Consider the following 111,158-nt stretch of genomic DNA (forward strand, 5'->3'; position numbering starts at 1 on the left):
TCACCAGCGCGCTCATGGGCGACATCGACCGCGGCACCGCCCTTCAGCTCGTGGTCGACCGGGCGCGCGAGATCGCGGGCGCCGACGTCGCCTGGATCGTGACGGGGCCGGCCGCCGACCGTCTCCGGGTGGAGGTGGTCTCCGGCACCGATGTCGACGTCGACGAGCTGAAGCGTGCCCCTCTGCGAGAGTCGGTCGCGGGACGGGCGATCAGCGACGGCGTGCCGATGGTCGTGGAGGACATCGCGAGCGCCGCCTCGGGTGGAAGCGCCGCGGCGGTCATCGACATGAGCGACCTGGGCCCTGGTGTGCTCGTGCCGCTGGGACGTACCGACCCGTCGGACGAGATGAACGCGGTGGGCGTGCTCGCCCTCGCCTGGCGCCGGGCGAACGCCGAGCAGGCCCAGAACATCGACCTGGCCGTCGCCGACGCGTTCGCGGCCCAGGTGGCGCTGGCCATCCGGCTGTCTCAGAACCGTGAGGAGCGGCAGCGGCTGGCCGTCTACGACGACCGCGACCGGATCGGTCGCGACCTGCACGACATCGTGATCCAGCGGCTCTTCGTCATCGGCCTGCGACTCCAGGGCGGCCGCAACCTGGCCGACAACCCGAAGCTGCGCGACCGCCTGGACCAGGCGGTCGATGACATCGACGACACCATCCGCGATCTCCGGCGCGCGGTCTTCGAGCTCGGCACCCCCCATCACCACGGCGACATCCAGTCCCAGGTCACCGACCTGGTGAACCGAGCGGCGGCGTCTCTCAAGTTCCGCCCGAAGCTCGCCTTCGACGGCCCGATCCGGCTGAGGACCTCTCCGGAGCTGGCCAAGGACGTCGTCGCCGTCCTCGGCGAGGCGCTGTCGAACACGGTCCGTCACGCGCACGCGAGCACGGTGGACGTGTCGCTCTCCGCCGCCGAAGACATCGTGCTTCGCGTGCGCGACGACGGAGACGGGATTCCGGAGGGCGTGGTGGAAGGCGGTCTCGCGAACATGCGCCACCGCGCCGAGGTTCACGGCGGGCGGTGCACCGTGGAGCCGGCGCCCCCGAAGGGGACCTTGGTGGAGTGGTCGGTTCCTCTGGGCTGACCGGGCCGACGAATGACGGTGTCGGGGCCTTGGTCCCGGACTGGGAGGAATCGTGGCCCATCCGCCCGGCCCCGGCCTGCCGGGAAAGTGAGCTCATGAGACGTTGGGTGGGGGCCGCTGTGCTGGGCATGGTGGTCGGTTGCGGTGTGGCCGCGCTCATGGCGTGGTCGGTGCCCATGACCCTCGGGTGGTGGGCGGGCGGGAGCTTCATCACCTTCACGATGCTGATGTGCCTCGGGCCCGAGGAGAGGTCGATCCCGTGGCCTGTGCTGCTCACCAGGAGCCTGCTGTGGCCGAGCGCGGCGCTGGCCGCCGCAGGGCTCGTCCTCGCGCTCGGTCTGGTCAGCGCACTGCTGGTGATGGCGGCGGGGCTGGCCTCTGCCTGGGAACTGGGGTGGCTCGGCTGGCCGCCGCGCGCCGAACGACCGCTGAAGAGCCGAGACCGGCTCGGCAGGTGGAGGTCGGACGCAGGAACGGCGGCAGAAGCCATCGGACCCCAGGCGGTCGACCCGGTCGAGGCCGTCTTGGCGGTCACCGACGGACTGACCGACACCGACCTGTGCAGGGCCTGGCGCTCCAGCTACGTCGCCCTCGACCGGGTCACGGACCTGAGCGCGAAGCTGCGCGCGGTCGAGATCCGCGTCGTGCTTCTCGATGAGCTCGAGCGGCGCGACGCGCCGGGACTGGAGGCGTGGTTCCGCTCCGGTGCCCGGGCGGCAGGTGGGCCCGAGCGCTTCCTCCGGGGCGCAACGCCGGACAGTGACGAAATGCGCACCGATCCTCAATCCTGAGGACCTTCGACCTGACCTGCCCGACCTACGTCCCTGGTCCTGCACGCACGGGCGGGATTCGCTGTAGCCACTGGAGCGATCTCGCGATGGAGGGACACATATATGACCGCGACGTCGAGTCCGGGCTGGCCGACCGCTGTGGATGGGGAGCCCGCGGGTCGACCGGCCCATCCGCCACTGCCGCTGGAACCGAGGGTCGTGGTCGGCGTGGACGGCTCCGAGTCCAACCGGGCCGCGGTGGCCTACGCGATCGCGGAGGTGGCTGCCTCTGGCAGACCGCTCGTGCCGATCGGCGCCGTTCGGCATCCGGTGCGGCATCAGGACGGCGCCGTCGACGGGCGTCTCTGGCCTGTGCTGGGCAGGATCGAGCGCCAGGTCGCAGCTGCACATGCCGACGTCCGGACGGTGTCGCTGATCGAGTTCGACCACCCGGTGCCGGCCCTGCTCGGATACGCGGACGTGGAGGATCTGCTGGTCGTCGGCAAACGTGGCCTCGGGGGTTCGCGTCGGTTCCGGGTGGGATCGACGGCGATGAGAGTCGCCGGACGGGCCCTCGGGACGGTGGTGGTCGTGCCAACCGGGTGGAGTCCTGAGGACCACGTGGGGGAATCGGTCGTCGTCGGCGTCGACCCGGACGGTCTCCATGAGCCGGTGCTGCGCGCCGCGTTCGAGCGCGCCTGCCGCGACCGGGTCGAGCTGGTGGTGATGCACTCGGTCAACCTGCATCCCGTGCTCGTGTGGGACCCGACCGTCAACGCGCCGCTCGTACGAGACGGACAGGAACGCAGCAGCATGGACCTCGAGGCGGCGATCAAGCCGTTGCATGAGGAGTACCCACAGGTCCAGGTCACGATCGAGCGCGACCGCGGCCACGCCGCCGGCATCATCTCGGCCCGGTCGGTCGGCGCTCAGCTGATCGTGCTCGGACGACGCCATGACGCACGTGGCACCTGGGGCCTCGGTCCGATCGCGCGCGAGGTGATCCACAACGCCGAGGTGCCTGTCGCAGTGGTGCCCTGTCACTCCGACCCAGCCGACCGAGATGGCTGAACCGGCGCCTGGAGTGTTGCGATGACGAGCACGTGAGAGCGGGCGAAGAGCCTCCGGGGAGCCGGCCACAGGGGGTGGGCCGGACCCGGGGAAGACGCTCGGTAGGGACTGGTTACGCATCGGTCCCTACCGAGCGGTTGGCGGAACCGACCAAAGGCCTTCGGTTCGGGCCGACGGTCCCTGTCCGCAGATCACCTCGCTCCCCAAGTCTTGGAGTCATGAGCGCGAGCAGGGATCTGATCCTGGCAGCGGTCGACGGAGACCCGTCGACCGCCCGGGTGGATGTCCGGGTCGAGGTCGTGCACGCCCAGGCGGCGTACGCCCTGGCGGAGGCGTCCCGGCACGCCGGGCTGCTGATGCTGGGCCGGGGCCGGCACCTCCTCGGCCTTGGGCAGCTGGGCGGCACCTCCCGGGCGGTGCTTCGGGAGAGCAGCTGCCCGGTCGAGATCAACACACACGTGGCCCCGGCGTTCGAGGGGGGCGCCGGGGCTGCCGAGGCCACCGAGGACCTCGGCACGAGAGCCGACGAGCCGGCCAGTTCCGGACGACCGTGACGAAGGAGCAGAGGATGTACCTGACAGCACGATGGTTTCCCGGACACCTGACCACGATCGACCGGGACGAATGCCTGCAGCTGCTGCAGCGCAGCGAGGTCGGACGGGTCGCCTTCAGTGACTCGGAGGGACCGATCGTCCTACCGGTCAACCACGTCATGGTCGGCGAGCGGATCGTGTTCCGCACCGCCCCGCGCACGGCCCTCGCGGACCACGTCGGCGCCGGACCGGTCTCGTACCAGATCGACGAGTTCGACTCCTACACCTCCTCGGGCTGGAGCGTCCTGGCGCGGGGGACCGCGGAGTTCGTCGACGGCGTCTGGCTGGCCGCGCACGACCTCGAGCCGGAGCCGTGGGCCGACGGCCGGCGGACGCTGTTCGTCTGCATCACCCCCAGCCAGATCACCGGCCGGCGCGTCGTGCCGGTCTGAGGTGTCGAGGAGTCGAGATGACGTACGAAGCCATCATCCCCGTGGGCGCCGTCCTGGTCGGCGTCGAGAGCTGGCCGGAGGCGGCCGAGAGCGTGTCCTGGGCGGCCGAGCAGGCGTTCCGGGACGGACGCGACGTGTGTCTGCTCCATGTGGTGTCCGCGACGACGCTGGACACCCCGCCCGGGTTCCGGGCGGGCGGGCCCTCGGAGCCCGAGCAGGATTACGCGGCGAGCGTGCTGGAGAGAGTGAGGAACTACGCCGAGCTTCGCCTCGACGAGCTCTCCAGAGCCACGACCTTCGTCGGCCACCGGCGTCCTGCGGTGAGCGTCGTGCTGGAGGTCGGATCGGCGGCCCGTGGGCTGGACGAAGCCTCGAGGCACGCGTCGATGCTCGTGCTCGGGTCGCGGGGGAGAGGGACGATCCGCAGCCGCATCCTCGGCTCGGTCAGCAGGTCCACCGTCAAGGACGCACGGTGTCCGGTGGTCGTGCTGCGTCCGGGTGGGGGAGCCGTGGGCCGGGGTGTGCTCGTCGGTATCGACGGGACCGTCGACTCGGCTCCCGCCCTGGAGTTCGGCTTCGCCCAGGCAGCGCTGCGGAACCTGCCGATCACCGTGCTGTACTGCTACCGCCTCCACGGCGCCGACCGTCGCGACGAGTACCGGCTGCTGGCCGCGGAGAGCGTGGCAGGACTTCGAGAGCGCTATCCGGACCTGCACCCACGCCTGCGGGTCGAGTCCGGAAGCCTGGCGCACGCGCTCGCGGAGCAGTCCCAGACCATGCACATGGTCGTGGTCGGCGGGAACGGTGGCGTGGCCAGCCACCTCCTGGACCATGCGCACAGCGTCGTCGCCGTGGTCCCCTCGGCCCTCTCCCACGCCGATGCGTCGCCTCCGGCGACCGCGGTGTGACTCAGCGCCGGCCGGCCAGGGCGCGGCGGAGCCTGGCGATCGGGCCTGGGCTGTCGATGCCGACCGCGCCCACCTCGCTGCCGTCCCGCCGGTAGAGGATGAACCCGTCCTCGCGCTCCTCCTCCTCGGCCGCCGTGGTCTCGCCGACGACCTGGATCCGGCGACCGTGCCAGGTCGACCAGGCGAACGGGACCGAGGCGAAGACTTCGTCTGCTCCGGCGGCGTTCGCCCCGGCGACCCGACCCTGCTCTCCGGCGGCGGTCCAGTGCTCGCTGCGCTCGCCGTCGACGCACGCCACATCGCCCGCGGCCCAGACCCCGGGCGCGCCGGTGGCGAGCCGACGGTCGCAGAGGACTCCGCCGGTGCGGTCGTCCAGGGCGACTCCGCTCCCGGCGAGCCACGCCGTCGCCGGACGGGCGCCGATGCCCAGGACCACGGCATCGGCGGCCAGGGTCTCACCGGTGCTCAGCTCGACCTTCTCGACGCCGCGGTCCGAGGTGCGTACGCCGGAGACGGTGGTCCTGGTGAGCAGCCTGACGCCGGCGTCGGCGTGCAGCTGCATCAGCCGCGCGGCCGCCAGCGGGCCGACCGCGCGCTCCAGGGGGCGGCTGCTCGCCTCGACGACGGTGACCTCGACGTCTCGGGCGCGGGCGGCCGAGGCGATCTCGGAGCCGATGAACCCGGCCCCGACGATCACCACGTGGCGCGCGCGGGCCAGCGAGTCCCTCAGAGCCAGTGCGTCGTCGTAGCGACGCAGCACGTGCATGTTGGGCAGCGCGGTCAGCCCCGGCAGGGTCGTCGCGGTGCTGCCGGTGGCGATCACGAGCGCGTCGTAGCCGAGGTCTCCGGCGCTGGTGGCGACCGTGCGGCGCTCGGTGTCGAGGCCGTGGGCCTTCACCCCGGAGAGGTGCTGCACCCGCAGCTCCTCGAGCACCTCGCTCGAGCGCAGCACCGGCACGCCGGGCTCCTCCTCGCTGGAGAGGGCCGCCTTCGACAGCGGTGGTCTGTCGTACGGCGGGTGGGGTTCGTCGCCGACCATCGTGATCGGCCCCGACCAGCCGGCTTGACGCGCGCCCTCGACCGCGCGGAGCCCGGCCAGGCCGGCGCCGACGACCAGAAGTGTTGGCATCTCGTCCGCCTCCTACTCGATGGGCCGTGCTCAGCCGAGGAGGCGGAGCGCGGAGACGGGGCAGGAGTCGACGGCTGCCTTGACGTACCCGCGGTCCGGGTCGGGCACCTCGTCGACGAGTACCTCGACGAGACCGTCGTCGCCGATCTGGAAGTAGGTGTCGGCCTGGGTCTCGCACATGCCGATGCCCTCGCACACCGTCTTGTCCGCTTCGATGGCGCTCATCGGACCGCCTCCTTCAGGTCGCGGTCCTTCAGCGGGACGAAGTCGACCTTCTCGCGTACGCCACAGTCCGGGCAGCACCAGTCGTCGGGGATGTCTCGCCAGGCGGTGCCGGCCGCGAAGCCCTCGAGCTCGTTGCCGACGGCGACCTCGTAGACGTAGCCGCAGCCCGGGCACCGCCCCGCGGCGACCTCGTCGTCGAAGGTCTGCCGGGTCACGTCGGTCTTCACGGTCTCCTCGTCCGCCGGCTCGGCGGGCGACGGGAACGTGGCGAGCAGCTTCTCGAGCCGCCCGGGACGTACGTTGGCCAGCCGTACGTCGCCGTCGAAGTGCGCGACCACGCGCTTGTCCATCACCCGGCGCCACAGCGGCGGGACCAGGGCCAGCACGATCATCCCGGCGTAGCCGGTCGGCAGTGCCGGGGACTCCCGGTAGTCGCGCAGGGTCTGGTAGCGCCGGGTCGGGTTGGCATGGTGGTCGCTGTGCCGCTGGAGGTGGTAGAGGAGCACGTTGGTGGCGATGTTGTTCGAGTTCCACGAGTGCATCGGCAGCACCCGCTCGTAGCGTCCCGAGGTGGTCTTCTGCCGCAGCATCCCGTAGTGCTCCAGGTAGTTGACGACCTCCAGCAGGGAGAACCCGATGACGGCCTGGAGGACGAGGTAGGGCAGGATCCCGACACCCAGCCAGAGCGTCATGGCGGTCCACAGGGCCACGCTCATCAGCCAGGCGTTGAGGACGTCGTTGCCGAGTTGGAACGGGTGCGTGCCCTTGCGCCGGTAGCGCTTGGCCTCCAGGCCCCAGGCGCTCTTCAGCGACCCGAACACCGTGCGGAACCAGAAGCCGTAGAGGTTCTCGCCCATCCGGGAGGAAGCCGGGTCCTCCGGCGTCGCGACGCGTACGTGGTGGCCGCGGTTGTGCTCGATGTAGAAGTGGCCGTAGAAGCTCTGCGCGAGCGCGATCTTGGACAGCCAGCGCTCGTGGCTCTCCTTCTTGTGGCCGAGCTCGTGGGCGGTGTTGATGCCGATGCCGCCGATGAACCCGATGGTGAGGGCCAGGCCGATCTTGTTCACCAGCGGCCAGTCCTGGGTCGCGATCAGGTACATCGCGAAGGCGAAGCCGGCGTACTGGATCGGGAGGAACGCGAAGGTGATGTAGCGGTAGTACCTGTCCGCCTCGAGCTCCTCGATGACGTCGTCGGGCGGGTTGGAGCGGTCCAGGCCCGCCATGAAGTCGATGGCCGGGACGAGGCCCAGGACCACGATCGGACCCGTCCACAGGAACACACCCCACCCGGTCAGGGCGTAGCCACCGACCGCGATGAAGGCGAAGGAGGGGACCACGAGCCCGAGGAGCCACAGATAGCGCTTCCTGTCCCGCCACCTCTCGGTCGAGCCCCTGTCGACGGTGCCGCTGGCGTCGAGTGTCATCTGCTGCCTCCTGTGAGGTCGGTTACGTCTCTCCTGTCAGAATGGACGTACGCAGCAGGGAAGTCTCTGGGCGATCAGGCCGAATCGGTCACGGATAACTGTGCATATTCACAGTCACCGTTACGGTCACGGCCGGAGGAAGGCCTCGTGGTAGTCGAGCGCCAGCAGCAGGTCACCGGCCCGCTCGCGCAGCGGGTGTCCCAGGAGCCCCTCGGCCTGGGTGATGCGGTAGCGGATGGTGTTCTTGTGGATGCCGAGCCGCTCGGCGAGCCGGTCCGCGGTCTCGGCGGAGGTGAGCACCTCCCGCACGGTCTCGCGCAGCCGGTCGTGGTGGGCCTCGGCCAGGCCGCGCAGCGTCGTCCGGGTGAACCGCTCGGCGGCAGCGGGATCGTGCGCGATGAGCACCAGCGCGGCGACATCGCCGTAGGCGGTCACCGGCTCCTGGCGCCCGGGAGCCAGCGCGACCCGTTGGGCCGCCCGGGCGTCGCGGTGCGCGGCGACGAAGCCGTCGAGGCCGCCTCCACCGACACCGACCGTGACACGGACGGCGGTGGGATCGATGCCGGTCTCGTCGATGGTGTCCGGCAGCTCACCCAGGGCGAGCCAGGCCCACACCTCCCGGCCGCCGGGGCGCACCAGGACCGCCCGGGGGTGGCCAGCGCGGCGGGCGACGGCGCTGACCGCGGGCTCGAGCTGCTCGATGGCGTCGGCGGTGAGCGCGTGCGCGACCAGCGCGACATGACCGGGGATGCCGACCGGGTGGCCGTCGAGGGCGGCGGACAGCTCGGCGGGTGAGACGCTGCGGTCGCCCAGCGCCTGCGAGACCACCTCGAAGCGGCGGGCGTCGCCACGCTGCCGGATCCGGTCCGTCTCGGTCTGGTGCAGCAGCACCGACTGCTCGACCGAGGAGCCGAACCACGCGGTCGCCTTCGTCCAGAACCAGACCAGCAGGCCCGCGCGGTCGAGGTCGCTCGGCGCCTCCTCGACGACCTGCACGGCGAAGTCCCAGCTCGCCTCCTGCGCCCGCTGGTAGATCTTGAGCAGCAGCGGGAGACCGAGATGGCGCCGCGCGATCTCGAGCGCCACGGTGCGGGCGGCCGGCACCAGTTCGAACGGGCTCTCCGACCGGGCCAGGCCGTCCAGGAAGGCGTACCAGTGCTCTTCGACGGCCGCCAGCAGCAGCGGCCGGAGATCGGCCAGGTCGACCTCGCCGTCCGCCAGGATCGCGTCGGCCGTCGAGGCCGCCCAGCGGGCCACCTCCTCGGGCCGGCGCTGCTCGGCGGCGAACGCCGTCACCCAGGCATCGAGCTCGGTCATCGCGTCCCCTCTCTCGACGTGGCGACCGGGGCAGTTTACAAAGCCGCGGGGCTCAGATCTCCATCCGGAGAAGGGCGCCGGGCCAGGGCTCGGGCTGCCCGGTGTCGACCGTGAAATGCTTCTCGAGGACGAACCCGAATCCTTCGTACGTCCGGATGAGCGCCTGGTCGTCGCCGGCGTAGCAGTCGAGCCTCATCTGCGTCGCACCCCGCTGCCGTGCGATCTCGACGGCGTCGTCGACCAGCGTCCGGCCGACGCCGGAACCGCTTCGGGCTCGGTCGGTGACGAGCAGCTGCAGGTAGAGCTCGGGGACCGGTGCGGGCTCGACGTACGGGAGTGGTTCCTCGGCCAGGACGCAGACCCCGACGACCTGGCCGTCGTCCTCGGCGATGCGGGCGATGCGCTCGGAGAGCATCGTCCGGATCTGCTCGACCCGGGCCTCGATCGTGGAGAATGGAACCTCGCCCCACTGCCCGGTGCGGCCCTGCGAGGCGAGCCAGGCGACGGCGGCGTCGAGAAGGTCCAGTGCGTCTGGGAGGTCGCTGACCGACCCGGTTCTGACATGCATGGATGGAACGTTGGCAGGGCCGCGTACGCCTGTCGAACGGTTTCGGGCCTACCGGAACGCACCGGCCCGCACCGAAGCGTCAGGCCCCTGCCCGGACCCTTCCGCCGATGGCGTGGTCGATGCTGGCCCGGCCCGGGCCGGCCACGGCCAGGGCGATCGCGATGGCGGAGATGACCGCGACCAGCTCCCAGCCGCCCTGGTCGACGAAGACACCGAACCCGCGGTGGGCGAACCAGAACGCGCCGATCATGTCGAGGACGACGAGGGCGGCGGCCACCGGTGTGAACAGACCGAACAGGAGCAGTACGCCACCGGCGAGCTCCACGAGGGCGGCGAAGGTCGCGGCCGCCTGGGCCGCTGGGACACCCATCGCCTCGAAGGACTGCGCGGTCCCGTCGAGCGTGTAGGTGGCGAACTTCTGCCAGCCGTGGGCGATCAGGACGGTTCCGACGAGGAGCCGGGCGGCGAGCAGGCCCAGGTCGGTGGCGGGAGCAGGGAGCGACTGTCCGAGTCTCATGTTGTTCCTTCTCTCGTGTGCAGGGGATGTTCAGACGTGATGTACGCGGGCGGTGACCCACGAGGCGAGCTCGTCGAGCGCGGCCGGTGTGATGCCATGGCCGCCGGGGTCACGGTGCGCCACCGTCGGGGCGCCGGACTCCTCGAGCAGGTAGTGCCAGGTTCGCTCCAGCAGCTCGCGCGGGATGACCTGGTCGGCCTCGCCGTGGGCGACCATGACCGGCAGGTTCGCCAGGCGATCGGCCTCGACCGGGACGCCGGCGTCGAAGGGAAGCGTGCCGTACAGGATGGCGGCGCCGGCGAACCGTCCAGGCTCCTGAAGGGCGAGCCCGCCGGCGAACGCGGCGCCGCCGCTGAACCCGACGAGGACGACCGGACGACCCTGTGGCGCGACACTGTCGAGCCACTCCCGGAACCAGCTCATGGTCTCCGTCAGCGAGGCGGCGACGGGGCGGCCGATCCCGCGGTTGGCGAACCAGGCGTACCCACCGCCTTCGGCGATCGGGGCCCGTACGGCCACGTAGGCCGGACCGGCGGGAAGGTGCTTGGCGAGCTCGATGATCTCGTGCTCGTGCGACCCGCGGCCGTGGAGCAGGACCACCAGGGGAGCGTCGGGGTCGGTGCTGCCGTGGCTGGCAGTGTGCACCGGGGTGTGCACCGGGGTGCTCATCGCTCCTCCGGCCGGTTCGGCTCGGCGGCCGTACGTACCCCGCTCCAGCGGGCGACGTCCTTGGCCAGGTCGAGCCGGTCGACGGGAGCGGCGTTCTCGAAGTCGCCCCAGTCGGCTCGCGGCAGCATCCACATCACCTCGAACTCGTTGCCGTCGGGGTCGGCGCCGTAGACGCTCTTGGTGGCGCCGTGGCTGGACTCGCCGGTGAAGGCATCGAGCTCGGCCAGCGTCATCCGGGCCTGCTCGAGCTCGTCGATCGTGTCGACCTGCCAGGCGAGGTGGTAGAGGCCGAGGGACCCGCGCGGCCGCGGCGGCTGCGGCCCGACCCCGAACAGGCCGAGGTCGTGGTGGTTGCCGGACAGGGGCAGCCGTAGGAAGGCGGCGTTGGCACGCGGCTCGCGCGCCATGACCGTCATGCCGAAGGCCGCCTCGTAGAACGCGATGCTGCGTTCGAGGTCGGAGACGAACAGGACGGCGTGGTTGAGACGTACCGGGCTGACGGTCATCGTGGGACTCCTCGGGTGACGCGCGGTCAGGCGACGACGCCGAAGCCGCCGGTCCAGGAGACCTGCTCGGCCGCGGCCAGGGAGATCTGCAGGAAGCCGAGCGACTCGAGCTCGCGAGCCCGCTTGAGCGCGCCGGCGTCGATGGGTCGCAGGCCGGCGGAGGTGACGATCTCGGCCAGGGTCGCCTTGGCGTCGGCGTCGTCGCCGGCGATCTGGACGGCGGTCGTCAGGTCACCGACCGTGCCGCTGGCCAGGGTCGCGGCGAAGGTGGTGTTGAAGGCCTTCAGGACGCGTGAGTCCGGCAGCGCCGCGGCGATCTCCGCGGTGGCAGAGCTGTCGGCGGGGACGGTGAGGGAGTCGAAGGTCTCGAAGTTCACCGGGTTGGTGATGTCGACGACGATCTTGCCGGCGAGCTCGGCGCCGCGCTGCGAGACGATCTCGCTCAGCGCGGGGTAGGGGACGGCGAGCACGACGACGTCGCCGGTCGCGGAGGTGGCGGCGTCTGCCTTGCCGAGCAGCTGGACCGAGTGCCCGCCGCGGCCGGCGAGTGCCGCGATGGCCTGGCCCATGTTGCCGGTGCCGATGATCGAGATGTCTGTCATGTCGGATTCTCCTCGATTGAAAGGTTGTTGCTACAACAAAACTCTCACGAAAAGGTTGTAGCGTCAAGTTTTTGGTTGTAGTGACAAGCAGCCGAGCTAGAATGGGCATGTGGACGATGTCTGGCTGGATGAGGACGAGATGGCGGCCTGGCTGCGCCTGATCGCCATCGTGGAGCTGCTGCCGGGGGTGCTCGACTCCCAGCTGCGCCGTGATGCCGGCCTGAGCCACTTCGAGTACTTCGTCCTGGCCATGCTGTCCGAGGCGGAGGACCGCACGCTGCGGATGACCGCACTGGCCCACCGCACCAACTCGACCCTGGCGCGGCTGTCCCATGTGGTGCGGCGCCTCGAGGAGCGGGGGCTGGTGGAGCGGTTCCCGTGCCCGGAGGACGCGCGGGCGACGAACGCGCGGCTCACCGGCGCCGGCTGGGACGCGGTCGTCGCGGCCGCGCCCGGCCACGTCGCGAACGTACGCGGCAACGTGATCGACGGGCTGACCGCGGAGCAGGTCCGACAGCTGGCGCAGGTCGGGGACGCTCTGCTCGCCCGTCTCGACCCGAAGGGGAAGATGACCGCGCTGTACCGCCCGGAGGATTCCTAGGGCGTCTGGCCCAGGTAGCCGGCGGTGAGCGCCACCATCTCCTCCAGCACGGCCTCGCGCGGGTAGGGCGGTCGGTCGAGCACCCACCGCAGTGCGATGTTCTCCATCGCCACCACCAGCACCCATGCGGTGAGCTGCGGGTCGGGGCGGGTCCTCGCGACCGCTCCGGCGTGCAGATAGGCGGCCGTGAGATCGCGTACGCGGGTAACCAGGGCCGCATGGCGGTCCCGGTTGCGGGAGGCGGGGAGCTCTTCGATCAGGACGCGCAGGAGGGTCGGATCCTGCTCCAGCCCCGCGAGAAGGGCGTCGGCGACCGACCGGATCGCCGGTATGCCGGTGCTGGTCGCCTGCAGTGCCAGTGCCGAGGCGGTGCGCTCGGAGACGTCGTCCCAGTAGCGGCTGATCACGATGTCGAGGATCGAGGCCTTGTCGGAGAAGTACTGGTAGAGCGAACCGGGGCTGATGCCGGCGGCGGCCGCGACGCGGTTGGTCGAGAACGTCTCGTAGCCGTCCTCGACCAGCACCTGGCGTCCGGCCTCCAAGATGCGCTCGACAGTCGCCTTCGAACGGGCCTGGGTGGGTGTCTTGCGCATGCCTCTACGTTAGGCAGAACGCGAATTGAAAGCGAGCTCCCGCTCGCATCACGCTGGAGGTATGACCACACTCGCGCAGCAGGGCACCCAACCCACCGGATTCCCGACACGTTTTCGCGAAGGCGAGGCGCGTGGGCGCCGTCTCGGCCGGCCGTTGCGCCTCCTGGGCCGGATCGACGAGGTCGACGAGGACCTGATGGAGCGGATCGGGCGGGCGTTCGGCGAGCGGGACGAGGCCGGAGCGCGGCTGGCGGAGGCGATCCGGATGCGAGCCGGGACTCCGGGCAAGGTCACGATGACCCAGCTGCGTACGGCCCTGGAGCATGGCGTCGCGGCGGTGGATTCCCCGCCTCCGGCGCTCGCCGAGTTCTTCGCGGAGGTCGAGGCCACACCGGACTGGGTCGACTGGGACCTCGTCGACGAGGGCGGCCGTGTGTTCGCGCGGCTCGGCCAGAACGCGGCCGACGTCCTCCTGCAGCTCTCGCTCATCAGCGGCTACCGGTTCGGCGGCCCGCCGGACCTGCTCGTGGCCACCGGCGGCCTGACCGGCAGCACGACCCGGCGGCGCCTGGGGGAGACCCAGCACTGGGCGGTGAGCCTGCGTACGCCCGGTGGGCTGCGGCCGCCGGAGCCGGGATCGGGTACGAGCTCGGGTGAGGCGTGGCGTCTCACCGTCCACGTACGAGCCATGCATGCGCTGGTCAACGCCGGGTTCGAGCAGAGGTGGGACACCGACAGGTGGGGCCTGCCGATCAACCAGGCCGACCAGGCGGCCACGCTGGGCCTGTTCGACGGCGTGCTCATCATCGGGTGCCGGGCACTCGGAGTGCCGATCTCCAGGCGGGACGCCCGGGCGCTGATGCATCTGTGGAAGTACGTCGGCTGGCTGATGGGTGTCGACGAGGACTTCCTCGTCGACGACGAGTGGGAGCGGCACCGGATCAACTATCACGTGCTGCTCTCTCAGGCTGAGATCTCCGAGGCCGGTCCGCAGCTGGCGCAGGCGGCGGTCGAGGTCCAGCGCGATCGCAGCTATCCGGGCTGGCCGGGTCCCTTGCAGCGGGTGCGTGGCTGGTACGAGACGGAGCGGCTCCTCTCGATGCTGACCGTCTTCCTCGGGGTCACCTCGATGCGCGAGCTCGGTCTTCCGACGAGGCCCCCGTGGGCGCACGCTTACCTGCTGCCGCTGAACGTGGTCAGGTATCGGTTCCTCGGCCGGACCGAGAAGGGCCGGGACCGCCTGGAGGGACGAGGTGCCCGCAATGCCGACTCGCTGCTGGCCAGCTACTTCGGCCGCGAGCGCGCGGCGGTCGGCAACCTCCCGGAGTGAGCCTCAGTGGCGGGTGGCGCCGGGAGGGGTGAGGGCGGCCTGGAGGGTGCCGTCGATGAGGCTCGCTGCGTCGGCCGCCTTGATCTCGCCCCGGTAGACGGCGCCGGAGGCTGCGTGGAGGACGCTCTGGAGCAGGGTCAGCTGCCAACCGAGCGGCTGGTCGTCGCGGAAGCTGCCGTCGCCGCGACCGCGCTCCATGAGCGGCTTCCAGCGGTCGATCAGCCCGAGGTGGACCGCCTGGAACTGCTCGTGGGGCATGCTCTGCTCGGCCGCCACGATCAGCGCGCCGTACTGCTGGGTCAGTCGCCACGACGCCTCGAGCAGCCGGCTGAGGGCCGCGCGGGGATCGCCGTCGAGATCGACCGCTCCGAGCGCCTCGTCCGACTGCTGGATCGCACGCTCGACGACCTGGGTCACGAGGATGGCCCGGGACTCGAAGTGGCCGTAGAGCGTGACCCGGCCGACGCCGGCCGCCTTGGCGATGTCGGCGACGCTGACGTCGGGATCACGGGCGAGGCAGGCGGTGGCCGCGTCCATGATCGACTCGATGTTCTTACGTGCGTCGGCGCGCTTGAGGGTCGTCACGGCCTGAACCTCCCACGAGATGTCGAACATCAGTGTATAGGTTGGACGGCTCTGCTCCACGCACACATCACCTTCGCGCGGACGGCGGCGCCGAGGCGTCGGTAGAACCGGATCGCGGCGTCGTTGTCGGGTTGTACGCCCCAGGTGATCGTCAGGCCGCCGGAGCGTCTGGCCAGCTCGGTCATGAGCAGCCGGCCGACGCCGGCGTCGCGATGGCCGGGGCGGACGTAGAGGTCGTCGAGGGCGACGATGTCGCTGCCCGACCACAGGTGCAGGCGGCGTACGGAGGAGACGTAGCCGACCGGCTGCCGGTCGATCTCGGCGAGCAGGACGGAGATGTCCGCGCGCGCGAGGTAGTCGGCCCACTGCTCGGCGGTCACGGTAACCGAGTCGGACTGGGCCTGGTGGGCCGCGATCTCCTTGACGAGCCTCAGCACGGTCTCGGCGTCGTCGGGGGTGGCCTCGCGTACGACGAGGTCGGGGCGGGTGGGTGTCATGCCGGCTCCTGGTCGGTGGCGGTGCGGGCGTGGGCGTGGTGGGCGTGGCTGCCGGAGTACTCGCCGGGGCGCGTGAGCATCGCGGCGAGCATGAGCAGCAGCATGAGTACGTGGCCGAGCAGCATCAGGCCGTCGGTGTCGATGGCCCCGAGCCAGAGGAACGGGAAGAGAACCACGAAGCCTGCGTACATCGCGGCCGACATCTCCACGACGGGCCTCCAAGTGTGACCACGGAAGCGCATCCAGGCGGCCATCGGGATCACCATCGTGGTGGCCATGACCAGCGACTCGACGTCGGTGCGATGCACCCAGGCGTCCGCCGGCCGGCTGCCGGTGGCGAGCATCCAGAGCGGGTAGAGCACCATCATCCCGACGACCATCGCGACGATCATCTGCAGGTAGTGGAGCGTGAAGGTGAGCCTGGGCGATCTCGGGGTCTTCGTCATGACGCGGTCTCCTGGTGGGTCGTGGCGGGGGTGGGTCCGGGGATCAGTGCCCCGGCGAGGACGGCGGCGAGCGCGGCGATGACGGCCGCGACCAGGTAGGCCCTCTCGAAGCCGTCGGTGGTGCCTTCGACGAGGCTGGCCGCGGCGACGCCGGACATCACCGCGGCGCCGAGCGAGGCGCCGAGCTCGTGGAAGGTGCTCAGGATCCCGGAGGCCACACCCGCGAGCTGCGGCTCGACCTGGCTCAGCGCCGTCGCGGCCGCGACCACGAAGAGGACGCCGAGGCCGGCGGAGCCGATGCTGACCGCGACCACGGTGGACGCCGTGGTCATGCTGATCGCGGGTACGACCAGCCCGGCGGCGGCGATGAGCAGGCCGGCGATCCCAAGGGTGCGAGCGCCGAGGCGGCCGATGAGGCGGCCGGCCAGCTGCGCGCCCACCATGGTCGCGGCGGCGACGGGCAGGAACAGCAGCCCGGTCGCGAGCGGCCCGTGCCCGGCGGCGCCCTGCAGGTAGAACGTGCCGAGGAAGAAGACCGCCACCATCAGCGCGGTCGCGACGAACAGCACGAACGTGCCGGACAGGACCGGTCGCCGCGTGACCAGCGCCGGGTCGATGAGGGGGTGTCGCGTACGTCGCAACCAGCCGGCCAGGAGGGCGTATCCGAGGAGCCCGGCGAGGACGAGCACGACGGTGCGGCTCGAGGCCCAGCCCTCGTCGCCGGCCTCGATGAAGCCGAGGATCAGCAGCCCGGTGGAGGCGGTGACGATCAGAGCGCCGACGAGGTCGAGACGTACGCCGCCTCCCCAGGCGGGCAGCGGCGGGAGCAGCCGGGCCAGGAGGACCGCCACGGCGACGCCGACGGGCACGTTGATCAGGAACACCCACTCCCAACCCGGCCCGGCGGTCAGGGCACCGCCGAGAAGCACGCCGATCGCCGCCCCTCCGGCTCCGAGCGCCGACCAGATCCCGAGCGCGCGGTTGCGCTCCTCGCCGTCGAAGAGCCGGACCACGATCGAGAGGGCAGCGGGGGAGAGCATCGCCGCCCCGACCCCCTGTGCGACGCGTCCGCCGATCGCCAGCTCCGCGCTGGTGGCGAGGCCGGTGGCCAGCGAGGCCACGGTGAACGTCGCGAGCCCCGTGAGCACCACGGGCTTCGGGCCGAACAGGTCGGCAGCCCGGCCGCCGAGCAGCATCAACCCGCCGAACGCGAGCGTGTACGCGCTCACCACCCAGGTCAGCGCATCGCGCCCCAGCCCGAGGTCGGCGCCCATGTGCGGCAGCGCGATCGCCACCACGGTGACGTCGAGGATCAGCATGAACTGCGCCAGTCCCAGCAACCCGAGCAGCCGCCATCGGCGTGGATCGGCGGACTGGTCGACGGTTGCATCGGCGTCGGGGTCTGAGGTCATGGCGCTCCTCCTCGAGGGCACAAATCGAACACTGATGTACGAGATGTTAACTCGAACATCAGTGTTCGACAACGGCATTTCCTGGGAGGTCACCTCTTGCACGGTCTCGACGTCGCGCCCATGGTGGGTAGAGCGAGCATCGAGAGAAGGGGCAGGAGCATGTCTTCACACACCTACCGCGTCACCGAGATCGTCGGGACCTCCGACGAAGGACTCGAGCAGGCGATCCGCAACGGCGTCGGCCGAGCCAGCAAGACGCTTCGTCACCTGGACTGGTTCGAGGTCACCCAGATCCGCGGACACGTCGACGACAACGACATCCAGCACTTCCAGGTCGGGCTGAAGGTCGGCTTCCGGATGGAGGAGGAGTGACCGCGCTGCGGTGTTGAACCCGGCCTACGCGGGGTCGCGCGGGAGCACGCCCGGCCCCTCGCGCAGCTCGAAGACGAGCTGGGTCTCGGTCTGCCGTACGACCCGATGGACGGTGACGTGCCGCAGCACGAAGTCGCGCAGGGCCTCGGCGTCCTCGACGGCCACGTGGAGGTGGAAGTCGTCCGCGCCGGCGACGTGGAAGGCCTGGATCACGCCGTGGGTCGAGGCCAGCTCGTCGTACAGCTTCTCGACGTGCTCCTGGCTGTGGCTGCCGAGCCGCACCTTGATCACGGCCTGCAACGGGTAGCCCAGGGCGCGGACGTCGACGTCGAGGCGGCGGCCGGTGATGACGCCGTTGTCGCGCAGGGCGCGCAGCCGGTAGGCGCAGGTCGACTCGGCGAGGCCGAGGCGCGAGGCGAGGGCCTTGTTGGTGAGCTCGGGGTTGGCGCCGAGCTCGCTCAGGATGCGGCGGTCGACGGAGTCGAGAGTGGTTGCGGAGGGTTGTTCTTTCGCCAACGGTTCCTGCCTGGGTCTGGGGTCGAGTTGCTCGAAGATGTCAGTATCAGGGGTTCCATGGGATCTTCGGCAATCAATCTGGCCTGATCTTGTGGTTCCCGCCAGCATCGCCTCATGCCGATCGCGAACCCTCACCTCGACTCACTCGCCGTCCACGCCGGACGGGACGACCTGGCGATGCTCGGCGTCCACGCCCTGCCGCTGGACCTGTCCTCGACCAACCCGCTGCCCGACATCGAGCGCGGGGGAGCGTCCTACGAGGCGATGGCGACCGGCGGTGAGCCGCTCCCGGACGGCGGGTACGTCTACCAGCGGCTGTGGAACCCCACCGTCGCGCGGTTCGAGTCTGCGCTGGCCCAGCTCGAGCAGGCCCAGACGTCGGTCGCCTACGCCTCGGGCATGGCGGCGATGACCGCGGCGATCATCGCGAGCACGTCCTTCAGCGGCAAGCGGCACGTCGTCGCCGTCCGGCCTCTCTACGGCGGTACGGACCACCTGCTCGCTTCCGGTCTGCTCGGCGTGGAGGTGACGTTCTGCGCCGAGCACGAGGTCGCCGCCTCCGTGCGCGCCGATACGGCGCTGGTGGTGCTGGAGACCCCGGCCAACCCGACCCTCGACCTCGTCGACATCGCCTCTGTCGTGGCGGCTGCTGGTGACGTACCTGTGCTCGTGGACAACACCTTCGCCACCCCGGTCCTGCAGAACCCGATCGAGCTGGGCGCGGCGATGTCGCTGCACAGCGCTACCAAGTACATCGGCGGCCACGGCGACGTCGTCGGTGGCGTGATCGCCTGCGACGAGGAGACCGCGGCGCTTCTTCGCCAGGTCCGTGCCGTCACGGGAGGCCTCCTGCATCCCCTCGGCGCCTACCTCCTGCACCGCGGCCTCGCCACCCTGCCGACCCGCATCCGCGCCCAGCAGGCCGCCGCCGTCCAGATCGCGGAGTGGCTGCGGTCGCACCGTGCCGTCGACCGGGTCCACTTCCCCGGGGCGGACGACGACCGCGGCCTGGTCGGCAAGCAGATGCACGGCCCGGGGGCCATGGTGACCATCGCCCTGCGTGGCGGCTACGAAGCCGCCTCCCGCCTCACGTCTTCGGTCCAGCTCTTCACCCACGCTGTCTCCCTCGGCGGCGTCGACTCCCTCATCCAGCACCCCGCCGGCCTCACCCACCGCCCCGTCGCCGCCCATGCCAAGCCGTCCGCCAACCTCGTACGCCTCTCGATCGGCCTCGAGGGTCCCGAGGACCTCATCGCCGACCTCGACCGTGCGCTCTCGGCCGCTTCCGTGCCCCCGGCCGAGCGGCCTCGACGCTCACCCGAGTTCACCTGAGCAACCTGGGGAGGGGTCGCGGCCGTGCCGAATACTCGGTACCTCGGCTCGCGGTTCCCTGCCATGCATTCACCAGAGAGGAGCGTCATCGTCACTTCTACGGCCCAGGGGAGACGCGATGACGCCGAACGCGAACGTGAATGCCGAGGCTCCGACCGAGCTCCAGAAGCCGGAACCAGTCGAGGAGAGCCCGGCCGTGCAGAGTCCTCCGGCCTTGGGCAAGTGGCCATGGCAGGTCTCCGCGGCGATCGCCGGGGTCGCTCTGATCGCCGTGCTGGCGGTGCTGGCGCTTGGCTGGAACTACATCGTCCAGCACGATGAGGCACAGGAGCAGGCGGACTGGGAGCAGCTGCTCGGCATCATCGACCGGGTGCAGAACATCGCGCTGTTCGTGCTCGGTGCGCTCCTCGGCGTCTCGGTGACCGGCGCCGCGGCGAAGGGTGCTGCAAACGCTGCCGACCAGAACAAGAAGGAAGCCGAGAAACAGCACGACGCGGCCATCCAGAACATGCAGGCGGCGGAGAACAACAGGAAGGTCGCCGAGCTCGCCGTAGGCGACACCCGCGCCGCCGCGTCGGAGCTTGCCTCGCAGATCGCCAGGGTGAAGGCCGCCTCGGGTCAGGACATCCTCGACAGGATCGGCGAGGACATCCAGGTTCTCGACCTGTCCCGGACCGACTCGATCGAGGCACTGAGCGACCTCGGTCTGAACGGCGCCGGTCGATACGTCGTGCTTCCGCAATCGAGCCTCGACGCCGTACGTGCCCCCGACACACGCGAAGCCGAGAAACTGGTCGCCGACCTTCAAGACCGGTGGACGTGAGCGGGATCTGCTGACTGCCGACCTGGTGGCTCGTTGTCCTGAGCCAGCCGCGCAGGGATCTGGTCGTAGGTCAGATAGCGCTCGGTGAAGGCCCGGCGCCAGCGCTCGTGGCCGGGGACGGCGTCGATCACGTCGTTGATCGATGAGAAGCGGAGAGAGCTCGGGTCGTCCAGTTCGGTACGGACCGCTTCGACGGCTCTGCGAGCGGGGTTGTCGTCGTGGCAGGCGACAACTACGCCGATCCCGCTGGTGAAGTCGCCGGCGGCGACTCGCTGGGTGAGAAGCTGGTTGTACCAGAACTGGCGAAGGCTGGGCCGGTCCAGGCGTGTCTCCGCTCCCTCGCGCCAGGGACCGTTGACCGTCTCGACCTTGAATTTCTCAGGTGCCGGTCTGGGCTGTGCCTTGGTGAGATTCTCGGCGTACTTGCACTCGATCCCGAGGAATCCCCGCGCGCCGCCGCTCCGTGTGTACGTGACGAAGGCGTCGAACGCGGAGCCCCCGGTGTTCCCGGTGAGCGGCGCCCATTCGAGCCGTACGCAATCGACGCTCTCAGCGTCGTGATGGAACGTGCGAACCCACTCCAGGAGCGTCGACGGTTCGGCGGAGAGATGCCCGAAGAGGTTGAAGCACAAGGGCTGGGAGGAGAGGAGGTTTCGGTGGAGGCGGTCGATCTGGATGATTCCCGGCCTTCGCTCGGTCTCGAGATCGAGCCTCGCCCGTCGTGCTGAGGCGACCGCCGCCGGCGTCATGAGATTGGGGCTCCACTCGGTGCCGACCGGAAGCATCGAGGAGACGAGTCTGGTGCCGCCGGTCGAGGGCCCGGCAGCCATTCCCGTTCGGGTCTGCCGCCACCACGACTGTTGTAGCCGCAGCGTCCGCTGCCAGACGGAGTCGTTGCGCTCTCTCCACTCCGAGCTGGTCCAAGGTAGGTTGGCGTCCGATACCGTCACGGGCTCGTTCTACCCGGGGGCAGGTGGGGCGTACGTGGCCGAAGCGAACGCACTCGCTGAAATCGGGTACGCAGGCCGGCCATCCAGCAGGAAACCCGACTTCGAGGTGGAAACCCGATTGTGCCGGCGGGGAGGAACGATCACGCATGGCAGCCATGACACGTCCAGCACCGCTCGACGCCGCCCGCCGGCTGGTGGGCGACCGGTTCCCGGCCGCGACCCAGGCGTGGCTCGGGGGTTCGGTGATCCTCGGCGGGGCCACGGCGACCTCGGATCTCGACATCACGGTGCTCGACAAGAGCGCCGTTGTGCACCGTGAGTCTCTGCGGTTCGAGGGCTGGCCGGTGGAGCTCTTCGTCCACTCCGAGGCGAGCATCTCGCACTTCGTCGCCGAGGACCTCGCGCAGCGCAAGCCGACGATGGCCCGCCTGGTCGCCGAAGGGGTCGAGCTGCTGCCGGGCGATGGTGGAGCCCGGATCCGTACGTTCTGTGAGGACGTCCTCGCCGCCGGTCCTGGTCCGTTGTCGAGCGATGCTCTCGGCGGCGCTCGGTACGCGTTGAGTGACCTCGTCGATGACCTCCGCGATGCCGAGCCCGGGCCCATCGGCACCGCGATCGCGGTCGAGACCTGGCGACGGACCGCCGACCTCGTCCTCGCTGCCAACGGCTGCTGGACCGGTGGCGGAAAGTGGCTGGCGCGTGAGCTTCTTTCGCTTGACGCGGCGGCTGGAACCCACTGGGCGACAGCGCTTCACGACTCGCTTCAGCTCGCGGTGGCGGGGGATACGGCACCCCTGGAGCAACTGGCCGACGACGCGTTGGCCGAAGTCGGCGGCAGGCTCTGGGTCGGCTATCGCCAAGCTGCCACGCTCGGCGAGAACGGTGAGATGCCAGGCGGGCCGTGACGGATCCACACCTTCAGCCGGTCTGGGGTGTGCCGGCCGAGGCAGAAGCACGGTCGATCCCGCCGTGCCCGATCGCTGGTGGGCTAGCCCCGAGGATCAGCCGATACCTTGCTCATCCGGGTGGCTCCGAATCAATTAGACAGAGCCAAGTCGGACGCTGATTCTGCTTCCTGTTTGCGCAGGTCAGATGTAGAATTAGGCATGGAATCAGACCTCGGGAACACTTCCACTCACGTCCTCCTCTCCAGCCTGGCTCAGGCCCGTGTCGATGAGGTCAGGGCAGCCAATGATCGGCTCGTTCTGGTCGCTGCGTATCTGTCTGAGAGGCCGCCGCGGGGTCCTGATGATGTGGCCTATGAGCACGATCCGTGTCTGCTTGGGGATCGGCTGCTCAGCTTGGCCGGTGAGGGTGCGGTCGCGGTCTCCGAGTTCGCGGTGATGGAGCTCGGTCCGGTGTTGGGGATGTCGTTGGGATCGGTACGGCGCCTGGCCGGTGACGTCGTCGAGCTCGCGCATCGGCTGCCGCGGACCTGGGCCCGAGTCCTGGACTACTCGGTCGAGGGATGGCGGGCGCGACAGGTTGCTGATCTGACCAAGAAGCTCTCCCCGGAGGCCGTTGACTGGGTTGACGCCCAGGTTGCGCCGGTCCTGCACCAGCGTGGCCGGGTCACGATCAGCCGGCTGGTCGAGAAAGCCTTCGCCTTGTTCGATCCCGAGGCAGCCGCGCTCGCAGCCGAGGAGAAGGCCGACCAGTTCGGTGTCGAGGTCGACCTCGATGCACCCATGCTCTTCACCGAAGACCCCGCGAATCTCGGTGACGGCGCGGCCACCGGTCACGCACATGTCGAAGCCACCATGGACCTCGCCGATGCCACCGACCTCGAGAACGCCGTCTCCGCAATCGCCCGCGACCTCGGCAACGACGACCGCTACACCGGGTGGTCCCTCGGCCGCCGCCGCGCCAAAGCTCTCGGCGAGCTGGCCCGTGGCTACACGGCCAGTGCTGAGACGAGCGGCACTGCTCGCGTACTCCACCTCTACTGCCATGTCGACCAAGGTGACCTTCGCGGCAGCGGTCTGGTCAGCGTCGACAACTATGGTGCGATCGTCCCCCTCGAGCGGGTCGATGAGTGGGCGATGGCGCCGGGCACGGTGGTGTGTCCGGTCAAGGTCATCGACCTCAACACCGAGATCTCCCACGAGGGCTACTCCCCGTCCTCGACCCAGCACGAACAGGCCGCGCTCATCGCCGGCGGGACCTGCGTGTACCCGGGCTGCACCCGGTCCGCTTGGCTGGCCGACACCGAGCACCTCGAGGCGTACGACGACGGTGGCTCGACCACCACGACCAACCTGGCCAAGACCTGCCGCAGCCACCATCGCCTCAAGACCTTCGGCGGCTGGACCTACACCCAACCCACCCCCGGCACCTTCATCTGGCGCTCACCACTCGGCATCGAATACGCCCGCTACCCCGACGGAACCTACGAACAACTGGGACTCTACGCTGCGTGAGACTGAGACAGCCGTGACCTGTCCGGCATCCGCGAAAACGGGTAACGGTTCCGCTCTGTGGGCCGATGGGCAGGGATTCCGGGCGAAGCCCGGACTCGTCCGAGTGGACGTCGCTGCGGTCGAAAGGCGCGGAACCACACTCTCGGGAGGCTGCCGCCATGGGAAAGAAGAAGTCTCGGTTCACACGCTATTTCGGCTACCTGCTGCTTGCTGGCGCGGTGCTCTTGCTGTTCGGGCTCGATGTTGGACCGCTCATGCTTTCGGGCCTGTTCGTGTTCTGCTTCGTATGGCTGCTTTTCGCTGCGCCGACGTCATGCGGCGCGGAGATCCGGACCGGCGAGAACTGCCGGAACAACTCCTACGGCCTCCTCGGCGGCTGCAGCATCCGGCAGCACAAGTGGCAGCGCGTCCGTGCCCTCACCCGCTTCGACACAGCGCGCAACGCATGTCGCGGCTGGTTCACCGGTCCGCAGCAGCAGGTCGCGACCTGCTCGATGTTCATCGCCGCGTTCGGTGCTTTTGCTGCCCTCTTCAAATAGGAGTCGGAAGTTCGCCCATCGCCATGACCGCGGCCGAACAGCCGGATGCGATCGAGCTGGCGAAGTCTCCTGCCGACCTACGAGCCCGTCGAGGCAGGATTCGTGCTCAGCACCCGCTGCGCGACCGCCGTGGTCGCCTCGACGCCGAGGAAGCCGACGACCCGGGTGACCCGGTCGATGTCGAGCGGGAGGAGGCCGGGGGTGCCGGGGATGTCCGGGGTGAGGCGGAGGTCGAGGTCCTCGTGGCACGACATCATTCGCAGGTTGAAGTCGTAGCGCTCCCGGGCGCCGGGCGCGGAGAGTGCGCGGACGATGCGCGGCGCGATGCGGCGTACGCCGGTGTCGGCCGCCCACGCGTCGAGGACCTCGGTCACCTTCCGACCGTCGTTGTCGGAGATGTCGGACCAGACTCCCTCCATCGGGCCCACCTGGTCGAGCAAGGCCGCCGCGGTCTTCTCCCCGATGCCGCTCACGCCCGGCAGGTTGTCGCTGGCGTCGCCACGCAGAGCCGCGAACTCCAGGTAGCGGGAGGCCGGGACGCCGTACATCGAATACAGCCGGGCGGGGGTGAGCAGCGGTGAGCCGTTGATGCCGCCGTTGATCAGCCGCAGCACCTTGGTGTGCGAGCTGATCAGCGCGAACGCGTCGCGGTCGGAGGTGATCACGACGCAGTCCCAGCCGTTGCGGCCGGCCCAGGCAGCGGCCGAGGCGTTGACGTCGTCGGCCTCGAGACCCGGGGGAGTGACGGTCGCGAGCCCGAGGGCGTCGAGCATCGCCCCGGCCCGGTCGAGCTGCTCGGCCAGCATCGGTTCCTTCTCGGGGCGGCCGGCCTTGTAGTCGGGATAGGCGTCCCGGCGCAGGGACGAGGTGCGGTCGTCGAGACCGAAGAGCACCGCGTCGGGAGCGAAGGCATCGATCGAGTCGAGGATCTGCCGCAGCATGCCGTGCAGCGCCCAGGCGGGCCGACCGGCACGGTCGATCATCCGGGTGTGCGCCCGCGCGTGATGGTTGCGGTGCAGCAGCGACGGGGCGTCGACGACGAGCAGGAGGCGGCGAGGCGAGTCGGTCACTGGTTCCTTCCCAGTCGCCAGCCGCCGATCGGCAGCTCGAGCGCCGACTCGGGGCCCCAGGATCCCTGCGGGTAGCTCTCCACCGCAGGTCGATGCTCGAGGACCGGCTGGCAGATCTCCCACAGCCGTTCCACCTCGCCCGCGCTGGTGAACAGGGTCCGGTCGCCGTTCATGACGTCGAGGATCAGCCGCTCGTACGCCTCCAGCGGCCCGGAGTCCGGGGCGTCACCTGCGAGATCGAGGCGGAAGACGGCATCCGTCAACGCCATGCCGGGACCGGGGCGCTTGGCCCGGACCTCGATCTCGATCCGGGGGTCGTCGCTGAGCTCGATCACCAGCTCGTTGGGCTCGGTCGAACCAGGATCCGCCGCCTGCAGCCACCGGTGCCGCGGGTCGATGAACCGGATCGTGATCGTCCGCCGCCCGGCGGCGAGCGCCTTGCCGGTGCGCAGGTAGAACGGCACCCCGCGCCAGCGGTCGTTGTCGATCCACGCCTCGATGGCGACGTACGTCTCCACGTCGGAGTCGGCGGCGACGTCGGGCTCCTCGCGATAGCCGTCGTACTGCCCGAAGACCACGCGCTCGGGATCCAGCGGCCGCACAGCCGCGAAGGCGGCGGCCTTCGCCGCGCGGATCGCGCCCTCCCGGAAGGCGTGCGGGTCCTCCATCGCCACGAACCCGAGCAGCTGGCACAGGTGGGTGGTGACCATGTCGCGCAGGCAGCCGGTGCCCTCGTAGAAGTTGCCGCGCCCCTTGACGGTGAGCTTCTCCGGTACGTCGATCTGCACCGACTCGATGCTGTGCCGGTTCCACGCGGGCTCGAAGAGGCCGTTGGCGAAGCGCAGCGCCAGCAGGTTCTGCACGGCCTCCTTCCCGATGAAGTGGTCGATCCGGAAGATCTGCTTCTCGTCGAACGCCTCGCTGAGCACCGCGTCGAGCTCGCGAGCCGAGGCCAGGTCGGTCCCGAACGGCTTCTCCGCGACCAGCCGGCTGCGGACGTTCAGCTGCTCGCGGTCGAGCATCGCGACCATCGGCTCCACCGCCTGCGGCGGCACGGAGAGATAGAGAAGCCGCTGTACGTCGCCCACGGTCTGCCCGCTCGCCAGCGCCAGCCGGTCCTCGGCCTCGTGCACCGCCTCGGCCAGCGCGGTCCCGTCCTCGGCGGACGAAGGCACGAACCGGATCCGCTCCAGCAGCGGCCGGGCCACCGTCTCGTCGACCTCCCCGACGAACTCCTTCAGCGCCTGGTGCACGTGGCTGCGGAAGTCCTCATCAGTCCCCGGCGAGCGCCGTCCGCTGCCGATGACCGCGAGCTGCTCCGGAAGCCGCTTCGCGAGCGCGAGCCGGTACAGCCCGGGGAACAGCTTTCGTGCGGCCAGGTCGCCTGTCGCGCCGAAGAGGACGAGTACGTGCGGGGCTGGTTTCGTGGACACATCCTTAGTCAACCACTCGGGGTGGTGCGTACCCATGACGTGGCACGCCACTGGCTAGGCTGACGCGATGTCGGTCTTTCTTCTCGATGCCCCGACCAACTTGGGCCTACGCCCACCAGAGCCGGATGCGGTGCCAGGATGCTACAAAGCGCCCGGCGCATTGCGGGACCATGGACTGCTTGAACGGTTGGGTGCCGTCGACGCGGGCGTAGTCGTCCCGCCGCGTTACCACGGCTCCTGGGACGGACGGACTACACGCAACCTGGGGGCGATCGCCGACTACAGCAGGCGGCTGGCCGGCAGGCTCTCCGCCCTGCTCGCCACCGAGGGCTTCCCACTCGTTCTGGGCGGGGACTGCAGTATCTTGATCGGCTCGCTCCTCGCGGTCGCGGAGAGGAGCGAGCCTCGCCCGGGGTTGGTCTTCGTCGACGGGCACAGCGACTTCCGTCACCCGGGCAACACGGATGTCCTCCAAGCTGCGGCTGGTGAGGACCTCGCGATGGCCTGCGGGCTCGCCGATCCAGGGTTGGGACTGGACCGTCCGCTCGTCGATCCCGCCGACGTCGTCGTTCTCGGCGTACGCGACGACGACGAGCACCTCGCCGAGATCACTGACCTGGGCATGCACGTCGAGACCTGCGGCAACATTCTTCGAGATGGCGTCGAGCGATGCACGGCGCGGGCACTGGAGCATCTGGAGACCAGAGGCGTACGTGACGCCTGGGTCCACATCGATGTCGACGTGCTCGATCCCGAGGTGTTGCCTGCGGTCGACTCTCCTGCTCCCGGCGGTCTCGATCAGCAGCACCTCGTCGACCTCCTGGCCACGCTCTGCTCGGTGCCGGTCGCGCGAGGCCTCGAGATCACGGTCTTCGACCCGGACCTCGATCCGACCGGGGAGCACGCCGCCGATCTTGTCGACATGCTCGTCGCTGGTCTCGCGGGCGCAGGACTCGGTCGAGGCGGGAAGGTCAGCGATGTCTCAGATCGCTTCGTCGCGGGTCGACCGCACTGACCAGGTCTTCATGACGTGGCGGAGGACACCGTCCTCGGTGTTCGCGCCGATGACTCCAGTGGCGGTGGCAAGGACTTCTGAGGCAGCGTTGGCGACCGCGTACGCCTGATCAGCTGCCGCGAACATGGGCAGGTCGTTGAGGTTGTCGCCGTAGGCGACGACCTGGTCGACGTCCAGGTAGTCGCGCAGCCAGGCAACGGCGTGGGCCTTCGTGGCGCGCGCGGCACTGAGCTCGAGGTAGGTGTCCTGCGGGTGGTGCGTGTCGATCTGCGCGATGAGCGAGAGCCGGCCGTCGGTAGCGGTCGCGATGTCGGCGGTCAGGGCCGCGATCGCCGCCGCCTCGCCGATGATCGTGGCGTAGAAGATGCCGTCGCGGGGGAGACGGGCCCAGTCCGTAGCCGGCCGGAACCGTCGGTCCCCGACCCTGTCCGCGAGAAAGCGCCGCATCCCCTCGGACTCCTCGCCCTCCACCCACGTCGCCCGCTCGGCCGTCGGGGTGCCGTTGTAGACGAACGGCGGAACCCGGTGCTTCTCGCAGAGCCGGATCACGGAGTCCAGGTCGTCGTCCGCGATACGTTCTTCGTTGAGGATCGCGCCGGTCTGCGGGTCGAGCTGGAACGCTCCACCGGAGACGGTGACCGGGACCCGCAGGTCGAGCCCGGTGGTGACACGGGCCGCGGAGACGTACGAACGGGCGGTTGCGTACGTGAACAGCAGGCCGTCGGCGACGAGGTCGTTGATGCCGTCTCGGGTAGACGCCGAGAGCACCGCGCCGGGGCCGAGGAGCGTGCCGTCGAGGTCGCTGAGGATCAGGGTGTTCATAGGTCCCGTTCTGTTGGTCCTCTGGGTCGTGCGATGTCAAAGGTAGGTGTCGACCAGCGCGAGCGCCCTGTCGGCTGCGGTCCGATCGAGATCCCCGCAGAGGCGTAGGCCGGAGATCGCGATGCTGCGGATGACGCCGTTGTCGACGGGTCGCCCGGCCTGACGCATGGCGATGACGACCTCGGCCAGCTGGAGGAGAAGGGCGCCGATCGGCGACGAGCCCCAAGCGTCGTCTGACGTCGAGCCGCCGCGCGGAGCTGCGTTTGCTGCGAAACGCTCGTACGCATCGCTGAGGTCGGTGCGAGCACTCGCGAACTCAGCGAATGCGCTCGTGGACATCACGTCGGGCAGGTGTTGCAACAGTCCGATGTTGTGCCGTGCATCGGCGAGAGTTCGTACGTCGATGAGGAGCAGAAGGCACAGTGCGACATCCCAGCCGAGGTCAGCGGCATCAGCCTCGAGCTGCTCGATCCGCGTCGTCGTTGGGCGGATCGTTCGCTTCAGCAACTCGCGGAGGACGGCTTCCTTCCCCGCGAAGTGATAGTAGAGAGATGCCTGCCGGATCCCGACGGCGTCGGCGATCTCCCGCGTCGACGTGGCGGCATATCCGCGTCTGACGAACAACCGGGCGGCGTGGTCGATGATCTCGTCGCGGGGCGAGAGTCCTCCAGCGGCCGCTCCGGTGTGTCTGGGACGGCCGGCTCGCAGCCCCCTGCGGATGACCGGGTCCGGGTACGCCGATTGTGCGCTCATAGTTCGATAGGTTGGGCGATGGTTGTTGATCTCGGGAGATGCCGCCTGCTGAACTGGTTTGGTTAACCCCGACTGACCAGGGAAAACGCTGAGTATCGAATCTTGGGGGCGGGCCATGACGAGCAGGTTGCGTGATGCGCGACTGCGTCGTGGTTGGTCACAGATGCGCTTGATCAGTGAGCTCCAGGCTGTCGCGGCTCGGCGGGGTGCAGCCCTGCCCGAGACGCCCGTGCTCAAGACCCAGATCTCTCGCTGGGAGAACGGTCGCCGCGCGCCCGACGAGTTCTATCGAGGTCTCCTGCAAGACGCCCTCGACCTCTCGGCACCTGAGCTTGGCTTCCCGCCGGCAGCAGAGCCGGATCACACCTTCTCCGGATCGGCACCTCTGAGCAACGCGGTGAGCTCGGACCTCCTGCAGACGCTGGAGGCTTCGCTCGCTCAGCTTGCGTCGCTGGACGCTGCCGCTGGACCCCGGACCGTTCTGGCACTTGCGAGAGAGCAGGCCAGATTCGTGACGGGGTTCGTACGTGGAGCGACCGGGCCCGAACGGACTGACGTCTTGCGCGTCGCCACACGGTTGAGCGAGTTCACCGGCTGGCTCCACCAAGACGCGGGCGAACTCGACGAGGCCGTGGCATGGACCGACCAGGCGATCCAGTTGGCGAATGATGCCGGAGCCCCTGAACTGGCGGCGTACGTCGCGATGCGTCGTAGCAACATCGATACCGACCGCCGCGACAATCGAGCGGCGCTCGACCACGCGGGCGCTGCCGTCGGCACTGCGTCGATCGATGATCCACAGTTGGCTGGTGTGCTTCTGCGACAGCGGGCGATGGCTCACGCTCTGGTCGGCGACGAGACGGCCTGTCGTCGGGATCTCGACGACGCACTCCAGGTTGTGCTCACCAACGGAACCGTCTTCGAGGCGACAAGCCTGGTCCCGTACGTCACGTCGTCCTACATCGAGATGGAGGCCGCGAACTGCTACCTCCGTCTCGGCAAACACGGTGACGCCCTCGCCATCCTCAACCGCAGCATCGACGCTTGGCCGGCCGGCACCCAGGAACGCGACCGTGGTCTCGCCCTCGCCCGCCTGGCCACTGCGTACGCTGGCGCGCATGAGATCGAGGAAGCCGTGAACACGGGCCATGCAGCTCTGAAGGTCTTGGAAGTGACCAGATCCGCACGGATCCTCACTCAGATGCACGACCTGCGCCGCGAGCTGGCGCCGGTCTGGGATACGCCCGCGGTCCGCAAGTTCAACCGCGCCTTCAAGGAAACGACGGCATGGAAGGCGTGAACATCCCTGTGACCAACCCTGACGTGATCTCGACTGAGACCAGCGCCGATGTCACCGCTCGCAGCAGCAAGATCGCCGTCCTCCCGATCGGTAGCTTCGAGCAGCACGGCGACATCCTCCCGCTGTCCACCGACACCATCGTCGCCACCCAGATCGCCTCGATGGTTGCCCGTGCCAACGACCTCTGGCTACTGCCCCCGATCACCGTCTCGTGCTCCCAAGAACACGCCGACTGGGCGGGAACCATCAGCATCCCCGCTGCCACGCTGATCCGACTGGTCGAGGACATTGTTGCCTCAGCCCGCGAGCAGGGCGCCGAGCACATCGTTCTCATCAACGGCCACGGCGGCAATTACGTCCTGCAGAACGTCGTCCAGGAAGCCAGCGACCTCTCCCTCTTTCCCGGTCGCAGCGATTGGACCGCGGCCCGTGAAGCCGCAGGCCTGGAGACGAACGCTCACGACGACATGCACGCCGGCGAGCTCGAAGTCAGCATCCTTCTCCACTGCGCCCCCGACCTGGTGGGCCCAGACTTCAAACACCGGGATCACATGGCCGACAGCCGTCCGCACCTGTTGACTCACGGCCTGCGCGCTTACACCGATACGGGCATCATCGGCAGCCCGTCGCTGGCAAGCGCCGAGAAGGGCGCGGCAGTCTTGGATGCACTGGCGACGCTCTTCGTTGATCATGTCAGTGGCGTTCGGGTGTCCGGGTAGCGCTCGAAGACGTATGCCGGGCCACGCGTCAATCCGCCTAAGACGCGACGTGTACCGAGCATCTACCCAACGCCTGCGGTGGGAGCATTGCTACGTCCGCCTGAATATCCTGCTGCGTCGGCGTGCGTAGGTTCACTCCAACACCAAGCTCGCTGTTTCTGGTGCTCCCGGACTCGTTTCTTCGTGCGTTACGGCGAGAGCATCGTCACCGGGGACCGTCGGGGCGACGTGGAGCACAAACCGATGAGCGGGGTTGACACCGGAGTGAGGGAGCGCAGTTAGATGCGTCCCGGAGAACTTGGCCTGCATGCTCAGGCCAATGACCGAGAGCAGCGTCCCGGCAACGCCAGCCATATCCGCGGCCGAGCCGTGGAATGTCGGCGCAGAGCAACCGCGAGTTGGAGTCAGCTCATCCCCCGAACCAGGGTCGGTCCAAAAAATTCGGTACGCCTCCAGATCCGCATCAACCCTGGTTTGAGCCCCTGCTGCGTTGTCGATAGCGTGGATCGATGTCGGATCGCCTGGTGCGGCAATGATTGCGAGGCCGAGAGTCCCGGTGCGCGCGTCGGTGGCGACCTGGGCGATCGTTGCTTTCCGGTCCTCGTCCGTCGCCAGTGTCTCGACGAACTGGGAGATCGCGTGGCTGATGGTCGCGTCGACAACGAGGTCTGCCGAGGCCGCATCGCGCCAGTCCTCGGGCAGCATGCTGGGCCTGACCTCGACCTCGACGTCGTCTGAGATAGCTCGGAGACGTTGGGCGAGGCCATCAGCCTTGGCGTCACCGACATCGACCTCGACGTAGTTCTGACGCACTAGGAGCCCGCCGGTCACGGTGGACGGGTCGCAGAGGATGACCTTCTTTGCTCCGGCCCGGACTGCAAACTCGGCGATCCACGAGCCAAGCCCGCCGCATCCCCAAACGTGGACGACCTTTCCTTCCATGGCGCTGACGGGCCGCGCGTCGTCTCTGCGAACGGTGACGTCGTCTCGTTCGTCTGACATGCGGTACCACTCCATCTCGATGTCGGGGAACACGTCGGTGCTTCGCAGGTTGAGGATCGGGTCACGCCGTGCGCGGACTACACGCCTAAGGGCGTCGCCCACACTGCTAGGCATCTTTAGCCCCAAGAGATGAGGAGATCCACCTGTCGGATGCGGTACACCCAGCAGTAGGTGCTGCTCGGCTCCGTCTGGCTGACGTGCAGCGCTGGCAGCCAGGACAGTCAGCAGCGCGGTCGCGGCTGCTGGCGGCGCCGGTTTGAGATCGACGAGGGGTGGAAAGAAGTCGGTCCACAGGCTCGGCCTTTTACAGCAGTCCGTCCGCTCCGCGACGGCGTTGAATGCCAGGCCCAAGGTGTTAAGGCGGACGCGGCGGCGCTGCGACACAAAGGCACGTGGGACCTCCTGAGTGTCGGCGTAATCGAGCCGCTGGAGCAGGTCAACGAGGCGATCCTGGCCAGCGCCGAAAGGGAGGTCGTGCGGAGCGACGAATAGGGGCATCGGGAGGTCGTCCTCGGCTATCGCCGCTCCTGGAGCGTGGTCGTACCTATGGTCGCTTCGTACGCGGAGGTGCCCCGCCATGCCGCGGCTGGAGTTGTCGATGCGATGTCGTACGACGATGAGAGGAGTTCCTTGGGTGGCGTGCTCAACTCCACCGACCGCATGGTAAAGCGCAGTAGACGGCTCGAACCTGGCGTTGACCGCGTCCTCGAGCCAGTTCCAGAGGCGGTCCATCAGTCCACGGATACCGAGCTTCGGCTGCCACTCGCGGCTGGGGTCGAGGTAGAGGCAGAGCGTCCTGCCTGCCAGGACGTGCGGGAAGCCCAGGAACCGGTTGTGCCGAACCTTTACCGAGGGCGGGAAGACGCCGCCCTCGGGGATCGCGACCACAAAGTCTTCTGCCTCGTTGAGCTGCAGGCCCGCCAGGTCGGCGTGCATTAGGGCGCTGGTGTTGAGTGTGATGTCGATGAGGAGCGTCTCGTCGACGACGTCGCCGGGGAGATGCACGGTGAGGTCATCTGGATGCTCGGCAGCGATCGCGCGCATCTCGCGCCGAGCCCACTTCTGCCAAGGGCTCAGGCGCACAATAGCCGGTCGCCTGCTCACCCTGCGCGTCCGCTCCGCCCAGTAGAGGTCGGGACGGCACCACCGGCGGCTGCAGCACTCGCACCGAACTTGCTTGACGAGGCTGACGTCGCCTCGGGCGGCTGGAACTTCTCGCCGAACAGGCCTTGCCACAACTCAACGCTCTCGTCCTGGTCTTCCTCGTCATAGGCAGCCTTGATCTGGCAGGCGATGCCGTGGATGCGCGTTCGGAAATTGCTGTAGGTCTCCTGGCTCCACCGACGGTCGAACGTGACGCCGGATCCCGACGGGTCTGCGACGGACGGCTTGACGTAGTTGGCCTGCAGGTAGGCGTCGAGGTCGCTGACGACGTGCAGCAGCGTGGTCGGGACGTCGGCGTAGTAGCCGACATCGAGGACCTTCTTGTACGCCTCAACCTGCTGCCCGAGGAGGGTGGTGAGCAGAATGGACTTCACGCCATTGAAAGACCCCTTGTGGTCGCGCAAGTACTTCATCAGCCGGATCACCTTGCGCAGGTTCCGGTTCGCGACCTGGTCCCGCTCCTTCATCCAAGCAGTAAAGCCCTCGGGGTCGGTGTTCTCGAACTGGTTGTCGTTGCGGTTGACGATGACCTTCCGTCCGTCAGACAGCACGATGTAGGGCACGACATCGACATGGGTGGCGTTGGCGTAGTTGACGTACACACACCGGCACTTGCGGCCATGCGGCATATCCCCGTAGACCGGGTGGTTGTGAAGCGCCCGGTAGACGGCGTTGTTGTACTGCTGGGGATCGAACTCCCAGTCGGGCTCCTCCTTGAGTTGGAGCAGGAAGTCTGCGTCGACCTCGCGGCCGTTGATCGGGTTGATGATCGTCTCGTGCGCCCACGAGCCCTGGGGAATCTTCTTGATGACGCGGGGCCCCAGGTCAGAATCCGCATTCAGTGCGCTGTAGACGGCGTTGGCCTGTCGTTCGAGGGTTTCCAGCCTGAACTTCGACAGGTCGACGGTGTTGGTCAGGAAATTATTGAAGTAGTTCTGGTGCTTCATCGGGTTGCCTCCAGGGCGGTGATGGCGGCCGGTGCTCCCGGTCCGGACATGGCTGTGTAAGGCGCTGCGATGTGCTGCGCGTAGACGCGGACCCCGAGGTCCTCCTCGAGACGAGCGAGCACGTGGGCTGAGAAGTGGGCCTTGGCCCCGTCTCCGTCTAGGGCGAGGATCTGAAAGCACTCTGGACCCGAGGAGGGCGCGCTCGGGTCCTCAGAATAATTGGCGTCTGCTGCCACGGTCGTCCTCAGGGTCGTTGTTCACGACGAGGGCGACGGACCGAGAGATGCGATCTCTACTCAGGAGGAGCCCACTGTTTCGCGCAGGCCACTCCCCGCCTATGCTATTAGCGACCAAGCATCACAACGTAGGCCCTGAGATCAGACTTCTGTCGGCTCAGGGCCTTCGTCTTGTCTGAAGCGCGAGGTCGCAATCGACCTCCCCTATAGAGTACCGGCGCCCACCGACAGTTCAGCGACACATGCGCGTGCCATCAAGATGTAGTAGCACGCCCTCGTCATTCGTCTAGATGTGGGACTTGGCATGCTGGCGCCGTGTCCTGCTGACGACCGCAGTGCGCAATTGTCGCCAAGCCCGTGCGGCCAGGCAATGACGCGCGTCATATCGCCACGTGTGACGACCTCTCCTCCCTCAAGGCGGTCAAGCCCGACGCTTCCTGGGCGCGCACCGAAAATGGCCCTACGGCGGGCCAGGCCGTGCAATTCTGGGTTCGAACTGGTCCGGGCAAACGCCTATCGGAGTCAGGAGCGGCGGTGCACATGGGCAAGGACCTGAAGGCATACCAGGCAGAAATGGACTGGATGGGCGAGCGGGTCCTCACGCTCCAGGACGTCTGGCCGGAAGAGCCCCGGGCAATGATCGTCGGCCTCAACCCCGCGCCAGCGAGTGTCGAGGCGGGGCACTACTACCAAGGACGATCCGGCCAGAGGCAGCTTCTGCGCTTGGCAGACGGTGGATTGTTCGAGCGACCGTCTGCCGACGAAGTTGGTTTCGAAGCTGCGGCGCTTCGAGCCCAGGTGGGATTCACCGACGTAATCAAGCGTCCCACGCGCGGTGAGCTTGGTATCCGTATTGGTGAGGTCGATTTCGGTCGCGAGGCCCTCATCCGGGCGCTGGAGTCCCGCCGCGTCCCGCTCGTTGTCTGCGTGTTCCGTCAACCGGTACAGGCGCTACTGGGCGTCAGCGGCAGCCCTGGCTTCCAGACCCTAACTACGTCATGGGGGGCGCGTGTGTTTCGCATGCCCGGACCATTTGCCGCCGCTGAAGAGGCCAAAGATGTCTTGGCGGAATTCTCGCGAGCGCTCGCCACGAACTGAGCCGATCCCCGGCTGCGTCCACCCGCAGATGCCGGCAATCGCTCGGAGAACTGACCTGCCTCACCGCCGCGAGCGTCCGGTCCGTACGGTTCGACCGTGGACAGTGCGACCTGGATCGGCCTCGGAACCCTTCTCACCGCCATCGTTGGCTTGGCCCTCGTCGTTTGGCAGCTCCGCCAACAGCGGCGGACGATGCGCGCGGAGTTCGGAAACCTCTACATCGAGCGGTACTGGCAGATCGATGACGATCTGCTCCTCGAGCGCAAGGGGTCTAAGCGGCACCGACAACACCGGCACCGCTATCTTCGCCTCTTCGAGGACGAGTTCGACGTCGCGAAGCTTGGATTCCTAGACCTCAAGCAGTGGCGAGCTTGGCACGGCGTGCTCAACGACACGGGCGCTCGTGAACTGGTCAGGAACGACCTTCAGGTGTGCGACCCGAAAGGCGACTCGTTTCGTCGTCTGCGGGCATGCATTGCCCAGCACGAGCGGGACGGTGTAGGCCACGATGTGCGCCGTTGCGAAGGTAGCGCTGTAACGTAGCGGCGGGATGAATCTCGCCCAGAGCGTGTGTTCGGACCCAAACGCCGCCGCGATCTCACGCCGTCGCGCCAAAACCACCGCGGGGTGTCACTCCGACCCGAGCGCAGCCACCATACGGCCTTCCGTCGTGAGATTCCGCGAGCTGATGCCGCTGTTCCAGGCGGACCCGGCAGCCTTGATTGGACGCGCGGCGCCCGGCAGTGAAGCCATCGAAAATCAACCGATCGCGATGCACCGCACGTGCCGCAACGAATTGCTGAAGATGAAGAGTCCAATCCCAGACATTGTCCGCGCGAACTGGGAGGCGGCCAGCCCGCCCAATTCGAGGGCGAGTTCTCCCGACGCTGGCGGACGCTTTCCGAACAGCCACTTACGCGCGCCACCGAGGCCTCCGCCAGCACGACCTGGGCCGTTTCAAGAGCCTCAGTTTGGCCTCCCTTCCGTGCCCCGATCCATTCACTGCAGTGGTGCGTCACACCGCCGCTCTGCAGGCGGCGTTGCTCACGCAAGCGTGATGAGGACGGCTGTTGCCAACTCGCGTACCTCACGCCAGGCCTGGTGCTGAGCAAGTGCCTGGCGGGTCCACAGGGAAGCGCTGCGCTCGCCACTCATCTCGTCGAGCCGCGTGTTCAGCGCAGCGATTGGCGCGAGGGACTTCTGGTCAGCCCAACCGGCCCGAACCCATTGATCCAGCAGCAAATAGCCATCGTCGAACTCCAGACCAAGTTCACCGACGTTCCAAGCGGCGGCGGGCCCCAGTGAGTCGAGCCAGGTCAATTGCTGATCCGCTGGCAAGGCGAGGACGCCTATTGCACGCACCCAGGCTGCGAGTCGGCTCGGGTGAGGCACGTCTTCCACTCGGTGATCGTAGACGCTGCTTCGGGTGCTCGGCTCATTCCGCAGACCGTGGGTCAATCCGCCGCGATTGGGCCGCCGTCCCGATCAGAACAGCGCAAGGTTCCGCCGCCGGGAGCGCGAGCTCCTACCCGCCTCAGCCTCGTTCGCGCACTTGCTTACGCAGCCACGGAAGCGCCAACTCCCGAACGTCGTGAAGGACCTCGGCTGTCACCTCCGCTTGGTCGACTCCGGCGTGAATTCGCCACCACTTGTCAGCGCCCTCTGGCGTGAGGGTTCCGATACGTGTCCAGGCGGTGGGCTTGCCGTAGACGACGCCGGCAGCGGGCAGCTGGGGCAGGTAGGGACGCTCGGCTCGTGCAGCATTCCACGCCTCCTTATTCGCTGCGAGCAGGTTCACCGTGAACTGAATCTCGGTCGCGTCGCTGTACACGGACTTCTGCAGGCTCATCAACGCCCAGAAGCCAGGTGCGGCCAGTGCGTAGCGGCCGCCAGATCCCTTTAACCCCAGGTCACGAAACCCCGGCGACAGCACATCCTTGACCAGCGCCGCGTACGTCGCCTGCGCCGTCACCTCATCGGCCGATCCGGCGCCTTGGGGCGCAGGCACCAATGTCGCCCCTTGTCATCCACGGTCGACATCTAACCCCACCCATCCGGGTACGCGCGGATTCCTGGATCTGTCACCCTGAATTCGCGGAGCCGCGCGCAACTGGCCAGGGCTGCCGCATCGCTGCGCCTGACACGGGTCCGGAACTTGATCTCGCCCCACGTTCCGCTGCAACCATCTACTCTGCCAACCTTGCTTGACAACGCGCGCCACACCGCCGCGAAAGTCTTATCGCCCGGTTGGAGTTCGACCGCCTCACCAACAAGCAGATCGTGATGGGGCGAAAGGCCGGTCGCAGTCGTAGCGCTCGATCCTGGCGCCGTGCCCATCCCGTAGGTCGAAGCGTCGTACCTCAAACCAAGTAGGGGTCGGACTGGACTGCTTCGGTGAACGAAGTCGGGGCGATCGTGGATGGATGGACGCATCGCAGCAGACGGCAGACGAAGTTGCTGAGCGACTCTTCGGGTCGATCCTCGGCACGGTGGAGACAGTGTCGATCTTCATCGGAGACCGGCTCGGTTGGTATCGGGCCCTGGTGGACGAGGGGCCGGCGAGTGCGGTCGAGCTGGCGGGGCGTACGGGGACGCAGGCTCGGTACGCACGGGAGTGGCTGGAGCAGCAGGCGGTGGTGGGGCTGTTGGTGGTCGAGAGCGACGGCGGGCCTGACGAGAGGCGTTTCGCCATCCCGGCGAGCACGGCGGAGGTGATGACCGATACGAGCAGCCTGGCCTACCTGGCGCCGATCGGCCGGATGTTCGCGGCGGTGGGGCCGGCGCTGCCTCGGCTGCTGGAGGCGTACCGGAACGGGGGTGGCGTCAGCTGGGACGAGCTCGGAGATGATGCGAGGCAGTCGCAGGCGGACGCCAACCGGCCGTGGTACGAGAAGCAGCTCGGGCCGGCGCTGGCCGGAGTGCCGGTAGTTCACGACGCTCTCTCCGTGAAAGGGTGCCGGATTCTCGACGTGGGCTGCGGTGGGGGATGGTCGAGCATCGCGCTGGCGCGCGCCTACCCAGAGGCCACGGTGCTCGGGATCGACATCGACCAGCCCTCGGTGGACATGGCGGTGGCGAACGCGCGCGAGGCAGGGGTCGAGGAGCGGGTGCGGTTCCTGTGCCAGGACGCGGCGACGCTGCCGGAGGGAGCGGTCGACATGGCCTTCGCCTTCGAGTGCGTGCACGACATGCCGCGGCCGGTCGACGTGCTCAGCGCGGTGCGGAAGACGCTCGCGCCGGGTGGGTCCATGGTGGTGATGGACGAGGCGGTGGCGGACAGCTTCGCGCCGGACGGCGACGAGCTGGAGCGGATGATGTACGGGTTCAGCCTCCTGGTGTGCCTGCCGGACGGGTTGTCCTCGCCCCCGAGCGTCGGGACCGGGACGGTGATGCGGCCGTCGACGCTGAAGGGTTACAGCGAAGCGGCGGGGTTCAGCGGGTTCGAGGTTCTCTCGATCGAGGAGTTCGGATTCTGGCGGTTCTACCGGCTCTTCTGATCTCATGGCGCTCGCCGTGTGCCAGCTCTTCGACGCCCGCTCCGACCGCCTGGTGCGGGAGCTCTGGGCGCGGTTGGAGGAGGCCGGAGTCGGCACGATGGCGAGCCACACCCACGGCCGACACCATCCGCACCTCTCGTTCGCCGTCCTGCGGACGTGGGAGCTCGGTCCGGTACGCGACACGCTGGACGGGCTTCCGGAGGGTGAGCCGTTCCGGTGCTCCAGTCATGGCTCCGTGATCTTTCCACGTGGTCGGGTGGCCCTGGCTCCTTCGTTCCCCGCCACGGTGGCGATGCGGCAGGACCGTGTCGCGAGAGCACTCCTCGAGGCCGGGGCAGACCTGCACAAGCACTACCGGCCCGGGCTGTGGCTGCCGCACGTGTCGGTGGCCACCCGTGCCTCGGCGGTCCAGCTTCCGGTGATCGTCAACGCCGTCGCGGATGTCCTCCCGCTCGAGCTGCATGCGGTTCGCACCGCCTTGGTGGACAGCAGCAGCGGCCGGATCTGGCGGCTGCCCCGGATGCTCTGACCGGCCCTCCTGACTGCCTCAGGGCCGAACGGGCTTTCGCCGCGGGCGTACCGTGGATCGGGACCCAGCAGCACGCCTGAGGCGGCGCCATGAAGATCACATCGTTCCGGGCCGTCGCCACGGTCCTTGGCGCACTTGCGCTCGGCGGGTGCGGCACGGAGACATCGTCGGTGACGAGCACGCCGCCGGCGCCGTCGAGCTCGACGCCGGCCACGACATCCCCGTCGACATCCCCGACGGCGTCACCGACCGCCACCGAGACGCCACCGCTGTCCTCCGAGGGCCGGCCGATGCGCGGAGAGCTGTCCATCCCCAGGATCGGAGTGACCGACCTGGAGGTCGTGCCCTACCGCGGCTGGACCGATGACGCTCCCGGGACCGAGATCCAGAACAACGGCGTCGCGGCCAGCCCGTACGGTCCGCGCGGCGGCACCGGGCCGGGAGGAATCGGCAACTATCAGGTGACCGCCCACCGGCTCTCCTCGACGCAGGCGTTCCTCAGGCTGCCCGAGCTCCGAGGAGGCGACCGGGTCTCCGTGCGCACCGAGGAGGCGACGTACGTCTATCGCATCACCGGCACCCGGGAGACCTCGTTCCGGTCGGAGGCGTCGCTGCGGGCACAACGGGCGGCGGTCCCAGGCAAGCCCGGCGAGGAGCCCACGCGCGCGATGATCACGCTGTCGACCTGCGCGACCCCCGAGGACCACGCCGCCGGCAACTACTGGTCCGACGAGTTCGACAACCCCGAGCACCGCATCGACAAGATCGGGGTCCTCGTCGCCGTACGATGATCTCAGGCGCGGTGCGGGTCGGCCCCCGCTTCCTTCGCGATGCGGTCTCCGACCTCGAGCTCCTTCCACAGAGCCCGGTCGACGCGGACCTTCTGGGTCTGCCCGGACTCGGTCCGGATCTTCACCCGGCGGTAGAGGCTCGAACCGTCCAGCATCGCTCGTGACTTCTTGACGACTGTTCCATCCCAAGACTCGTCGTTGCTCACGCCTGCACTCCTCGCTGCTCGTGGTTGCCGCTGGCAGTTCGAGTACATCAGCCGGAGCGGCGACGTGACGCGCGACACACCTGGAACCATTGATCTAGAGCACTTGCTCTATTTAGGTTGTTCGCATGTCCCGGCAGCGACGCCACACTCTCGACGACCTTCTCGACGTCGCCGAGCAGATCGTGACCAGCGGCGACCCGTCCGGGCTGACGCTACGGTCGCTGGCCACCGCGTCCGGGGCGTCGAACGGGACGATCTACCACGCGTTCGGGTCGAAGGACGTGCTGCTCGCACGGTTGTGGCTGCGGTCCTGGTGCCGGCTGGGCGACCTGATGGCGGAGGCGATGGGGGAGCGTGCCCAGGCCCGCGGGGAGGATGCCGTCGTCGCGGTCGCGCTGACCCCCGTCGAGTTCGTACGCCGCTTCCCGGCCAGCGCGCGGCTCTTCTTCGCTCAACGCCGCGATCAGCTCTTCTCCGGCGACCTTCCGCCCGAGATCGAGACCGAGCTGGCCTCGGTGCAGGAGAAGTTCGTCGAGGTGCTGATCGCGCTGGCGCGGGGCGTGTGGGACCGCGGCGACCGGATCGCTGTCGAGGCGATCGCGGTCTGCGTCGTCGACCTGCCCGGTGGGATCCTGCGCCGCTGTCTCCTCGAGGACCGCGAGGCCGACGAGGCGACCGCTGCCCGGCTCGAGGCCGCGGTCCGCGCCATCCTCACGGTCCCGCTCGAGCCGCGTCCGGCCAAGGCATCACCGAACCCAACGAGGAGCAACCCGTGACCCGAGACCAGTCGATCCTGGCCCAGCCGCTCGAGCTGCCGAACGGGTTCGTGATCCCGAACCGGCTCGCCAAGGCAGCCCTCAGCGAGGGCCTGGGGCGTCGCGACTTCACCCCGGGAAGCCGCATCAAGAACCTCTACCGGCGCTGGGCCGGGAGCGGGGTCGGCCTCTCGATCACCGGCAACGTGATGGTCGACCGCACCGCGATCGGCGAGCCCGGCAACGTCGTGGTCGAGGACGAGCGCCACCTCGACGATCTGGCCGAGTGGGCGCAGATCGCGAAGTCCGGCGGGTCGAAGGTGTGGGTCCAGATCAACCACCCGGGGCGGCAGACGCCGCGTACGCTCACCGCTCATCCGGTGGCACCCTCGGCGGTCGCCGTGCCCGGCACGGGCGGCCTCTTCGCAGAGCCCCGCGCGCTGACCACGCACGAGATCGAGGACCTGATCCGGCGCTTCGCCACCACCGCGAGGATCGTGACCGGGGCCGGCTTCGACGGCGTACAGATCCATGGCGCGCACGGCTACCTGATCAGCCAGTTCCTCTCGCCGCTGTCCAACCAGCGCACCGACGACTGGGGAGGCAACGCGGAGAAGCGGCGCCGCTTCGTGCTCGAGGTGCTCCGCGCCATCCGCTCCGAGGTCGGAGCCGGCACCCCCGTCGCGATCAAGCTCAACTCGGCCGACTTCCAGAAGGGCGGCTTCGGCGAGGAGGAGTCGCTCGAGGTCGTCCACGCGCTCGCCGAGGAGGGCCTGGACCTGCTGGAGATCTCCGGCGGCACCTACACCTCGGCGGCCATGCTCGGCGTGGACCCGTCGCTGAAGGCGAGCACCCGGCGGCGGGAGGCGTACTTCCTCTCCTACGCCGAACGGGTCCGCGCCGAGCTCCCGACGTTGCCGCTGATGCTCACCGGCGGGTTCCGCACCGCAGCCGGGATGGTCGACGCGGTCGAGTCCGGAGCGGTCGACCTCGTCGGCCTGGGAAGACCGTTGACCGTGCAGCCCGACTTCCCGGCACAGTTGCTGGACGGCCGCGCCGACGAGAGCGTCGTCAACCCGCGCCGCAGCGGCATCCGGATGCTCGACAGCCTCACCGAGCTGACCTACTACAGCGTCCAGATGTGGCGGATGGCCAAGGGCAAGGAGCCGGCGCCCGACCGGCACGCCGCGCTCAACGTGACCCAGTACCTCCTCAACAACGGCCTCGAGAGCCTGCGCTCCCCGCGCGGCTGACCCCCGGAAGGAACGACAATGACGACGACCCTGACCCAGACGGACGGTGTGTACGTCCTCGACATCGGCGACACCGAGAACCGGTTCAGCCCCGACTGGATGACGTCGGTGAACGGCGCCCTCGACCAGGTCGTGGCCGCGCCCGCGCCGCTGGTCCTGACCGCGACCGGCAAGTTCTACTCCAACGGCCTCGACCTCGACTGGCTCGGGAAGAACGCCGACCAGTTCGGGCCGTACGTCACCCAGGTGCAGGCGCTGCTCGCCCGCATCCTGGTCCTCCCGGTGCCGACGGTGACCGCCATCAACGGGCACGCTTTCGGCGCCGGCGCGATGCTGGCGATCGCCTTCGACTGGAGGATCATGCGCGAGGACCGCGGCTTCTTCTGCTTTCCCGAGGTCGACATCCAGATCCCGTTCACCCCCGGTATGGCCGCCCTGATCCAGGCCAAGCTCACCCCGCGCGCGGCGACCGACTCGATGACCACCGGCCGCCGCTTCCCGGGCCCCGACGCGCTCGCCGCCGGCATCGTGGACGGGACCGCGCCGGAGGCCGAGCTCGTCTCCCAGGCGATCGCGCTTGTCGCGCCGCTCGCGGGCAAGTCCGCCGAGACGCTCGGGAAGATCAAGTCGACGATGTACGCCACCGCGGTCGCCGCCCTCGGGTCATAGGCCCACCGGGTGCCGCACCCGGTAGCGCAGGTGGAGCACCCGGTCGCCACGTACGACCACGTCCGGGTCCTCGAGGAGGTGCTGGCCCTCGAGGGAGCCGAAGTAGCGCTTTCCCGACCCGAACACGACCGGGACGACGTCCATCGCGACCTCGTCGACGAGCCCGAGGGCGAGCGCCTGCCCGCCGACCTCGCCGGCCGCCACCGTGACGGTCCGGTCGCCGGCGAGCTCGCGCGCCCTCGCCACGGCATCGGCTACGTCGTCGACGAAGTGGTAGGAGGCCTCGGGGTGCCAGCCGTCGGGCTTGGGGCGGTGCGAGACGACCACCACGTGCTCGCCGGCGGGCGGCTTCCCGTCCCAGCCGTTCATCATGTCGAACAGGTGCCGGCCGATGACCATGCTGCCGATGCCGGCCCAGACAGGGCGTACGTAGTCGGCCGATGCCCGAGAGACACGGAACCCGCCCTCCTCGGTCAGGGGTGTGTCCCCGTTGAAGTACCAGTCGAACAGGGGTCCGATGTCGTCGTGGTCGTCGGCGATGAAGCCGTCGACCGAGACGACGTTGTGCATCACGACGGTGCTGCTCATGGTGTGCGTCCTTTCGATGGGGTTGTCCAGATCGGTCTACTCCGTCGGCTGCCGGTGCTGCGAAAGATTCCAATTATCCTGAATGAGTGACCCCGAGACGCTCGATCGACTTCGTCTTCGGTGAGGACGATCTGCTGCGTACGCGGTTCGCGGTCTCGCCGCTCACCGAGCTGGTCGCGGCCACTTATGTGCTGCGGCATCCGCAGCGCTTCCCGCCGCACCGCAGGTGGGTCGAGGCGGCAGCGCCGCGCGTCGCCGGGATGCGCCTGGACCTGCTGTCCGCGGTCAATCCGCTGGGCCGCACCACCTGGCCCAACTTCAACGCCCCACCGCCGATCAGTCCGAATCCCCGGATCGAGGACGAGCTGGCGCGGGTCGCGGCGACCGACCCGGGCGTCGTCCGCGCCGACCTGGAGAGGGCCTACCCCGAGGGTGTCCCGGCCGAGGCGATGCCCTTCCTGGTGGACACCGGTCCGGCTCTGGCCGAGCTGGTCGCGCAGATGGAGGCCTTCTGGGCGGCGGCCCTGCAACCATGGTGGGAGCGGATGTCGGCGTTCCTGGAGAGCGAGATCGCGGCACGGGCCCGTCGGCTGGTCACCACCGGAGGTGCAGCCGCGTTCGCCGACCTCGACCCGACCGCCGCCTGGGACGGCCGGACCCTCTCGGTGGCCCCCACCCGGATGACGCCGCGCACGGTCACCCTCGGCGGCCGCGGCCTCCTGCTGCTGCCGTCTGTGCTCGCCTTCGGCGCCTGGCCGCGGATCGAGACGCCGTGGGAGCCCGCCCTGACCTACCAGCCACCGGGCATCGGCGACGTCTGGGTTCGAGAGGCCGACGCCGAGACGGCGCTCGCCGACCTCATCGGCCGGCGCCGAGCACGACTGCTCGCAGCCCTGGACCGGCCGCGGTCGACCCTCGAGCTCGCGGCCGGCACCGGATGGAGCCCGGGTGGGGTGAGCACGCACCTCGGTGTGCTCCTGCGCGCGGGTCTGGTGGCCCGGCGCAGGAGCGGCCGCGAGGTCCACTACTCCAGAACGGCGACCGGAGACGCGCTGGTGGCCGGCGCCTAGTGAGGAACGGCTCCGTCCAGGTCCCGCCGCTGGTGCATCCGCCCGGCATCGTCGAGCTCGATCACGGTGTCGATGCCGATCCGCTCCAGGAACCCGAAGTCGTGGCTGACGACGAGCAGTGCGCCGCGGTAGGCGTCGAGAGCCTCGGCGAGCTGCTCGACGCTGGCGATGTCGAGGTTGTTGGTCGGCTCGTCGAGGATCAGCAGCTGGGCGGGCGGGTCGGCCAGGAGGAGGCGGGCGAGGGAGACGCGGAAGCGTTCGCCGCCCGAGAGCGTACGTACCGGGCGGTCGACGCTGTCGCCGCGAAGGAGAAGCCGGGCGAGCTGGTTGCGGATGGTGCCGGACGGCGTCTCGGGGGCGACGGCGCGTACGTTCTCCATCGCGCTGGCCTCCTCGTCGAGGCCGTCGAGGCGCTGGGGGAGGAGGCCCACCAGATCGGTGAGGAGCCGTCCGCGCGGCCGCCCCGGCACCGGGTCGTCGCCTCGCACGAGATGCGAGAGAAGGGTCGACTTGCCGGAGCCGTTCGCGCCGATCAGCGCCACCCGCTCCGGCCCCTGGATCATGACGGTCCGGCCCTCGTCCTCCAGCTCCGCGATCCGCCGGCCGCGCGGCACTCCGGGGTCGGGGAGGGTGAGGTGGATGTGCTCCTCGTTGCGTACCCGAGCCCCGGCCGCGTCGACCGCGGCCTGGGCGGCCTTCACCTTGTCGTCGAGCGTGGAGCGGAGCGAGCCGGCGGACGCTTGGGCCTTGCTGGCCCGGTTGCCGGCGAGGATCTTCGGGATCCCGCCGTCCTTCTGGGTCTTCTTGGCGGTCCGCTCGCGACGGGCGAGCTTCGTCTCGGCCTCGATGCGCTGCCGCTTCTCGACCTTGAGCGCCTGCTGAGCGGACCGAGCGGCCTGCTCGGCGGCCGACTGCTCCTGCTCCCGATGCTCCTTCCAGGCGCTGTAGGGGCCGCCGAACGTGGTCAGCGTCCCGGCGTACAGCTCGGTGGTGCTGTCCATGTGGTCGAGCAGCTCGAGGTCGTGGCTGACGACCACGAGGGTCCCGGGCCACTGGTCGACGAACTCGGCGAGCTTCGCGCGGGTGGCCCGGTCGAGGTTGTTCGTCGGCTCGTCGAGCAGCGTGATCGGAGTCCGGCGGATGCGCAGGCCGGTGATCGCGATCAGCATGCTCTCGCCGCCGGAGATCTCGGCGACGCGACGATCCAGGTCGGCGGCGGAGAAGCCGATCTGGTGCAGGGCCTCGTCGGCGCGGTACTCGATGTCCCAGTCGTCGCCGATCGCGTCGAAGTGACGCTGGTCGACCTCGCCGGCCTCGATCGCCCGGATCGCGGCGAGGATGCCGTCGATGCCGAGCAGCTCGGCGATCGTCGTCTCGTGCCGCAGGGTGAGCGTCTGTGGCAGGTAGCCGACCTCGCCGCCGGCGTCGATCTTCCCTGACGCCGGGGAGAGCTCGCCGGCGATGAGGCGGAGCAGGGTGGACTTGCCGGCGCCGTTGCGGCCGATCAGACCGGTGCGGTCGGTGCCGAAGGTGCCGTTGACGCGGTCGAGCGCGACGGTGCCGTCGGGCCACTCGAAGCTCAGGTCGCGCAGGGTGATGGCGGATGGGGCGGACATAGCTGTGTTCTCTCGTCTCTTCCGTCGAGCGCCGAGTGGCGCGACGGGATCAGGTACGTGTCGACAGGAACGCGAACGTGCCGGAGAGCTTCACGCGTCGACGCCCGGCAAGGGCGGACGCGCGCGTGCGTCGAGAAGTGATCGTTCACCGGTGCGGGATGCCCGCACGGGCGAAGCCACCGGCAAGTCCGGTGGCTAGATCTTGTCCACCTCGATCAGTCCCACCCCTTCACTTTATCAGTCGTTCGGGGCCGTTCACCCCACGAACCCGTCCTGCTCCGCCTCCACGAACCACGGTGCACGCCGGAGCGTGGGAAGCACGTCGTCGGGCACGTCGAGGAGCACCAGCTCGGTCCCGTCGGAGGCGAGGTCGTCGTGCAGCGAGCGGAGCGTGTTGAGCAGCGGGACGGTGACGTGGGCGAGCGCGGAGACGTCGAGGGTGACCGTCCGCGGCCCGGCGGCCTGGACCAGCTCGAGCGCCGCGTCGTAGGTGGCCTGGGCGTTGCCGGTGTAGAGGTCGCCGGTGAGCACGAGCGGGAGGACCTCCGCGGAGGCCGACGGGCGATCGAGCCGGCGCACCCGCGGCTGGTTCACCGCGCGGATGACCAGCAGCAGGGTCAGACCGACCCCGACCGCCACACCGAGGAGCATCCCGCCGGTCAGGCCGACGGCAGCGACGGCGAGGGCGACCCAGAGCTCTGCCCGGTCGACGGCGGCGTACGTCCTGAGCTCGCGTGGATCGAGCAGACCGGCCACCGCCACCAGCACCATGGCGGCCAGGATGGTCTGGGGCAGGTCGGCCAGCAGGGGCGCCAGCGCGAGCGCGACAAGCAGCGCCAGGCCCACCGTCACCAGCCCGGCTAGCTGTGTGCGGGCGCCCGATCGAAGGTTCACGGCCGACTGCGAGAACCCGCCTGCGGGCGGCAGCGCCTGGGTGAGTCCGCCGGCCAGGGCGCCGATGCCCGTGGCGACCAGCTCGCGGTCCACGTCGATGGCCGGCTCCTGGCGGCGCCGGTTGGTCCGCGCCACCAGCACCGTCTCCAGGAACGACATGAGCGCGATGGCGATCGCGCCGGGGAGCAGCCCGATCACGTCGTCGACGACCGGCAGGCTCAGCGACGGCAGCCCGGTCGGCACCGGGTCGATGAGGGCGAGGCCGCGGTCCTCCACACCGCTGGCGGCCACCAGCGCGATGCCCGCCGCGACGACGACGAGCGGCCCGGGCACGGCCGGCGCCAGCCGCCGGAGCACCAGGAGCACCAGGATCGCGGTGATCCCGACGACCGCTGTCACCGCCGAGAGCTCAGGGAGCTCGCGGGCGAGCGCGACCAGCTCCTCGACGAAGCCCTCCGCCTCCGGGTCCGCCGAGAGGCCGAGCAGAGCCGGCAGCTGGCTGGCGACGACGGTGAGGCCCACGCCGAGCCGGATGCCGGTCATGGTGGCCGGCGAGATGCTCTCCACCAGCGCGCCCAGCCGGGCCAGCCGCATCACCAGCAGACACACGCCTACCAGGAAGGTCAGCGTGAACGCGGCCCGCATGAGCTCGTCGGGATCATGCTCGGGCAGGGTGGCCAGCGAGCTCGCCACCAGGACGGAGATGGTCGACGTGGTCGAGACGCTCAGCGCGCGTGAGCCGCCGAGCAGGGCGTACGCCGCCATCGGCAGCAGGCACGTGTAGAGCCCGACGCTGGCAGGCATGCCCGCGATCGTGGCGTACGCCATGGCCTGGGGGATCACGACAGTCCCCGTCGCGAGCCCGGCGAGCACATCGCCGCGCAGCCACGAGCGATCGTAGCCACGCATCGTCGGGATCAGCCATGTCTTCACGGCCCCACTCCATCGCGACCGGGTGCTCCGAGAGGTCACCCGAGTCGGGGGAGGTCGCGCGCGTGAGGCCTTGCCTAGCCTCCGAAACATATCCACGAGGAGGCTCTTCATGTCCGACAAGCCCAACATCCTGGTCATCTGGGGCGACGACATCGGCATCAGCAACCTGAGCTGCTACAGCGACGGGCTGATGGGCTACCGCACACCCAACATCGACCGGATCGCCGCCGAGGGCATCCGGTTCACCGACTCCTACGGTGAGCAGAGCTGTACGGCGGGACGGGCGGCGTTCATCACCGGGCAGAACCCCTACCGCACGGGGCTGACCAAGGTCGGTATGCCCGGCGCGGACCTCGGTCTGCGCGCCGAGGACCCGACGATCGCGACGGCGCTGAAGTCGCTGGGATACGCGACCGGGCAGTTCGGCAAGAACCACTTCGGCGACCGCGACGAGTTCCTGCCGACCATGCACGGCTTCGACGAGTTCTTCGGCAACCTCTACCACCTCAACGCCGAGGAGGAGCCGGAGCAGTACGACTATCCGCGCGAGGACGAGTTCCCCAACTTCCGCAAGCGGTTCGGGCCGCGCGGGGTCATCCACTCCTGGGCCAACGGCGACGGCACGCAGCGCATCGAGGACACCGGCCCGCTCACCAAGGAGCGGATGAAGACGATCGACGACGAGATCGCCCCCGAGGCGCTGCGGTTCATGAGCGACGCCAGCTCGAACGACACCCCGTTCTTCGTGTGGCTCAACACCACCCACATGCACTTCCGGACCCACATCAAGGACGGCAGCCGCGGCAAGGCCGGACGGTGGCAGTCCGAATACCACGACACGATGGTCGACCATGACGAGCTGGTCGGGTCGGTCCTGGACTTCCTCGACGAGAACGGGCTGGCCGAGAACACCATCGTCATGTACTCCACCGACAACGGCCCGCACATGAACAGCTGGCCCGACGCCGGCATGACCCCGTTCCGCAACGAGAAGAACTCCAACTGGGAGGGCGCCTACCGGGTGCCGGCCATGGTCCGCTGGCCCGGCCGCATCCCCGCAGGCGAGGTACGCAACGGCATCGTCAGCCACAACGACTGGTTCGTCACGCTGCTCGCCGCCGCCGGCGACACCGACATCGCCGACCGGCTCAAGACCGGGACCGAGCTGGCGGGCACGACCTACAAGGTGCACCTGGACGGCCACAACCAGCTCGACTACTTCACCGGCGAGGCCGAGGAGAGCCCGCGCAAGCACTTCTTCTACGTCACCGACGACGGCGACCTCGCGGGCATGCGGTTCGACAACTGGAAGTTCATCTTCCTCGAGCAGCGCCGGACCGGGACGCTGGCGATCTGGCTGGACCCGCTGGTGGAGCTGCGAGCTCCCAAGATCTACAACCTGCGGCTCGACCCGTTCGAGAAGGCCGAGGGCACGTCGAACTCCTACTTCGACTGGATGCTCGACCACGTCTGGCTGCTCATCCCGGCGCAGACGTACGTCGCGGAGATGCTGTCCTCGCTGATCGAGTTCCCGCCCCGGCAGACGCCGGCGACGTTCAGCGTCGACCAGCTGATGGAGAAGCTCAAGGCCGGCATGCCGAGCAGCTGATGACGAGCCAGCTCATGTCCAGGCACCCGGTCGTGGACCTGCCCGGCGGCACCTTCACGATGGGTTCCGACGACCACTATCCGGAGGAGGCCCCGACCCACCGCGTGCGGGTCGGGGCGTTCTCCATCGACGCGCACCAGGTCACCAACGAGCAGTTCGCGAGATTCGTGCGCAAGACCCGCTACGTCACCGTCGCCGAGCGGCCGGTCGACCCGGCCGACTTCCCCGGCGCGCCGCCGGAGAACCTGCAGCCGGGCTCGCTCGTCTTCACGCCGACCCCCGGGCCGGTCGACCTCCGGCACGTCAGCCAGTGGTGGACCTGGACGCCGGGGGCGTGCTGGTCGGCGCCGGAGGGTCCGGGCAGCTCGGTCAAACGCCGGCCCGACCATCCGGTCGTCCACGTCGCGCTGGAAGATGCCTTCGCGTACGCCTCCTGGGCCGGCGCTGACCTGCCCACTGAGGCCGAGTGGGAGTACGCCGCCCGCGGCGGACTCGAAGGAGCCGCCTTCACCTGGGGCGACGAGCCGCGCCCGGAGGGCCGGATCATGGCCAACACCTGGGACGGACCGGACTTCCCGTGGCGGCACACCCGCGAGAGCGGCTTCTCCCGCACCTCCCCGGTCGGGAGCTTCCCGGCCAACGGCTTCGGGCTCTTCGACATGGCTGGCAACGTGTGGGAGTGGACCAGCGACTGGTGGACCGACCGACACCCCGACGAGGTCGCGAAGCCGTGCTGCGTACCCGTCGACCCGCGCGGCGGCGACGCCGAGCAGAGCTTCGATCCCGCGCAGCCGCAGTTCCGGATCGCCCGCAAGGTCGTCAAGGGCGGCTCGCACCTGTGCGCCGACACCTACTGCCTGCGCTACCGGCCGGCGGCCCGGCGCCCGCAGATGGTCGACACCGGCACCAGCCACATGGGTTTTCGATGCGTACGCCGCCCCGGGACCCAGCAACCGAAGGAGACACCGTGAGCGACCAACTGCTGCCGTCCTGGCGTCCGGGGGCCACCCGCGACGCCGTCCTGGCCTTCCTCGACGCCTCCGAGGACGTGCCTGTGATCGACCGGATGGCCTGCTTCGACAACGACGGCACCCTGTGGTGCGAGCGTCCGTCCTACGTCCAGCTCGACTTCTTCCTCGACGCGCTGCGCACCAGCGCGGCGGCCGACCCGTCGATCAAGGAGCAGGCGGAGTTCGCGGCGCTGCTCTCGGGTGACCAGCAGGCGATCGGCGACATCGGGCTGGAGCGGATCGCGATGGCGCTCACCGGCCTCTTCGACGGTCTCTCGCCCCAGGACTTCACCGCGCGGACCCGCGAGTTCATGGCTCGCGCCGACCACCCGACTCTCAAGCGGCCGCATCGGACCTGCACCTACGTACCGATGCTCGAGCTCATCGACGAGCTGCGGCGCCGCGACTTCTCGGTGACCGTCGTGACCGGGGGAGGGACCGAGTTCGTCCGCGCCGTCAGCCAGGAGCTCTACGGAGTGCCGCCCGAGGCGGTGGTGGGCACGCTCATCGAGTACGACTACGCCCCGGACCCGCCGCGCCTGAGCCGGTCGGGGCGCCTGGTCGGTGCCGCCAACGAGGGCACCGCCAAGGTGTCGAACATCCAGTCCCAGCTGGGGCGGCGCCCGATCCTCGCCGTCGGCAACTCCGGCGGCGACCGAGAGATGCTGGAGTGGGCGGCGACCGGCGATGGCCCGACGCTCGCACTGCTCGTCGACCACGACGACGCCGAGCGCGAGTTCTCCTACGTCAGCACCGCCCAGACCTTCACCGAGCCCGAGCCGATCACCGAGGTAGGCGCCCGCCTGGGCTGGACCGTGATCAGCATGGCCCGCGACTGGGAGACGATCTTCGACTGACTCGCCGAGTCGGCTCATCCTGACCGAATTCCCCGCCGAGTCGGCTCGTCAAGACGAGCCGACTCGGCGGGGAATCTTGTCAGTTCGCGCCGACTGGGCGGGTCACCGGACCGTCGGGCCGAGTCGGGTCAGTCGGGGATGGTGACGACCTCGATGACGTCGATGTCGTCGGCGCGCAGCGCGTGCAGGACGCCCTGCAGAGCCTCCTGGTCGGGAACATCGCCGGTGAGCGTCGACTGCTCGCGATGCGCCTGGACGGCCAGCTGGGGGAACGCCTTCTGAAGCTCCTGGGAGAGCTCTCCGTTCACCCTGATCAGGACCCTTGTCATGGTCTTCCTCGACTGCTCACGTACGGCACGCTACGAACCGCACCGGCACCGTGGTTCACCGAATTCGGGTGATGCTGGGCGTCGGCCGTGCCGGGATCGTCGAGGACGAACGCAGTCGACAACAGCAAGGATCGGACATGGCGACCCTGACGGTATGGAAGTACGACACGACCGAAGGCGCAGACCAGGCCGTGAAGAACCTCGAGGATCTCGTCAAGCAGGGGCTCATCGTCCTCGAGGACGCCGCGACCGTGCACTGGGAGGTCGGCAAGAAGAAGCCGAAGACCAAGCAGCTGACCAGCACCAGGGCCATGGGGGCGATGAGCGGCACCTTCTGGGGCATGCTCTTCGGACTCATCTTCTTCGTACCGCTGCTGGGAGCAGCGGTCGGCGCAGCGACAGGCGCCCTGACCGGCTCGCTGACCGACGTCGGCATCGACGACGCCTTCATCAACAAGGTCCGCGACCAGGTCACTCCCGGCACCTCGGCACTGTTCCTGATGACCTCCGACGCGGTGATCGACAAGGTGCACGAGGCGATGAAGGGCCACGAGGGCGAGCTGATCTTCACCAACCTCAGCAGTGAGCAGGAGACCGCGCTGCGCGAGGTCTTCGCCGAGTGACGTCATGGCCAGCCTGACCGCGTGGGTCTACGACCGGATCATGGGCGCCACCGACGCCGAGGTCTGGCTCAAGGACCTGCAGGAGCGTGGCGCGCTCACGGTTCACGACGCCATCACGCTCACCTGGTTCCCAGGAGCGGAGGAGCCGCAGATCGGCCACCTCCGCCACCGTACGACGGCGGCCGCAGCCAAGGGCTCGTTGGTCGGTGGTCTTCTCGGGATCCTCGTGTTCAACCCGGTCGCGGGCGCCGTTGTGGGGGCGGCGTCCGCGGCCGCGGTTCAACGTCTGAGGCAGGCCGGTATCGGTGACGAGCTGCTCACCGAGGTCGCCGGCCACCTCGGGCCCGGCAAGTCCGCGCTCGTCGTGCTGAGCAGCGGCGGGGACCCGGACGCGGTCGCCGCGGCCATGAAGCACGGAAACCCCACGCTCGTCTACGCCGAGCTGGACGACGAGGTCGCCGAGGAGCTCGAGAAGATCCTCCGCGCCGAGACCACAGAACCGACCGACGGAGACTGATCATGGCGATGAACCAACCTCCCACCCGACGACTGCAGCCGACGGTCAACGCCGGCCGGCTCTGGGCGGGCGGCGCCGCCGCCGCGGTCGTGGCCGCCCTGCTCGCGGTCGCCGGCATCGTGATCGCCCGGGGCATCTTCGACATCCCCATCCTCGCCCCCGAGGGCGACGGGGTCTGGGGAGACGCCTCGACCTGGTGGTACGCCCTCTGGGCAGCGATCGCCGGGTTGCTGGCCACAGCCGTCGCCCATGTCCTGCTCCTGACCACACCGCAGCCGCGGACCTTCTTCGGGTGGATCGTCGGCCTGGCCACCGTCATCGCGGCGCTGTGGCCGTTCACGTCCGATGCGGGCCTGGACACCAAGCTCGTCACGATGCTGATCAATCTGGTGATCGGTATCGCCATCGGCTCGCTGGTATCGGCAGTCTCCCGGAGCGCGACCGTCCCCGAGATCCGGTGACGCCTCGCAGGCGAGACGGACTCAGATCAGTCCGCGCTCGCGTGCCTCACGCACCGCCGCCGACCGCGTGTTGACCCCGAGCTTCTGGTAGATCGAGCGGATGTGGGTCTTCACGGTGTTCTCGCTGACCCCTTCGGCCCGCGCGATCTCGGGGATCGTCAGCCGCGAGGGGAGGTCGTGGAGCACGTCGAGCTCGCGTGCGCTCAGCAGCGTGCCGATCACCGCGATGCTGCCGTCCTCCGGCTCGGCGTGGTCGGTGAGCAGAGCCGTGACGAAGTCCTCGGCGGGCCCGAAGCGTGAGCGGTTCCTCGACAGCAGCGGCTCCAGATGCGGCCACAGGTCGATGAACGGCCGGCGGAAGTTGTTGGGGACCGCCCACTCGAGCGCCTTCCTGAGCGCGTCGAACGCGCGGACGTCGTTGTCCAGTGACGACTCCAGGGCCGCGGCCAGCACCTGCGCGTAGACGACGCTCGTCGGTGCATGTGCCGGGCGGGTTCCGTCGAGCACCGGCTCGAGCTCGGTCAGCGCGTCGCGGGTCCGTCCGGTCGCGGCGAGGATCTGGGCGTACGGGATCGTGCCCTCGGCGCTACCCGGCATCTGACCGCGGATGCGGGCCGCGGTCTCGGCCGCCCAGTCCTCGCTGCCGACGGCGAGTGCCACCCGGATCTCTTGGGGAGCGACGGCGCTGATCGCGGCAGGAGAGACATGGTCGGCGGTGTCGATCTGCCAGATCCGGCGGAACGTCTCGGCGGCCGCGGCACGCTCCGGTCCCGTGGTGGCCTCGAACGTCGCCAGCGCGTGCATGCCGCGTACGCCGAGCTCGACCTCTGCGTTGTTCACGCCGTCCAGAGCTCGCATGCCGAGCTCGGCGAACAGCAGCTGCCGTCGGCGGTCTCCCGTCTGGAAGGCGGTCCAGGCGGCCACGAGGTAGGAGTAGGCGAGCCGCGGTGAGTCCCGCCAGCCGTGCCGGGTGGCGAAGGCGATGGCCTGGTCGGACCAGTCGAGGGACGCGTTGAAGTCGCACATGGCGCCGGTCATCCCGGACAGCTGCGACATGGTCTCGAGCACGACCTGGTCGTAGCGACGGCTGCGGGCCAGCACCAGCGCCTGCTGGAGGTCGTCGATGGCTCCGAGATAGTCGCCGGCGCGCATCCGGGCGGGTCCGCGCTGGGCGAGGAGGACCAGGTTGACATCGCTGTCACCCGTCATGGCGACATCGAGGATCGCGCTGTCCTGCAGGGCCGCGACGACGTCGCCCGCAGCGAGGGCCCGCTGGACGACGGCTGCGGCGAGCATCGCTCGGTGCGTGGGTTCGGACGGTTTCTCGCCGGCCGATGCGGCGCTCAGGGCGTCGTCGGCCGCCGGGAGGTCGTTGACGTCGAGCGCTGCCAGGGCGGCGATGACGGCGACCCGATGGTCGGTGCCGAGCCCGTCGCGGGAAGCGATGGCCTGGCGAACGAGATCGGCGCGGCCGGAGAGGACCATCTGGAGCCCGTTCGCGCGGAGCAGGCGGTCGAGCAGCTCCCGGTCCCCGCCCCGGGCCGCATGCCGGAGCGCGGTCGCAGGTTCGCCGTGGGCGTCGAGCCAGACGGCGGTGTCCCGGTGCTGGTGTGCCGGGGCGGCGACGTCACGACGGGCCAGGGCGGCGAGCAGGCAGCTCCGCAGGAGTGCGTGGTAGCGGAACCACGTCGAGTCGCCCGACTGGCTGACGAGCGCGTTGGCCGCGCACAGCTGGTCGAGCAGGGCACCGGCGTCGGGTCTGCCGGAGAGGTGGGCAGCCAGGTCGATGGACAGGTGGTGGGGAGCGCAGGTCGCGTAGAGGAACTCGACCAGCTCCGGGTCGAGCCGGTGGACGACCTCGGTCAGGACGTACTCGATCACCGAGCGGACGTCGCCGTCGAAGGACGCGACCACCTCGGCGGGGTCACCGTCGCCGACCATGGCCGCGACCACGGCCATCCGCAGCGCGGCGGCCCAGCCCTCGGTCAGGCCGACGAGATCGGAGATCGCGTCCGCCGTCATCGACAGGTCGCTGGCCGCGAACAGCTCCAGCGCCTCGCCGTCGGTGAAGGCGAGGTCCTTGCCGCGTACGTCCGAGAGCGACCCGTCGAGGCGCAGCCGGTGGAGCCCCAGTGACGGTTCGGACCGGCACGCCATCACCAGCCCCACCTCGGGCGGCAGCTCGCCGAGAAGGATGTCGAGCCCGCGCAGCACCTCGTCGTCGTGGAGCAGATGTACGTCATCCAGCACGATCCAGCGCACGCCTGCGACCAGGAGCGACTCGACGACCTTGGTGACGAACCTCGGTTCCGTCCCTTGCCGGGGCGGGGTCAGCCCGTCGAGCTGCTCGGTCCTCCCAGGCAGCCCGGCCCGGACGAGGGCCTCGATCAGCGCCGACCAGAACTCGTAGGGCCTGTCGTCCTGCTGGTGAAGCGACAACCAGGCCACCGGCTCCCCGCGGGTAGCAGCGCGGGCGGCCCAGTCGGCCACGAGCAGGCTCTTCCCATAGCCGGCGGGAGCGCAGACCAGGGTGAACCGGCATCGGCCGACGGCATCCTCGACCAATCGGTCCCGGCTGACGAACGTGGGCAGTATCCGCGGAACTCGCAGCCTTGTCGGCGCCACGTAGGCGCGAGAACCGGTCTCTAACATCCGCAAACTTTCGCTTTTCCTATCTCCGAGATGACTTTACCGGCAACCATCCAATCAGTGGCTCATCGATCAAGTAAGGGGGCAAAGGGCCCGGATACCACGGCGAAGATGACCACAGCAGAGTCGTCGCGCTCACCCTTATCGGGCGATACAGCCGGGCCGGGCGGGCTGGACCATGGGTGCCGTGAGCCCCTGGACACAGAGCCCGGAAAACACGGCCACGAGCTGGCCACCGCAGTTCAGAGTCCTGGCGGTCCTGCTGGGAGCCGCGGCGGTGGTGATCCTTGTGGCCGGGCTGAAGGCAGCCAGCGGCATCATCGGACCGCTGTTCCTCGCGATGGTGCTGACCATCGTCGTCCACCCGGCCCGGAACTGGCTGGCGCGGCGTCTCCCGGCCGGCGTCGCCACCGCCCTGTCCATCGTCGCGGTCGTCGTCGGGATCGTCGGTCTCGGCGTGTGCGTGCTGCTCGCGGTGGCTCGCTTTGCCACCCTGCTCGGCACCTACGGCGATGTTGCTGCGGAGCGTGTCGACGATCTGACCGACTGGCTCTCCAAGGTCGGCATCGGCACGGACGAGGTGCTCAAGATCATCGAGTCGTTCGACCTCTCGAACCTGCTCTCCGTGGTCTCGGGTGCGCTCAACGGCATGTTCGGGCTGCTGTCCACGATGGTCTTCATCATCGCCCTGTGCCTGTTCATGGCCATCGACGCGACGGCGCTGCCACGCCAGCTGGACTCGATCAGCCGCCGGCGCCCGGGCATCGTCGGTGCGCTGTCATCGTTCTCGGTCGGCACACGTCGCTACCTGCTGGTCTCCACGGTGTTCGGGCTGATCGTCGCCGCCCTCGACACGCTGGCCCTCTACCTCTTGGGCGTTCCGGCACCGTTGGTGTGGGGCCTGCTCGCGTTCCTGACCAACTACATCCCGAACATCGGCTTCGTGATCGGGCTGATCCCACCGGCGATCCTCGCGCTGCTGGACGGCGACCTCTCGCTGATGCTCGCGGTCATCGCCGTCTACTGCCTCTTGAACGTGGTGATCCAGTCGGTGATCCAGCCGAAGGTCGTCGGTGAGGCGGTGGGCCTCTCGGTGACGCTGACGTTCGTGTCACTGATCTTCTGGTCGTGGATCATGGGCCCGATCGGCGCCGTGATGGCGGTCCCGTTCACCCTGTTCGTACGCGCGGTCTTCGTGGAGTCCGACCCGGCGAAGCGCTGGCTGATGCCGCTCATCGCGGGAAGCGCCCCGGTGGAGCTACTCGGGGATGGTGACGATCTCGATGACGTCGACCCCCAAAGAGCTGAGTAGGTCCAGCACACCCTGCAGCTCCTTGGCGTCGGCGAGGTCACCGACCAGCGTGGTCGTGGCCCGCTGCGTGGCCCGGGTCAGGTGGGGGAAGGTCTCGATGACGTCGTCCGACACCGATGAGCCCACCCGGATGAGGATCCGGGTCATGAGCGCATCACGTCGATCATGTGTTCGTTCATGGTTGGCTCCAGCGAGTGGCCTGGACGATGGTCTGACCAAGGTAAGCGGCCGGGTGCCCGGAGCGGTCACCGGAAACGGGCGAGGGTGAGTCGTCGTGCCCCGGGGAACACTGCTCACGTGAACGTGGCTGACCTGCGGGACCGGGTGGACGCCTTCATCGCCCACGTCCCCCTGCTGCGGAAGCTGGCCACAGAGACGATTCGGATCGAGTTCATCGACCGGTGCATGCTGATCGCCGCCCAGGCGCTCCTGGCCATGGTGCCGATGCTGGTCGTGCTGGCGGCCTTCTTGCCCCACCTCACCGGCAACGCCCTGGAACAGGTCTCGCAGGTCACCGGAGTCGGTGACGAGGCCGTACGCCAGATCTCGGGGGAGGTAGACCTGGACCAGGTGCGTTCCGAGACCGGTGCGGTGGGCCTGGCGATCACGATCGTGTCGGCGACGTCCTTCGGTCGTGCCGTGCAGCGGATGCTCGAGCGGGTCTGGGAGCAGGAGCACGTCGGAGGCTTGCGCGGAGCCCGTCGCTGTCTGCTCTGGGTCGTCGCCTGGCTGGCCTGCCTCGGCGTGGTCAACACGGTCGTCAACCTGCTCACCGACCCGGGGGACCTCTTCCGCCCGTTCCTCCAGATGCTGGGCGCGTGCGTCGTGTGGTGGGGGAGCAGCTGGGTGCTGCTGTTCGGCCGCACCCGGGGATGGTTGCTGCTCCCGGGCGCGGTGCTGACCGGCGTCGTGCAGGTCCTCTACAGCCGAGGCTCGGCGTGGCTGATGCCCGCCTATGTCGAGTCGAACGCCGAGCAGTTCGGCATGCTGGGGGTGATCCTGGCGCTCTCGACGTGGCTGATCGGCTTCGGCGGCATCGTCGTCGGCGGTGCGCTGCTCGGCCGGCTGCTCGTCGAGGACCCGGTCATCGCCTGGCTCGTGCGGCGGGTGCGAACCTTTCTCACCCGGAGCAGGTGAGGCCGGCGGCCGCCGGCCGCGCTGAAGTCTGGCCATGGGTGAAGCAATAGGCGAGTCTCTGCCGATCGCCGTGGGTGTGCTCATCAGCCCCATGCCGATCGTCGCACTGGTCCTCATGCTGGTCAGCCGCCGCGCCGGCTCCAACGGGGCGGCCTTCGTCGCCGGGTGGCTGTCGGGCATCTTCGTGCTCGGCACGCTCGTCGCGCTGCTGGTCGGGGCGGCCGGATCGGGAGACGCGGACACCCCGACCTGGGCGTCACTGCTGAAGATCGTCCTCGGAGCTCTGCTCCTCCTGCTCGCCGTACGCAGCTGGCGGGGCAGGCCGGCGGCGGGGGAGCCCGCACCGACGCCGTCGTGGATGTCGGCGCTGGACGAGTTCAACGCGTTCAAGGCGTTCGGCACGGGCGTACTCCTGGGATCGGTCAACCCCAAGAACCTGCTGCTCGTGGTCTCGGCGGCCAGCACGATCGCGACGGCGACAGCGGTGACCGGCGAGCGGATCGTGGCGATGGCGGTCTTCACCTTCGTCGCCAGCCTGGGCGTGCTGGTGCCGTTCGGGATCTACCTGATGGCAGGCGAGCGCGCGGCCCGGATGCTGGAGGGCATCAAGGCCTGGATGATCGCCCACAACGCCGCCATCATGACCGTCCTCCTCGTCGTGCTCGGGGTCAAGATGGTCGGCGATGGCGTCGGGTCGCTGTGATGGACGGGTCGACCTGGGTCGCGAGCCTCCTCAGCGCAGTTCTCGTCCTCGCCCACATCACCGTCTGTGTGGTGGCACTGGGCGTGATCCCCGGCGGCCGGAAGCCGTCCACGGGCCTGGCCTGGCTGTTCCTCATCCTGGCGCTGCCGGCGTTCGGTCTGCTCGCGTTCCTGCTCTTCGGGAGCACCAGCGTCGGCCGCAAGCGCCGGGCCTGGCAGCGGCAGGTCAACGAGCTGGTCAGCGCCGAGATCAGGTACGACCCGGCAGCACAGACGGCTCCGGCGGGCCCCACGGGCGGCGCCGTGCGGCTCAACGAGCGCCTGGGATCCCTGCCGTTGACCGGGGACAACCGGATCGAGGTCCATCCTGACTATGCGCGGACGTTCGCGGCCATGACCGAGGTCGTACGCGGTGCCCGGTGGTTCGTGCACGTGGAGTTCTACATCTCGGCCTGGGACGAGTCCACCAGCGACTTCTTCGACGCACTGGTCGACGCGGTCGCCCGCGGGGTGGAGGTGCGCTTCCTCTTCGACCACCTCGGCTCGCGCGGCATCCCCGGCCACCAGGACATGCTGGCGCGGCTCGAGGGTTCCGGGATCAAGTGGGCGCCGATGCTGCCGGTCCGGCCGATGCGCGGTGAGCTCCGCCGTCCGGACCTGCGCAACCACCGCAAGATCCTCGTCGTCGACGGCGTGGTGGCGTTCGCGGGCTCGCAGAACCTCATCGAGCCCGGCTACAACAAGCCGAAGAACCACAAGGCGGGGCGCGAGTGGGTCGATCTGATGATCCGGATCGAGGGGCCGGCGGTGCGGGACCTGGCAGTCGTCTTCGCGACCGACTGGTACGCCGAGACCGCCGAGAGCATCCGCGACATGCTCCTCCCGCGTGCGCCTGTGGAGCTGGAGCAGACGGCACGAGCCGCCGAGAAGGTGGCGTGCCAGGTCGTGCCGAGCGGTCCCGGTTTCGTGACCGAGAACAACCTGCGCCTGTTCAACACACTGATCTACGGCGCGCAGTCGCGGATCTGCCTGGTCAGCCCCTACTTCGTGCCGGACGAGTCGCTTCTCTACGCCGTCACGACCGCCGCCCAGCGGGGTGTCGAGGTCGAGCTGTTCGTGAACGAGGGCGCCGACCAGTTCATGGTCTTCCACGCTCAGCGCTCCTACTACGCCGACCTCCTCGACGCCGGTGTCCGGATCCGGCTCTACCCGGCGCCGTACGTCCTCCACACCAAGTTCTTCACGGTCGACGACACGATCGCCGTCGTCGGCTCCTCGAACATGGACTACCGCTCCTTCGCGCTCAACTACGAGGTCATCGTGCTGCTCGAGAGCGAGCAGGTGGTCGACGACCTGCAGCGCGTGCTCGACGACTACCGGGAGAGGTCGAGCGACCTCGGCGCCGCGGAATGGTCGCGACGCGGGCGCGGGGCCGCGTACGTCGACAACGTCATGCGCCTGACGGCGGCTCTTCAGTAGCAGCCTCTTCGGTCGCCGCCGCGAGGGCGGCCTCGACGGTCGGGTAGATCGGCGGCTCGCCCTCTTCGGCGGCCTTGGTCAGGACGTCGCGCACCTGGCCCACGTCGCCGGCGAGCGCCAGGTCGGCGCCGAGCCGCCGCAGGTCGGAGCGGAGCTGGGTCAGCATCGCGGTGGCGGTGACGTCGATCGACGGCGTGGCCCGTCCGTCGAGCACGACCAGCCGGAGGCCCGGCACGTCCGCGGCGAGCTCGCGGACCCGCTCGCGCACGTAGTCGGCGTTCGCGAACAGCAGGGACGCCTCGACCCTGACCACCAGGAAGCCCGGGACCCCCGCGTACGCCGGGTTGCGGATCTGGTCCACCCACAGGCCCCGGTGCCGCGAGGTGCTGCCGTTCTCGGGACCGTCGACGGGGGCCAGGGGCGCGATGTGCGGCCGCGAGGTCCGCGCGATGAGCAGGACCACGGAGGCGATGATGCCGATCACGAGACCGGGCAGGGTGTCGAAGACGAGCACGCCGACCAGCGCCGCGACGGCGCCCACGAAGTCGGCGCGGGCGGTGAGCTGGTAGACCTTGGTGAGCCGTCCGGTCCGGATCCGCCACAGTCGGCGCAACGCGGCGATGTCGACGAGCTCGATCACCGCGGCGATCACGATCGCCGCGAGCGTGGCCTCGGGAAGGTCGGAGAAGAGCCGGGTCATGAACAGCAGGGTGAGCAGCGTGAGCACGGCGGCGGTCACCGCCGAGATCTGCGACTTCGCGCCGGCCGATCCGTTGACGGCGGTCTTGGACAGCGAGCCGTTGACCACCATGCCGCTGGCCAGGCCGGCGCCCAGGTTGGAGACACCCAGACCGAGCAGCTCGCGGTTCGGGTCGATGTCGTAGCCGCTCTTGGCGGCGTACGTCTTGGCGGCGCCCAGGCCCTCCGCGAACCCGACGAGCATCACGCCGACCGCGGCCGCGAGGAGGTCGCGGAACTCGGGAGCCGACACGTCCGGGAACCCGACGGTGGGCAGGCCGGCGTCGATGTGGCCCACGATGGCGAGCCCGTGGTTGTCGAGGTCGAGCAGGGCGGTGAGCCCGATGCAGAACAGCGCCACGAACAGGGAGGCGGGAAGGAGCGGCACCAGCCGCCGCAGGACGAGCAGGACGGCGAGGCTGCCCACTCCGATGGCGATGGTCAGGGGGTCGACGTCACCCAGCTGGAGCAGCAGGTCCCAGGTCTTCTCGAAGAAGTTGCCCGAGCCCTTCTTCACGCCCACCAGCGACGGGAGCTGCCCGATGATGATCGTCAGCGCGAGCCCGATGATGAAGCCTCGCAGGACCGGCTCGCTGATGAAGGCGGCGAGGAAGCCCAGGCGGAGCAGGCCGGCGATGAGCGCGACGATGCCCGTCGCGATCGCCAGGCCGGCGGTGAGCGCGACGACGTCGGCCCCACCGGACGCGAAGTCCGCCACGATCCCGGCTGAGAGGGCCGCGGTCGCCGACATCGGCGCGACGATCACATGACGCGAGGAGCCGAGCAGGCAGTAGAGCACCAGGGAAGGAACGGCCGCGTAGAGGCCCACGACCGGCGGCACGCCGGCGATGGTGGCGTACGCCAACGACTCCGGTACGAGCACGGCCCAGACGGTGAGCCCGGCGAGGACGTCGGACCTGATCCAGGACGGCGAGTAGCCGCTGAACGACGGAGCGATGAGTCTGGCCACGATCGGTGAGGTTGCTACGCCGGGCCCGTTCCTGGATCGCCCGGAAGGGGTGAGCCTGGGTTCACCCCGCCGGTGGAGGATGCGTTGACGGCGTGGGCGCGACGTCCGTACGCCTTCCTCCTGCCTGGATTGGAGCGCCGGTGGCCAAGGGCGACATGGAACCCGACCCGGACGGTCGTACGTCGCTGCGGCGGCTCTACGCGGGGTCGCTGCGTCGCACCCAGGCACGTGCGCAACGAGTGCTGCGGAGAGAGGTCCGGGAGATCACCCCGCAGAAGCGTCACTGGCGTCGCGACCTCGTCGCCGGGCTGCCCGGGGCCATCGCCAGCGTGCCCGACGGGATGGCGTCGAGCGTGCTCGCCGGGGTCAACCCCACCCACGGGCTCTACGCCTCCTTCGCCGGTCCCATCGCGGGTGGTCTGACCTCCTCGACCCGGATGATGGTGGTCACGACCACCAGCGCCTCGGCGCTGGCCGCGGGCTCGGTCCTGGCCGGTCACGACGCCGACGACCGGTCGGCGGCGATGCTGCTGCTGACGATCGTCGCGGGCGGGGTGATGCTCCTGGCCGCACTGTTGAGGTTGAGCCGCTACATCAGGTTCGTGTCCTACTCGGTGATGCTCGGCTTCCTCACCGGCGTCTCGGTCAACATCGTGCTCGGTCAGCTCCCGGACATCGCCGGCGTCGACGCCGAGGGACCCTTCGCCGCGGCCAAGGCGTGGGACCTCCTCACCCGGCTCGACGAGAGCAGTCTGCCCACCGTCGCGACCGGGCTGGGTGCGCTGCTCCTGCTGCTGGTGCTGGCTCCGACCCGGCTGGCGGTGGCCTCGTCGCTGGTCGCGCTCGTCCTGCCGACCCTTTCCGTCCTGGTCACGGGGGCTGACGTCGTCAGGGTCAAGGACTCCGGCAAGATCCCGCAGGGCCTGCCCGTCCCGCAGCTGCCCGACCTGAGCCTGCTCGACATGGACATGGTGACCGGTGGGATCGCCATCGCTGCGCTCGTGCTCATCCAGGGCGCGGGAGTGGCCGAGGCCGTCCCGAACCTCGACGGCAGCAGGTCCTCGATGCGCCGCGACTTCACCGCACAGGGTCTCGCGAACGTCGCCTCGGGGTTCTTCGGCGGCCAGCCGGTCGGCGGGTCCGTGGGCCAGACGGCCCTCAACGCGACGGCCGGCGCCGTCTCCCGTTGGGGCGCGATCTGGGCGGGCATCTGGATGGTGGTGATCCTCGTGCTCCTCTCCGGTGTCGTCGGCGAGGTCGCGATGCCGACCCTCGCCGCCGTGCTCATCTACGCCGGCGCCGCGTCCATCCATCCCCGTGAGGTGGTGGCCGTCGCGCGGACCGGTGTCATCCCCGCCGTCGCGATGACGGCGACCTTCGTCGCCGTCCTCCTGCTGCCGGTCGCGCAGGCGGTCGGCATCGGCGTGATCGCCTCGCTCCTGCTGCAGCTGCGACAGGACTCCCTGGACCTCAGGCTCGTACGCATCGAGCGAGACGAGGAGGGGCGCTTCATCGAGAGCCCGGTGCCGAGGACGCTGAGGCGTGGCGAGCTCGTCGTGCTCGAGGCGTACGGCTCGCTGTTCTATGCCGGGGCGAGGACGCTGCAGCGTCGGCTGCCGCTCCCGCCCGAAGCTCCGGAGCCGGACCAGGGCGGGGAGGCGCCCACCGCGGTGGTGCTGCGGCTGCGAGGGCGTACGACGCTGGGCGCCACGTTCTTGAAGGTCGTGGGGGACTACGCCCGGGACCTGGACGGAGCGGGCGCGCGTCTGTATCTGTCAGGGGTCGACCCGGACCTGGTCGAGCGCTGGTCGGCGGACGGCACGCTCCAACGGCTCAGCGGAGTCCACATCGAGCCGGCCACCCAGATCCTGGGGGAGTCCACGCACGCCGCGGTGGTCGCGTCGCAGGAGCCACCCTCCGACCGGCCGCAGTGAACCGGCCCAAGTCACCCGATGCGGGTGATCAGCACGGGCGCGAGGCGTTCTAGCGTCGGAATCGTCCTGCCGTCCGGCAGGCGCGCGATACGTGGGAGGCACGATGGAACGCGGCCCGGTCGAGATCCTGTTTCTTTCGATGGCGGAGGATGTCGAGCTCGGCGACCTCGCGGCGGTGCTTCGGCAACCTGTCGAGAGCGGAGTGATCCGGATCATCGACTGCGTACTGATGGCCAAGGACACCGGCGGCAGCTTCCGGGCCCTCGACCTGGAAGAGGCGGAGGGTCTGCCTGCGGAGCTGTCGGGGCTTCAGATCGACGCCAACGACCTGCTGAGCGACGCCGACATCGAGACGTTCGCCACCGCCCTCGAGCCCGGACAGGCCGGCCTCGCGGTCGTCTACGAACAGGTCTGGGCGCGGGAGGCCGTCGGGCGCATCCGGAGCGTCGGCGCCGAGGTCGAGCTGTTCCTGCGGGTGCCACCCGAGGACGTCGACGCCGCCTTCGCCTCCGCCGCCCGCTAGAGAAGGAGTCACCTCATGTTGCGCAGACGCATCGGCCGGCCCGGTCTCATCGGTGCCGCCGCACGTACGGCAGTCATCGCCGGCACAGCCACCGCCACCTCGAACGCCGTCAACCGCCGGCAGGCGGCCAGAGCCCAGGAGCAGGCCGAGGCACAGGCGTACGAGCAGCAGCAGTACGCCGCGGCCCAGCCGCCTCCGCCGGCGCCCGCACCGGTGGCACCGGCGGCACCGGCGCAGAGCGACCTGATCGGGCAGCTGACCCAGCTGGGTCAGCTGCACGACCAAGGGGTGCTCAGCGACGAGGAGTTCGCAGCCGCAAAGCAGCAGCTGCTCGGCTGACGGACACCAGGAGCGGGGGAGGACATGCCGACAGGAACTCTGACCGTGTGGAGCTTCGACACGCCTGAGGGCGCCGAGGAGACCATGCATGCGCTCGAAGAGCTGGCTCGTGAGGGCCGCATCGACCTCCACGACGCCGCGGCGCTCTCCTGGCCGTCGAGCGGCACGAAGCTGAGGACGACCGAGCTGCATCCAGGTGCGGGTGCAGGCGGGGGAGCGTTGGGCGGGTCCTTCTGGGGTCTTCTGCTCGGCTTCATCTTCTTCGTGCCGCTGCTCGGCGCCGCCCTGGGCACCGCCACCGGGCTGGTCTCGGACGCGCTGAGCGCCGTCGGGATCGAGGACGGCTTCATCAACAGGGTCCGGGACCGGGTCACCCCGGGGACCTCGGCCCTGTTCGTGCTGACCACGGACAGCGTCGTCGACTCGGTCAGGGACGCGATCGGAGGGCGCTTGCCGTCCGACCCGATCTTCACCGACCTGACCGACGGCCAGGAAGCAGCGCTGCGCGATGTCTTCGGCGCCGGAGGATCGCCCGTTGCGGGTGAGCCCGCCGGGGCCGAAGCGGCCTAACTTCTGGTGCACTGAAGCGGGTCGACGAGAAAACCGCTCACGACTACAGGGAGTACCCCATCATGAGCACCACCACACCACAAGGCGGAGGCTACGACTCTCCGGTCAAGACCGCCTTCGCCTTCTCCGGCGCGATCTTCGCAGGCACCATCCTCACGACGGTAGGCATCTTCCAGATCCTCACCGGCATCGCTGCCGTGGCCGAGGACAAGGTCTACGTCAAAGGCATCGACTACGTCTACCAGTTCGACCTCACCGCCTGGGGCTGGATCCACATCGTCCTGGGCGCGATCGCGATCGCCGTCGGCGTCGGCTTGCTCCTCGGACAGACGTGGGCCCGTATCGCCGGCATCGTGATCGCGGTCATCGGCTCGATCTCCGCGTTCGCCTTCATGCCCTACTACCCGTTCTGGGCGCTCGCGATGCTGGCGCTCTACATCTTCGTCATCTGGTCGCTCGCGCAGCTGATGTCGAGTCGTGCCGAGCTCTGAGATGGCCAGCTCCGACATCCCGGGCCGCGACGTCTCCGGCTCGGAGCCTCCGGGCCCCGACGTACGTAGCTCGGGTGCCGGCCAGGATCCGTACGTGGCCACACCGACCCAGGACCGTCCGGTGGGCTCCGGCTCCGTGTTCGAGGGCCTCGGGGACTACTGGGGCCTGGTCCTGGCCTACGGTCTGGTCTCCACGGCACTCGGCATCATCCTGGCGGTCTGGCCGAAGCAGACGATCGTCGTCGTCGCGGTGATCGTGGCGATCCAGATCATCGTGTCGGGAGTGTTCCGGCTCATCGCAGCGGTGGCCGGCAGGTCCATGGACGGCGGTCTGCGAGCGGTCGTCGGCTTCTCGGGGGCGCTGGCGATCGTCGTCGGCCTGCTCTTCCTGCGGGACCCGGTCCAGACGCTGCTCATCGTCACCATCCTGCTCGGGGTCTGGTGGGTCATCGGAGGCGTCGTCGACATCATCGGCGCCATCCTCCGGCCGGCCCCCGGGCGACGGGCGTGGGACATCACTGCCGGTGTCATCACGGTCCTCGCCGGCGCAGTGCTCCTCATCAACCCGGAGCTGTCGCTGGGCGCACTGCTGCTGGTCTCCTGCATCTGGCTGATTGCCGTCGGCATCATCGCCGTCGTGATGGCGTTCCGCCTACGTTCCGAGGCCAAGAGCTGAGATTCACTACGAGCGAGGTCCGGGACCCCGCGAACACGGCAGTCCGGCCGAGAGCGAGATCGATCGCCTCGGCCGGCTCCGTGTCGAAGTTGCTGCGCAGGCCGGCGCGAGCCTCAGATGAGGTTCAGGCTCCGCGCCACGGCCAGCGCCTCGCTACGCCGTGAGGCCCCGAGCTTGGCGTACAGACTGCTGACGTGGGTCTTCACCGTGTTCTCGGAGACGAAGAGCGCGGCGCTGATGTCGGCGTACGTCGATCCGCGGGCGAGCTCACGAAGGACGTCCCGTTCCCGGGCGCTCAGCCCGGGAAGCGGCCCGGCCGACTCGTCGACCGCCTCGGTCGGTCGCGGCGTGCCTTGGTCGAAGTAGGTCGTCAGGCTGGGCATGTCAGTGATGCCGGCCGAGATCCGGCCGACCCAGCGATGCGGCCGGAGCGCCGGGAACCGTCCCAGCATGGTCTGCACCGGCGTCCCCTGCCGGGTCCAGCCGAGGAACGGGATCGCGTTCTGGCGCACCTCGGTCTCGATCGCCACCTGCTGGAGATGTTCGGCCGCCGCGTCCACGTCCCCCAGCTCGTGGAGCAGCTCCGCGCGCCCGACGAGCGCGATCCCCCGGGTCATCGGCTGGGACCAGGTCGCATGCTGCGCCGCGACGTCGAACTGGTCCGCGGCGAGGCGCCGGTTTCCGTCGAGGTCCGCGCGCAACGCCCTGGCCAGGGCCGCCTCGCCGTTCATCCCGCGCTCGGTGAGCTCGTCCTCCACGGACTTCAGCGAACGTCGGTCGGTCGCCAGCGCGGCCAGCTCGGCCAGGTTGATCAGCAGAGTGACCTGCAGGTGGTCCGGCAGTCGGAAGGCCCCGGGCAGGTCCAACGGCTCGCCGAGGATCTGACGGGCGCGCACGACGGAGTGGCCCGACAAGGTGATGTGTGCCTCCCGGAGCCTCATCCAGAACCGGGTGCACAGGTCTGCGGGATGAAGCCTGGCGTCCGCGAGAGGTGTCAGCTCGAGCCAGGGGAGCCGTGCGCTGCGCGCGAGGGCTGCGGCCAGCGCTGTCCGGGTGCGGGTGAAGTCGCTACGGGCGCCGTGCGGCCGACCGTGCTCGGCCTGCTCCAGCAGGGTGGCGGCCTCTTCGGCGATCTCCCCGCAGGCCGCCTCACGACCCAGCATGTATTCCGTCATCGCCAGATGGCTGGAGGCCTCGGCCCCGACCGTCGGCATGTCCCAGGTGCGGGCGAGCCCGACTGCCGAGGTCAGGCTCTGCTCCGCCTCCAGCAGCTGACCGAGCCAGCTCTGGGTGACGCCGAGCTCGATGAGCAGCTGCGGCAGGATGTCGGCCTCGCCGCCGGCGCCGTGCGTGCCTCGGACCACCTCCGCAGCCCGGTCGGCCGCGGCTCGCAGGGGCTCGAGGCCGAGTCGTGCCCGCATCAGCCCGATGCAGGCGAGCTCCTCCTCCGACATCGTCGCCGACTCCGCCAGGCACCTGTCGAGCCAGTGCTCGGCCTCGGGTACGTCGCCGTCGAGCCAGGCCTCGACCGCGAGCGCGAACCAGGCCCTCGGGGTCGTCTCGACGTGCTCGGCGAGGTTGCGTGCGAAGGTGCGGAGGCGGTCGCCGTCGCCCCGCATCGCCGTCCTGACTCCGTCGTCGGCGAGCACGAGCGCCATCTCCTCGTAGGCACCGACGGCCTCGAGCCGGCGCAGCGCACCCTTCGCCTCGCCGCGCGTGCGGTCGATCCGGACGGCACGCACGACCGTCGATCGCGCCCGGGCGACGTCGACCCCGCCGGCGACCAGCCGGCGGCGTACGACCTCGGCGAGCAGCGGATGGATCCGGTAGGCCTCCTCGCCCCCGGCATCGGGGACGAGCGGGACCGCGCGGGTCACCAGCAGCCCGGTGCTCTCCATCTCGGTCAGCGTCTCTCCGGCGCTCGGGTTCTGGGAGAGATGCGCGGCGGTCCTGGCGGTCACCAGCGTCTCGGCGGACGTGCACAGCAGCAGATGCCTCGCGCGTGCGGACAGCGAGGCGAAGACCTCGCTCGCCACCCGGTCACCGAGGCCGATGGTGCCGTCCTCGAAAGCGGACTCGCCCGCCCTGCCCGGAGGGCTCGCATGGGCCGACCTGGCCGCCAGGACGACCGCTGCACACCAACCGCGGGCCTGCTGGACGATGGCGTCGATGACGGGCCTGGACTGGGTGCGGGCGTGCTCGACGATGAGCGCCTCGGCCTCGGCGTCGCTCAGTTGGAGCACGTTGCCCCGCACGACCGAGAAGTTGCCGAGCAGCTCCGGTACGAGCCTGGTGAAGGGCAGGTCCCAACGGCTGATCATCACCAACCTCATCGAGTCGGGATCGTCGTTGAGCCGCTCGTTGAGCATCCGGTGCGTGGCGGCACGAAGCAGGTGTGCGTCGTCGATGACGATGCGAGGGGGCGTTCCCTCAGCTGCCTCGTCGAGCATCGCGGAGAGCTGGTCGGGGGTCATCGTGCCGTCGGCGTCCACCCAGCGTTGGGCGCGGGGAGCTCCGTCGTCGGTCTGTTGCCGCAGCCATCCGGCGACCCCCAGGGTCTTGCCGGCGCCGGCGGGTGCGATCAGCAGGGTGATCGCGGCATCGGCGGAGCGGTCGAGGTCGGCCCACAGCGAGCGGCGTGGCACGTAGACCTTCGGGAGGCGGGGCCAGGGTGCGCTGGTTGCGGCGTCCCCGTCCCTGGGCGCGGGTATCACCGCCGCCGCCTCACGGCGCGGCATCGGTGCGGGTCCTGCTGTCGTCGGGTCTGTAGCGGGCGCCGGCCTGCTGCGCTGCACAACCTCTCCCCTCGGTCAGAGCTCAGGTGCCACGTCGGCGTCGTGTGCTCGTTGGGGGGAGAGTGCTGATGAGCGTCACCGTGCCGTAGATGAACGGCATACCCGTCCGGTCATCCTGCGATGCTAATCAAAGTAAACGGCATAAATTTGAGAAGGATCACCTATTTCAGGTGACCGGGGTCAGATCATTTTCGGGAACGTCCTCGAGATGACGAGCGGATTCTTGCGAACAGCTCGGTCTAGAGGGCCATCTGGTCCGGCGGCCAGTCGCCCTCGTGCGGGTCGCGGTAGGTGCGCCCGGTCGACGGCCACCCCCGGTCGCCGGCCTCCTCGGTGTCCTGCGCCACCCAGGCGACGGCATCGTCGTAGGCTTCGCGGGTCGCCTCCCAGATCACCGCGGTGCCCTGGTAGAGGGAACCTGCCGAGCCGAGCGTGTCGTCGATCTGCAGCTGGCGCACCAGCCGCTCGTTGTCGGTGACGATCACCAGCCTGCTGCCGAGTTCGGTGAGCTCGGCGGCGTACGTCCCCAGCACCTCGAGCAGGGTGGCGCCGGCATCGTCGGCGCCACGCAGCCGCAGGATCACCACGGACCTGCGTGAGGCCGGTGTCAGGTCCGGCATCTGCGAGCGCAGCGAGTTGGCGGTGGCGAAGAAGATCGGCCCGTACGGCTGGAGCACCACGACCTCGCGCTCGCCGAGGCTCCCCGGCGGGTTGGTCTCGATGACCCGGTCGTCCGCGCCCATCACCAGCCGGCGCGTCACCAGCCGTGAGGACTGGCCGATCACGAAGAGGAGCACCGAGAGCCCGACACCGACCAGCACGGCGTACTGCAACGGCATCAGCAAGGTGAGCACCAGTGTCGTCAGCATCACCGTCAGCGGCACCGGCCCGGTCCTGCCGACCGCGATCAGCTTGGCCGGCTTGACGGTGCCGACGCCGACCACGATCAGCAGTCCGGCGAGGGCCGGCATGGCGACGAGCTCGACGACGCCGGCGAAGAGAACGATGACGGCGGCCATGACGGCTGCTGCGACGAGCAGCGCGAACCGGTTCCGGGCGCCCGCGCCGACGACCAGCGAGGTCGCCGACATCGACCCGCCGACAGGTACGCCGCGGAAGAGACCGGAGGCGATGTTGCCCGCTCCCTGGCCGATGAAGTCGCGCGAGGGGCTGGTGGTGCCGTCCGGGTTCGGGAAGCCCGCAGAGACCCCGGCGCCCTGGACCATCCCGACGAACGCGAGTGCTGCGGCGGGGAGGAGGAGGTCGAGCGTGGCCGACAGGTCGGGAAAGACCGGGAGCGGCAGGGAGTTGGGGACCTCGGCGACGTCGGCGACCAGCGCCACGGTGTCGCTTCCCTGCGCGTTGAGCACGGCAGCCAGCGCGGAGCCGGCGGCGACGGCCACGACCAGTCCGGTCGCGCCCAGGCGGGTGCGCTGCAGGACGAGGATGCCGGCGATCGTGGTCAGGCCGACGACCAGGGACGCGAGGTCGACCCCGCGAAGGTGCAGGAGCAGGTCGAGCGCCGCGGTGACCCGGTTGCTGCCTTGGGAGTCGTAGCCGGTGAGGTTGTCGAGCTGTCCGAGCACGATGCTGATCCCGACCGCGGAGATGAACCCCGTCATCACCGATTTGGACACGAACCGCAGCAGCCGGCCCAGGCGGAGGGCACCGGCGACGATCATGACGACGCCGGTGAGGATCGAGAGGGTGGCGAGCGCCCGCACCGGGTCGTCGTACGCGTCGAGGTCCACGTCGGCGACGATGATCGCCATCGCCCCCGTGCCCTGGATCGCCATCGCGGCGGTCCCGGTGAACAGCGCCCCGCCGGCGAGCCCGAACAGATAGCCGTAGAGCCCCGCGACCGGGTTCACCCCGGCGAGCAGCCCGCTGGCGAGCCCGTCCGGGACCGACTCGATGCCGAGCACGGCACCGGCAGCGGCATCTCGTCGAGCCGTACGCCGATCGAAGAGATGGCGAGGCAGAGTCACCCGCTCGCGCAGCCAGGTCAGCATCGGCCCTTGGGTCGGCCGTCGGTGGCGTACGCGGGGTTGCTCACCGCACCATCGCAACGCCGTCGGCGCGCGGCTGCCTCACCTGACTCGGGTGAGGCAGCCGCGCCGTCCCCGCGGCCTGGCGGAGTCGGCTATCACCCGTTGCGGGTGAAGGGAACTCGTGCGGGAGCGCCAACCATGGGTCCATGCTGCTGAGCCGACCTCGGGTGCTGGCCAGCATTCTCTGCCTCATCCCGAATGAAGGAGAACTACTCACATGAGCTTCTGGGACATCATCTGGTTCATCATCGTGTCCTTCGCCTTCGTGGCTTACCTGATGATCCTGTTCAACATCGTCACCGACCTCTTCCGGGACAAGTCGGTCTCCGGCGGCATGAAGGCCGTCTGGATGATCGGTCTCGTCTTCCTGCCGTTCCTCGTCGCCGTGATCTACCTGATCGTCCGGGGCAAGGGGATGGCGGAGCGTCAGGGCCAGGCGTACCAAGAAGTCCGGGCGGCACAGGACGACTACATCCGCTCGGTCGCCGGCTCATCTCCCGCCGAGGAGATCGCCAAGGCCCAGCAGCTGCTCGACGCCGGGACGATCACACCGGAGGAGTTCGCCGCCCTCAAGGCGAAGGCCGTGGCCAACTGACCGGCACCTGCTGCGCAGTCGTCCGGCCGGGGTGATGCCCCGGCCGTGTCGGCGTGGAAACGTGACGGTCCATGTCCACAAGTACCCAGCCACCGGGACTGCTCTCCGCCGAACAGCTCGGTGAGCTGCTCGAGCTGACCAAGCAGGCCGACAGCGTCGAGCTCAAGATGACCGTGCCGAAGGCCGAACGACCTCTGGCCGTGGCCGCCCTGGGGCTCGACCCCCTGGACGCCCAGATCCGGCAGGTGTACTTCTTCGACACCGCTGACCTGGCGCTCAACCAACGTGGGCTCGTCGTCCGCGCGCGTCGGATCCAGGGACGGAACGACGACTCCGTCGTGAAGGTGCGGCCGGTCAACCCGACCGAGCTCTCGGCGGCGCGCAAGTCCAAGAACCTGACCGTCGAGGTCGATGCGATGCCAGGAGGCTTCGTCTGTTCGGCCTCGATGAAGGCGACCCATGGCCGGACCGACCTCAAGGAGGTCGCTGCGGGCACGCGCCCGATCCACAAGCTGTACACGAAGGAGCAGCAGAGCTTCTTCCGGGCCAACGCCGCCTCGGACATCGAGCTCGATGATCTGGTGCGACTGGGGCCGGTCACCGTCCTGAAGCAGAAGCTGAGACCACAGGAGTACGCCGGCCGGCTGGTCGCCGAGCTGTGGTTCTACCCGGATGGCGCGCGGGTCTTGGAGCTCTCCTCCAGATGCGCACCCGTGAACGCCTTCCAGGTCGCCGCGGAGCTCAAGGCGTTCCTGGCCGGGCGCGGGCTGGAGATCGCGGGCGACCAGCAGACCAAGACCGCGACGGCGCTCGCGTACTTCGCAAGCGAGCTGACCGCATAGCCGCACCGGCGCCGCCGTGGTCCTCATCCACCACGGACGACGTCCGATCGCTGCTTCCGTACCAGGCTTGGTTCAGCTGTGGCTGACGAGGACGCACCGAGCGCGGGAAGTCGAGTTGAGATCATGGATCAGAACCCGCGGGAGCCGGGAACCGCCGGTGCCGCCGATGCCCAGGCCTTCGAGATACGGGTCGCCGGACTGGTCCCGCAGCAAGTCCTGCTGCAGCTCGTCGACGTCGAAACCTCCTCACGCGAGATGAGGACCGTGTTGATCTGCCGGTGTCGAGACCAGGCCGAGCTCCATGGGTTGCTCGCGCGACTTCGGACCTTCGGTCTCGAGGTCGTGGAGGTCCGACGGCTCCTTACCGGGACGGCGGACGAGGAGCCGACCGGGGGCGAGGCATGAGCGAGGGCGGGCCCGAGGCAGAGGTCGTGTTCGAGCTGACCGTCCAAGGCGAGCTGGGTCCGGTGCTCCGTTGTGCGTTGCATCCCGATGCCGTCGAGCGGCACCCGTGCACCACCTTTCGAGCCACCGCCGGCGCGGGTCTCGGCGTGGCCGACCTCGTGGGCATGCTGGATGCGGAGGGGCTGACGGTGGAGGACATCCGGGTGGCCGGCCTCCGATGAACAGCGAGGATGTGGGCCAGGAGGTCAGCGGGCCGCGCGGGGGAGAGGATTCGCGGCTCGGTCGCGGGCCCCGCGCCGTCGCCGGCGCCGTCTACGGCCTCGTCTCGATCATCGCCATCATCGCCGGAGCCTCGCACTTCGACGACTCTGCCGGCCGAGTCTTCGCCTTCGCCGTGGTCTCCAGCATGGTGATCTGGACGGTGCACATCTACGCGACGATCCTGGCCGAATCGGGCTCGGAGATCGCGCCGTGGCGCAGTGCCCTCGTCACGAGCGTGCGTCACGAGTTCGGGATAGTGGAGGGGGTGTTCGTTCCGCTGGTCATCCTGCTCCTCGGAGCGATCGGGTGGCTCGAAGACGAACGAGCCATCAACTGGTCCATGTGGTCCGGGGTCGTCCTCCTGGTTCTGATCCCGCTGTTCTGGCTCCGTCGCACGGGTCGCTCGTGGGCCGGGTCCCTGGTCGCTGCGGGGGCTTGTGGGCTGCTCGGCCTGGGTCTGACCTGGATGAAGGTCCTTCTCCACTGACTCATCCGAGCTAACGCATACGGGCTATGTACGGCATCAGGGCGTCGTACTAGCGTGGTGATCTCCTCGGGTCCCCCTTGCTCTATCCGTTGGGCGCTATAGCGCACTGGTTCGGTCAAGGAGGCAGGTCGACGCGATGGGACCTCACCCCGGTGACGGCTGGTTCGGCATCCCGACGGTTCCCTCGGGATATGCGCCGCGACCCCGCCTCCTACAGATGCTCGATCGCAGTGACGACTGCCCGCTCGTGCTGGTCAGCGCGCCGGCCGGGACCGGGAAGACGGCCCTGCTGGCGGACTGGGTCGCGGCGGGAGGGGAGCGGGATCGCACAGCGTGGATCACCTTCGAGGGGACGGATGTTGCGTTCTGGCCCGGTCTCCTCGGGTGCCTCGAAAGCCTGGGCGTTGCGGTTTCACCCGATACGGTCCGCCGGGACGAGGGCCTGCTCGACCGCCAGGTTCGCCGGGCGGTTGCGGAGGAGATCTGCGGCCACTCGGAACGACTGACGGTCGTGGTGGACGGACACGACCTGCTCTCTGCTGACCTTGCGGAAGATCTGGACTTCCTGCTGCGACATACCGGCGACCGGCTCCGGCTGGTGATGGCGACGCGGGCCGATCCGGTGCTTCCGATGTACCGGTACCGGCTCGACGACACGGTCGTCGAGGTGCGGATGTCGGACCTGGCCTTCACCGATGAGGAAGCCGGTGAGCTGACCCTGCGGGCAGGACTGACCCTGACGCCGGAATCCGTGCACGCGCTCAACGTCCGGACGAAGGGATGGGCGGCCGGGCTGCGGTTCGGCGCACAGCTGCTGCGGATGCGGCAGGATCCGAATGACGCTGTCGCGGAGATCGTCGGCGACACCGGCAACATCGCGGAGTACCTCGTGGGCGAGGTGCTCGCTGCGCAGAGCCCAGAAGTACGAGCCCTGCTGCTGGCGACGAGCATTCCCGACACGATCCAACCGGGCCTGGCCGAGGCGCTCGCCGGCCCCACGGCCGAACGTACGCTGAGCTTCCTGACCCGGGACAACGTGCTCATCGAGCCCGTTTCAGAGCATCCCGGGTGCTACCGCTATCACCCGCTCTTCCGGGATCTTCTTCGCGCCGTGCTCGCCTATGAGTCTCCTGACGAGTTGAGACGCCTGCAGCGAACAGCGGCCGAGTGGTACGCCCGCGACGGCCAGGTCACCGAGTCCGTCGGTCACTTCGTGGCGATCGAGGCTTGGGAGGAGGCGGCCGCTGAGGTGGTCGATGACCTGGCAGTCGGCCAGCTGCTGCTCGAGGACAGCACCAGCGCCTTGACCCGGTCGTTGCGGTCGATCCCGCCCGAGCTGGAGGACCCCGCATCCACCGTCGTGAGAGCGACCCTCGCGCTGGGAGCCGGCGACACCGCCGGGTTCACGAACGAGCTGGCCCAGGTGCGGACCGAGCCGGGTGAGATATCAGGGTCTCGTCTCTGGGCCACGAACGTCGCGGTCCGGGTGCTGGAAGCCGTCGGTGCGCAGGCGTCTGAGGACCCGAGCGAAGCGATGTCCCTCGCCACGGCGGCCGAACAGGCGTTGGAAGCGCCCGACCGCGGACCGAAGAGGAGCTCCCGTCCCGAGCTGGTTGCTCTCATCCTGCTCAGCAAGGGCATCGCTGCCCTGCGCCAGGGAAGGCTCGCGACGGCCGATGCGATGTTCAAGTCCGGTGTCGCAGCGGCCGTGGGAGCCGGGTCCGAGGCCGTGCTGGTGGAGTGCCTGGGCTACCAGGCCGTCATCGCCTGCTGCCGGGGCAAGCTCTCCAAGGCCGCGAAGCTCGGGGATCGAGCGATCGGTGAGGCCGACTGCGTTGGTGGCAACGCGGCTGACCGGTCGGCCGCCGCCCGGATAGCGCTGGGCTGGGTGGAGATGGAGAGGTACGACCTGCGCGCGGCAGCCGATCACGTTCAGGCGGTCGAGCGAACAGACCTGCTGCTGCGCGATCCGATTCCACATGCTTTTCTGGCCTTGGTCAGGGCGCGCCTCCAGGTGGCGCACGGTGACCGGCTGGGCGCGGTCGGCAGGCTCGAGCAGGCGGCCGCGGGAGTCACGGACGAGCGGGGTTGGCTCGGTCAGCAGCTCCGCATCGAGCTCGCCCACGTTCGATTCGCCGCTGGCGAGCCGGCGGCAGCCGAGGTCGAGGGCCTGGGCGACCAGCCCGAGGCGGCCCTCGTCGTCGGGCTCATGCAGCTGCACCTGGGTGATGCGAAGGCTGCAGACGCCGCGATGTCCACTGTCCTGTCCAAGCGGGCGGCTGTGCCGGTCCAGGTCGCCGGATGGCTGGTGGAGTGCACGCGTCGGCTCCACGACGGACCATCAGCGCGGGCACACGCGGCGCTCCACCGGGCACTCACGCTGGCCTCGCAGGAGCGAGTGCGACGCCCTTTCCACGAGGCGCCATCAGTGGTGCGACAGCTGCTCGTGCGGGACAAGCAGCTGAGCGCTGAGCACGAATGGCTCTTCGAGATCTCGATGGCGCCCTCGCGGGGGTCGTCCGTCCGGACGGGTGCACCGACCTCCGCCGCGGCGCGCCCGCCCGCACCCGTGTTCGAAGAGCTCACGGAGAAGGAGATGGAGGTCCTGGGTCATCTCGCGAACCTCCTCACGACCGAGGAGATCGCGAGCGTCATGTACATCTCCGTCAACACGATCCGCACCCACGTGCGCAACATCCTTCGGAAGCTGGGTGTCAGCCGCCGGAACGCCGCCGTCAGGCGTGCACGCGAGCTCGAGCTCCTACCGCAGTGAGTCGTCGTTGCGGCCCAGGTCCGCGTCGGCTCATCCGCAGGGGATGACGTCATCGGCGCGGACATGCTCCTACGGTCAGACGGCTGGAGTTTCATCTGCCGGAGACCTGGAGGAAGCCGTGACCACATCAGACGTGAGCGCTCCGAAGCCTGGGCTGAGCGTCGGGCCGACGAGCGAGTTCAGCCTGTTCTTCCGGGTCAAGCCCGATGAGGCGGCGCCCCTGCGCCATGCATTGCAGGCGCTCCAGGAGACGCCCGGCTACCGGCCGGGGGACTACGGTATGGCGATCCAGACCATCCATGAGGCGCGGTTCGTGCTGTTCGACGACGACACCCAGCTGGCGTTCATCACCAGCTTCGACGGGCCGTGGGATGCCTACATGGAGGACTTCTTCACCTCGGGTCCGACGCTGGCTCTCTTCGACGTGATCTTCAGCCACGTCGAGGGGTACGACGGACTGCCGGATCTGGCGGCCGTGCGCTCGTTCGTCCTGGGAGCCGAGCAGAGCGCCGCTGCGTACGCCCGAAACTACGGCGGCACGGTCAAGGAGATCCGCAAGGCGCAACGCGTGAACAGCGCCTTCCAACAGGTCCTCGACCACCCGCAGGCCGCCGAGATCCTCGAGCACCCCGCGATGCAGCCGTTGCTCGACGAGGCCGCCGACTAGCCCCGTGGGCCGGTCGAGGAGCAACAGTGTCTGACCACATCTCAGGGCCGCGCGCCCTCGCCGATCCGATCGCGGACATCACCGACTTCTACGCCTTCCCGAGCCCCGACTCCCCAGGCCGCCTCGTACTCGTGATGAACACGCTGCCGATGGCGAAACCCGACGACCTGTTCTCAGCGGGGTTGCTCTACCGCTTCCGACTGCGGCCGCTGAGCGCACCTGCCTCCGGGTCGGCAAGCTGGATGTTCGTCCCGGGCGAGGACGAAGTGGTTCTCGACTGCGTCTTCGACCCGCCGGAGCACGTGACGAACCCGGATACCGGTCGACCGGACCACGAGCAGCGGGGCAGCTGCGTGACTCCGACCGGGGAGACGGTCACCTTCGGTGTCAACGACGAGATCGGAGGTACCGGCGGCGGTCTACGCGTCTTCGCCGGGGTGCGCTGGGACCCGTTCATCATGGACGCCCGCGCCGCGCTGGCCACGATCGCGACGCGGAAGCTCGCGTTCACCGAGGAGGGGTCGATCTTCCTGGACGGCAAGAACGTGCTGAGCATCGTGGTCGAGATCGACTCCGGTCTGCTGCCCGGCGGGATGCTCGTGGGCGTTGTCGCCGAGACCTTGACCCGCGGCGAGTTCAACGTCCGCATCGAGCGGGTCGGCCGGCCCGAGGTGAAGAACATGATGCTGGCTCCCAAGGACTTCGACCAGGTCAACCGGGATCTGGAGATCCGCGATCTCTACAACATGGAGGACGCCTTCCACCTCGGGGAGTCGTACTACGGGGCATTCCGGGCACGCCTGGATGCCAACCTCGCGTTCTGGGACTGCCTCGACGGCAAGCGGGACTGGCCTCTCGGAGAGGACGGGAGCCACCCGCTCACCGACCTCGTCCTCGCCGACTACCTGGTCGTCGACGCCGGCTTCCCGTACGCCGAGCAGGGGTCCTTCCTCGAGATCGAGCTGGCCGCCCGACGTGGCGAGCCGCACCGGACGTGCGGGGGACGGGCCTTGAACGACGACGTGATGGACGCGCTCTTCACCCAGCTCGTCAACGCCGGCCACGGCCCCACGATCAGTGATGGCGTCGACTCCGCAAGTCGCCCGGCCACCGTCACGTTCCCGTATCTGGTCGCGGCGAACCCGGACCCGCCCGAACCTCCGGAGCATCACTGACATGGACGAGACATCCCTCGAGCTGGACGACATCCAGTCCGGTGCGCTGTTCGAGCGCCCCTCGCCGTACGTCGGTGTCTACCTGCTGCTCAGCATCCGCGACGGCCGCGACGGCCGTGAGCTGGTCCGGCGGCTGCACCGGCTCCTCGCCTCCGCCGGCGAGGCCAGCGAGGCGGGGGAGACCTCGCTGACGGTCGCGTTCACCTACCACGGACTGAAGGCGCTCGGCGTGCCGGAGGAGTCCCTCGAGAGCTTCGCCCCCGAGTTCCGGCAGGGCATGGCGGCTCGGGCCGAGATCCTGGGCGACGTCGGTGAGAGTGGTCCCGACCGCTGGGAGAAACCCCTGGGCAGCGCCGACGTGCACGTCGCCATCTCCGTCCTCGCCCCGGACGAGGACCGGCTCCGGTCGGTCGCCGACCGGGCCCGCCGAGCCCATGCCGAGCTGCCCGGGATCGAGCTCATCTGGCGCCAGGACTGCTACCAGCTCGCGACGGGACGTACGTCGTTCGGCTTCAAGGACGGCATCGGCCAACCGGCCGTCGAAGGCAGCGGCCGACCTGCCACCGACTCGCGCGAGCCCCCGCTCAAGGCCGGAGAGATCGTCCTCGGCTACCCCGACGAGACGGGCGAGCTCGCTCCGATGCCGTTGCCTGAGGTGCTGGGACGAAACGGGACGTACGTCGTGTTCCGCAAGCTGCACACCAAGGTGGCGGCGTACCGGTCCTATCTGCGTGCGCGGGCGCACTCGCGTGCCGAGGAGGATCTGCTCGGGGCGAAGATGGTCGGTCGCTGGCAGAGCGGCGCCCCGCTCGCGCTCGCGCCGGAACGCGACGACCCGGAGCTCGGGAGCGACCCGCTCCGCAACAACGACTTCGCCTACGGGGACGACCCGCGCGGCTTCAAGTGCCCGGTCGGTGCGCACGCGCGCCGCGCCAACCCTCGCGACGCCTTGGACCAGGAGGGCAGCGTCGACGTGCGGCTGCACCGGATGATTCGCCGCGGCACCAGCTATGGCCCGGCACTGCCCGATGGCGTGCTCGAGGACGACGGGGCCGATCGCGGCATCATCTTCGTGTTCGCCGGCGCGCACCTGAAACGGCAGTTCGAGTTCGTGAAGACCCAATGGCTCAACGACGGGATCTTCATCGGCGCCCCGCTCGAGGCCGACCCTCTCGTCGGCTCGCACGGCGAGGCGGGAACGTTCACGATCCCGCAACGACCGATCCGGCGCCGGCTCCAGGACCTGCCGCCGTTCGTGGTCACCCGCGGCGGCGAGTACTGCTTCGCCCCGAGCCTGAGCGCGCTGCGCTGGCTCGCAGACCTGCAACCCGACGACCCGGCAACCCAGAGAGGAAGCAGATGAGCACCTCGAGCACCGACCGCTGGGACGCACTCGACTTCGCCCCACCGGCCCCCGACATCGAGGAGACCGAACCATCGGTCCTCCTCGACTATCTCTCCGACGGAAGCATCGCCCGGATCACTCTCAACCGCCCGCATGCCGACAACGCGATCTCGACCGAGATGGGCGCCCGGCTGACCGAGGCCGTCGAGGAGATCGCGGTGCGAACCGGCGTACGCGTCGTCATCCTGACAGGTGCCGGGGACCGCGCGTTCTCGGTCGGCAGCGACCTGCGTCAGCGCAAGGCGATGACCAAGGAGGACTGGCTGCGCCAGCGCCAGGCCTTCGACCGCACCCTGTACACCGTGCGTCAGCTGCGCAAGCCGATCTTCACCGCCGTCAACGGCATCGCGTACGGCGGCGGTTGCGAGCTGGCGCAGAGCACCGACTTCATCATCGCCTCGACCACCGCGAGGTTCGGCCAGCCCGAGGCGATGCTCGGCCTGGCGGCCGGGGGCGGCTCGCCGGCCCTGCTGCCTCGCCTGCTGCCGCGCGGCAAGGCGCTGCAGATGCTGATGACCGGCGACCCGGTCTCCTCGGCCGAGGCGTACCGGCTGGGCATGGTCAACGAGCTGCACGAACCCGGCGACCTCGCCTCAGCGGCGCTGGGCATCGCGGAGAAGATCGCCGGCAACTCGCCGACCGCGGTCCAGGCGGTGAAGCGGGCGGTGCACCTGGGTGAGGGGCAGCCGATCGAGGAAGCCATCGCGATCATGATGGATGCCCACTGGCGCTCCGCGGTCCACCCCGACCGGGTCGAGGGCATCGGCGCCTTCAACGACGGCCGCGAACCCACCTTCGCCGACTCCGACTTCTGAACCCACCCGCGATCCGTCCCCAGGAGGCTGAACCGACATGACCGTTGCCGATGAGCTGGAGACGGCCCGCGCCGCTCTGGTGATGATCAACCCCTCGCCCTACAACGCCGAGGCGCCACCGGCCGGCCTGGCCACGGACGTCACTCCGACCGCGCTCCACTACGTGCGCAGCAACTTCGCGGTGCCCGACCACGACGGCACCCTCGAGATCGGCGGCGCGGTCGGCAAGCCCACGACCCTGACGCTCGAGGACCTTCGTGCGATGCCCGCCCACGACCGCACGGTCACCCTCGAGTGCGCAGGCAACGGGCGCCTGGAGATGAGACCGCTGCCGACCGGGGAGCCGTGGGGAGACTTCGCCGTCTCCACGGCACGGTGGACCGGAGCCCTGCTCCACGAGGTTCTCGCAGAGGTCGAGCCGGCGCCCGACGGGGTCGAGCTGCTCGCCACCGGCGCCGACCACGGGCCCTACCACCTGCAGGCGGTCCTTCCGGAGACCGACCAGGACGACCTCACCTTCACCCGCGCGCTGCCACTGTCGCAGGCCACCGACCCCGACTCCGGGATCCTCATCGCCTACGAGATGAACGGCCGTCCTCTCGGAGGTGACCACGGCGCCCCGTTCCGGCTGATCGTCCCGCACTGGTACGCCGTCGCGTCCGTGAAGTGGCTCCGACGCCTCGAGGTCCTCACCGAGCCGTACACCGGAGAGTTCCAGACCGGTCACTACATCTACGAATGGCCCGATCGGCCCCATGAGCCCGTCACCCTGATGCGGGTTCGCGCCCGCATCACCGAGCCCGCACCCGGCTCGGTCCTCACCCAGGAGACCTGCACGGTCCGCGGGAAGGCCTGGTCAGGCACCGGTCCGGTCACGAAGGTCGAGGTCAGCCTCACTGGAGCGGGCGACTGGCGGCCGGCTCAGTTGGAGCCGGCCGCCGCGGGCGACTTCGGGTGGCAGGACTGGAGCTTCACCTGGGACGCGATCGGCATCGGCCGGCACACCCTTCGAGCCAGAGCGACCGACGCCGCCGGAAACGTACAGCCCGACGTACCGCCGTGGAACCGCCTGGGCTACGGGAACAACGCCATCGAAGTCATCTACGTCGACCGCCACTAGACGAGGTCGGCGTGGCGGAGGAAGAGGCACTCCGTCGCCACCTGCGCGGCGAGGCTCGCGGTGATGCCCAGGTGGTCGTGCGGCGGGCTGACGGTGTTGATGTCGAAGGCCGCGAACTCGAGCCCGCGCAAGCCGCGCAGGATCGTCAGCCCCTCGCGTACGGTGATGCCGCCCCAGGACGGCGTGACGACGCCCGGCGAGACCGAGGGGTCGAAGACGTCCATGTCCCAGCAGAGGTAGATCGGCACACCGGCGAGCCGTTCCCGAAGGCGGGCGACGAGCGCGGGGATGCCCATCGCAACGATCCGGTCCATCGTGATGACCTCGTAGCCGAGGTCGGTCGCCACGCCGACGATGCCGGGGCGCCCGTCGTAGGCGGTGTCGCGCATCCCGACGTGCAGAGATCCTGCCGGATCGATGAGTCCCTCGCGGACCGCGTGCACGAATGTGTTGGCGTTGTTGTACTCGTAGGGGTAGATGCCCTCGTAGGCGTCGGTGTGGGCGTCGAAGTGCAGCACCGCGAACTCGCGCCCGAGGGTCTTCCTGAGCGCGCGCAGCTGCGGCAGGGTCACGGCGCCGTCGCCGCCGAAGGTCAGTGGGGTCGCGCCGGCGGCGAGGATCGCGGCGACTCCGGCTTCGACCGCGTCGAAGCTCTGCTCGACGTTGCCCGGCAGCACCCTCGCGTCGCCCGTGTCGACGACGCCGAGCTCGCCCAGCAGGTCGACGTCGAAGCCGTCCAGGTGCTCGGCGACGAGGGCGGAGTGGGTGCGTACGTGGGCCGGGCCCGAGCGCGCGCCGACCCGGGTCGGGTGATAGCCCATGTCGAAGGGCACGCCCATGACGGCGACCGAACTGGTCGCGTCCGCAGGGCGGGCGGGAACCCCGAAGAGGGTGCCGACGGGAGCGAGCGAGGCGTTGTCCATGCGCTCAGCATGTCAGGACCAGATGTCGTCCCGCCGCTCACCTTCGGCGGGGTTGGTTCGTACGCGCGGTGGGTGGTGCGCTGCGGGGATCCTCCGGCCAGGCGTGCTTGGGGTAGCGCCCACGCAGATCAGCACGAACGCCGGGGTAGCCGTTCTCCCAGAAGGACTCCAAGTCTGCCGTGACGGCTGCGGGGCGTCGCGCGGGGGAGAGCAGATGCAGCAGCAGCGGGACGTGGCCGTCCGCGAGGGCCGGCGCTGCGGTCCAGCCGAAGACCTCTTGGATTCGCACAGCGAGCACCGGTTGTTCGGCGGAGTAGTCGATCCGCACTCTCGACCCACTGGGGACCTGCACTCGCTCGGGAGCCAGATCGTCGAGCCTGTTTGCCTGCGGCCACGGCACCATCGCCCGCAGCGCGGCAGCCACGTCGACGCGACGAAGATCCTGGGCCGAGCGAACCCGCGCCAGCTGGGGCCCGAGCCACGACTGGAGGTTCTGCGTCAGTGCCACGTCGCTCACATCGGGCCACGGGTCACCGAGCGCACGGTGCAGGAAGTCAAGGCGGGCGCGCAGCGCCGTCGCCGCCTCCGACCAGGCGAAGAGAGCGATTCCCTCGCTCGCCACCGCCTCTCGGATCGCTTCGGTCACGGCGTCGGCCGGTGGATCGCTGAGGGGGACGGAGCGGAGCTCGATCGCGCCCAGCAGCGTACGCCGGCGAGCCAGCACCCGCTCTCCGGTCCAGGTGACCTCGTCCACCTCGGTCCACAAGGACCCTGCCGCCTCCAGCGCGAGGTCCTCGGTGAGCGGGGCCGCCGCTCGGATCCGGGCGTCACGTTGCCCGGGCCGCCGCTCCGCGTCCCCGACCGCGAGCCACTCCAGTCCGACCAAGGGCCCCGGGGCACGCGGGTCGAGCGCCGCGCCCGTCCCGGACGCCATCAGGTAGCTCGGGGCACTCGAACGCTTGCGCGCAATCCGGTCCGGGTGCGCCAGCGCCACCACCAGCCCCACCGCCACGTCATCGGTGAGTGCTCGGGCTGCCTGGGAATGGTCCGACGCGCTGCTCCGGCCGTCAGTGGGGCCCTGCTTCTCGACGATCTTCTCCAGGCGGGTGGCCTGGCTGCGCCACGAGCCCGCGCGCTGGTTGCCACGGAGCGACCGAAGTGCAGCAACCAGGTCCCCGCCGGGAGCGCGTACGTCATCGCTCAGCATCGCGACCACCTCCGAGGCGCGCCTGGCCCCGACGAGACCAGCCCCGTCGATGAGGGCACGCGCCAGCCTGGGGTCGGCCGGCACGCCGGCGATCACCCGGCCCCGCGAGGTGGCTCTTCCGTCGGCGGTCATCGCCCCCAGATCCACCAGCACGTCCTTGGCCGCCGACATCGCGTGCGCCGGCGGCTGGTCGAGCAGCGCCAGGTCCTGTGCTTCCTGAGTGCCCCAGCACGCCACCTCCAAGGCGAAGGCCGTCAGGTCGGCGGTCGCGATCTCGGGCTCCGGGTGCGCGGCCAGGTGCGCGTGCTCCGCCTCGGACCAACAACGCAGCACGACACCCGGCCCCAGCCGGCCGGCCCGACCCGCCCGCTGCTCGGCCGCCGCCCGGCTCACCGCGACGGTGACCAGAGAAGCCAGTCCACGACGGTGATCGGTGCGCGGCTCGCGTGAGAATCCGGCATCCACCACGACACGTACGCCGGGCACCGTCAGCGAAGACTCGGCGACCGCGGTCGAGACGATCACTCGTCGGCGCGGGCCCTCGCTGAGCGCACGATCCTGCTCGGCGCCGGACAGCCGTCCGTGCAGGGCGTGCACGGCCGCGTCCACGCCGGCAAGGCGGCGTACGGTCGCCTCGACCTCCGCGACACCCGGCACGAAGACCAGGACGTCACCCTCGTGCTCGACGAGCGCACGACGTACGGTCGCTGCGACATGGTCGTGGAAGGCCGGGGTGATGCCCCGGTCGTCGGTGCGGCGCACCCCAGCAGGCGGCGGGCACCAGACCGCTTGGACCGGGTGCAGCGCACCCAGGACGCGGATCACCGGAGCGGTGTCGATCCCACCGAGCAGTGCGGCGGTCCGTTCGGCCTCGATGGTGGCCGACATCGCCACCAGGGACAGGTCCTCACGCAGGTGGGCCCGGACGTCGATGAGCAGCGCCAAGGTCAGGTCGGCGTCGAGGTGGCGCTCGTGTACTTCGTCGAGCACGACGGCCCCGACGCCGACCAACTCGGGATCGTGCTGGATCCGCCGCAGCAGCAGACCGGTCGTGACGATCTCGACACGGGTACGTCGACTGGTGCGTCGGTCTCCGCGCACGGAGTATCCGACCGTTTCGCCAACCGGTTCGCCCAGCAGGTGCGCCAGCCGACGGGCCGCAGCACGGGCTGCGATGCGGCTGGGCTGCGTGACGACGACCCGTCCGGCGACGACCTCGGCGACCGCCGGCGGGACCAAGGTCGTCTTGCCGGTGCCCGGCGGTGCGTGGACCACCGCGGCTCCGTGGGCACGAAGCGCCTCGTCGAGAGCGGCCAAGCCGGCGGTGACCGGGAGATCGGGCGGCGCGGCGAGCAGACTGCGCAGAGGGTCGGACACTCCTGCAGTGTGCCTGAGGTCAGGCGCCGTCCTCGGTCAGGGTGGTGCAGGGAAGCCAGTCGGCGCCGAGGATCTGGGCGACGGCGGTGAGGCCGGTGGTGTCGCTTCCCACGGTGGCAGAGGCCGCAGCGATCCGCTCGACCATCACCCTGCCGACCTGCTCCTCGACGGTGCCCTCGGCGTAGGCGATGTGCCACGGCGAGAGCTGGTGGTCGCGGTGGGTGCGGCCGGTCACCTGCCGTCCCGCGATGCCCGAGAAGCGAGCCTGGTGGAAGACGCCGACCCGCGGCTCGCTGCTCGCCCGGCGACCGTCGGCGAGGGTTTCGCCGGCGTGCAGGCTGATCGAGGCGACCGTGGTGAAGACGCAGACCTTCGCCTGCCCGGTCTGGAACCGGAGCCGCTCGGCCTCTGCGTCGAATCGGTCGCGGCCGTAGATCGTGGCGACCTCGAGGCCGGAGTCACGCAGCCGGTCGGCGATCGGATCGGCGGCGGTCGCGACGAACTCGACCGAGCACGCCACCTGTCGCTCGGCTTCGACCTGCTGGACGATCCAGGCGACCGTGGAATCGACGCGTATCAGCCCGGCCTTCTGCCGGAAGCGCAGCAGCGCCGCCCGCCCCTTGGTGACATTGCGGCCACGCCGGGCGATGTCCATCTCGTGGCAGAACTCTCCCCATTCGGCCTCGTACGCCGTCCGCTCCGACGGCGTGAGTGCCACCGGCATGCCGGAGATCGGCACCGGCCCCCACGGCGCCGCGCGGTGCAGCATCGCGGGCGGCCGCTCGTCCTCGAGCCAGCCGCGTACCAGTTTGAGGTCCGCGGCGCGCCGCGCCGGGTCCGCGGTCCACGTTGCGCCGTAGCGTCCCCGCTCGACCCCGACGCCGTTGCGCTCGAGCGCGGTGGCGAACGTGACGCCGGGTTGGGTCGCCGAGGTCCATTCCTGCATCGGCTCGCCGAGGACCTGCGCATAGGCCGGGGCGAGATATGGCAGGTCGAGCGGCGTGTGTCCGGGCGTCGCGGTCGTCGCGATGACGAAGGGTGCCTTGTCGTGCGGCCGTCCGTGGCCCGAGATCCGCGCCCAGAGCTTCCACCGTTTCGTTGTCGTACGTCGCAGCGCGTGGGCCTCGTCCGCGATGATGACGTCCCATGCGTGATCCTTGACCTTCTCCAGGCGGTCCCACGTGATCACGACCCATTCGAGACCGCCGTCGCCCAGCGCCGTGATCGTGCGGCACCAGTGGCCGATCGTGATCGCGGCGGGACGGTCGGCTACGACCAGCACCCGTCGCGCACCGCGGAGGTCGCCCACCGCCGTCGCCCCGAGGACCGCCGAGATCGTCTTGCCCACGCCGGGCTCATCGGCCAGCAGGAACTGCCGTCCGCCCGCGGTAGCGCGCGCCGCGATAGCGTCGGCAGCCTCGTACTGGATCTGCCGCGGCTCGAGCGCGTCGGTCGCCCAGAGGCTCTGCGTCGGCGTGTCGGGATTGAGGGTGCTCTCGATGAACCGACCGAGCGTGTACGGACCCGGAACGTAGGGCGCGAGGTGCGCCGGCACAGCGTGCCCGACGTACAGGTGGGCCTTGACTTCCGGGTGCCAGGTGGCGCCCTCGACCTGGGTGCCGTAAGGGACGTCGAGCACCCACAGCCGCTCGCCCGGACCGACGGCCGGCAACGGCCGCTTCGGTTGTCGCGTCCCGCTCCGGCGCGGACGCCCGCCGCGGCGACGAGCACTGGATCGGCGAGGACTGGCCACCCCCCGACGCTATCGGGGTCTCCTTCATGTGCGGTGCCGGCTCGCCCACGTCGCTCAGAGACGCCTCGACTTGAGCGTTGCCGTCGGTCACTTCACGAGCTGTAGCTCCTCGACCCGCAGCGCGGATCCTTCCCGAAGCGGCTCCCACACACCGGTCGGCTTGAAGCCGTGGACGACATAGAGCCGGCGCGCGGCTTCGTTGCCCTCGGTCACGTGCAGGCGTACGCCGAGGTCGCGGTCGCGGCACCAGTTCACCAGATCGGTGAGGAGCCCGGCGGCGTACCCACGGCCGCGTGCCTCGGGTGCGGTCCACATGCCCCAGATGTAGGCGACGGTGCTGTCCTGGGGAGTGAAGGCGCCGCCCATCGCGACTCCTCGGCCGTCTTCCAGCACCATCAGGATCGGTGATGGCCCCGCGGACCGCCGCAGCCAGACGTCGTCCGTGAACGCCTGGGCCTCAGGCAGCGTCGTTCTGAAGGCATCGGGTGAGTCGGCCAGCGCCCGCAGGCTGACGTCGCGGAGGAGAGACCAGTCATCGGCGGTGATGGTGCGTACCTCGAGGTTCATGGCACCGAGGTTGGCAGCAGCTCTCCGGAAATGCGAGAAACCCCAGGTCTCCCTGGGGTTTCTCTCTGTGCGCGAGGGGGGACTTGAACCCCCACCCACTAATACGTGGACTAGCACCTCAAGCTAGCGCGTCTGCCTATTCCGCCACCCGCGCGCAACAAGAAGAACATTATCAGGAGGCCGTCCCGGTGCCGAATCGGGATGGCCCTATGCGCACACGCCCAGGTCAGGCTGGGAGAAGAGCGCGTGCGGGGTGGTTGCTGGTGACCATCCAGACCCGCTTGTCGTACACGAAACGGCGCAGACGGCCGGGGTTGTCGACGGTCCAGACCAGGACCTTGATGTTGCGGCGATGCGCCCAGCGCAGCAGCCAGACATCGGCGAGGCGCTGCTCGACGACGACCAGGTTGGAGCGGCAGCGGCGGATGCGGCCCTCGGGGAAGAACTCCGAGAGCTTGAGCCGGAACAGCTTGAACGGGTGATGGCGGAAGTCGACGCCGCCGAGGGAGAGCCCGACCAGCGTCGAGGGGGAGCGGAGGTCGGCCCAGTCGCGCAGGGCGCGTACGGACTCGTCGACCATCGTGGTCACGATGAAGCTCTCGTTCATCACCTCGAGGGCGATCTCGGCTGCGTCGACCTCTTGCGCGAGCCCGAGGTGGTTCGACGGCGAGGCGAACTTGAGGTCGATGTGGGCGTGCTTGCCGTGGGCGGCGAGCAACTCGAGGGCCTCCCGGTAGCGCACCAGGTGGAACGGCGCGAGCCGCGCCAGGGCGGCGTAGGACCGCTCCGCAATCCGGACCCGGCGGCCGATGCGGTCGCGGATGTGGCCGTCGTGGTGGAGGACGAACTCGCCGTCGCGGGTGCGGTGCACGTCGAACTCGACGTAGTCGACCTCCATCCGTACGGCCTCCAGCAGCGACTCCCAGGAGTTGTCACGGTGCCCCGACTGACGCGCCGCGGCGCGGTGGGCGGAGAGGAGGGCACGCTTCTGCATGCGTCCATAGAAACCGATTTAACAGACCGTTCCGAATCCTCAGGTTGCGCATAGGTGGACGTCAGGGGGCGGTTTGTCGCACCCGGTCGATACGGTGGCAACTATGACCAGCGCCGAGAACGAGGTCGTCGACCTCTGCCGTGACCTGATCCGCATCGACACCAGCAACTACGGCAACGACCCGGGGCCGGGGGAGCGGAAGGCGGCCGAGTACGTCGCGGCGCAGCTCGACGAGGTCGGGATCTCCTCCGAGATCTACGAGTCGGAGCACGGCCGGGCATCGGTCGTCGCGCAATGGGGCGGGTCCTCCGGTGACGGGCTGCTCCTGCACGGTCACCTCGACGTAGTCCCCGCCGCGGCGGAGGACTGGCGGATCGACCCCTTCTCGGGGGAGATCCAGGAGGGCTACGTGTGGGGGCGGGGGGCCGTCGACATGAAGGACTTCGACGCGATGCTGCTCGCGGTCGTCCGTGAGCGCCAGCGCACGGGAAGGATCCCGGAGCGCCCGATCACGCTCGCCTTCACCGCCGACGAGGAGGCCGGCGGGATGAAGGGCGCCCACGTGCTCGTCGAGGACCACCCCGACCTGCTCGCCCACTGCACCGAGGCGGTCGGTGAGGTCGGTGGCTTCTCGACGACGGTGAAGGGACGCCGCCTCTATCTCATCGAGGCTGCCGAGAAGGGCATGGCCTGGATGAAGCTGACGGCCCGTGGCACCGCCGGGCACGGCTCGATGATCAACCGCGACAACCCGATCACCCGGCTCTCCGGCGCGATCGCGCGTATCGGCGCCCACGAGTGGCCGGTGCAGCTGACCCCGACGATGCAGACGCTGCTCGCCGCGGTCGGCGAGATCGCGGGGGAGGAGCCCACCCCGGAGAACGCCGAGCGGCTCGTCGAGGAGTTCGGCCCGGCCGCCCGGATGATCGGCGCCACCCTGCGCAACGTGACCAATCCGACCATGACCAGCGCCGGCTACAAGGTCAACGTCATCCCCACCGAGGCCACCGCTCACGTCGACGGCCGCTTCCTGCCGGGCTTCGAGGACGACTTCTTCGAGACGCTGCGTAAGCTGTGCGGGGACGGGATCGACATCGAGTTCGACCAGAACCAGATGCCGTGGGAGACCCCGTACGACGGCGCCCTCGTCGCCGCGATGGAGCGCTCGCTGATCGCCGAGGACCCCGACGCCCTGGTCGCCCCCTACCTCATGTCCGCCGGCACCGACGCCAAGCACTTCAAGCGGCTCGGGATGAGGACGTACGGCTTCGCGCCGCTGCGGCTGCCCGAGGAGCTCGACTTCACCGCGCTCTTCCACGGCGTGGACGAGCGGGTCCCGGTCGACGCGCTCCAGTTCGGCGCGCGCGTCATGGACCGCTTCCTCGATCAGGTCTGAGGAACCGAACGCGCCGAGTCGGCTCGAACTGACGGCAACCAGCGTCGAGTCGGCTCGTTGTGACGGGAACCCCGCCGAGTCGGCTCGTTATGACGAGCCGACTCGGCGGGGTTAGTCGTCAGGATGAGCCGACTCGGCGGGGTTAGTCGTCAGGATGAGCCGACTCGGCGGGGTTAGTCGTCAGGATGAGCCGACTCGGCGGGGTTTGTCGTCAGGATGAGCCGACTCGGCGTCGGATCAGGGGACTAGGGCCGAGAGGGTGTTCTGGCTCAGGGCGGCGACCTCGGCGTGGCCGGTGCGGTGGGCCCAGGCCGCGACGGAGATGGCGTCGCGGACCTGGAGGCGGTGCCAGGCCTCGGGCTCGCGGGGGTCGGAGCCGTAGCCCTCGAGGAAGGCCTTCTCGAAGGTGTCGTCACGGACGAAGTCCTGCGCGGAGAGCCGGGAGAGGTCGTAGAGGGCCGGGCGGAAGCCGAAACGGCCGGAGTCGATGACGCGCACCATGCCGGCGTCGAGGACCCAGCTGGTCGGCTGCCAGTCGCCGTGGGTGGGGACGAGGACCGTCGTCGGCGTCGGCCATGAGGTGATCTCGGTGCGAAGACGCTCGGTGAGGTCGGCCTCGAGACCCGTCCCGTCCAGTGCGGCGAGGGCGCGCTCGTCGAGCTCCGGCTCGTAGTCCTCGTCCTCGACGCGGGCCTGGCCGTGGAACGTCGCCAGCAGCTCACCCGCCTGGCGGTAGATCTCCGGGTCGTGGATCGCTGTCGACGTGCTCGCCGGCTCGCCATCGAGGTGGGTCATCACGATGATGCGGGCGTCCAGGTCGGCCTCGACGAGGCTCGGCGCGCGGCCGGCGTCGGCCCAGGGGGCCAGCCAGCTGCGGTGGGCCGCGAGCTCGCGATCGAGGTGGCGTACGCCTTCTGCCGTGGTCTTCACCAGGAACCGTTCCTCACCGGCGGAGAGCACGAGTGCGGTGGTGCCGGCGCGGTGCAGTGCGCTGCGGTCGGTGACCAGCTCGGCTCCGGGGAGCCACTGGTCGAGGAGGTCGCGCTGGGTGGGGGTCAGGGTGTCGAGTGCCGAGATCACGGGGCGGATCCTGCCAGCGCCGTGCAGGCCCCAGCTGCCATGTCGCGGCGAGATGTCCATGTTGTTGGCGCCTTGTGGGCGCCGCTTATCCAGATCGGCTCAGATCGGCAGGATGACCTCGGCGTTGAACGTCTCGACGACGGGCTCGCCGGCGAGGTTGGGGCCGATGCTGGTGAGGGTCGCGTTGCCGATCGGGCCGATCCGCATCCAGGTCGCCGGCGGGGCGTTGAGCACCTCGCGTACGAACCAGGCGACCACGAACGCGTGGGTGACCAGCACGACCTCCTCGTCGTGATGCGCGGACCAGAGCCTGTGCCAGGCCGCGGTGAGGTCGGCGCCGTCGAGGTCCGCCTCGGCCTCGGGAACGTCCTCGAACCACTCCCAGCGGTGGGTCGGGTAGTCGCCACGACGCTCCGGCGACGGCACCGGGGTGCGGTCGAGGAGAAGGTCGGAGGGCACCGGCCCCGCACCCAGGTTCTCGGTGAGGAGGGAGGCCGTCTCGGTCGTACGCCGGCTCGGGCCGTGCAGGACCTGGCGGACCGGACGGAACGCGAGACGGTTGGCGAGTGACTGGACCTGGCGACGGCCGAGATCGGAGAGGCCGGGGTCGTCAGTGTCCCCGCCGGCGGCTTCGCCGTGGCGTACGAGATGGATCACTCGCAGGACCCTATTATCTGGACGCGCGAGGGGCGCGGAGACGCGCTCAGACCGTGAGTCGCTGCCGGATGATCTTGCGCCGAAGCGTCACCCGGCGGGTGCCGTCGGCGGTGATCCGGACGCGGTCTAGCTCCCAGCCGCCGTGCTCGGCGCGCTCGACGAGGAGCTTGGTGACGATGTTGCGGGAGAACTCACGCGAGAAGGTCACCTTGTCGTACTCCCACATCACTCCAGGGCGAGGCGGACGGCGTTCGGCTCGGGCCAAGGCAGCACTCCTTCTGATGGACTACTCAGGAGAACCAGTGTGCCGGAAGAGATGTTCCCTCGTGGCGGTGTTTCGGCAGTGAGACTCAGACGGCGGAGACGTCGTCGAGGGCGAGCGCGATCTCGGGCGGGAGGGTGAGGTCGGCGACCTGCAGCGCCTCCTTGAGCTGAGCCGCGGTGCGTGCCCCGAGGATCGGCGCGGTGACGCCCGGCCGGTCGCGCACCCACGCCAGCGAGACCTGCAGCGGCGTCCACTCCAGGCCCTCGGCGGCCTTGGCGACGGCGGTGACGATCCCGCGGGAGCGCTCGTCGTCGAAGGCGTCCACCCGGGCCGAGAAGTTCGGGTCGGCGCCGCGGGAGTGCGTCGGGATCCCGGTGCGGTACTTGCCGGTCAGCACGCCACCGGCCAGCGGCGACCAAGCCAGCAGGCCCATCCCCAGCGCCTCGGTGGCGGGCAGCACCTCGTACTCGATGTCGCGGGCCAGCAGCGAGTACTCCACCTGCGTCGAGGCCAGCGTCGCCCGCCCCGGGACGGCCCGCTGCCAGGTCGCGGCCTGGGCGGTCTGCCACCCGCTGTAGTTGGAGACACCGACGTAGGCGGCCCGGCCGCTGCTCAGCGCCATGTCGAGCGCCGTGAGGGTCTCCTCGAGCGGAACCTCGGAGGACCAGACGTGCACCTGCCACAGATCGACATGGTCGACGCCGAGCCGCTTCAACGAGGCGTCGAGGCCGGTCAGCAGGCCACCGCGCGAGGTGTCCACGCCCCGGTTGCCGCCGCGCCAGGTGATCCCACCCTTGGTCGCCACGACGACGTCGTCACGAGCCACGACACGCTCCTGGAGGAGCGAGCCGAGCAGCGCCTCCGAGGCGCCGTCGCCGTAGCCGGCGGCGGTGTCGAGCAGCGTGCCGCCGGCCTCGGTGAAACCGGCCAGCTGCTCGCGGGCCTCGTGCTCGTCGGTCACGCTGCCCCAGGTCATGGTGCCCAGGGCGAGAGACGAGACTCGCAGCCCAGTGGCTCCGAGGAGTCGGCTCTGCATGAGAACAATCTATCCGTGCCCGCGGCGGGGCCCCGGCCGGACACGCTGGCAGTGACGGCGGACACACCGACGGGGAGGCAGCGGTCGGGTGCTGCGTACGTGCCCCTTAGAGTTTGCGCCCGTGGATTATCTGCAGGCGATCGCACTGGGCATTCTTCAGGCACTCACCGAGTTCCTGCCCATCTCATCGAGCGCGCACCTGCGCATCTTCCCCGAGCTGCTCGGCTGGGGAGATCCTGGCGCGGCGTTCACCGCCGTGATCCAGATCGGCACCGAGCTGGCCGTGGTGTTCTACATGTGGCGCAACATCCGCGACATCATCGTGACCTGGTTCAAGAGCCTCTTCAACGCCGAGCTGCGCAGCCACACCGATGCCCGGATGGGCTGGTTCATCATCGTCGGCTCGATCCCGATCGTGGTGATCGGATTCGTGATGAAGGACATCATCGAGCACGACCTGCGCAGCCTGTACGTCGTCGGCACCATGCTCGTCGTCATGGGCATCGTCCTCGGCATCGCCGACCGGATCGGCGCGAACCGCAAGCAGTTCGACGACCTGTCCTGGCGCGACGCGATCCTGATGGGCCTCGCCCAGGCGTGCGCTCTGATCCCCGGCGTCTCGCGCTCGGGGGCCACGATCTCGATGGGCCGCGCGCTCGGCTACGAGCGGGCCACCGTCACCCGCTACGCCTTCCTGCTGGCGCTGCCGGCGGTCTTCGGCGCCGGTCTGTTCGAGATGGGCGAGATCGCCCACGGCGCCAACCTCTACGGCTGGGGCCCGACGATCGTCGCCACCATCGTCTCCTTCGTCCTCGGCTACGCGGTGATCGCGTGGCTGCTGAAGTACCTCTCGCACAACACCTACACCCCGTTCGTGATCTACCGGGTCGTCCTCGGACTCGTGGTTCTGGCGCTCCTCGGCGCGGGTGTGCTCACCGAGTGGTGATCGTGACAAACTCACGGATGTGTCTGAGTCTGGCAAGAAGCCTGCCGTAACACCCGCTGCCATCGAAGAGGCCGCCGCGCGCACGATCGCCACGCGCACGGCCGTCGAACGCTCGGTCAGACTCTCGGAGAGGTACGCCGCCGAGGTCCTGCTCAAGCGGGAGGACCTGCAGCTGGGGCGCTCCTACAAGGTCCGGGGCGCCTACAACCTGATGAGCTCGCTGACGCCCGAGGAGCTCGAGCGCGGCGTCGTGTGCGCCAGCGCCGGCAACCACGCCCAGGGTGTCGCGATCTCGTGCGCCCGTCTCGGGGTGCCCGGCCACATCGTGGTGCCGACCAACACGCCCAAGCAGAAGCGCGACCGGATCACCGCCCTCGGCGGCTCCCACGTGACGCTGACCCTGCACGGCTCGACCTACGACGAGGCCTCGGCCTACGCCTACGAGCTCGGGCGCGGGCTCGGGGCCACCTACGTCTCCGCCTTCGACGACCCGCGCACGATCGCCGGGCAGGGCACGGTCGGCTACGAGCTGACCTCCCAGATCGGCGAGCCGCTGGATGTCCTGCTGCTGCCGGTCGGCGGCGGTGGGCTCGCCTCGGGCGTGGCGACCTGGGTGCGCGAGGTCTGGCCGCAGACCCGGATCATCGGGGTCGAGCCCGCGGGCGCCGCCTCGATGGCGGCTGCGATCGAGGCCGGTGGACCGGTCCGGCTGGACACGCTCGACACGTTCGTGGACGGCGCCGCGGTCGCGACTGCGGGGAAGGTGACGTACCCGATCGTCAAGGAGTACGTCGACGAGCTCGTCTCCGTGCCGGTCGGCGCGATCTGCGTGGAGATGCTCGAGCTCTACCAGACCGAGGGGATCATCGCCGAGCCCGCCGGCGCGCTCGCGGTGGCGGCCCTGGGGCAGATCGACCTGCGCGGCGCGACTCGCGTTGGCGCCGTCCTCTCCGGCGGCAACAACGACGTCTCCCGTTATGCCGACGTGCTCGAGCGCGCCCTGATCCACCAGGGTCTGCGCCACTACTTCCTGGTCTCGTTCCCGCAGGCTCCCGGCGCGCTGCGCGGCTTCCTCGACGACGTCCTGGCCGACGGCGAGGACATCGTCGTCTTCGAGTACGTCAAGAAGTCCAACCGCGAGCACGGGCCCGCCCTGATCGGCATCGACCTCGACTCCGCAGACGGCTTGGCCGGGCTGCTGGAGCGCATGGGCGCCAGCGACCTGCTCATCGAGCGGATCGAACCCGACTCCCCGCTGTTCACCTTCCTGCACTGATGCGCGTGTCCGCCAAGGCCGCCGTGGTCGGCGTCGTGGTCGCGATCGGCCTCGTCTCGGGATGCTCCAGCGAGGCGGTCGACACCGGTGGCGCCCCCGGCCCCATCACCCATCGCGCCGTCGCGGCGGTCGCGCTCGAGCACCTGCCGACTGAGACGTCCAGCCGCGCCGCGTCCTACACGGACGAGTCGACGCCGCCCGAGCAGGTCTCGGTCGACCTGCGCTACGGCGCCGACGGTGAGTACGACGGTGACCTGGTGACCGTCGCCGTCTCGGCTCAACCGCTCGAGGAGGACGCGTGCCGAGGTGAGCTCGGACAGCACTGCGTCGACCTGCCGACCGAGGTGAAGAGCGCCGAGATGCAGCTGCGCTGGACCGAGGAGGAACCCGAGGAGGACCCCGGCGGCGTCGGGGTCGTGCTGGTGCGCGAGGGCGGCGAGACCGCCTCGATCGGCTACTCCGGGCCCACGATCACCGGCGACCCGCGCAAGCTCGACATGCCGATCAGCGTCGAGAGGCTGGTCGCCGTCGTCGAGGACCCGCGGCTCCGCTACCAGGCGACCTCCTCGACCCTGGCTCTCGGCGAGGAGCTGGAGGACTGGGAGGGTGGCGAGCCCGACCCCGATGCGTACGAGCTGGTCCGCAACACCGACCACGGCATCGCCCAAGCCTATGTCGGCGGCCGCGGGGGCTACGGCTACTACCAGGGTGTGATCCGGTCCCCGCTGCGCGAGCGGTTCGGCCCCGAGGCCATCGGCGGACGACTGCTGCAGCGCTCCTCACCTGGCTTCACGGGTATGCCGGATGCCGACATCGACGTCCTCGCCGCGCCGTCCCCGCCCGCGTGGATGACCCGCGAACCCTGCTCTGCGCCGACGCTTCGCCGCCACTGTGTCACCACGAAGGGCAAGCGCGGCCCGCTGGTCTTCGCCTGGCAGCCCGCCAAGGGCGATGACGTGGGTTGGGCCTGGATGATCTCGATGCGCGAGAAGGAGGTCGTCGCCGTCCGCTACCAGGGCCCGCGGATGCCGGCTGCCTACGACGACGCCGCGATGCTCACCGAGTGGTACGACGGCGAGCAGCTCGACTCGCAGGGCGGCGAGGCCGAGTCGGAGTTCGCCGACGACCTGTCCCTGTGGTGCGACCGGGAGCACCTCGACGCACGCCCGGTCAAGCAGCTCGACTAGGGCTCCGATGATCAACAGCTGGGCGAGTGGGTGTCACTCTCGTTCAAACGTGAAATGCTGGCAGCAATGAGCAGCACTCAGCACCACGTAGCGTGGCTCGAAGCGAAAGCCGAGAAGTACGTCGAAGACGCCAAGGTCTTCACGGACGCGAGGAGCAGCGACCTCCAGGTCGGCGGACTCACCGGCGAGCAGTGGGCAACGGTGTACAAGGCCGTCGCCCATGAGCTCCGGGAGTGCGCACGCGAGGCTGCGGAGCTACGAGCGCGAAGCTGGTGGCGCAGAGGCTAGCGACCGAGATCTCCAGGGCTGCCTCAGAGCGTCAGAACCAGCCGGACTTGCGGAAGAAGATCCACAGGCCGGCCATCACCGAGGCCATCAGGATCAGCGCGAACGGGTAGCCGAAGGTCCAGTCCAGCTCGGGCATGTGGGTGAAGTTCATCCCGTAGACGCCGGCGATCAGGGTGGGCACCACGACCATCGCCGCACCCGCGGAGATCTTGCGCATGTCCTCGTTCTGCTGCAGCGAGAGCTGGGCCAGGTGCGCCTCGAACGCGGAGGAGAGCAGGGTGTCGAGGTTCTCGACGGTCTCCGCGATCGAGGAGAGATGGTCGAGCACGTCGCGGAAGTAGGGGCGCAGGTCGGGGTCGATCGCCCCCTCGCCGTTGGCGAAGCGACGCACCGGCTCCCGCAGCGGCATCACGGCCCGGCGTACCTCGGCCAGCTCCCGCTTGAGGCGGTAGATCCGGGCGGAGTCCCGGGTGCGCTCGTTGGAGAAGACCGAGGTCTCGACCTCGTCGACGTCCTCGGTGAGGCCGTCCATGACGCGTACGTAGCCGTCGACGATGTAGTCGACCACGGCGTAGACGGCCGAGTAGCTGCCCTCGGTGAGCAGTTGCTCCTCGCTGGTCTCCAGCAGCTCGCGGGCCGGTGCGAGGCGCGAGCCCCGGCCGTGGCGGACGGTGATGACGTAGTCGGGGCCGATGAAGAAGGCGACCTCGCCGGTCTCGACGGCGTCCTCGGCGTCGACGTACCAGAGCGTCTTGACGACCAGGAACATCCCGCCCTCGTAGCGCTCCAGCTTGGGTCGCTGGTGGGCGGTGAGCGCGTCCTCGACGGCGAGCGGATGCAGCCCGAAGGCCTCGGCGACCTCGTCGAGCTCGTACTGGCTGGGCTGGTAGAGCCCGAGCCAGACGAAGTCGCCCTCGTCCTTCACGCCGCTTCGCAGCGTGGCGTAGTCGTGGGGCGCGCAGTCGGTGTGCTCACGCGCCCCGGCGCGGTAGAGAGCGCTGTCGACGATCACGTTGTCAGGTTAGGGCATGGCGGCCGTTCCCCACGGGGTGGATAGGGTCCCCGACGTGGCGACGATGATCCTGGTGAGACACGGCCGTACGACGGCGAACGCATCCGGCACCCTGGCCGGCCGACTTCCCGGGGTGAGGCTGGACGAGCGCGGCCTGGAGCAGGCGAGCCGAGCGGCTGAGCGGATCGCGCCGGTCCCGCTCGCGCTGGCGGTCACGAGCCCGATGGAGCGCTGCCAGCAGACGCTGTCGGCGATCCTGGAGGGTCGCGCCGAGCAGCCCACCGTCCTCGTCGAGGACGGCGTCTCCGAGTGCGACTACGGCGAGTGGCAGGGCGAGAAGATCACCACGCTGGCGCGGCGCAAGCTGTGGAAGACGGTGCAGACCCAGCCCTCGGCGGTCACCTTCCCCGGCGGCGAGTCGATGGCCGCGATGCAGGCCCGAGGAGTCGAGGCCGTACGCCGCCACGACGCCGCCGTCACGGCCGCGCACGGGGACCCTGCGGTCTGGCTGTGCGTGAGCCACGGCGACCTGATCAAGTCGATCCTGGCCGACGCGCTCGGGATGCACCTGGACCTCTTCCAGCGGCTGCACGTCGACCCGGCCTCCATCTCGGTCGTCCGCTACGGCGAGGGACGCCCCTCGGTCCTGGCGACGAACACGCACGCCGGCGATCTGTCCTGGCTGGCGCCGAAGCCGGCCGCGAAGAAGGGGCGCAAGTCGCCGCGGCGCCGCAGCGACGACGCCGTCGTGGGCGGCGGCTCGGGTCCTGAGGCAGGTCTGGATAAGGTTTGACCATGCCTGTGATGCACGCCTTCGACCCGCCCGAGCGATTCGTCGTCGGCACCGTCGGTGAGCCCGGGGCGCGTACGTTCTTCCTCCAGGCGCGTGAGGGAGCGCGGGTCGTCTCCGTCGCCCTGGAGAAGCAGCAGGTCACGGTGCTCGCCGAGCGGCTCGACGAGCTCCTCGACGAGGTGATGAAGTCGGCGCCCGCCGTGGTGCCGGCGATCGCTCCCTACGACCTCGACGACAACGGCCCGCTGGAGCAGCCGATCGAGGAAGAGTTCCGGGCGGGCACGATGACCCTGGCCTGGGACCCCGACGAGGACATGGTCGTCCTCGAGGTCTTCCCGATCAGCGAGGTCGAGGTGATCGCCGAGGTCGACGAGTCCGGCCGGCTGGTCGACGAGGACGCCGAGATCGAGCTGGAGGAGGCCGAGCCCGACGAGGTGCTCCTGGTGCGGATCGCCCCGCGCAACGCCCGTGCCTTCGTCAAGCGGGCCGAGGCGGTGCTGGGCGCCGGACGCCCCAACTGCCCGTTCTGCGGCAGCCCGATCGACCCCGAGGGACACCTGTGCGTGCGGGCGAACGGGTTCAAGCGGCGTGACCCGGTCTGATCCATGTCGGTGACCGAGTCGCTCATCGGGTCCGACGACGAGCTGGTGCTCGTCGGGCGGCTGACCACGGCCTCGAACGCGACCTTCCTGGCGACCATCGGCGGCACCGAGGTCGTCTACAAGCCGATCGCGGGGGAGCGGCCGCTGTGGGACTTCCCCGACGGGCGGCTGGCGCACCGCGAGGTCGCCGCCTACCTCGTCTCCGAGGCCCTGGGCTGGTCCGTGGTGCCGGAGACCTGGCTGCGTGAGGGCCCGCACGGCCTCGGCATGGTGCAGCGCTGGGTCACCGCCGACGAGTCCGTCGAGCCGGTGACGATCGTGCCCGCCGGTGAGATTCCCTCGGGGTTCCTGCATGTCTTCGACGGCTACGACGGGCTCGACCGGGCCGTCTCGCTCGCCCATGAGGACACGCCGGCGCTGCGGCGGATGGCCGTCTTCGACGCTCTCACGAACAACGCGGATCGCAAGGGTGGCCACGTGCTGCCCGTCGTCGGCGGGCACCGGTTCGGCTGCGACCACGGGCTGACCTTCCACGACGAGCCGAAGCTGCGCACCATCCTGTGGGGATGGCAGGGGCAGGGCTTCGCCGAGGAGGAGGCCGCCGGGATCCGGACGGTCCTCGCGGGGCTCTCGGGTGCGTTGGGGAGGGGGCTGGCGGCGTACCTCTCGGGGCGGGACCTGGAGGCGCTCGGTCAGCGGTGCGAGGAACTGCTCGTGGAGGGGGTCTTTCCTGAGCCCGAGTACGACCGCCATGTCATCCCGTGGCCGCCGTTCTGAGACGGATGGGGTCTTCCAAGTAGGCTGCACCCATGCGCGCATGGTCTGCACCCGAAGTCCCAGAACTGTCCGTCACAGGGCCCGAGGTGCAGCTCTATGACCATCAGCGGGACGCGGTCGTCCCGACCCAGGGTCAGGGGCGGCGTTCGCTCTACGTATGTGGCATCACGCCCTACGACGCGACCCACATGGGCCACGCCAACACCTACGTCGCCTTCGACCTGCTCCACCGGGCCTGGCTCAACGCCGGCTACGAGGTCGGCTACACCCAGAACGTCACCGACGTCGACGACCCGCTTCTCGAGCGGGCCGACAAGGTCGGGATCGAGTGGGAGGCGCTCGCCGAGCGCGAGACCGAGCTCTTCCGCCAGGACATGGAGGCGCTGCGGGTCGTGCCGCCGCAGCACTACATCGGCGCGGTCGAGTCGATCCCGCTGGTGCTATCGCTGATCGGCGAGCTCGAGGAGGCCGGCGCGATCTACAAGGTCGACGAGGACGTCTACGCCTCGGTGGCCGTCGACGACGCGTTCGGCGAGGAGTCGCGCCTGGGGCGCGAGGAGATGATCGAGCTCTTCGGCGAGCGCGGCGGTGACCCCGAGCGGGCCGGCAAGAAGGACCCGCTCGACCCGTTGCTGTGGCTCGCCGAGCGTCCCGGCGAGCCGTCCTGGCCCTCGCCCTACGGTCCCGGCCGCCCCGGCTGGCACATCGAGTGCACCGCGATCGCCCTGGAGCACCTCGGCGCCGGGTTCACCGTCCAGGCCGGCGGCTCCGACCTGGTCTTCCCGCACCACGAGATGTCCGGCTCCCACGCGCGGTCGGCCGGCAAGGACTTCGCCGAGATCTACACCCACGGCGGGATGGTGGCCTACGACGGCCACAAGATGTCCAAGTCGCGCGGCAACCTGGTCTTCGTCTCCGCCCTGCGCAACTCCGAGATCGACCCGATGGCGATCCGGCTGGTGCTGCTCGGCCACCACTACCGCGACGACTGGGAGTGGACCGACGCCAAGCTCTTCGACGCCGTCGACAAGATCGCCGAGTGGCGCAAGGCCGTCGCCCTCGGGCGCGGTGCCCCTGCCGCTCCGGTCGTCGAGACCGTCCTCGGTGCTCTCGCCGACGACCTCGACGCCCCACGCGCGGTCCAGGCCGTCGACGCCTGGGTCGCCGCCACCCTCGGCGCGGGCGGTCTCGCCGAGACCTCCGACGCTCTCGCCGGCGAGACCATCACCAAGCTCGTCGACGCGGCCCTGGGTATCAAGCTCTAGCCGAGACGTCGCTGCCGTCGGCCGAGGCGTCAGGTACGTCGGCCGAGAGGTCACTCCGGTCGGTCGAGGCGTCAGGTACGTCGGCCGAAGGGTCACTCCGGTCGGTCGAGGCGTCACCGTGACGCTTCGGCAGTCCTAGTTGACGCTTCGACCGGCGTACGTGACGTGTCGGCTGTCTTAGTTGACGTGTCGGCCGACGTAGTTGACGCTTCGGCCGACGTAGCTGACGCTTCGGGCGGCGGGGGTGACGAGTCAGCTGTCGTCGGTGCGGCGCTTGAGGTAGCGCTCGAACTCCCGGGCGATCGCGTCGCCACTGGCCTCGGGAAGGTCGGCGGTGTCGCGGGCCTCCTCGAGGGAGCGTACGTAGTCGGAGACGTCCTCGTCCTCCTCGGCGAGGTCGTTGACGCCGCGCTCCCAGGCTCGGGCGTCCTCGGGGAGGTCGCCGAGGGGGATGGAGCACTGCAGAAGGTCCTCGAGCTTGTTGACGATGGCGAGGGTGGCCTTGGGGCAGGGCGGGGCGGCGACGTAGTGGGGGACCGCGGCCCAGTAGGAGACCGCGGGGATGTCGGACTGGATGCAGGCCTCCTGGAGCACACCGACGATGCCGGTCGGCCCCTCGTAGGACGGCGAGTCGAGCTTGAGGCGGTCGACGAGGTCGGGCTCGGTGGCGGTGCCGGAGACCGGGATCGGCCGGGTGTGCGGAGCGTCGGCGAGAAGCGCGCCGAGGGTCACCACGAGCTGGCCGCCGAGCTCGTCGACGCACTCCAGGATCTCGCCGACGAACTGCTTCCAGCGCATGTTGGGCTCGATCCCGCGCACCAGGATGATGTCGCGGTCCAGGTCGGGCGGGGAGCAGACGGCGATCTGGGTGGTGGGCCAGGTGATGGAACGGAAGCCGTTCTCGTCGGTGCTGGTGACCGGCCGGTTGACCTGGTAGTCGTAGAAGTCCTCGGGATCGATCTCGGCCACCACCCGCGCGTGCCAGACGTCCATCAGATGGTCAACCGTGCCGGAGGCGGCGTCGGCCGCGTCGTTCCAGCCCTCGAACGCGGCGATCACCACAGGATCGACCAGGTCGCGGGTCTCTTCGATCTCGATCACACCTCCACCCTAGTCACCGGGACCAGGGAGGCGGCGTCGTTCACGCTGCGTACACCTTCTCAATTCCCACCTGGTGGACTCCCGGTGTCAGGATTCGGAATGAAATGGCATGGCCCGCGCACCTACGCCGTAGCGTGTTTCAGGCAAAGCCGTGCACACCACCGTGCCCGCCCGGGAGAGGAAAGCAAGAGTGAGTCTGCGCCCTGATGTCACCGAGACCCTGACCGCCACCTTGAAGGAGCGGATCATGGTGCTCGACGGTGCGATGGGCACTGCGATCCAACGTGACCGTCCCGACGAGGCCGGCTATCGCGGCGAGCGGTTCAAGGACTGGCACTCCGACCTGATCGGCAACAACGACCTGCTCAACCTGACCCAGCCGCAGATCATCGAGGGCATCCACCGCGAGTATCTCGAGGCCGGCGCCGACATCATCGAGACCAACACGTTCAACGCCAACGCGGTCTCGCTGATCGACTACGACCTGGTCGACCTCGCCTACGAGATCAACTTCGAGGCCGCGCGCCTGGCTCGTGAGGCCGCGGACATCTACTCGACCCCCGAGAAGCCGCGCTACGTCGCCGGCGCGCTCGGCCCGACGACGCGTACGGCCTCGATCAGCCCGGACGTGAACGACCCCGGCGCCCGCAACATCACCTACGAGCAGCTCCGCGACGCCTACGCCGAGGCGACCCGTGCGCTCCTCGAGGGCGGCTCGGACCTGATCTTCATCGAGACCATCTTCGACACCCTCAACGCCAAGGCGGCGATCTTCGCCGTCCAGCAGGTCTTCGAGGAGTACGGCCGGCGCTGGCCGGTCGTGATCTCCGGCACGATCACCGACGCCAGCGGCCGCACCCTGTCGGGGCAGGTCACCGAGGCGTTCTGGGATTCCGTACGTCACGCCGAACCGCTCCTGGTGGGTCTCAACTGCGCGCTCGGCGCCCAGGAGATGCGCCCCTACATCGCCGAGCTCGCCCGCGTCGCGGACGCCTTCGTCTCCTGCTACCCCAACGCGGGGCTGCCGAACGCCTTCGGCGAGTACGACGAGGGTCCCTCCGACACCGCGGGCCACGTCCACGAGTTCGCCACCGCCGGGTTCGTGAACCTGGTCGGCGGCTGCTGCGGCACCACGCCGGCCCACATCGCCGAGATCGCCAAGCAGGTCGAGGGGGTCGCGCCCCGCGACGTCCCCGAGGTCGAGCCCGCGCTGCGGCTCTCCGGCCTGGAGCCGTTCACCGTGACCGAGGAGAGCCTCTTCGTCAACGTGGGGGAGCGGACCAACATCACCGGGTCGGCGAAGTTCCGCAACCTGATCAAGGCCGGCGACTTCGACACCGCGCTGTCCGTGGCCGCGCAGCAGGTCGAGAACGGCGCCCAGGTCATCGACGTCAACATGGACGAGGGCATGATCGACGGGGTCGCGGCGATGACCCGGTTCCTGACGCTGGTCGCCTCCGAGCCCGACATCTCCCGGGTCCCGATCATGATCGACTCCTCCAAGTGGGAGGTCATCGAGGCCGGCCTCAAGCTCGTCCAGGGCAAGCCGATCGTCAACTCGATCTCGCTCAAGGAGGGCGTGGAGTCCTTCGTCGAGCACGCCGAGCTGTGCAAGCGCTACGGCGCCGCCGCGGTCGTGATGGCCTTCGACGAGGACGGCCAGGCCGACTCCTACGAGCGCCGGATCGCGGTGTGCGAGCGGGCCTATCGGATCCTCGTCGACGAGGTCGGCTTCGAGCCCGACGACATCATCTTCGACCCCAACGTGTTCGCGGTCGCGACCGGGATCGAGGAGCACGCGACCTATGGCGTGGACTTCATCGAGGCGGTTCGCTGGATCAAGCAGAACCTCCCCGGCGCGAAGGTCTCCGGCGGCATCTCCAACGTGAGCTTCTCCTTCCGGGGCAACAACCCGGTGCGCGAAGCGATCCACGCGGTCTTCCTCTACCACGCGATCGAGGCGGGCCTGGACATGGGCATCGTCAACGCCGGCGCCCTGGTGCCCTACTCCGAGGTCGACCCGGAGCTGCGGGATCGGATCGAGGACGTCGTGCTCAACCGGCGTGCCGACGCCGCCGAGCGGCTGCTGGAGATCGCCTCGAAGTTCAACAAGGACTCACCCGAGGCGGAGGCCAAGGCCGAGGCCTGGCGCGAGCTGCCGGTCGGCGAGCGGATCACCCACGCGCTGGTCAAGGGCATGGACGCCTACGTCGAGTCCGACACCGAGGAGCTCCGCGCCGAGATCTCGGCTCGCGGTGGCCGCCCGATCGAGGTCATCGAGGGGCCGCTGATGGACGGCATGAACGTCGTCGGCGACCTGTTCGGCGCCGGCAAGATGTTCCTGCCGCAGGTCGTCAAGAGCGCTCGGGTGATGAAGAAGGCGGTCGCCTACCTGATCCCGTTCATCGAGGCCGAGAAGAAGCCGGGCGACGCCGAGACCAAGAACGGCACCATCGTGATGGCCACGGTCAAGGGCGACGTCCACGACATCGGCAAGAACATCGTCGGCGTGGTGCTGCAGTGCAACAACTACGAGGTGATCGACCTCGGTGTGATGGTGCCGGCGCAGAAGATCCTCGACGCCGCCAAGGAGCACGACGCCGACATCATCGGCCTCTCCGGCCTGATCACGCCGTCACTGGACGAGATGGTCGGCTTCGCCACCGAGATGCAGCGCGTCGGACTCGACCTGCCGCTGCTCATCGGCGGCGCCACGACCTCGCGAGCCCACACCGCGGTCAAGATCGACAAGGCCTACGACGGGCCTGTCGTGTGGGTCAAGGACGCCTCCCGGTCGGTGCCGACCGCGGCAGCCCTGCTCGACGCGGGGCGGCGCGAGAAGCTGATGGCCGAGGTCAAGACCGACTACGACTCGCTCCGCGAGCGTCACGCCGAGCGGCGCGAGCGGGTGTCCCTGACCTACGTCCAGGCGAAGGCCAACAAGCCCGAGATCGACTTCTCGAAGGCCCCGGTGGAGCCGGCGCAGCCCGGCGTGCACACGCTGCTGGACTATCCGATCGCGGAGCTGCGCGACTACATCGACTGGCAGCCGTTCTTCAACGCCTGGGAGATGAAGGGTCGCTTCCCCGACATCCTCAACAACCCGGCCACCGGCGAGGCCGCGCGCAAGCTCTACGACGACGCGCAGGAGATGCTCGACAAGATCATCGAGGAGAAGTGGATCGAGGCGCGTGGCGTCTATGGCCTCTTCCCGGCCAACTCGACCGGCGAGGACGTGGTCGTCTATGCCGATGACTCGCGCACCGAGGAGCGGGCGACGCTGTTCCAGCTGCGTCAGCAGGGCCAGCACCGTGACGGCATCTCCAACAAGTCGATGGCCGACTTCGTCGCGCCGGTCGGCGAGGGGGCCGACCACGTCGGCGCCTTCGCGGTGACCGCGGGGATCGGGCTCCCTGAGCGGGTCATGGCGTTCAAGGACGAGCTCGACGACTACTCCGCGATCATGGTGGAGGCGCTCGCCGACCGCCTCGCCGAGGCGTTCGCGGAGCGGCTCCACCAGCGCGTACGCACCGAGTTCTGGGGCTACGCCGCCGAAGAGGGCGGTAACGGCCAGCTCTCCAACGAGGACCTGATCGCCGAGAAGTACGCCGGCATCCGCCCCGCCCCGGGCTACCCGGCCTGTCCCGACCACACCGAGAAGCAGACCATCTGGTCGCTGCTCGACGTCGAGAAGCAGACCGGCATCGAGCTCACCGAGTCGATGGCGATGTGGCCGGGTGCCTCGGTCTCGGGCCTCTACTACGGCCACCCCGACTCGCAGTACTTCGTCGTCGGCCGTCTCGGCCAGGACCAGGTCGCCGACTACGCCCGTCGCAAGGGCTGGACCATGGCCGAGGCCGAGCGCTGGCTCTCGCCCAACCTGGGCTACGACCCGGAGGACTGAGTCAGTCGGATCGCGACCTTCATCGCCGCCGGTCGGAAGAGCATCGTGAGCACGAATGCGATGGGCCAGGCGGTGATGAAGGCGAGCGGCCACTGTGTCAGCCAGTCGATGGTCGGGCCCATCGCGATGAGCGACATGATGCCCGACATCGTCAGGGCCATCAGGAAGGTCATCACGACCTGGATGAGAAGTCCGGTGCGCTTGTCCATGGATCGTCCGATCATGTTCGTGAACGGCGGCGCCGACGACCGAGGTCCCGGTGCGCCATCCGTTCGGTTCGGTAATGGCGCCGTGGGCCCGCACCCGTAGGGCGCGACGTCGTCTCGGGGACACCGAGGGCTGGACTAACCGAACCAGCCTGTCTCTTTCCGGCTGGACCAGGGTAGGGGAGGAGAGGGCCTGTTCGCCTGTGGGTCCGGCGGCGATGTTCGTCACATAGGCTCGCAGGGTGCGGCGCGAGGAGCAGTGGGCCAGGGAGCGGTTCGCCGATGCCCGGGTGGCCCGACTGGCCACGGTCTCGGCCGATGCTGTGCCACGGATCGTGCCGATCGTGTTCGCGGTGGCGGGCGATGTGCTGGTCACGGCCGTCGACCACAAGCCCAAGTCGACCACGCGACTGCGGCGGCTCGAGGACATCGCCGCCAACCCCCGGGTCGCGGTGCTGGTGGACCGCTACGACGACGACTGGTCCCAGCTGTGGTGGGCGCGGGCCGACGGCGTGGCGAGCGTGCACGAGACCTACGACCTGGCGCCGCTGGTCGCGAAGTACGCCGACTATCGCGAGCGGCCGCCGGCGGGTCCGGTGATCGCGGTGGAGGTCACCCGCTGGTCGGGCTGGTCGAGCCAGGCCGGCGGCACCTGACCGACGCTGACCAGGTTCCAGAAGGCAGTACGCCGCGTCAGTATCGTGACGAGGTGGTAGCCGTCCGGGTGCCGGACGAGCACGCCGGCGACCGGCTCGGCCGCCGGATCCAGGCGCAGCGGGACGACGTGGGCCCAGGTCTCGGTGGCCGGATACCAGTAGGCCCCGACGCTCGCGCCGTCCCAGGAGGCCAAGGCGGCGTTGGCCTCGGCGACCGCCGGCCGGAGCCGGGCCAGGACCTGCTCGGGAGCCATGCCCGCGCGGTCGGCGTGGTCGTAGGCGATGTGGAGCGCGCCGACCGAGCTGATCGTGGCCGTCGGGTCCAGTGCCGGGGGCTCCCACCCCGACAGCACCGTCCGGCAGCGCAGGCAGTCGTCGTCGCGGCTCCAGTCGACGAACTCGACGTCGTCGACGCTGAGATCCTCGCCACGGCTGGTGACCAGGACGATGCGCAGCCCCTCGGGATCGCGCAGCGGCAGCGGGTTGTGCTCGAGCCCGTCGCGGAAGTGCAGCAGCCCGAAGGTCTCGTTCACCCCGACCCGGTGGACCACGGCGCCGCCCAGTCCCTGCAGCTGCGCCTTGGACGACTCCCGGCGGACAAGGGCCGGATCGACCAGGTCGGCGAGCCACTCGACCAGCTCGTCGTCGAGGAGGCGTTCGGCCTCAGCCTCCAGCACGCGGTCTCCCCGCCATCAACGCGACGGCCGCCGGAACGGTCGCAGGATCTCCCCGCTGGGAGAAGGACCGCGGGAGCGCATCGCGGGGTGGGCCGGGGGCTGCGGCGGGGCAGCACCGGCCCAGGGGCTGCGTACGTCCAGGACGGTGGCCCATTGCGACGCGGTCGGGCGGAGTCCGGGAGGAGCGGCGGCCTGGTCCATCAGCCGGGTGAGCGGACCGACCAGGATGCCGGCCTCGCCGGCGAAGGTCAGGTCGGGCCGGTGGCCGGGAGCGGCGTTGCGGTCGCCGGTGAGCACCCGGGCGATCGTGAGGGCCAGCTTGAAGCGGTCGCTGTCGGCGGTCGGCGGCAGACCGGCGTTGCTGGGGTCCTCCCAGCCGCGGGTGTCGGCGGGGGGCAGCACGCCGTCCTCGCCGGCCGGCCGGATCCCGTCGCAGTCGAGCAGCATCACCCGGGGGACCGGCGACACCGACCAGGCGATGTTGCGCGGCGAGAGGTCGCCGAGGACCAGTCCCTGCCGGTGCAGCGCGTCCATCACCGCGGCCAGCGCCCGCATCAGCAGCACGCGCTCGTAGATCCCGGGACTCCGTACGTCCCCGCTGTCCACGAGCAGACCCAGCTCCGCAAGGGCGGTGGTGGGGCCGAAGCCGGCCAGGAACGGGTCGTGGACCCGTTGCATCAGGAAACCGGCGGTGCGCAGTCCGTCGAGCACGACCGTGTGCGGCCAGGCGGCGAAGTGGTCCACCTGGAGACCCTCGCTCTCGACGAACCCGCGGATCCGCACCAGCTCCGCCAGGGCACGGCCGTCCACGAGGCCGCGCTCTCGGGTGCGGTAGAGCTTCGCGACCGTCCCGGGGTGGTCGGCCAGCTCGATGATGCGGCCCTGCGAGCCCTGGGCGAGATGGCGTCCCAGGGTCAGGTCGCTGAGCTGGATTTCGTTCACGGAACCTCCGGCCCCAGTCGTAGGTAGGCAGATCGTACGTGGCTGGGCGATTCCGTGCCGAGTCGACGGCTCATCTGGCGGCACCGGGCTGATGACAGGATGGTCGCGGGACCGGCGAAGGAGGGCGTGTGACACGACAGGACGGGCGAGTGCTGCTCGCGGCCTGGGCGGAGCAGAACCTCGCCCGGCTCGCCGAGGAGGCGAGCCAGCGGGTCGCTGACCGGATCGGCACCTACTACCGCGACGGCGAGAGCGGGCCGGTCTCCCTCGAGGAGCTGCGGCAGTCCTTCGCCCACAATCTCCGTTCGGTGATCGCCGCGATCGCCGATCCGCACGCCCGGCTCGACCTGGAGGCCTCCGACCGGACCGGCCGGCGCCGGGCGGGGCAGGGCGTGCCGCTCCCGGAGGTACTGCGGGCCTACCGGATCTGCTTCTCCGCGCTCTGGGACGCCCTCGTCGCGCACGTCCAGGTCACCCCTCAACAGGCGCTGACCGATGCCCTGATCGAGACCGCCGGCGTCATCTGGCGCTTCACCGACGAGCATGCCGTCGTCCTGACCGAGGCCTATCGGGCGACCACGGCCGAGCTGATGCTCGCCGAGCAGCGTCGACGCTCGGCAGTCGTCGAGGCGGTGCTCACCGGCCGTCCCGGTCCCGAGTCGGGTCCCTGGGAGGCGGCGGCGCTGCTCGGCTTCCCGGCCGATGCGTTGCTGATCGTGGTCGCCGCCGAGACCGACGGGCTCGCTGAGGAGAGCCTGGTCAACGTCGAGCAGCGTCTCGCCGAGAAGGGCTTCGTCTCCGGCTGGCGGCTGACCCCCGCCCAGCAGCTCGGCATCGTCTCGTTCCCCGAGGAGCGGGAGGAGGAGGTGCTGGAGATGCTGCGCGGCTTCGCGGACGCCCGCACCGGGGTGAGCCCGCCCTACGCCTCGCTCCCGGAGACCCCACGCGCGCTGCGCCTGGCGCGAGCGGCGCTGGCCGGGCTGGAGCCGGGCAAGGCGGGGCTGCGGGCCTTCGACCACAGCCCGCTGGCCGCGCTGGTCGTCTACGAGCCCGCCGAGGGCCGCCGGCTCGCCGAGAACGTCTTGGGGGAGGTGCTGCGGCAGCCGGCCGAGGACCGTGAGCTGCTGCTCGAGACCCTCGACATGTACCTGGAGCAGTCCGGCTCCGCCGAGCGCGCCGCCACGCTGCTCTACTGCCACCCCAACACGGTGCGCAACCGGCTCCGCCGGATCCAGGAGCTCACCGGCCGGTCCCTGACCGAGCCCATGGACGTCGCCGAGCTGGCGGCTGCCGCCTACGCCCTGCGGGTCGCCTCGGCGACCGAGCTGTGGGCGACCCACACGCCGAAGCGGCCCGGCGTCAGCCCGCTGCGATCGCGGCCACCAGGTTGATCGTCGCC

Annotated in this window: 113 protein-coding genes and 1 tRNA gene (1 of these 114 only partly in view); 65 read left to right on the plus strand and 49 right to left on the minus strand. The window is 69.5% G+C overall.

Annotated features, from left to right (window positions below):
- The 6 genes from ACIRON_RS14465 to ACIRON_RS14490 form a co-directional block, all read left to right on the plus strand.
- Positions 1-1,088 carry the 3' portion of a GAF domain-containing protein gene (locus tag ACIRON_RS14465; protein WP_402992971.1) on the plus strand. Its footprint begins 682 nt before the window's first position, so the window shows 1,088 of its 1,770 coding nt (coding positions 683-1,770); its start codon lies off the left edge, out of view; its stop codon occupies positions 1,086-1,088.
- Between the two features lie 95 nt (positions 1,089-1,183).
- Complete coding sequence (locus tag ACIRON_RS14470) at positions 1,184-1,879, plus strand: hypothetical protein (protein WP_402992972.1); 696 nt, start codon at positions 1,184-1,186, stop codon at positions 1,877-1,879.
- Positions 1,880-1,981: 102 nt separating this feature from the next.
- A complete protein-coding gene (locus tag ACIRON_RS14475) occupies positions 1,982-2,929 on the plus strand; it encodes a universal stress protein (RefSeq protein WP_402992973.1) in 948 nt (315 codons plus the stop codon).
- A gap of 218 nt (positions 2,930-3,147) precedes the next feature.
- Positions 3,148-3,483, plus strand: coding sequence for a hypothetical protein (locus ACIRON_RS14480; protein ID WP_402992974.1), 336 nt, complete (start codon positions 3,148-3,150; stop codon positions 3,481-3,483).
- 14 nt (positions 3,484-3,497) lie between these two features.
- Positions 3,498-3,914, plus strand: a complete 417-nt coding sequence (locus tag ACIRON_RS14485) for a pyridoxamine 5'-phosphate oxidase family protein (protein WP_402992975.1) — start codon at positions 3,498-3,500, stop codon at positions 3,912-3,914.
- 17 nt (positions 3,915-3,931) lie between these two features.
- Positions 3,932-4,822, plus strand: a complete 891-nt coding sequence (locus ACIRON_RS14490; RefSeq protein WP_402992976.1) for a universal stress protein — start codon at positions 3,932-3,934, stop codon at positions 4,820-4,822.
- A gap of 1 nt (position 4,823) precedes the next feature.
- Here ACIRON_RS14490 and ACIRON_RS14495 read toward each other — a convergent pair whose 3' ends face one another.
- The 9 genes from ACIRON_RS14495 to ACIRON_RS14535 form a co-directional block, all read right to left on the minus strand.
- On the minus strand, positions 4,824-5,951 hold the full coding sequence (locus tag ACIRON_RS14495) for an NAD(P)/FAD-dependent oxidoreductase (RefSeq protein ID WP_402992977.1): 1,128 nt from the start codon (positions 5,949-5,951) through the stop codon (positions 4,824-4,826).
- Between the two features lie 30 nt (positions 5,952-5,981).
- Positions 5,982-6,176, minus strand: a complete 195-nt coding sequence (locus ACIRON_RS14500) for a ferredoxin (RefSeq protein WP_402992978.1) — start codon at positions 6,174-6,176, stop codon at positions 5,982-5,984.
- The gene (locus ACIRON_RS14505) at positions 6,173-7,600 is read right to left on the minus strand and encodes a fatty acid desaturase (protein ID WP_402992979.1); all 1,428 of its coding nucleotides are present in this window, start codon (positions 7,598-7,600) and stop codon (positions 6,173-6,175) included. Before ACIRON_RS14505 ends, ACIRON_RS14500 begins: the two co-directional genes overlap by 4 nt.
- 126 nt (positions 7,601-7,726) lie before the next feature.
- Positions 7,727-8,917 (minus strand): helix-turn-helix domain-containing protein, encoded by a 1,191-nt coding sequence (locus ACIRON_RS14510; protein ID WP_402992980.1) that lies wholly within the window; start codon positions 8,915-8,917, stop codon positions 7,727-7,729.
- 52 nt (positions 8,918-8,969) lie between these two features.
- Positions 8,970-9,485, minus strand: coding sequence for a GNAT family N-acetyltransferase (locus tag ACIRON_RS14515; protein ID WP_402992981.1), 516 nt, complete (start codon positions 9,483-9,485; stop codon positions 8,970-8,972).
- 79 nt (positions 9,486-9,564) lie between these two features.
- Positions 9,565-10,002 carry a DoxX family protein gene (locus ACIRON_RS14520; RefSeq protein WP_402992982.1) on the minus strand — a complete coding sequence of 146 codons (438 nt, stop codon included), beginning with the start codon at positions 10,000-10,002 and terminating at the stop codon, positions 9,565-9,567.
- 30 nt (positions 10,003-10,032) lie between these two features.
- Positions 10,033-10,671 carry an alpha/beta hydrolase gene (locus ACIRON_RS14525; protein ID WP_402992983.1) on the minus strand — a complete coding sequence of 213 codons (639 nt, stop codon included), beginning with the start codon at positions 10,669-10,671 and terminating at the stop codon, positions 10,033-10,035.
- Positions 10,668-11,177 (minus strand): VOC family protein, encoded by a 510-nt coding sequence (locus tag ACIRON_RS14530; RefSeq protein ID WP_402992984.1) that lies wholly within the window; start codon positions 11,175-11,177, stop codon positions 10,668-10,670. The genes ACIRON_RS14525 and ACIRON_RS14530 overlap by 4 nt, the downstream gene beginning before the upstream one ends.
- A 26-nt stretch (positions 11,178-11,203) precedes the next feature.
- On the minus strand, positions 11,204-11,779 hold the full coding sequence (locus ACIRON_RS14535) for an NADPH-dependent F420 reductase (protein WP_402992985.1): 576 nt from the start codon (positions 11,777-11,779) through the stop codon (positions 11,204-11,206).
- Between the two features lie 109 nt (positions 11,780-11,888).
- On the opposite strand from ACIRON_RS14535, the gene ACIRON_RS14540 reads away from it, so the two are divergent.
- Positions 11,889-12,380, plus strand: a complete 492-nt coding sequence (locus ACIRON_RS14540) for a MarR family winged helix-turn-helix transcriptional regulator (RefSeq protein WP_402992986.1) — start codon at positions 11,889-11,891, stop codon at positions 12,378-12,380.
- Here ACIRON_RS14540 and ACIRON_RS14545 read toward each other — a convergent pair.
- Positions 12,377-12,973, minus strand: a complete 597-nt coding sequence (locus ACIRON_RS14545; RefSeq protein WP_402992987.1) for a TetR/AcrR family transcriptional regulator — start codon at positions 12,971-12,973, stop codon at positions 12,377-12,379. The genes ACIRON_RS14540 and ACIRON_RS14545 overlap by 4 nt on opposite strands.
- Positions 12,974-13,034: 61 nt before the next feature.
- Here ACIRON_RS14545 and ACIRON_RS14550 point away from each other — a divergent pair, with 61 nt between their 5' ends.
- Positions 13,035-14,303 (plus strand): oxygenase MpaB family protein, encoded by a 1,269-nt coding sequence (locus tag ACIRON_RS14550; protein WP_402992988.1) that lies wholly within the window; start codon positions 13,035-13,037, stop codon positions 14,301-14,303.
- Between the two features lie 3 nt (positions 14,304-14,306).
- Here ACIRON_RS14550 and ACIRON_RS14555 read toward each other — a convergent pair whose 3' ends face one another.
- Genes ACIRON_RS14555 through ACIRON_RS14570 form a run of 4 tightly spaced genes read right to left on the minus strand, consistent with a single transcriptional unit; the run spans position 14,307 to position 17,243 of the window.
- Entirely contained in the window at positions 14,307-14,888 is a 582-nt protein-coding gene (locus ACIRON_RS14555) for a TetR/AcrR family transcriptional regulator (RefSeq protein ID WP_402992989.1), read from the minus strand.
- Positions 14,889-14,917: 29 nt separating this feature from the next.
- Positions 14,918-15,385 carry a GNAT family N-acetyltransferase gene (locus ACIRON_RS14560; protein WP_402992990.1) on the minus strand — a complete coding sequence of 156 codons (468 nt, stop codon included), beginning with the start codon at positions 15,383-15,385 and terminating at the stop codon, positions 14,918-14,920.
- Entirely contained in the window at positions 15,382-15,831 is a 450-nt protein-coding gene (locus ACIRON_RS14565; RefSeq protein WP_402992991.1) for a hypothetical protein, read from the minus strand. Before ACIRON_RS14565 ends, ACIRON_RS14560 begins: the two co-directional genes overlap by 4 nt.
- The gene (locus ACIRON_RS14570) at positions 15,828-17,243 is read right to left on the minus strand and encodes an MFS transporter (RefSeq protein ID WP_402992992.1); all 1,416 of its coding nucleotides are present in this window, start codon (positions 17,241-17,243) and stop codon (positions 15,828-15,830) included. The genes ACIRON_RS14565 and ACIRON_RS14570 overlap by 4 nt, the downstream gene beginning before the upstream one ends.
- A 159-nt stretch (positions 17,244-17,402) precedes the next feature.
- On the opposite strand from ACIRON_RS14570, the gene ACIRON_RS14575 reads away from it, so the two are divergent.
- A complete protein-coding gene (locus tag ACIRON_RS14575; protein ID WP_091047255.1) occupies positions 17,403-17,615 on the plus strand; it encodes a dodecin in 213 nt (70 codons plus the stop codon).
- Between the two features lie 24 nt (positions 17,616-17,639).
- Here ACIRON_RS14575 and ACIRON_RS14580 read toward each other — a convergent pair whose 3' ends face one another.
- A complete protein-coding gene (locus ACIRON_RS14580) occupies positions 17,640-18,131 on the minus strand; it encodes an Lrp/AsnC family transcriptional regulator (RefSeq protein WP_402992993.1) in 492 nt (163 codons plus the stop codon).
- 114 nt (positions 18,132-18,245) lie between these two features.
- Here ACIRON_RS14580 and ACIRON_RS14585 point away from each other — a divergent pair, with 114 nt between their 5' ends.
- Both ACIRON_RS14585 and ACIRON_RS14590 read left to right on the plus strand, forming a co-directional pair.
- Positions 18,246-19,463, plus strand: coding sequence for a trans-sulfuration enzyme family protein (locus ACIRON_RS14585; RefSeq protein ID WP_402992994.1), 1,218 nt, complete (start codon positions 18,246-18,248; stop codon positions 19,461-19,463).
- A gap of 118 nt (positions 19,464-19,581) precedes the next feature.
- Complete coding sequence (locus ACIRON_RS14590) at positions 19,582-20,286, plus strand: hypothetical protein (protein WP_402992995.1); 705 nt, start codon at positions 19,582-19,584, stop codon at positions 20,284-20,286.
- On the opposite strand, the gene ACIRON_RS14595 is transcribed toward ACIRON_RS14590, so the two are convergent.
- Positions 20,268-21,236, minus strand: a complete 969-nt coding sequence (locus tag ACIRON_RS14595; protein ID WP_402992996.1) for a PGN_0703 family putative restriction endonuclease — start codon at positions 21,234-21,236, stop codon at positions 20,268-20,270. The genes ACIRON_RS14590 and ACIRON_RS14595 overlap by 19 nt on opposite strands.
- 155 nt (positions 21,237-21,391) lie before the next feature.
- Here ACIRON_RS14595 and ACIRON_RS14600 point away from each other — a divergent pair, with 155 nt between their 5' ends.
- The 3 genes from ACIRON_RS14600 to ACIRON_RS14610 all read left to right on the plus strand — a co-directional run bounded on the left by ACIRON_RS14600 (position 21,392) and on the right by ACIRON_RS14610 (position 24,195).
- Positions 21,392-22,141, plus strand: coding sequence for a nucleotidyltransferase domain-containing protein (locus tag ACIRON_RS14600; RefSeq protein WP_402992997.1), 750 nt, complete (start codon positions 21,392-21,394; stop codon positions 22,139-22,141).
- A 396-nt stretch (positions 22,142-22,537) separates the two neighbouring features.
- Positions 22,538-23,656, plus strand: coding sequence for a hypothetical protein (locus ACIRON_RS14605; RefSeq protein ID WP_402992998.1), 1,119 nt, complete (start codon positions 22,538-22,540; stop codon positions 23,654-23,656).
- A 158-nt stretch (positions 23,657-23,814) separates the two neighbouring features.
- Positions 23,815-24,195, plus strand: coding sequence for a hypothetical protein (locus tag ACIRON_RS14610; RefSeq protein WP_402992999.1), 381 nt, complete (start codon positions 23,815-23,817; stop codon positions 24,193-24,195).
- Between the two features lie 77 nt (positions 24,196-24,272).
- Here ACIRON_RS14610 and ACIRON_RS14615 read toward each other — a convergent pair whose 3' ends face one another.
- Together ACIRON_RS14615 and zwf are read right to left on the minus strand one after the other, a co-directional pair.
- Positions 24,273-25,265, minus strand: coding sequence for a 5'-3' exonuclease H3TH domain-containing protein (locus ACIRON_RS14615; RefSeq protein WP_402993000.1), 993 nt, complete (start codon positions 25,263-25,265; stop codon positions 24,273-24,275).
- Entirely contained in the window at positions 25,262-26,698 is a 1,437-nt protein-coding gene (gene zwf, locus ACIRON_RS14620; RefSeq protein ID WP_402993001.1) for a glucose-6-phosphate dehydrogenase, read from the minus strand. Before zwf ends, ACIRON_RS14615 begins: the two co-directional genes overlap by 4 nt.
- Before the next feature lie 67 nt (positions 26,699-26,765).
- On the opposite strand from zwf, the gene ACIRON_RS14625 reads away from it, so the two are divergent.
- Complete coding sequence (locus tag ACIRON_RS14625; protein ID WP_402993002.1) at positions 26,766-27,713, plus strand: arginase family protein; 948 nt, start codon at positions 26,766-26,768, stop codon at positions 27,711-27,713.
- Here ACIRON_RS14625 and ACIRON_RS14630 read toward each other — a convergent pair.
- Together ACIRON_RS14630 and ACIRON_RS14635 are read right to left on the minus strand one after the other, a co-directional pair.
- Positions 27,681-28,535, minus strand: a complete 855-nt coding sequence (locus tag ACIRON_RS14630; RefSeq protein WP_402993003.1) for an HAD family hydrolase — start codon at positions 28,533-28,535, stop codon at positions 27,681-27,683. The genes ACIRON_RS14625 and ACIRON_RS14630 overlap by 33 nt on opposite strands.
- A 36-nt stretch (positions 28,536-28,571) precedes the next feature.
- A complete protein-coding gene (locus tag ACIRON_RS14635) occupies positions 28,572-29,405 on the minus strand; it encodes a TetR/AcrR family transcriptional regulator (protein WP_402993004.1) in 834 nt (277 codons plus the stop codon).
- A 46-nt stretch (positions 29,406-29,451) separates the two neighbouring features.
- Between ACIRON_RS14635 and ACIRON_RS14640 the strand changes: the two genes are divergently transcribed.
- Both ACIRON_RS14640 and ACIRON_RS14645 read left to right on the plus strand, forming a co-directional pair.
- Complete coding sequence (locus ACIRON_RS14640) at positions 29,452-30,588, plus strand: hypothetical protein (protein WP_402993005.1); 1,137 nt, start codon at positions 29,452-29,454, stop codon at positions 30,586-30,588.
- Positions 30,576-31,307: a creatininase family protein gene (locus ACIRON_RS14645; protein ID WP_402993006.1), complete on the plus strand. Its 732-nt coding sequence runs from the start codon at positions 30,576-30,578 to the stop codon at positions 31,305-31,307. Before ACIRON_RS14640 ends, ACIRON_RS14645 begins: the two co-directional genes overlap by 13 nt.
- A 132-nt stretch (positions 31,308-31,439) precedes the next feature.
- Here ACIRON_RS14645 and ACIRON_RS14650 read toward each other — a convergent pair whose 3' ends face one another.
- Together ACIRON_RS14650 and ACIRON_RS14655 are read right to left on the minus strand one after the other, a co-directional pair.
- Positions 31,440-33,353 carry a ThiF family adenylyltransferase gene (locus tag ACIRON_RS14650; RefSeq protein ID WP_402993007.1) on the minus strand — a complete coding sequence of 638 codons (1,914 nt, stop codon included), beginning with the start codon at positions 33,351-33,353 and terminating at the stop codon, positions 31,440-31,442.
- Positions 33,354-33,409: 56 nt separating this feature from the next.
- The gene (locus ACIRON_RS14655; RefSeq protein ID WP_402993008.1) at positions 33,410-34,420 is read right to left on the minus strand and encodes a cyclic GMP-AMP synthase DncV-like nucleotidyltransferase; all 1,011 of its coding nucleotides are present in this window, start codon (positions 34,418-34,420) and stop codon (positions 33,410-33,412) included.
- 776 nt (positions 34,421-35,196) lie between these two features.
- Here ACIRON_RS14655 and ACIRON_RS14660 point away from each other — a divergent pair.
- Together ACIRON_RS14660 and ACIRON_RS14665 are read left to right on the plus strand one after the other, a co-directional pair.
- Entirely contained in the window at positions 35,197-35,754 is a 558-nt protein-coding gene (locus ACIRON_RS14660) for a uracil-DNA glycosylase family protein (protein WP_402993009.1), read from the plus strand.
- A 96-nt stretch (positions 35,755-35,850) separates the two neighbouring features.
- Entirely contained in the window at positions 35,851-36,297 is a 447-nt protein-coding gene (locus tag ACIRON_RS14665; RefSeq protein ID WP_402993010.1) for a hypothetical protein, read from the plus strand.
- A 501-nt stretch (positions 36,298-36,798) separates the two neighbouring features.
- On the opposite strand, the gene ACIRON_RS14670 is transcribed toward ACIRON_RS14665, so the two are convergent.
- Together ACIRON_RS14670 and ACIRON_RS14675 are read right to left on the minus strand one after the other, a co-directional pair.
- The gene (locus tag ACIRON_RS14670; protein WP_402993011.1) at positions 36,799-37,155 is read right to left on the minus strand and encodes a hypothetical protein; all 357 of its coding nucleotides are present in this window, start codon (positions 37,153-37,155) and stop codon (positions 36,799-36,801) included.
- Positions 37,156-37,288: 133 nt separating this feature from the next.
- Positions 37,289-37,762 carry a DUF4304 domain-containing protein gene (locus tag ACIRON_RS14675; protein ID WP_402993012.1) on the minus strand — a complete coding sequence of 158 codons (474 nt, stop codon included), beginning with the start codon at positions 37,760-37,762 and terminating at the stop codon, positions 37,289-37,291.
- Between the two features lie 415 nt (positions 37,763-38,177).
- Between ACIRON_RS14675 and ACIRON_RS14680 the strand changes: the two genes are divergently transcribed.
- From ACIRON_RS14680 to ACIRON_RS14690, 3 genes are all read left to right on the plus strand, one after another.
- Positions 38,178-39,251 (plus strand): class I SAM-dependent methyltransferase, encoded by a 1,074-nt coding sequence (locus ACIRON_RS14680; protein ID WP_402993013.1) that lies wholly within the window; start codon positions 38,178-38,180, stop codon positions 39,249-39,251.
- A gap of 4 nt (positions 39,252-39,255) precedes the next feature.
- Positions 39,256-39,780 (plus strand): 2'-5' RNA ligase family protein, encoded by a 525-nt coding sequence (locus tag ACIRON_RS14685; RefSeq protein WP_402993014.1) that lies wholly within the window; start codon positions 39,256-39,258, stop codon positions 39,778-39,780.
- An 89-nt stretch (positions 39,781-39,869) separates the two neighbouring features.
- Positions 39,870-40,571, plus strand: a complete 702-nt coding sequence (locus tag ACIRON_RS14690; RefSeq protein ID WP_402993015.1) for a sortase domain-bontaining protein — start codon at positions 39,870-39,872, stop codon at positions 40,569-40,571.
- A gap of 2 nt (positions 40,572-40,573) precedes the next feature.
- Here the strand turns inward: ACIRON_RS14690 and ACIRON_RS14695 are convergent, their stop codons facing one another.
- The gene (locus ACIRON_RS14695; RefSeq protein WP_402993016.1) at positions 40,574-40,777 is read right to left on the minus strand and encodes a hypothetical protein; all 204 of its coding nucleotides are present in this window, start codon (positions 40,775-40,777) and stop codon (positions 40,574-40,576) included.
- Between the two features lie 125 nt (positions 40,778-40,902).
- Between ACIRON_RS14695 and ACIRON_RS14700 the strand changes: the two genes are divergently transcribed.
- The 3 genes from ACIRON_RS14700 to ACIRON_RS14710 are packed head-to-tail and all read left to right on the plus strand — an operon-like array spanning position 40,903 to position 43,454.
- Positions 40,903-41,553 carry a TetR/AcrR family transcriptional regulator gene (locus ACIRON_RS14700; RefSeq protein ID WP_402993017.1) on the plus strand — a complete coding sequence of 217 codons (651 nt, stop codon included), beginning with the start codon at positions 40,903-40,905 and terminating at the stop codon, positions 41,551-41,553.
- Positions 41,550-42,785, plus strand: a complete 1,236-nt coding sequence (locus ACIRON_RS14705) for an NADH:flavin oxidoreductase/NADH oxidase family protein (RefSeq protein WP_402993018.1) — start codon at positions 41,550-41,552, stop codon at positions 42,783-42,785. The genes ACIRON_RS14700 and ACIRON_RS14705 overlap by 4 nt, the downstream gene beginning before the upstream one ends.
- Positions 42,786-42,803: 18 nt before the next feature.
- Complete coding sequence (locus ACIRON_RS14710; protein WP_402993019.1) at positions 42,804-43,454, plus strand: enoyl-CoA hydratase-related protein; 651 nt, start codon at positions 42,804-42,806, stop codon at positions 43,452-43,454.
- Here the strand turns inward: ACIRON_RS14710 and ACIRON_RS14715 are convergent.
- Positions 43,449-44,042 carry a dihydrofolate reductase family protein gene (locus tag ACIRON_RS14715; protein ID WP_402993020.1) on the minus strand — a complete coding sequence of 198 codons (594 nt, stop codon included), beginning with the start codon at positions 44,040-44,042 and terminating at the stop codon, positions 43,449-43,451. The two genes, ACIRON_RS14710 and ACIRON_RS14715, sit on opposite strands and share 6 nt — an antisense overlap.
- A gap of 86 nt (positions 44,043-44,128) precedes the next feature.
- Between ACIRON_RS14715 and ACIRON_RS14720 the strand changes: the two genes are divergently transcribed.
- The gene (locus ACIRON_RS14720; RefSeq protein WP_402993021.1) at positions 44,129-45,112 is read left to right on the plus strand and encodes a helix-turn-helix domain-containing protein; all 984 of its coding nucleotides are present in this window, start codon (positions 44,129-44,131) and stop codon (positions 45,110-45,112) included.
- On the opposite strand, the gene ACIRON_RS14725 is transcribed toward ACIRON_RS14720, so the two are convergent.
- Both ACIRON_RS14725 and ACIRON_RS14730 read right to left on the minus strand, forming a co-directional pair.
- Positions 45,109-46,728 carry an ABC-F family ATP-binding cassette domain-containing protein gene (locus ACIRON_RS14725; protein ID WP_402993022.1) on the minus strand — a complete coding sequence of 540 codons (1,620 nt, stop codon included), beginning with the start codon at positions 46,726-46,728 and terminating at the stop codon, positions 45,109-45,111. The two genes, ACIRON_RS14720 and ACIRON_RS14725, sit on opposite strands and share 4 nt — an antisense overlap.
- A 255-nt stretch (positions 46,729-46,983) precedes the next feature.
- Complete coding sequence (locus tag ACIRON_RS14730; protein WP_402993023.1) at positions 46,984-48,555, minus strand: SulP family inorganic anion transporter; 1,572 nt, start codon at positions 48,553-48,555, stop codon at positions 46,984-46,986.
- Positions 48,556-48,664: 109 nt separating this feature from the next.
- On the opposite strand from ACIRON_RS14730, the gene ACIRON_RS14735 reads away from it, so the two are divergent.
- From ACIRON_RS14735 to ACIRON_RS14745, 3 genes are read left to right on the plus strand one after another with little or no spacing between them, the layout of a single operon-like run.
- Entirely contained in the window at positions 48,665-50,164 is a 1,500-nt protein-coding gene (locus ACIRON_RS14735; RefSeq protein WP_402993024.1) for an arylsulfatase, read from the plus strand.
- A gap of 14 nt (positions 50,165-50,178) precedes the next feature.
- Positions 50,179-51,135 (plus strand): formylglycine-generating enzyme family protein, encoded by a 957-nt coding sequence (locus ACIRON_RS14740; protein ID WP_402993025.1) that lies wholly within the window; start codon positions 50,179-50,181, stop codon positions 51,133-51,135.
- Complete coding sequence (locus ACIRON_RS14745; RefSeq protein ID WP_402993026.1) at positions 51,132-52,031, plus strand: HAD family hydrolase; 900 nt, start codon at positions 51,132-51,134, stop codon at positions 52,029-52,031. The genes ACIRON_RS14740 and ACIRON_RS14745 overlap by 4 nt, the downstream gene beginning before the upstream one ends.
- Positions 52,032-52,159: 128 nt before the next feature.
- Here ACIRON_RS14745 and ACIRON_RS14750 read toward each other — a convergent pair whose 3' ends face one another.
- The gene (locus ACIRON_RS14750) at positions 52,160-52,360 is read right to left on the minus strand and encodes a hypothetical protein (RefSeq protein ID WP_402993027.1); all 201 of its coding nucleotides are present in this window, start codon (positions 52,358-52,360) and stop codon (positions 52,160-52,162) included.
- Positions 52,361-52,497: 137 nt separating this feature from the next.
- On the opposite strand from ACIRON_RS14750, the gene ACIRON_RS14755 reads away from it, so the two are divergent.
- From ACIRON_RS14755 to ACIRON_RS14765, 3 genes are read left to right on the plus strand one after another with little or no spacing between them, the layout of a single operon-like run.
- Entirely contained in the window at positions 52,498-52,983 is a 486-nt protein-coding gene (locus ACIRON_RS14755) for a DUF1269 domain-containing protein (protein ID WP_402993028.1), read from the plus strand.
- 4 nt (positions 52,984-52,987) lie between these two features.
- Complete coding sequence (locus ACIRON_RS14760) at positions 52,988-53,500, plus strand: DUF1269 domain-containing protein (protein WP_402993029.1); 513 nt, start codon at positions 52,988-52,990, stop codon at positions 53,498-53,500.
- A gap of 2 nt (positions 53,501-53,502) precedes the next feature.
- On the plus strand, positions 53,503-53,961 hold the full coding sequence (locus ACIRON_RS14765; RefSeq protein ID WP_402993030.1) for a DUF6069 family protein: 459 nt from the start codon (positions 53,503-53,505) through the stop codon (positions 53,959-53,961).
- Between the two features lie 21 nt (positions 53,962-53,982).
- Here the strand turns inward: ACIRON_RS14765 and ACIRON_RS14770 are convergent, their stop codons facing one another.
- Entirely contained in the window at positions 53,983-56,526 is a 2,544-nt protein-coding gene (locus ACIRON_RS14770; RefSeq protein WP_402993031.1) for a LuxR C-terminal-related transcriptional regulator, read from the minus strand.
- A 271-nt stretch (positions 56,527-56,797) separates the two neighbouring features.
- Here ACIRON_RS14770 and ACIRON_RS14775 point away from each other — a divergent pair, with 271 nt between their 5' ends.
- Positions 56,798-57,922: an AI-2E family transporter gene (locus ACIRON_RS14775; protein ID WP_402993032.1), complete on the plus strand. Its 1,125-nt coding sequence runs from the start codon at positions 56,798-56,800 to the stop codon at positions 57,920-57,922.
- Here the strand turns inward: ACIRON_RS14775 and ACIRON_RS14780 are convergent.
- Positions 57,869-58,069: a hypothetical protein gene (locus ACIRON_RS14780; RefSeq protein WP_091047354.1), complete on the minus strand. Its 201-nt coding sequence runs from the start codon at positions 58,067-58,069 to the stop codon at positions 57,869-57,871. The genes ACIRON_RS14775 and ACIRON_RS14780 overlap by 54 nt on opposite strands.
- Positions 58,070-58,219: 150 nt before the next feature.
- On the opposite strand from ACIRON_RS14780, the gene ACIRON_RS14785 reads away from it, so the two are divergent.
- Genes ACIRON_RS14785 through cls form a run of 3 tightly spaced genes read left to right on the plus strand, consistent with a single transcriptional unit; the run spans position 58,220 to position 61,240 of the window.
- Entirely contained in the window at positions 58,220-59,059 is an 840-nt protein-coding gene (locus ACIRON_RS14785) for a YhjD/YihY/BrkB family envelope integrity protein (RefSeq protein WP_402993033.1), read from the plus strand.
- Between the two features lie 34 nt (positions 59,060-59,093).
- Complete coding sequence (locus tag ACIRON_RS14790; protein ID WP_402993034.1) at positions 59,094-59,762, plus strand: GAP family protein; 669 nt, start codon at positions 59,094-59,096, stop codon at positions 59,760-59,762.
- On the plus strand, positions 59,762-61,240 hold the full coding sequence (gene cls / locus ACIRON_RS14795; protein ID WP_402993035.1) for a cardiolipin synthase: 1,479 nt from the start codon (positions 59,762-59,764) through the stop codon (positions 61,238-61,240). Before ACIRON_RS14790 ends, cls begins: the two co-directional genes overlap by 1 nt.
- On the opposite strand, the gene ACIRON_RS14800 is transcribed toward cls, so the two are convergent.
- The gene (locus ACIRON_RS14800; protein WP_402993036.1) at positions 61,212-62,948 is read right to left on the minus strand and encodes a SulP family inorganic anion transporter; all 1,737 of its coding nucleotides are present in this window, start codon (positions 62,946-62,948) and stop codon (positions 61,212-61,214) included. The genes cls and ACIRON_RS14800 overlap by 29 nt on opposite strands.
- Positions 62,949-63,040: 92 nt before the next feature.
- Here ACIRON_RS14800 and ACIRON_RS14805 point away from each other — a divergent pair, with 92 nt between their 5' ends.
- The 6 genes from ACIRON_RS14805 (at position 63,041) to ACIRON_RS14830 (ending at position 67,481) form a co-directional block, all read left to right on the plus strand.
- Positions 63,041-64,882, plus strand: a complete 1,842-nt coding sequence (locus ACIRON_RS14805) for a SulP family inorganic anion transporter (protein WP_402993037.1) — start codon at positions 63,041-63,043, stop codon at positions 64,880-64,882.
- Between the two features lie 103 nt (positions 64,883-64,985).
- Positions 64,986-65,405: a DUF6325 family protein gene (locus ACIRON_RS14810; RefSeq protein ID WP_402993038.1), complete on the plus strand. Its 420-nt coding sequence runs from the start codon at positions 64,986-64,988 to the stop codon at positions 65,403-65,405.
- Positions 65,406-65,420: 15 nt separating this feature from the next.
- Positions 65,421-65,744, plus strand: a complete 324-nt coding sequence (locus ACIRON_RS14815; RefSeq protein WP_402993039.1) for an SHOCT domain-containing protein — start codon at positions 65,421-65,423, stop codon at positions 65,742-65,744.
- A 24-nt stretch (positions 65,745-65,768) separates the two neighbouring features.
- Positions 65,769-66,314 (plus strand): DUF1269 domain-containing protein, encoded by a 546-nt coding sequence (locus ACIRON_RS14820; protein ID WP_402993040.1) that lies wholly within the window; start codon positions 65,769-65,771, stop codon positions 66,312-66,314.
- A 62-nt stretch (positions 66,315-66,376) separates the two neighbouring features.
- Entirely contained in the window at positions 66,377-66,805 is a 429-nt protein-coding gene (locus ACIRON_RS14825; RefSeq protein WP_218131349.1) for a hypothetical protein, read from the plus strand.
- Entirely contained in the window at positions 66,792-67,481 is a 690-nt protein-coding gene (locus tag ACIRON_RS14830) for an HdeD family acid-resistance protein (RefSeq protein WP_402993041.1), read from the plus strand. Before ACIRON_RS14825 ends, ACIRON_RS14830 begins: the two co-directional genes overlap by 14 nt.
- 113 nt (positions 67,482-67,594) lie before the next feature.
- Here ACIRON_RS14830 and ACIRON_RS14835 read toward each other — a convergent pair whose 3' ends face one another.
- Both ACIRON_RS14835 and ACIRON_RS14840 read right to left on the minus strand, forming a co-directional pair.
- Positions 67,595-70,219, minus strand: a complete 2,625-nt coding sequence (locus tag ACIRON_RS14835; RefSeq protein ID WP_402993042.1) for a LuxR C-terminal-related transcriptional regulator — start codon at positions 70,217-70,219, stop codon at positions 67,595-67,597.
- Positions 70,220-70,515: 296 nt separating this feature from the next.
- Entirely contained in the window at positions 70,516-72,288 is a 1,773-nt protein-coding gene (locus ACIRON_RS14840; RefSeq protein ID WP_402993043.1) for a SulP family inorganic anion transporter, read from the minus strand.
- A gap of 256 nt (positions 72,289-72,544) precedes the next feature.
- On the opposite strand from ACIRON_RS14840, the gene ACIRON_RS14845 reads away from it, so the two are divergent.
- The 11 genes from ACIRON_RS14845 (at position 72,545) to ACIRON_RS14895 (ending at position 82,872) form a co-directional block, all read left to right on the plus strand.
- Complete coding sequence (locus tag ACIRON_RS14845) at positions 72,545-72,922, plus strand: SHOCT domain-containing protein (protein ID WP_402993044.1); 378 nt, start codon at positions 72,545-72,547, stop codon at positions 72,920-72,922.
- Positions 72,923-72,993: 71 nt separating this feature from the next.
- Positions 72,994-73,764, plus strand: a complete 771-nt coding sequence (locus ACIRON_RS14850) for a hypothetical protein (protein WP_402993045.1) — start codon at positions 72,994-72,996, stop codon at positions 73,762-73,764.
- A 123-nt stretch (positions 73,765-73,887) separates the two neighbouring features.
- Positions 73,888-74,169, plus strand: a complete 282-nt coding sequence (locus ACIRON_RS14855; protein ID WP_402993046.1) for a hypothetical protein — start codon at positions 73,888-73,890, stop codon at positions 74,167-74,169.
- Positions 74,166-74,390 (plus strand): hypothetical protein, encoded by a 225-nt coding sequence (locus ACIRON_RS14860; protein WP_402993047.1) that lies wholly within the window; start codon positions 74,166-74,168, stop codon positions 74,388-74,390. Before ACIRON_RS14855 ends, ACIRON_RS14860 begins: the two co-directional genes overlap by 4 nt.
- Positions 74,387-74,917 (plus strand): hypothetical protein, encoded by a 531-nt coding sequence (locus ACIRON_RS14865; RefSeq protein WP_402993048.1) that lies wholly within the window; start codon positions 74,387-74,389, stop codon positions 74,915-74,917. Before ACIRON_RS14860 ends, ACIRON_RS14865 begins: the two co-directional genes overlap by 4 nt.
- Positions 74,918-75,134: 217 nt before the next feature.
- Positions 75,135-77,690 carry a LuxR C-terminal-related transcriptional regulator gene (locus ACIRON_RS14870; protein WP_402993049.1) on the plus strand — a complete coding sequence of 852 codons (2,556 nt, stop codon included), beginning with the start codon at positions 75,135-75,137 and terminating at the stop codon, positions 77,688-77,690.
- 118 nt (positions 77,691-77,808) lie between these two features.
- On the plus strand, positions 77,809-78,357 hold the full coding sequence (locus ACIRON_RS14875; protein ID WP_402993050.1) for a hypothetical protein: 549 nt from the start codon (positions 77,809-77,811) through the stop codon (positions 78,355-78,357).
- Positions 78,358-78,383: 26 nt separating this feature from the next.
- The gene (locus ACIRON_RS14880; RefSeq protein WP_402993051.1) at positions 78,384-79,532 is read left to right on the plus strand and encodes a DUF4331 family protein; all 1,149 of its coding nucleotides are present in this window, start codon (positions 78,384-78,386) and stop codon (positions 79,530-79,532) included.
- A 1-nt stretch (position 79,533) separates the two neighbouring features.
- Positions 79,534-80,895 carry a Dyp-type peroxidase gene (locus ACIRON_RS14885; RefSeq protein ID WP_402993052.1) on the plus strand — a complete coding sequence of 454 codons (1,362 nt, stop codon included), beginning with the start codon at positions 79,534-79,536 and terminating at the stop codon, positions 80,893-80,895.
- Positions 80,892-81,752 (plus strand): enoyl-CoA hydratase/isomerase family protein, encoded by an 861-nt coding sequence (locus tag ACIRON_RS14890; protein ID WP_402993053.1) that lies wholly within the window; start codon positions 80,892-80,894, stop codon positions 81,750-81,752. Before ACIRON_RS14885 ends, ACIRON_RS14890 begins: the two co-directional genes overlap by 4 nt.
- Positions 81,753-81,789: 37 nt before the next feature.
- Positions 81,790-82,872, plus strand: coding sequence for a sulfite oxidase (locus ACIRON_RS14895; RefSeq protein ID WP_402993054.1), 1,083 nt, complete (start codon positions 81,790-81,792; stop codon positions 82,870-82,872).
- Here the strand turns inward: ACIRON_RS14895 and ACIRON_RS14900 are convergent.
- The 6 genes from ACIRON_RS14900 to ACIRON_RS14925 all read right to left on the minus strand — a co-directional run bounded on the left by ACIRON_RS14900 (position 82,869) and on the right by ACIRON_RS14925 (position 89,693).
- On the minus strand, positions 82,869-83,795 hold the full coding sequence (locus ACIRON_RS14900) for an arginase family protein (protein ID WP_402993055.1): 927 nt from the start codon (positions 83,793-83,795) through the stop codon (positions 82,869-82,871). The two genes, ACIRON_RS14895 and ACIRON_RS14900, sit on opposite strands and share 4 nt — an antisense overlap.
- Positions 83,796-83,832: 37 nt before the next feature.
- The gene (gene hrpB / locus ACIRON_RS14905; RefSeq protein WP_402993056.1) at positions 83,833-86,379 is read right to left on the minus strand and encodes an ATP-dependent helicase HrpB; all 2,547 of its coding nucleotides are present in this window, start codon (positions 86,377-86,379) and stop codon (positions 83,833-83,835) included.
- Positions 86,380-86,398: 19 nt separating this feature from the next.
- Positions 86,399-88,051 (minus strand): helicase, encoded by a 1,653-nt coding sequence (locus ACIRON_RS14910; protein ID WP_402993057.1) that lies wholly within the window; start codon positions 88,049-88,051, stop codon positions 86,399-86,401.
- Positions 88,052-88,219: 168 nt separating this feature from the next.
- Positions 88,220-88,699 (minus strand): GNAT family N-acetyltransferase, encoded by a 480-nt coding sequence (locus ACIRON_RS14915; RefSeq protein ID WP_402993058.1) that lies wholly within the window; start codon positions 88,697-88,699, stop codon positions 88,220-88,222.
- A 68-nt stretch (positions 88,700-88,767) separates the two neighbouring features.
- A tRNA-Leu gene (locus tag ACIRON_RS14920) sits at positions 88,768-88,853 on the minus strand.
- 72 nt (positions 88,854-88,925) lie between these two features.
- Positions 88,926-89,693 (minus strand): glycerophosphodiester phosphodiesterase, encoded by a 768-nt coding sequence (locus ACIRON_RS14925; protein ID WP_402993059.1) that lies wholly within the window; start codon positions 89,691-89,693, stop codon positions 88,926-88,928.
- 103 nt (positions 89,694-89,796) lie between these two features.
- Here ACIRON_RS14925 and ACIRON_RS14930 point away from each other — a divergent pair, with 103 nt between their 5' ends.
- The gene (locus tag ACIRON_RS14930) at positions 89,797-91,089 is read left to right on the plus strand and encodes a M20/M25/M40 family metallo-hydrolase (protein ID WP_402993060.1); all 1,293 of its coding nucleotides are present in this window, start codon (positions 89,797-89,799) and stop codon (positions 91,087-91,089) included.
- A 237-nt stretch (positions 91,090-91,326) separates the two neighbouring features.
- Here ACIRON_RS14930 and ACIRON_RS14935 read toward each other — a convergent pair whose 3' ends face one another.
- From ACIRON_RS14935 to ACIRON_RS14950, 4 genes are all read right to left on the minus strand, one after another.
- Complete coding sequence (locus tag ACIRON_RS14935) at positions 91,327-92,169, minus strand: aminoglycoside phosphotransferase family protein (RefSeq protein ID WP_402993061.1); 843 nt, start codon at positions 92,167-92,169, stop codon at positions 91,327-91,329.
- A gap of 99 nt (positions 92,170-92,268) precedes the next feature.
- Entirely contained in the window at positions 92,269-92,826 is a 558-nt protein-coding gene (locus ACIRON_RS14940) for a histidine phosphatase family protein (RefSeq protein WP_402993062.1), read from the minus strand.
- 46 nt (positions 92,827-92,872) lie between these two features.
- Complete coding sequence (locus ACIRON_RS14945) at positions 92,873-93,052, minus strand: DUF5703 family protein (RefSeq protein WP_040756208.1); 180 nt, start codon at positions 93,050-93,052, stop codon at positions 92,873-92,875.
- A gap of 124 nt (positions 93,053-93,176) precedes the next feature.
- Complete coding sequence (locus tag ACIRON_RS14950; protein ID WP_402993063.1) at positions 93,177-94,127, minus strand: aldo/keto reductase; 951 nt, start codon at positions 94,125-94,127, stop codon at positions 93,177-93,179.
- A gap of 121 nt (positions 94,128-94,248) precedes the next feature.
- On the opposite strand from ACIRON_RS14950, the gene ACIRON_RS14955 reads away from it, so the two are divergent.
- The 4 genes from ACIRON_RS14955 (at position 94,249) to ACIRON_RS14970 (ending at position 97,824) form a co-directional block, all read left to right on the plus strand.
- Entirely contained in the window at positions 94,249-95,073 is an 825-nt protein-coding gene (locus ACIRON_RS14955; protein WP_402993064.1) for an undecaprenyl-diphosphate phosphatase, read from the plus strand.
- A gap of 19 nt (positions 95,074-95,092) precedes the next feature.
- Positions 95,093-96,349: a threonine ammonia-lyase IlvA gene (gene ilvA / locus ACIRON_RS14960; RefSeq protein WP_402993065.1), complete on the plus strand. Its 1,257-nt coding sequence runs from the start codon at positions 95,093-95,095 to the stop codon at positions 96,347-96,349.
- 5 nt (positions 96,350-96,354) lie between these two features.
- Complete coding sequence (locus ACIRON_RS14965; RefSeq protein ID WP_402993066.1) at positions 96,355-97,536, plus strand: hypothetical protein; 1,182 nt, start codon at positions 96,355-96,357, stop codon at positions 97,534-97,536.
- Between the two features lie 66 nt (positions 97,537-97,602).
- Positions 97,603-97,824 carry a hypothetical protein gene (locus ACIRON_RS14970; protein WP_402993067.1) on the plus strand — a complete coding sequence of 74 codons (222 nt, stop codon included), beginning with the start codon at positions 97,603-97,605 and terminating at the stop codon, positions 97,822-97,824.
- Positions 97,825-97,855: 31 nt separating this feature from the next.
- Here the strand turns inward: ACIRON_RS14970 and corA are convergent, their stop codons facing one another.
- The gene (gene corA / locus ACIRON_RS14975) at positions 97,856-98,836 is read right to left on the minus strand and encodes a magnesium/cobalt transporter CorA (RefSeq protein WP_402993068.1); all 981 of its coding nucleotides are present in this window, start codon (positions 98,834-98,836) and stop codon (positions 97,856-97,858) included.
- Positions 98,837-98,891: 55 nt separating this feature from the next.
- Here corA and ACIRON_RS14980 point away from each other — a divergent pair, with 55 nt between their 5' ends.
- From ACIRON_RS14980 to mshC, 4 genes are read left to right on the plus strand one after another with little or no spacing between them, the layout of a single operon-like run.
- Positions 98,892-99,629, plus strand: a complete 738-nt coding sequence (locus ACIRON_RS14980) for a histidine phosphatase family protein (protein WP_402993069.1) — start codon at positions 98,892-98,894, stop codon at positions 99,627-99,629.
- Positions 99,630-99,631: 2 nt separating this feature from the next.
- Positions 99,632-100,231, plus strand: coding sequence for a DUF3090 domain-containing protein (locus tag ACIRON_RS14985; RefSeq protein WP_091052969.1), 600 nt, complete (start codon positions 99,632-99,634; stop codon positions 100,229-100,231).
- A 3-nt stretch (positions 100,232-100,234) separates the two neighbouring features.
- Positions 100,235-101,008, plus strand: coding sequence for an SCO1664 family protein (locus ACIRON_RS14990; protein ID WP_402993070.1), 774 nt, complete (start codon positions 100,235-100,237; stop codon positions 101,006-101,008).
- Between the two features lie 32 nt (positions 101,009-101,040).
- Positions 101,041-102,273, plus strand: coding sequence for a cysteine--1-D-myo-inosityl 2-amino-2-deoxy-alpha-D-glucopyranoside ligase (mshC, locus tag ACIRON_RS14995; protein ID WP_402993071.1), 1,233 nt, complete (start codon positions 101,041-101,043; stop codon positions 102,271-102,273).
- A 252-nt stretch (positions 102,274-102,525) separates the two neighbouring features.
- Here the strand turns inward: mshC and ACIRON_RS15000 are convergent, their stop codons facing one another.
- Positions 102,526-103,374 (minus strand): PAC2 family protein, encoded by an 849-nt coding sequence (locus tag ACIRON_RS15000; RefSeq protein WP_091052965.1) that lies wholly within the window; start codon positions 103,372-103,374, stop codon positions 102,526-102,528.
- Positions 103,375-103,621: 247 nt separating this feature from the next.
- Between ACIRON_RS15000 and metH the strand changes: the two genes are divergently transcribed.
- Complete coding sequence (gene metH, locus ACIRON_RS15005; RefSeq protein WP_402993236.1) at positions 103,622-107,278, plus strand: methionine synthase; 3,657 nt, start codon at positions 103,622-103,624, stop codon at positions 107,276-107,278.
- On the opposite strand, the gene ACIRON_RS15010 is transcribed toward metH, so the two are convergent.
- Positions 107,260-107,487, minus strand: a complete 228-nt coding sequence (locus ACIRON_RS15010; RefSeq protein WP_402993072.1) for a DUF2798 domain-containing protein — start codon at positions 107,485-107,487, stop codon at positions 107,260-107,262. The genes metH and ACIRON_RS15010 overlap by 19 nt on opposite strands.
- Before the next feature lie 239 nt (positions 107,488-107,726).
- Here ACIRON_RS15010 and ACIRON_RS15015 point away from each other — a divergent pair, with 239 nt between their 5' ends.
- Positions 107,727-108,140: a TIGR03668 family PPOX class F420-dependent oxidoreductase gene (locus ACIRON_RS15015; RefSeq protein WP_402993073.1), complete on the plus strand. Its 414-nt coding sequence runs from the start codon at positions 107,727-107,729 to the stop codon at positions 108,138-108,140.
- Here ACIRON_RS15015 and ACIRON_RS15020 read toward each other — a convergent pair.
- On the minus strand, positions 108,053-108,817 hold the full coding sequence (locus ACIRON_RS15020; protein WP_402993074.1) for a hypothetical protein: 765 nt from the start codon (positions 108,815-108,817) through the stop codon (positions 108,053-108,055). The genes ACIRON_RS15015 and ACIRON_RS15020 overlap by 88 nt on opposite strands.
- A gap of 15 nt (positions 108,818-108,832) precedes the next feature.
- Positions 108,833-109,759 carry a hypothetical protein gene (locus ACIRON_RS15025; protein ID WP_402993075.1) on the minus strand — a complete coding sequence of 309 codons (927 nt, stop codon included), beginning with the start codon at positions 109,757-109,759 and terminating at the stop codon, positions 108,833-108,835.
- A gap of 128 nt (positions 109,760-109,887) precedes the next feature.
- On the opposite strand from ACIRON_RS15025, the gene ACIRON_RS15030 reads away from it, so the two are divergent.
- Entirely contained in the window at positions 109,888-111,150 is a 1,263-nt protein-coding gene (locus ACIRON_RS15030) for a PucR family transcriptional regulator (protein WP_402993076.1), read from the plus strand.
- Positions 111,151-111,158 lie beyond the last annotated feature (8 nt).

The organism is Nocardioides sp. NPDC101246 (assembly GCF_044767415.1).
Taxonomy (GTDB): domain Bacteria; phylum Actinomycetota; class Actinomycetes; order Propionibacteriales; family Nocardioidaceae; genus Nocardioides.

What these genes read in the sequence shown, in the direction of transcription:
- ACIRON_RS14900 (WP_402993055.1), bottom strand. Translation starts at nt 83,795, where the DNA reads ATGGACAACGCCTCGCTCGCTCCCGTCGGCACCCTCTTCGGGGTTCCC.
- ACIRON_RS14545 (WP_402992987.1), bottom strand. Translation starts at nt 12,973, where the DNA reads ATGCGCAAGACACCCACCCAGGCCCGTTCGAAGGCGACTGTCGAGCGC.
- ACIRON_RS14815 (WP_402993039.1), top strand. Translation starts at nt 65,421, where the DNA reads ATGTTGCGCAGACGCATCGGCCGGCCCGGTCTCATCGGTGCCGCCGCA.
- ACIRON_RS14520 (WP_402992982.1), bottom strand. Translation starts at nt 10,002, where the DNA reads ATGAGACTCGGACAGTCGCTCCCTGCTCCCGCCACCGACCTGGGCCTG.
- ACIRON_RS14640 (WP_402993005.1), top strand. Translation starts at nt 29,452, where the DNA reads ATGCGCTTGATCAGTGAGCTCCAGGCTGTCGCGGCTCGGCGGGGTGCA.
- ACIRON_RS14685 (WP_402993014.1), top strand. Translation starts at nt 39,256, where the DNA reads ATGGCGCTCGCCGTGTGCCAGCTCTTCGACGCCCGCTCCGACCGCCTG.
- ACIRON_RS14740 (WP_402993025.1), top strand. Translation starts at nt 50,179, where the DNA reads ATGTCCAGGCACCCGGTCGTGGACCTGCCCGGCGGCACCTTCACGATG.
- ACIRON_RS14625 (WP_402993002.1), top strand. Translation starts at nt 26,766, where the DNA reads ATGTCGGTCTTTCTTCTCGATGCCCCGACCAACTTGGGCCTACGCCCA.
- ACIRON_RS14635 (WP_402993004.1), bottom strand. Translation starts at nt 29,405, where the DNA reads ATGGCCCGCCCCCAAGATTCGATACTCAGCGTTTTCCCTGGTCAGTCG.
- ACIRON_RS14860 (WP_402993047.1), top strand. Translation starts at nt 74,166, where the DNA reads ATGAGCGAGGGCGGGCCCGAGGCAGAGGTCGTGTTCGAGCTGACCGTC.
- ACIRON_RS14715 (WP_402993020.1), bottom strand. Translation starts at nt 44,042, where the DNA reads ATGAGCAGCACCGTCGTGATGCACAACGTCGTCTCGGTCGACGGCTTC.
- ACIRON_RS14610 (WP_402992999.1), top strand. Translation starts at nt 23,815, where the DNA reads ATGGGAAAGAAGAAGTCTCGGTTCACACGCTATTTCGGCTACCTGCTG.
- ACIRON_RS14530 (WP_402992984.1), bottom strand. Translation starts at nt 11,177, where the DNA reads ATGACCGTCAGCCCGGTACGTCTCAACCACGCCGTCCTGTTCGTCTCC.
- ACIRON_RS14725 (WP_402993022.1), bottom strand. Translation starts at nt 46,728, where the DNA reads ATGTCCGCCCCATCCGCCATCACCCTGCGCGACCTGAGCTTCGAGTGG.
- ACIRON_RS14525 (WP_402992983.1), bottom strand. Translation starts at nt 10,671, where the DNA reads ATGAGCACCCCGGTGCACACCCCGGTGCACACTGCCAGCCACGGCAGC.
- ACIRON_RS14550 (WP_402992988.1), top strand. Translation starts at nt 13,035, where the DNA reads ATGACCACACTCGCGCAGCAGGGCACCCAACCCACCGGATTCCCGACA.
- ACIRON_RS14500 (WP_402992978.1), bottom strand. Translation starts at nt 6,176, where the DNA reads ATGAGCGCCATCGAAGCGGACAAGACGGTGTGCGAGGGCATCGGCATG.
- ACIRON_RS14885 (WP_402993052.1), top strand. Translation starts at nt 79,534, where the DNA reads ATGGACGAGACATCCCTCGAGCTGGACGACATCCAGTCCGGTGCGCTG.
- ACIRON_RS14950 (WP_402993063.1), bottom strand. Translation starts at nt 94,127, where the DNA reads ATGCAGAGCCGACTCCTCGGAGCCACTGGGCTGCGAGTCTCGTCTCTC.
- ACIRON_RS15010 (WP_402993072.1), bottom strand. Translation starts at nt 107,487, where the DNA reads ATGGACAAGCGCACCGGACTTCTCATCCAGGTCGTGATGACCTTCCTG.
- ACIRON_RS14680 (WP_402993013.1), top strand. Translation starts at nt 38,178, where the DNA reads ATGGACGCATCGCAGCAGACGGCAGACGAAGTTGCTGAGCGACTCTTC.
- ACIRON_RS14590 (WP_402992995.1), top strand. Translation starts at nt 19,582, where the DNA reads ATGACGCCGAACGCGAACGTGAATGCCGAGGCTCCGACCGAGCTCCAG.
- ACIRON_RS14990 (WP_402993070.1), top strand. Translation starts at nt 100,235, where the DNA reads ATGTCGGTGACCGAGTCGCTCATCGGGTCCGACGACGAGCTGGTGCTC.
- ACIRON_RS14755 (WP_402993028.1), top strand. Translation starts at nt 52,498, where the DNA reads ATGGCGACCCTGACGGTATGGAAGTACGACACGACCGAAGGCGCAGAC.
- ACIRON_RS14485 (WP_402992975.1), top strand. Translation starts at nt 3,498, where the DNA reads ATGTACCTGACAGCACGATGGTTTCCCGGACACCTGACCACGATCGAC.
- ACIRON_RS14475 (WP_402992973.1), top strand. Translation starts at nt 1,982, where the DNA reads ATGACCGCGACGTCGAGTCCGGGCTGGCCGACCGCTGTGGATGGGGAG.
- ACIRON_RS14790 (WP_402993034.1), top strand. Translation starts at nt 59,094, where the DNA reads ATGGGTGAAGCAATAGGCGAGTCTCTGCCGATCGCCGTGGGTGTGCTC.
- ACIRON_RS14870 (WP_402993049.1), top strand. Translation starts at nt 75,135, where the DNA reads ATGCTCGATCGCAGTGACGACTGCCCGCTCGTGCTGGTCAGCGCGCCG.
- ACIRON_RS14690 (WP_402993015.1), top strand. Translation starts at nt 39,870, where the DNA reads ATGAAGATCACATCGTTCCGGGCCGTCGCCACGGTCCTTGGCGCACTT.
- ACIRON_RS14850 (WP_402993045.1), top strand. Translation starts at nt 72,994, where the DNA reads ATGTCCACAAGTACCCAGCCACCGGGACTGCTCTCCGCCGAACAGCTC.
- ACIRON_RS14710 (WP_402993019.1), top strand. Translation starts at nt 42,804, where the DNA reads ATGACGACGACCCTGACCCAGACGGACGGTGTGTACGTCCTCGACATC.
- ACIRON_RS14565 (WP_402992991.1), bottom strand. Translation starts at nt 15,831, where the DNA reads ATGACGAAGACCCCGAGATCGCCCAGGCTCACCTTCACGCTCCACTAC.
- ACIRON_RS14495 (WP_402992977.1), bottom strand. Translation starts at nt 5,951, where the DNA reads ATGCCAACACTTCTGGTCGTCGGCGCCGGCCTGGCCGGGCTCCGCGCG.
- ACIRON_RS14470 (WP_402992972.1), top strand. Translation starts at nt 1,184, where the DNA reads ATGAGACGTTGGGTGGGGGCCGCTGTGCTGGGCATGGTGGTCGGTTGC.
- ACIRON_RS14735 (WP_402993024.1), top strand. Translation starts at nt 48,665, where the DNA reads ATGTCCGACAAGCCCAACATCCTGGTCATCTGGGGCGACGACATCGGC.
- ACIRON_RS14970 (WP_402993067.1), top strand. Translation starts at nt 97,603, where the DNA reads ATGAGCAGCACTCAGCACCACGTAGCGTGGCTCGAAGCGAAAGCCGAG.
- ACIRON_RS14985 (WP_091052969.1), top strand. Translation starts at nt 99,632, where the DNA reads ATGCCTGTGATGCACGCCTTCGACCCGCCCGAGCGATTCGTCGTCGGC.
- ACIRON_RS14750 (WP_402993027.1), bottom strand. Translation starts at nt 52,360, where the DNA reads ATGACAAGGGTCCTGATCAGGGTGAACGGAGAGCTCTCCCAGGAGCTT.
- ACIRON_RS14765 (WP_402993030.1), top strand. Translation starts at nt 53,503, where the DNA reads ATGGCGATGAACCAACCTCCCACCCGACGACTGCAGCCGACGGTCAAC.
- ACIRON_RS14945 (WP_040756208.1), bottom strand. Translation starts at nt 93,052, where the DNA reads ATGTGGGAGTACGACAAGGTGACCTTCTCGCGTGAGTTCTCCCGCAAC.
- ACIRON_RS14895 (WP_402993054.1), top strand. Translation starts at nt 81,790, where the DNA reads ATGACCGTTGCCGATGAGCTGGAGACGGCCCGCGCCGCTCTGGTGATG.
- ACIRON_RS14820 (WP_402993040.1), top strand. Translation starts at nt 65,769, where the DNA reads ATGCCGACAGGAACTCTGACCGTGTGGAGCTTCGACACGCCTGAGGGC.
- ACIRON_RS14700 (WP_402993017.1), top strand. Translation starts at nt 40,903, where the DNA reads ATGTCCCGGCAGCGACGCCACACTCTCGACGACCTTCTCGACGTCGCC.
- ACIRON_RS14925 (WP_402993059.1), bottom strand. Translation starts at nt 89,693, where the DNA reads ATGCAGAAGCGTGCCCTCCTCTCCGCCCACCGCGCCGCGGCGCGTCAG.
- ACIRON_RS14505 (WP_402992979.1), bottom strand. Translation starts at nt 7,600, where the DNA reads ATGACACTCGACGCCAGCGGCACCGTCGACAGGGGCTCGACCGAGAGG.
- ACIRON_RS14855 (WP_402993046.1), top strand. Translation starts at nt 73,888, where the DNA reads ATGGATCAGAACCCGCGGGAGCCGGGAACCGCCGGTGCCGCCGATGCC.
- ACIRON_RS14890 (WP_402993053.1), top strand. Translation starts at nt 80,892, where the DNA reads ATGAGCACCTCGAGCACCGACCGCTGGGACGCACTCGACTTCGCCCCA.
- ACIRON_RS14600 (WP_402992997.1), top strand. Translation starts at nt 21,392, where the DNA reads ATGACACGTCCAGCACCGCTCGACGCCGCCCGCCGGCTGGTGGGCGAC.
- ACIRON_RS14585 (WP_402992994.1), top strand. Translation starts at nt 18,246, where the DNA reads ATGCCGATCGCGAACCCTCACCTCGACTCACTCGCCGTCCACGCCGGA.
- ACIRON_RS14630 (WP_402993003.1), bottom strand. Translation starts at nt 28,535, where the DNA reads ATGAACACCCTGATCCTCAGCGACCTCGACGGCACGCTCCTCGGCCCC.
- ACIRON_RS14650 (WP_402993007.1), bottom strand. Translation starts at nt 33,353, where the DNA reads ATGCGCGCGATCGCTGCCGAGCATCCAGATGACCTCACCGTGCATCTC.
- ACIRON_RS14535 (WP_402992985.1), bottom strand. Translation starts at nt 11,779, where the DNA reads ATGACAGACATCTCGATCATCGGCACCGGCAACATGGGCCAGGCCATC.
- ACIRON_RS14810 (WP_402993038.1), top strand. Translation starts at nt 64,986, where the DNA reads ATGGAACGCGGCCCGGTCGAGATCCTGTTTCTTTCGATGGCGGAGGAT.
- ACIRON_RS14660 (WP_402993009.1), top strand. Translation starts at nt 35,197, where the DNA reads ATGGGCAAGGACCTGAAGGCATACCAGGCAGAAATGGACTGGATGGGC.
- ACIRON_RS14570 (WP_402992992.1), bottom strand. Translation starts at nt 17,243, where the DNA reads ATGACCTCAGACCCCGACGCCGATGCAACCGTCGACCAGTCCGCCGAT.
- metH (WP_402993236.1), top strand. Translation starts at nt 103,622, where the DNA reads ATGGTGCTCGACGGTGCGATGGGCACTGCGATCCAACGTGACCGTCCC.
- ACIRON_RS14780 (WP_091047354.1), bottom strand. Translation starts at nt 58,069, where the DNA reads ATGACCCGGATCCTCATCCGGGTGGGCTCATCGGTGTCGGACGACGTC.
- ACIRON_RS14865 (WP_402993048.1), top strand. Translation starts at nt 74,387, where the DNA reads ATGAACAGCGAGGATGTGGGCCAGGAGGTCAGCGGGCCGCGCGGGGGA.
- ACIRON_RS14490 (WP_402992976.1), top strand. Translation starts at nt 3,932, where the DNA reads ATGACGTACGAAGCCATCATCCCCGTGGGCGCCGTCCTGGTCGGCGTC.
- ACIRON_RS14825 (WP_218131349.1), top strand. Translation starts at nt 66,377, where the DNA reads ATGAGCACCACCACACCACAAGGCGGAGGCTACGACTCTCCGGTCAAG.
- cls (WP_402993035.1), top strand. Translation starts at nt 59,762, where the DNA reads ATGGACGGGTCGACCTGGGTCGCGAGCCTCCTCAGCGCAGTTCTCGTC.
- ACIRON_RS14655 (WP_402993008.1), bottom strand. Translation starts at nt 34,420, where the DNA reads ATGAAGCACCAGAACTACTTCAATAATTTCCTGACCAACACCGTCGAC.
- ACIRON_RS14560 (WP_402992990.1), bottom strand. Translation starts at nt 15,385, where the DNA reads ATGACACCCACCCGCCCCGACCTCGTCGTACGCGAGGCCACCCCCGAC.
- ACIRON_RS14510 (WP_402992980.1), bottom strand. Translation starts at nt 8,917, where the DNA reads ATGACCGAGCTCGATGCCTGGGTGACGGCGTTCGCCGCCGAGCAGCGC.
- ACIRON_RS14845 (WP_402993044.1), top strand. Translation starts at nt 72,545, where the DNA reads ATGAGCTTCTGGGACATCATCTGGTTCATCATCGTGTCCTTCGCCTTC.
- ACIRON_RS14840 (WP_402993043.1), bottom strand. Translation starts at nt 72,288, where the DNA reads ATGCTGACCTGGCTGCGCGAGCGGGTGACTCTGCCTCGCCATCTCTTC.
- ACIRON_RS14915 (WP_402993058.1), bottom strand. Translation starts at nt 88,699, where the DNA reads ATGAACCTCGAGGTACGCACCATCACCGCCGATGACTGGTCTCTCCTC.
- ACIRON_RS14930 (WP_402993060.1), top strand. Translation starts at nt 89,797, where the DNA reads ATGACCAGCGCCGAGAACGAGGTCGTCGACCTCTGCCGTGACCTGATC.
- ACIRON_RS14515 (WP_402992981.1), bottom strand. Translation starts at nt 9,485, where the DNA reads ATGCATGTCAGAACCGGGTCGGTCAGCGACCTCCCAGACGCACTGGAC.
- mshC (WP_402993071.1), top strand. Translation starts at nt 101,041, where the DNA reads ATGCGCGCATGGTCTGCACCCGAAGTCCCAGAACTGTCCGTCACAGGG.
- ACIRON_RS14760 (WP_402993029.1), top strand. Translation starts at nt 52,988, where the DNA reads ATGGCCAGCCTGACCGCGTGGGTCTACGACCGGATCATGGGCGCCACC.
- ACIRON_RS14575 (WP_091047255.1), top strand. Translation starts at nt 17,403, where the DNA reads ATGTCTTCACACACCTACCGCGTCACCGAGATCGTCGGGACCTCCGAC.
- ACIRON_RS14645 (WP_402993006.1), top strand. Translation starts at nt 30,576, where the DNA reads ATGGAAGGCGTGAACATCCCTGTGACCAACCCTGACGTGATCTCGACT.
- ACIRON_RS14480 (WP_402992974.1), top strand. Translation starts at nt 3,148, where the DNA reads ATGAGCGCGAGCAGGGATCTGATCCTGGCAGCGGTCGACGGAGACCCG.
- ACIRON_RS14835 (WP_402993042.1), bottom strand. Translation starts at nt 70,219, where the DNA reads ATGCCGCGCCGTGAGGCGGCGGCGGTGATACCCGCGCCCAGGGACGGG.